This window comes from Bacteroides sp. RTP21281st1_H5_RTP21281_210402 (assembly GCF_040918965.1).
GTDB lineage: Bacteria > Bacteroidota > Bacteroidia > Bacteroidales > Bacteroidaceae > Bacteroides > Bacteroides congonensis.
In genome coordinates, this window is sequence record NZ_JBCOWR010000019.1 from 1 (window position 1) to 97,314 (window position 97,314).

At 45.4% G+C, this 97,314-nt stretch carries 54 protein-coding genes and 1 pseudogene; 16 read left to right on the plus strand and 39 right to left on the minus strand.

Going from position 1 to position 97,314, the window contains the following annotated elements:
• From AB5443_RS21150 to AB5443_RS21215, 14 genes are all read right to left on the minus strand, one after another.
• Positions 1 to 1,788 (minus strand): SusC/RagA family TonB-linked outer membrane protein (locus AB5443_RS21150; RefSeq protein ID WP_368114373.1); only part of this gene is annotated, 1,788 nt, incomplete at its 3' end.
• Between the two features lie 150 nt (positions 1,789 to 1,938).
• Positions 1,939 to 2,994, minus strand: a complete 1,056-nt coding sequence (locus tag AB5443_RS21155) for a FecR family protein (protein WP_368114372.1) — start codon at positions 2,992 to 2,994, stop codon at positions 1,939 to 1,941.
• Between the two features lie 38 nt (positions 2,995 to 3,032).
• Positions 3,033 to 3,566: an RNA polymerase sigma factor gene (locus AB5443_RS21160; RefSeq protein ID WP_083589253.1), complete on the minus strand. Its 534-nt coding sequence runs from the start codon at positions 3,564 to 3,566 to the stop codon at positions 3,033 to 3,035.
• A gap of 247 nt (positions 3,567 to 3,813) precedes the next feature.
• A complete protein-coding gene (locus tag AB5443_RS21165; protein WP_277130255.1) occupies positions 3,814 to 4,707 on the minus strand; it encodes a hypothetical protein in 894 nt (297 codons plus the stop codon).
• A gap of 6 nt (positions 4,708 to 4,713) precedes the next feature.
• Positions 4,714 to 5,703 carry an alpha/beta hydrolase gene (locus AB5443_RS21170; RefSeq protein WP_277130251.1) on the minus strand — a complete coding sequence of 330 codons (990 nt, stop codon included), beginning with the start codon at positions 5,701 to 5,703 and terminating at the stop codon, positions 4,714 to 4,716.
• Between the two features lie 48 nt (positions 5,704 to 5,751).
• The gene (locus AB5443_RS21175) at positions 5,752 to 6,954 is read right to left on the minus strand and encodes an alginate lyase family protein (RefSeq protein ID WP_277130248.1); all 1,203 of its coding nucleotides are present in this window, start codon (positions 6,952 to 6,954) and stop codon (positions 5,752 to 5,754) included.
• Between the two features lie 120 nt (positions 6,955 to 7,074).
• Positions 7,075 to 7,827 (minus strand): SDR family NAD(P)-dependent oxidoreductase, encoded by a 753-nt coding sequence (locus tag AB5443_RS21180; protein ID WP_044654304.1) that lies wholly within the window; start codon positions 7,825 to 7,827, stop codon positions 7,075 to 7,077.
• A gap of 24 nt (positions 7,828 to 7,851) precedes the next feature.
• A complete protein-coding gene (locus AB5443_RS21185) occupies positions 7,852 to 9,318 on the minus strand; it encodes an MFS transporter (protein WP_277130245.1) in 1,467 nt (488 codons plus the stop codon).
• Positions 9,319 to 9,322: 4 nt separating this feature from the next.
• Positions 9,323 to 9,667, minus strand: a complete 345-nt coding sequence (locus AB5443_RS21190) for a cupin domain-containing protein (protein WP_044654309.1) — start codon at positions 9,665 to 9,667, stop codon at positions 9,323 to 9,325.
• A gap of 23 nt (positions 9,668 to 9,690) precedes the next feature.
• A complete protein-coding gene (locus AB5443_RS21195) occupies positions 9,691 to 11,898 on the minus strand; it encodes a heparinase II/III family protein (protein WP_277130242.1) in 2,208 nt (735 codons plus the stop codon).
• 121 nt (positions 11,899 to 12,019) lie between these two features.
• Complete coding sequence (locus tag AB5443_RS21200; protein WP_277130239.1) at positions 12,020 to 14,278, minus strand: chondroitinase-B domain-containing protein; 2,259 nt, start codon at positions 14,276 to 14,278, stop codon at positions 12,020 to 12,022.
• A gap of 3 nt (positions 14,279 to 14,281) precedes the next feature.
• Positions 14,282 to 15,961 (minus strand): IPT/TIG domain-containing protein, encoded by a 1,680-nt coding sequence (locus AB5443_RS21205; protein WP_277130236.1) that lies wholly within the window; start codon positions 15,959 to 15,961, stop codon positions 14,282 to 14,284.
• 20 nt (positions 15,962 to 15,981) lie between these two features.
• Positions 15,982 to 17,502 carry a RagB/SusD family nutrient uptake outer membrane protein gene (locus AB5443_RS21210; RefSeq protein WP_277130233.1) on the minus strand — a complete coding sequence of 507 codons (1,521 nt, stop codon included), beginning with the start codon at positions 17,500 to 17,502 and terminating at the stop codon, positions 15,982 to 15,984.
• Between the two features lie 12 nt (positions 17,503 to 17,514).
• Positions 17,515 to 20,697: a TonB-dependent receptor gene (locus AB5443_RS21215; protein ID WP_277130230.1), complete on the minus strand. Its 3,183-nt coding sequence runs from the start codon at positions 20,695 to 20,697 to the stop codon at positions 17,515 to 17,517.
• Between the two features lie 241 nt (positions 20,698 to 20,938).
• Between AB5443_RS21215 and AB5443_RS21220 the strand changes: the two genes are divergently transcribed.
• Complete coding sequence (locus AB5443_RS21220) at positions 20,939 to 21,658, plus strand: FadR/GntR family transcriptional regulator (protein ID WP_008641360.1); 720 nt, start codon at positions 20,939 to 20,941, stop codon at positions 21,656 to 21,658.
• 249 nt (positions 21,659 to 21,907) lie between these two features.
• Here the strand turns inward: AB5443_RS21220 and AB5443_RS21225 are convergent, their stop codons facing one another.
• From AB5443_RS21225 to AB5443_RS21265, 9 genes are all read right to left on the minus strand, one after another.
• Positions 21,908 to 22,702 carry an endonuclease/exonuclease/phosphatase family protein gene (locus AB5443_RS21225; protein WP_368114371.1) on the minus strand — a complete coding sequence of 265 codons (795 nt, stop codon included), beginning with the start codon at positions 22,700 to 22,702 and terminating at the stop codon, positions 21,908 to 21,910.
• 61 nt (positions 22,703 to 22,763) lie between these two features.
• A complete protein-coding gene (locus AB5443_RS21230) occupies positions 22,764 to 24,143 on the minus strand; it encodes an SMP-30/gluconolactonase/LRE family protein (protein WP_368114370.1) in 1,380 nt (459 codons plus the stop codon).
• Between the two features lie 21 nt (positions 24,144 to 24,164).
• On the minus strand, positions 24,165 to 24,998 hold the full coding sequence (locus AB5443_RS21235; RefSeq protein WP_368114369.1) for an endonuclease/exonuclease/phosphatase family protein: 834 nt from the start codon (positions 24,996 to 24,998) through the stop codon (positions 24,165 to 24,167).
• Between the two features lie 21 nt (positions 24,999 to 25,019).
• Positions 25,020 to 25,748 carry a DUF3823 domain-containing protein gene (locus AB5443_RS21240; protein ID WP_307996414.1) on the minus strand — a complete coding sequence of 243 codons (729 nt, stop codon included), beginning with the start codon at positions 25,746 to 25,748 and terminating at the stop codon, positions 25,020 to 25,022.
• A 33-nt stretch (positions 25,749 to 25,781) separates the two neighbouring features.
• Complete coding sequence (locus tag AB5443_RS21245) at positions 25,782 to 27,722, minus strand: RagB/SusD family nutrient uptake outer membrane protein (RefSeq protein WP_195406288.1); 1,941 nt, start codon at positions 27,720 to 27,722, stop codon at positions 25,782 to 25,784.
• A 14-nt stretch (positions 27,723 to 27,736) separates the two neighbouring features.
• Positions 27,737 to 30,904: a SusC/RagA family TonB-linked outer membrane protein gene (locus tag AB5443_RS21250; protein WP_368114368.1), complete on the minus strand. Its 3,168-nt coding sequence runs from the start codon at positions 30,902 to 30,904 to the stop codon at positions 27,737 to 27,739.
• Between the two features lie 8 nt (positions 30,905 to 30,912).
• Entirely contained in the window at positions 30,913 to 32,073 is a 1,161-nt protein-coding gene (locus tag AB5443_RS21255; protein ID WP_097677811.1) for a glycoside hydrolase family 130 protein, read from the minus strand.
• 166 nt (positions 32,074 to 32,239) lie between these two features.
• Positions 32,240 to 33,487 carry an MFS transporter gene (locus AB5443_RS21260; protein WP_307996418.1) on the minus strand — a complete coding sequence of 416 codons (1,248 nt, stop codon included), beginning with the start codon at positions 33,485 to 33,487 and terminating at the stop codon, positions 32,240 to 32,242.
• Positions 33,488 to 33,505: 18 nt separating this feature from the next.
• Complete coding sequence (locus AB5443_RS21265) at positions 33,506 to 34,552, minus strand: glycoside hydrolase family 130 protein (protein WP_368114367.1); 1,047 nt, start codon at positions 34,550 to 34,552, stop codon at positions 33,506 to 33,508.
• Between the two features lie 156 nt (positions 34,553 to 34,708).
• Between AB5443_RS21265 and AB5443_RS21270 the strand changes: the two genes are divergently transcribed.
• A complete protein-coding gene (locus AB5443_RS21270; protein WP_368114366.1) occupies positions 34,709 to 38,692 on the plus strand; it encodes a response regulator in 3,984 nt (1,327 codons plus the stop codon).
• 19 nt (positions 38,693 to 38,711) lie between these two features.
• Complete coding sequence (locus tag AB5443_RS21275; protein WP_277130203.1) at positions 38,712 to 39,581, plus strand: endonuclease/exonuclease/phosphatase family protein; 870 nt, start codon at positions 38,712 to 38,714, stop codon at positions 39,579 to 39,581.
• An 885-nt stretch (positions 39,582 to 40,466) separates the two neighbouring features.
• Here AB5443_RS21275 and AB5443_RS21280 read toward each other — a convergent pair.
• From AB5443_RS21280 to AB5443_RS21305, 6 genes are all read right to left on the minus strand, one after another.
• Positions 40,467 to 42,965: a glycoside hydrolase family 31 protein gene (locus AB5443_RS21280; protein ID WP_368114365.1), complete on the minus strand. Its 2,499-nt coding sequence runs from the start codon at positions 42,963 to 42,965 to the stop codon at positions 40,467 to 40,469.
• Positions 42,966 to 43,126: 161 nt separating this feature from the next.
• Positions 43,127 to 44,890 (minus strand): glycoside hydrolase family 66 protein, encoded by a 1,764-nt coding sequence (locus tag AB5443_RS21285; RefSeq protein WP_368114364.1) that lies wholly within the window; start codon positions 44,888 to 44,890, stop codon positions 43,127 to 43,129.
• Between the two features lie 20 nt (positions 44,891 to 44,910).
• The gene (locus AB5443_RS21290; protein WP_277130198.1) at positions 44,911 to 46,614 is read right to left on the minus strand and encodes a SusF/SusE family outer membrane protein; all 1,704 of its coding nucleotides are present in this window, start codon (positions 46,612 to 46,614) and stop codon (positions 44,911 to 44,913) included.
• A gap of 18 nt (positions 46,615 to 46,632) precedes the next feature.
• Positions 46,633 to 48,117, minus strand: coding sequence for a RagB/SusD family nutrient uptake outer membrane protein (locus tag AB5443_RS21295; protein ID WP_368114363.1), 1,485 nt, complete (start codon positions 48,115 to 48,117; stop codon positions 46,633 to 46,635).
• 36 nt (positions 48,118 to 48,153) lie between these two features.
• Complete coding sequence (locus AB5443_RS21300; RefSeq protein WP_368114362.1) at positions 48,154 to 51,156, minus strand: SusC/RagA family TonB-linked outer membrane protein; 3,003 nt, start codon at positions 51,154 to 51,156, stop codon at positions 48,154 to 48,156.
• Positions 51,157 to 51,368: 212 nt separating this feature from the next.
• Positions 51,369 to 53,018 carry a DUF6377 domain-containing protein gene (locus tag AB5443_RS21305; RefSeq protein ID WP_368114361.1) on the minus strand — a complete coding sequence of 550 codons (1,650 nt, stop codon included), beginning with the start codon at positions 53,016 to 53,018 and terminating at the stop codon, positions 51,369 to 51,371.
• Between the two features lie 191 nt (positions 53,019 to 53,209).
• Here AB5443_RS21305 and AB5443_RS21310 point away from each other — a divergent pair, with 191 nt between their 5' ends.
• Entirely contained in the window at positions 53,210 to 53,782 is a 573-nt protein-coding gene (locus tag AB5443_RS21310) for a DNA-3-methyladenine glycosylase I (RefSeq protein WP_022137537.1), read from the plus strand.
• 134 nt (positions 53,783 to 53,916) lie between these two features.
• On the opposite strand, the gene AB5443_RS21315 is transcribed toward AB5443_RS21310, so the two are convergent.
• From AB5443_RS21315 to AB5443_RS21350, 8 genes are all read right to left on the minus strand, one after another.
• A complete protein-coding gene (locus AB5443_RS21315) occupies positions 53,917 to 55,734 on the minus strand; it encodes a hypothetical protein (protein WP_368119638.1) in 1,818 nt (605 codons plus the stop codon).
• Positions 55,735 to 55,799: 65 nt separating this feature from the next.
• Entirely contained in the window at positions 55,800 to 57,950 is a 2,151-nt protein-coding gene (locus AB5443_RS21320) for a TIM-barrel domain-containing protein (RefSeq protein WP_368114359.1), read from the minus strand.
• Positions 57,951 to 58,009: 59 nt separating this feature from the next.
• A complete protein-coding gene (locus tag AB5443_RS21325; protein ID WP_022137534.1) occupies positions 58,010 to 60,106 on the minus strand; it encodes a hypothetical protein in 2,097 nt (698 codons plus the stop codon).
• Between the two features lie 8 nt (positions 60,107 to 60,114).
• A complete protein-coding gene (locus tag AB5443_RS21330) occupies positions 60,115 to 60,885 on the minus strand; it encodes a hypothetical protein (RefSeq protein WP_368114358.1) in 771 nt (256 codons plus the stop codon).
• A gap of 23 nt (positions 60,886 to 60,908) precedes the next feature.
• Positions 60,909 to 62,840, minus strand: coding sequence for an IPT/TIG domain-containing protein (locus AB5443_RS21335; protein WP_368114357.1), 1,932 nt, complete (start codon positions 62,838 to 62,840; stop codon positions 60,909 to 60,911).
• 50 nt (positions 62,841 to 62,890) lie between these two features.
• Entirely contained in the window at positions 62,891 to 64,384 is a 1,494-nt protein-coding gene (locus AB5443_RS21340; protein ID WP_368114356.1) for an IPT/TIG domain-containing protein, read from the minus strand.
• 38 nt (positions 64,385 to 64,422) lie between these two features.
• Positions 64,423 to 65,964, minus strand: a complete 1,542-nt coding sequence (locus tag AB5443_RS21345; RefSeq protein ID WP_022137530.1) for a RagB/SusD family nutrient uptake outer membrane protein — start codon at positions 65,962 to 65,964, stop codon at positions 64,423 to 64,425.
• Positions 65,965 to 65,975: 11 nt separating this feature from the next.
• A complete protein-coding gene (locus tag AB5443_RS21350) occupies positions 65,976 to 69,137 on the minus strand; it encodes a TonB-dependent receptor (RefSeq protein WP_229087768.1) in 3,162 nt (1,053 codons plus the stop codon).
• Between the two features lie 297 nt (positions 69,138 to 69,434).
• Between AB5443_RS21350 and AB5443_RS21355 the strand changes: the two genes are divergently transcribed.
• The gene (locus tag AB5443_RS21355; RefSeq protein ID WP_368114355.1) at positions 69,435 to 73,508 is read left to right on the plus strand and encodes a two-component regulator propeller domain-containing protein; all 4,074 of its coding nucleotides are present in this window, start codon (positions 69,435 to 69,437) and stop codon (positions 73,506 to 73,508) included.
• Between the two features lie 498 nt (positions 73,509 to 74,006).
• Here AB5443_RS21355 and AB5443_RS21360 read toward each other — a convergent pair whose 3' ends face one another.
• Together AB5443_RS21360 and AB5443_RS21365 are read right to left on the minus strand one after the other, a co-directional pair.
• Positions 74,007 to 76,430 (minus strand): glycoside hydrolase N-terminal domain-containing protein, encoded by a 2,424-nt coding sequence (locus AB5443_RS21360; protein WP_368114354.1) that lies wholly within the window; start codon positions 76,428 to 76,430, stop codon positions 74,007 to 74,009.
• A gap of 37 nt (positions 76,431 to 76,467) precedes the next feature.
• Positions 76,468 to 78,807 carry an alpha-N-acetylglucosaminidase gene (locus tag AB5443_RS21365; protein ID WP_022139337.1) on the minus strand — a complete coding sequence of 780 codons (2,340 nt, stop codon included), beginning with the start codon at positions 78,805 to 78,807 and terminating at the stop codon, positions 76,468 to 76,470.
• A 274-nt stretch (positions 78,808 to 79,081) separates the two neighbouring features.
• Between AB5443_RS21365 and AB5443_RS21370 the strand changes: the two genes are divergently transcribed.
• From AB5443_RS21370 to AB5443_RS21420, 11 genes and pseudogenes are all read left to right on the plus strand, one after another.
• Positions 79,082 to 80,515 carry an alpha-L-fucosidase gene (locus AB5443_RS21370; RefSeq protein ID WP_195662122.1) on the plus strand — a complete coding sequence of 478 codons (1,434 nt, stop codon included), beginning with the start codon at positions 79,082 to 79,084 and terminating at the stop codon, positions 80,513 to 80,515.
• Positions 80,516 to 80,535: 20 nt separating this feature from the next.
• Positions 80,536 to 82,908, plus strand: a complete 2,373-nt coding sequence (locus AB5443_RS21375; protein WP_368114353.1) for a glycoside hydrolase N-terminal domain-containing protein — start codon at positions 80,536 to 80,538, stop codon at positions 82,906 to 82,908.
• Between the two features lie 15 nt (positions 82,909 to 82,923).
• On the plus strand, positions 82,924 to 84,816 hold the full coding sequence (locus AB5443_RS21380; RefSeq protein ID WP_195406321.1) for an alpha-L-fucosidase: 1,893 nt from the start codon (positions 82,924 to 82,926) through the stop codon (positions 84,814 to 84,816).
• A gap of 30 nt (positions 84,817 to 84,846) precedes the next feature.
• Positions 84,847 to 86,112 (plus strand): glycoside hydrolase family 88 protein, encoded by a 1,266-nt coding sequence (locus AB5443_RS21385; protein ID WP_195406322.1) that lies wholly within the window; start codon positions 84,847 to 84,849, stop codon positions 86,110 to 86,112.
• 12 nt (positions 86,113 to 86,124) lie between these two features.
• Complete coding sequence (locus AB5443_RS21390; protein WP_368114352.1) at positions 86,125 to 88,596, plus strand: glycoside hydrolase family 2 TIM barrel-domain containing protein; 2,472 nt, start codon at positions 86,125 to 86,127, stop codon at positions 88,594 to 88,596.
• A gap of 10 nt (positions 88,597 to 88,606) precedes the next feature.
• Positions 88,607 to 89,818 carry an alginate lyase family protein gene (locus AB5443_RS21395; RefSeq protein ID WP_277130155.1) on the plus strand — a complete coding sequence of 404 codons (1,212 nt, stop codon included), beginning with the start codon at positions 88,607 to 88,609 and terminating at the stop codon, positions 89,816 to 89,818.
• Positions 89,819 to 89,823: 5 nt separating this feature from the next.
• Complete coding sequence (locus tag AB5443_RS21400; protein WP_368114351.1) at positions 89,824 to 92,361, plus strand: alpha/beta fold hydrolase; 2,538 nt, start codon at positions 89,824 to 89,826, stop codon at positions 92,359 to 92,361.
• Between the two features lie 170 nt (positions 92,362 to 92,531).
• Entirely contained in the window at positions 92,532 to 93,665 is a 1,134-nt protein-coding gene (locus AB5443_RS21405; RefSeq protein ID WP_195406368.1) for an ATP-binding protein, read from the plus strand.
• 59 nt (positions 93,666 to 93,724) lie between these two features.
• On the plus strand, positions 93,725 to 95,131 hold the full coding sequence (locus tag AB5443_RS21410; protein WP_368114350.1) for an alpha/beta hydrolase family protein: 1,407 nt from the start codon (positions 93,725 to 93,727) through the stop codon (positions 95,129 to 95,131).
• A gap of 170 nt (positions 95,132 to 95,301) precedes the next feature.
• Entirely contained in the window at positions 95,302 to 96,453 is a 1,152-nt protein-coding gene (araJ, locus tag AB5443_RS21415; RefSeq protein WP_195406326.1) for an MFS transporter AraJ, read from the plus strand.
• A gap of 648 nt (positions 96,454 to 97,101) precedes the next feature.
• A pseudogene (locus AB5443_RS21420) lies at positions 97,102 to 97,272 on the plus strand (ATPase); the annotation flags it as partial.
• Between the last annotated feature and the right edge of the window lie 42 nt (positions 97,273 to 97,314).

Below are 97,314 nucleotides of genomic sequence, written 5' to 3' on the forward strand. Positions count from 1 at the left end.
GATTATCTTGCTCAAGACAGTTAAAGGGTTCTGCTGCCTTATGCAAGAAATAAAAAATGGAATTGATAGAACCCACCTAAAGTCATTCCGGTAGGTCAGGCCATAATCTGCCCTGAACTGGAGAAACGACAAGGGTTGCCACTCCAGAAAAGCCATACCATTAAAGTCCTTACGCTCCAGCTTATTATTGTTCACGCTATACTTAGACAAAAGGTTAGTAGCCAGAATATCTTCACCATATGCCATCGCACCGCCATACTCTCCCGTAACCGGGTGTTGCGGCAAGATACCCGCCACTGTTCTGACCATCTCCCATGTAGAAGCATTTCCATAAGAGAGCAATCCTTCGTCCAACGGATATACCTGGTCCGACCACTGTCCTGCTGCGTTCAAGCCTACCTTAAAGTGGTTGCCTACTTTTTGGTCTACATTCACGCGGAAAGAATAGCGTCTGTAATCATTGTTAATCATCAAGCCTTCCTGGTCCAGCAAACCGATAGACAGATAATAAGTCCCTTTCTCATTTCCGCCTGTAGCAGACAAGCTATGATTTTGTGTAAAAGGAGAACGGAAGATAACATCCCACCAGTCGGTATTAGGATACAGTACCGGGTCTACCATTCCCTTGGCCATCCATTCGTCAATAGTTCCGTCCTTATAAATAGCACCGCTATTACCGTTTGTCGCTGCCTGGTTATGCAATGTCAGTGCCCTCGGATAGTCAGCAAGGAAATCATAGAAACCGGTAGCTTTTCCAACGGAGAAATTACCCGAATAATTCACATTCACCCGCCCGGACTTACCTTTCTTCGTTGTAATCAAGATAACGCCATTAGCCGCTCTTGAGCCGTAGACCGCTGATGAAGAGGCATCCTTCAATACAGATATGCTCTCTATGTCGTTCATGTCAATTCTGTCTATTTCTATATCGGGAATACCATCCACCACAATCAAAGGAACCGAGTTATTGACCGTACCCAGTCCGCGTACTCTCAAAGTAGCTCCATCCTTACCTGCCATGCCACTGGACTGCTGTACCATCAATCCCGGCACTAATCCGCTTAATGCAGTGGAAGTGCTTGAAATAGACCTGCCGGATAATTGCTCGTCAACGGATACCATCGACACCGCCCCGGATAAGTTTACTTTCCGTTGCGCACCATAGCCGACTACTACCACTTCTTTCAGCAAATGAGAGTTTTCTTTCAGAATAACGGTCAGTTCCCTTTTCCCATTCACCGGTTTCTCAATCGTTTCATATCCTATATAGGAGAAAACGACAGTAGATGATGGCTCTACATTATCCAAATGGAACTTTCCGTCAATATCAGTGATTGTACCTTGCGAGGTTCCCTTTATGAGTACGGACACACCAATCAGGGGCGTTCCTTTCTCATCAATAATAGAACCGTTCAACCGTTGCAGCTTTTCTTTCGACTGAGTTTTAGGAACAATTGAAACAACCCGGTTCTCATTTATCTTGTAATCCAAAGAAGTGCCGGACAGGATCTTCTGCATTGCGTATTCTATCCCTGCATTCTCACATTTGACAGAAACCGGTCTATCCAAATCTTTCAGGTTCTCCGAATAGAAGAAACGATAATCAGTCTGCTTTTCAATATTCCCGATTACCTCTCTGACAGGGAGATTAGTGACATTCAAAGTTATTTTTTCCCGTTTCGACTGTTGCCCGTAACATTCGGAAGTGAACATGAAAAGGCAACAAAACAGGCATAGGAATCCCGCAATTCTTGACTGCAAGAATTTTACTTTCAGATATTTTTTCATATCTTTGTGAATAAATTGTTTTTAATAATTAGTGATTAGGACAATTTAATTAAGGTCGAAGGAATTACCCTTTTCTTCGACCTTGCATTTTTCTCGGTCAGATGTGTCTCATAGGCGTCATATTAATTTATAAAGTTAAACATTTTAAGGTCAATTGCTCATTATCTTTTCAAAGTCCCTACTTCGCTGCTTATCCACTCTGATCTTAATCACTCCCTGTTCCCAGCAATAGTCAATAGGAGCCGTATCCCTCATCAAGTCGAGTGTTTGCTGTATCGTTTCATCCATCAGGATTCCAGTAAACTTATAGTGTTTCAACTGTTCGTCCTGGATACTTATCTCTACTTTATACTTGCGTTCCAGTTTCTTGACTATACTTTCTAATGTCTCCTTCTGAATTATCCATTTAGGGTCTTTCCAGGATGTGTATAACAGGGTATTCACATCTTTCTTAAGTTCTACCTGTATATCATCCTTATTTTTCTTACAAATCAGGACGGTTTCGTTCGGTTTCAAGTAGACTTCAGGAATTTCCCGGCCCGTATCAGGCTTCACTTTCACAGAGCCTTTAACCAGCGTCGTTTCTACAATATCCTCGTCATCATATGCTTTCACATTGAAGCTGGTTCCCAGTACTGTTATCTCCGTTCCTTTGGCAGAAACGATAAATGGCTTCTTATCTTTCTGTACTTCCAGGAAAGCTTCTCCATGCAGTTCAATCTTCCGCACTTCAGTTCCGAAAGATTTGGCGTATGCGATGCTACTACCCGAATTCAATGTCACAACAGAACCATCCGGCAAACTTAAAACGGACTTGGAACCTAAAGGGGCATTTACTTCAGTAATGCCGTCTATAAGACTATCAGTACGACTTCCCCATTCATAAGCAGCCCAGCAAGATACTGTGAACAAGATGACTGCAGCAATATTCTTCCACACCAACAAATACCTTCTCTTTTGCACAGGGCGGGCATGAGATTGTCCCTTGATAGTATCCATCACCCTGTCGTAGGCAGAATCCATATAATTATCAGGTTTCATATTCCTTGCGACCAGTTCGATGGTATAGGCTTCCCTGAAATAGCGTTTATTCTCCGGATTTTCCAGTATCTTTTTCAGTTCAGTCCGTTCCTTTTCCGATAATCCTTTTTCAAAGAAAGAAGATATCAGTTCATTTATCCTATTTATGTTATTATTTTCCTGCATATATATTAAAGACGATGTTGGTTAGAAAAAGGGTGGGTCTAAATCTGAAAAAAAATAAAGATTAGCAAGATTCCCAGTTTTTTCCTTAAAATAAGGATGGCTTCACGCAGATTGGATTTCACCGTATTTACGGATATATTCATCTTTTGGGCAATCTCACTATATTTGAGTTTTTCAAAACTTCGGAGCTTTAAAGTTTCCTGATAGCGTTGTGGAAGTTCTTTTATGGCAGTAATGATACGGGATTCATCTTCTTGGGAGATAAGATAGTCTAACGGATTCTCATCCAAATCTGCCAACGTATAACATTCTTCCACCGGGAAAAATTCTTTCTGAGTGCGCAGATAGTCAATGCAGGCATTTTTCACTGTTTGCAGTAAATATCTTCTCACAGCAAATTCCTGGATATTCTCCATATTTGCCCACAACTTGACGAAAGACTCGCTGACGATATCTTCTACAATGCATGTATCTTTCACATATCCACAGGCGAAATAATAGAGCTCTTTGTAGTATTGAGTAAAGAAGGATTTAAACCTCTCTTCCTTCATCCAATCTGCACTTTTTCCCATTCCAATAGTATAACAACTTAAAGTTCAACGTGAATTCGAGATGAAGCAAAGTTACTTAAATATATTATTTAGGGAAGACTTTCTATACTTTTTTTGCTTTGATGAAAAAGATGATGCTTATAGAAACATTCTAAACGACAATCTCCCGCCCGAAAATATACCCGAAAGTATATCCCGGACAGGAGACCACCATAATAGACAAAACTAACCGTCTGTCCTTTTCCAAGGTTTTCTTTAAAATCCCTCTCTAAAGCTTCTTGATGGAGAAATCGGCAAAACGGATTTCTTCGTCACGCAACTGGTCTTGCCAACTCCGGTCTTCACCCAAGTAACGGTAGATACCCCATTTGGGACGAAGTCCCGTACAGTCCGTGCGCCACATATCCATTTTTTCAGGGCCGAACTTTAAGAGTACCTTTCCGTCTTTGATACGTGTGATGGTTACTTCATACGAACCGTCTTCACCGAAGCAGGCTTTTTCTTCCACCTCTACCCAGTTGCCGAGAAAGCCGGCAAGGTCTGTACTAGCAAGAGTAGTAGTGCTTCCGCCACGTTCGTCATAACGTACGCGCAGTTGCTGACCACCCTTGCTGCCGCTGTTGGAATAAGCAGTCAGGGTGATAAGCGGAGAGCCGACGTCTGCCGTGCCCGATGAATTATCAATGCCCTTCAACTGGTGAAGATGGGAGAATTTGGTCGTCGTCTGAAATCCTGCCGGCAAACAGAATTTCCAACGGAATACCATAGTCTCCCCATTTTGCCCGACAAGGCTTTTGGGTGATTTGTTATCCGTCTTTATCTCATTACGCTGACGGTCGGTGATATTTGCCAGTCCACGGTCGTCATCTATCCCGGCATGAATAAAGAAAGCAAATACGTACTTATTTAGCTGGTTGTCATGCACCTGCTGAATATGCTGAAAATGCACAGTCTTATGTTCGCGCGAGGAGTCGGGAGCTTCATGGTTATAGCCCGAACGTTTAATCAGATCATACGTTTTTGCGCTATTGCCGTCGGCAATCAATGTGCCGTCCACCGGTTGCTCCGGCTTTGGTTGTTCTTTATCATCTATCACTTCCGACGAACTGTTGGAGCAGGCGATAAAGGCAAAAAGAGCCATGAACAGGATTCCTTTTCTCATCTGGATTTATTTAATATGATTGGTCAGGAAATCTACCGACTTGAAGAAAATCTCTTCCATCTTGTCCGAAGTCTTCGAACTTACGTTATGGTCATAGTACTCATACTTCAACAAGTCACAGACTCCCCCTCTTTTCTTTAAAGCCGATGCGAACATTTCGCTCTGCTCGCACTCTACTGTAACATCGCATGTGCCACATACCAACATGGAAGCGGGAACATTCTTCTTCGGAATCAGATTTATGGGAGAGACTTCACGAAGCACTTTCGGCTCCCTGTCACAGAAGTATGCAATACGCTGAGGGTCTTTTGTTTTTATAGTAATGGCAGCCTTTTCCAAGTCATATATTCCGGAATAGCCTACGAAAGCCTTTGTACCGGGGACAGTCATCGCAGCTACTGCTGCCAAGTGCGCACCGGCAGAAGTACCCAGAAATCCGAAACAGTCGGGGTTAATGTTCAATTCTGCCGCATGTTCACGGACATACTTCACTGCGTCAAGAATATCCTGAATAGAGACTTTCACAGTTGCATCGGATTGCGGAGCCAATGTGTAGGAGACACGAACACCTGTTATACCTCTCTGTTTCGCCAAATACTGGGATAAAGACCTAGACGAACCGTTATTGCCCCGTGCCCATCCGCCACCGTGGATGTAAACCACAAAAGGAGCAGGTTTATCTGTCTCTGCAAAGTCTACTGTGAGTGTCAGTTCATAATCCTTATGTTTCTTGTAAACAATGTCCTTGGTGGTTACTCCTTTGTAGTCCTTGCTTTTCAAGCGGTCTGCCTGATAGGTATAGGGAACCATCACGTCGGGAATGGTATTCACATCAATGAACTTTGCATATTTCTTGGCATACAGCAACGAATAAGAACCGTCGTCGTTCCGCGTCATCTTCATGCCGTAACGGTTGGAGAACTGCTGTGGTTGAGCTTCCTGCGCAAGGCAAAGAAGCGGTAGCATACACAAACAAAGAATCAGTTTCAATTTCATGTTATCACTTTATATTAGGTGAGGATAATTTTATTTCTTCTTCAGATGTTATTTCTTCTTTAAAATCAGATACGGTATCGTTTCCACATCAGACGTACTGTATTTCAGACCGATGCGCTTTGCCGTATCGACATATTTCTGATTTCCCAATGCCGTTCCCGCTTCATAGAGAAGAATGGCAGCACGGGACTGGTCAAAAGGCTTAATCTGTTTGAATTTCCAGCTCTCGGGATTCAGGTAATAGGGATACAGATACTCTACTGCCTGTGAAGCCACTTTCCCGTTCGAAGCGGGGGTGCTCCATAAGTTGATGCCTATCTGGCTCGTGATCTGGTTGGCTTCCATCAAGGCTTCCAAAGCGAAAGTTGAATAATGCAGGGAGAGAGTTCGTTTCAACTCCTGAGGCAACGAACCGTCATCGGCAATCTGTGCACCCATTTTGGGAAGGATACTTTGTTCAGCCACTTCGCGGATGCGGTCGGTACGGTCTAAGTAAGCCAGTACCATCAAATGAATGGCTTCGTACCACAAGCCATGATTGTTGGCTGCATGAGATTCTCTTTGCCCTTGCGTGCTGTTCTCCATCCAGTAGCAGAAAGTGGTAGCCCATTCATCGAGTTTTTTCTTGTCCGAGGGAGTCCAACTTTCAGAGCCTTCTATCAGTTTGGCAATACCCAACGCACGGCTGAAACGGCGCGAGTCAATGAAACCCGAACCTCTCATTTTCTTCATGCCCGGCACGGTTTGGGCGTAAGTCATATTCGGGTTCATGCCTAGTTTCGGGTCTGTGAACCATGTTCTTAAATGATCGGCACATGCTTTGGCGTAGACTTCTTTTCCGGTGATATAATAGAGCACCCCCAGACAGAAAGCGGCATCGCCGAAACGGTTGGCATTCTCACGTTCGGGGTATTCGTAGACTTCAGGATTGCGTTCGCCGTCTTTCCGGATGTAGGGAAGTCCGTCTATTTTTGTAGAATCAGGCCACCAGTAGGGAGATAAGGTCATATAATCCCGAGGATCTTTACTGGGGGGTAGTTTCTTTTTAGCAGTTACCGACAGAGGAGTCATCTTTATATATTTCTCTGCCACCTTTTCCTGAAGTTCAATGTACCGGGTGACTTCCTTGTCACCTTTCTGATAGTCGTTTTTTAGCTGTTCAAGCAATGTCGCATTAAACGGGCCTAAGGGGGCGGCATTCAGTATCCCCCAACAGAGGCATACAGCCCATATGGCAAAGATTCGTCTCATAAATATTTTCTTTAAAGTAGGTAAGTATGTCATTCGGAACGAAGCGATGAACCTGCTCCCGGTATCTGCCAAAGAGCAGATTCTTCACTATATTCAGAATAACGGTATCAGATTTCTTCCTTAAGAGAAGAAACAACCACCGTTAATATCAATGTTCGTACCTGTCAGGTAAGAAGATTCGGAGCAGGCGAGGAAGCAAACCAGGTCGGCAACTTCTTCGGCAGTTCCTTCACGACGCAATGCGTAGGAAGCCTTCATACGTTCGCGGTTTTCCGGCGTATTGAAGCGGTCGTGGAAAGAAGTGGCAATCGTACCCGGACAGATAGCGTTGCAACGGATTCCCTGAGGGCCGAGTTCCTTCGCCATGGAACGGGTAAATGTCATTACTGCACCTTTCGCGGTTGCATACATGGAAGCTCCGTTGCCACCGCCGTCGCGTGCAGCCAATGAAGAGAAGTTGACGATAGAGCCGCCTGCCGGCATCATCGGAACCACTTCACGGGTGCAGAGGAATACGGAACGCATATTGACATCCATCAGGAAATCATACCAGTCTTCGTCCTGTTCGGTGATTTTCTTACGGCCTACAATTCCGCCTACTACATTCACCAATACATCCACCTTGTCGCCGAATGCCTTGTTGCACTCTGCAAAAAGATTCTTTACCGCAGCAGCCTTTGTCATATCACCCTGAACAGCGATTGCTTCGCCACCCACGTTTTTAATCAATGCCAGTGTTTCCTGTGCATCGGCTTCATTGTCGAAATAGTTCAGGCAAACTTTTGCACCTTCTGCTGCCAGTTTCACTGATATTGCACGACCAAGGTCGCGCGCGCCACCTGTCACGATAGCTACTTTTCCTTCTAATTTCATAATTGTCTTGTTTTTAAAATACGTTTATTTATCTATTTGTTTAATCTCTCCTACTGTCAGGAAGATGGAGCACAGCGATAGCGGCACCAAAGCTCCCAACAGGCTGAATAATAATATCCAATTCGTAATATAACTGGCAAAAAGGATTGCCAGAATAGTGCCTAATACGGCCGAAGCGCCACCCAGTCCTGCCAGTGAACCGACAGACTTGCCGCTGTGCAAGTCGCTCGGAATGGTCTGCAAGTTCGTCATGAAAAACTGGAAGCCTCCCAATACCAAAGCCATAAAGATGATAGCGACCGGAGCCGTAGTAGACATGATAGCCGCCAGAATGGACGGGATGATGATAATCCCGCCAAGCAGCATTGCCGCCTTACGGGCATAGTTCACCGTATGTCCCCGGTTAATCAACCAACCGGAATACCAGCCGCCGGCAATGCTTCCCAATGCCGCACCTACATAAGGTACCCAGGCGGAGAATGCCACCTCTTTGATATTCAAGTGGAACACATCTGCCAGATATAACGGCAGGAATGTCACGAACATCCACCAAATAGGGTCGAGGAAGAACCGTCCTAAAATAACAGACCAGTTCTTCTTCACCCGGAGCAATTCGCCCCAGCTCTTTCCTTTTTCTTCTGTCTTCAGTTCCTTTTCAGGCTGACCGCTCAAGATATAAGTCCGTTCTTCTTCTGTAATCCAGGGATGCTTCTTCGGCCCTTCCTTGTTGATAATCAACCAGGGAATCAACCAAATCAGTCCTAATCCGCCGACTACAATAAAAGTCAGTTTCCAGCCGAAAGCAATGAAGAGCATCAGGATAATAATCGGTGCAAGGATTGAACCGATGGATGCTGCCGCCCCGAACAAACCCTGTGCGAAAGCGCGTTCTTTCTGCGGGAACCATTCGGCGTTGCTTTTCGTCGTACCGGGCCACGGGCCGGCTTCACCCAGTCCGAGCATCATCCGGAAGAAGGTCAGCGAGAAAATTCCCCGTGAAAGAGAGGCTAATGCATCCGCCGTACCCCAGACGAGTACGCTCCAGAAGAAACCTTTCCGGCATCCAATCCTGTCATACAGTTTTCCGGAGACAAGCTGACTGATACCGTAGGCTATCATAAAGAAGATAGTAATCAGACCGAGAATATCTTTCGCTTTCTGCGAAGCGTCAGGGTCATTGCGGTCTATCAGTCCGAGGTCGATGGCGATACCTTCACGATTGGTCACAAACGTAACGCCGTTTTTCTCTTTCATCTGCACGTTGGCTACGCTGACAGAATCCTTATTCCCGTTTGCGGCTGTCAGGATATACTGCTCTCCTGCCAGAACGGCATGATTACCTTTATCTGCCGGTGCATCCGCTTCGGGAACCAGACGATAGTCGATATTAGCCACCCACATATAGTTGAGCGTACCTCTATCCAGATAGTTGATAATGGTTATCAGCATGATTAATCCGATAACCATCCATCGGAGTCCTTTTACCTTCATACTTTTATAAGTTTAAGAAGTCTGCACGCACAGGGCTGAATGTATCAATCAGGATACCGGCTTCGAGACAAACACATCCGTGCAGCTCATCGGGTGCTACATAATAACCGTCACCGGCAGAAAGGATTTCTTTCTTGTCACCGATGGTTAGTTCGAACTTGCCGCTCACCACATAAGTTGCCTGACTGTGGTAATGCTCGTGCATACTTCCTATCGCACCTTTGTCAAATTTTACTTTGACCATCATCAACTGACCGTCATAGGCCATTATCTGACGATTCACACCCGGAGCAGGGTTTTCCCACTTCAAATCTTTCTCAAACTGAAAAGTTTCACTACATGTTTTCATACTTTTGTCTATTAATGGTTTGTTTATTTCATAAATATTCCGCAACGGCCGTTCCATGTATAATTAAGACCGTCGATGCTCAGATTATGTTTCTTCTCTTTACTATTATCTGTATTGCTAAGGCAAAGCATTACAAAATGTCCACCTTTATATATAGCCTTTACAACTGTATAGGAAGCTGTATCCATCACTACTTTTACTTCTTCGCAAGAGGAAGTCAGGTTACTGGAAGTTTCCCTTACTACGTCATATTCTCCATGAGTTTCGATGGAAGTGGCGAATGTATGGTTCTTCCGTGCTTTTTCCCTTATCAGGAAGGCAGTCTCGTTTCTCAGATTAAAGTCCGGGTCATTAGCTCCCAGGCGAAGCATTTTCATCTCTGTCTGCGGAGTGGTCGACGTACTGATAGTATAAAAACGATTCTTATTGACAAAGGTAAAGCTCGATGTATTCTTGTTCTCATTCTGTCCCCAAGCTTCCAGCCAAAGATGCTGATAGCCGTCCTTTGTTCCAAGAGTTTTCAGTTCGTTACCTGCTTTGGTATAGGGGAAGTTCAGAGAGACGAAATGTCCGTTATACCATAAAGGGTAATCGTATTGGTGCTCTTTGTCCGCATTTGCTTGCAGCACATCCAGGATTAGCGGAAATTGCAGGAAAGGGGTAGTCACGTAAGCCAGTGTACGTTTCATCTCTATCCCGGGATAGGCATTGGTGTCTTTCGCCACCATTACCTGAAAATGTCCGCCGTTGAAATCATGGTAGATGATGTCCGAGTGATAACGGGAAGAGATTTTCATATCTCCGGCAAAGTCGGATGTTTCATCCACAACCAATGTATTGTGCGCAATTGTCTGTTTGGCAAACGATTGGTTTTCACGGGTATAATGACCTTTGTACTTGGCTTCGATATTCAAGAAGCGGGAAGCGCCATAGTCGGCCAGAATCTCGTTTCCATTGTCGTAATAAGCCATTGTCAGTTTATCAAAATGTCCATGGCTCAAGCCGTGTGAGGTAGCTTTCAGTGTCAAGGCGCTGTTCAGATTAGCATCTGTGGAGCGGATTACGGCTATACCGCCTTCATCCCCCTTGCGCCCGTCACGGAATACACTGCTGCGATAAGTAATCGGGGCAGCTTCTCCGCGGGCAATATCACGGGCTACTTTGAAGCCACCGATAGTAGGAAGATAAGTATGCTGGTACTTATTTGCAACGGACAATAATGATTTGTCCGAAGGATTGACGTTATACAATATGTCTACCGCATATACCAGTTCCTGTGCGGAAAGCCCTTTCAGCAAGGCATCATTAATATGAAAGAATTCGCCTTCATACGAAAGTTGTACCAATGTGGAGAGGGCTTTCGAAAGAATGTTGTCCCGGTAATTAAAGATTTTCAAGTCCGGCAGTTTATTCTCGATACACTGGGCGAAGATGACGAAAGGCCAGATGGCATAACGTTGATAGTAGGCTCCTTCCGTGAAGTAACCGTCGGGAGAGAACAGGTAATCCATCTGGCGGATAAAGCCGCCTCGTTTACCTGTTTCGTCAGAGCCGTAAAGTGCTTTCTTTACGTAATCTTCACGGTTCATCGCAAAGCCAATCATGCCAACAGCAGCCGTAGCCCACGTAGCATGGTTGTGCATTTTATTGAAAGTCTTGTTATTTGCATGGTTGTCTCCCATACCGTCCATGATGAAGTCCGCCATCGGAACAAACAGGTTCTTCTCGATAGTGGAACGCTGTTTGGGTGAAAGTGTGTTATAGATACAATCATAAGCGACCGCTGTATGTACCAGCCATACACTTTCATTCAGCGTCTGCCAAAACAGACGTCCCGGAACAGGGGAAAGTTGTAAGGGGTGGAAACCCAAAGTGGGATATAGTTTTGCATAGGCTTCCAACATATCAGCTACGTAAGCGGCATATTTCTTATCACCGGTCAGTTGATAGGCAACTCCGCAATGGAACATCGCATAATAATTGGATTTATGCTGTTCGTGCACCACGCCCCCGCCGCCGTCTATCGGAACCGGCACGGAGACAGGATAGTTTATTGCCGCATCGGCTGCGGTCAACACTTCCGAAAGAGATTTGTCGAATGCGGGTACCGTCCCCTTTCCTGCCCTAATCTCGTTCACTTCTTCCTGTGTGAAAAGAAGGGACGGATGTTGGGCAAATGAAAAGAGGCATCCACCTAAAACCATGAATATGCAAATAATAAGTTTTCTCATCTTATGTTCATAATAAATATATGTAATAAATCCAGGCACGGATTACGCAGATTACACGGTTTTTGGACTGATGGTTGGCATAAAGCAACCGTGAAATCCGTGTAATCCGTGCCTGATAATACTAGTTCAGACCGATAGAAAGTCTTTCCAGTTCGCTACCCTTCACCGGAGTATAATCGTATGCTTCGGCATTGATATAGGCGGGACGGATATTGTACATCTTTCCCTGTATGGCTTGAGAAGTGGTAGTCATCATTCTACCGGAGTTCCACAGATTACAATTTGCAATGCGTACTTTCTCCCAAGTCGCCTCATCCAGACGGATAGTTGCCCCACCGCGTCCGCTATTATCAAAGTTACAGTTTTCCACTGTCAGTACTTGCGGGCCAATCAGACGCATGACGCTTCCACGCTCCTTGTTGCAGCAGTCTACAAAGGTGCAATGTCTGATAGTTATATAAGGGCCTGCCGTACTTTCGTCACTTCCACCGCGATAAATATTAATGGGTAAACCCAACAAGCGATAGAAAGAACAGTTCTCAATCAACATATCATCAGCGTTATAGCGGCCTATATCGTCTTTCTCTGCTGCATAGTTGATAGCATCTCCTGACAAATCACGGAAGAAGCAGTTTCTGATAGTAACGCTTTTGGCAAAAGTAGCTTTTGTTCCTTTAATAGCAAAGAATCCGCCTTCTCCAAAATTTTGGAATTCGCAGCCGTCTACTGTCAGTGTATAAGGCTGTATCATATCAAAGGCAGTGGAAATTCCTGCTTTAGCCAGTGCTTTTCCGGGCTCCAGAACTCCATCGAATGTAATATTCTCAATGACCAGTTCGCCACCATCGGCAATAGTCACCATATTATCCGGCTTATCTCCGTTGAAACGGACAATCGGCTTATTGGCTGCGTCAGCAGCACGGATTGTCAACGGTTTATCAACGAGCATAGCACATTGGATAGGATATGTGCCTTTCGCCAAAATAATGATACCGCCCGGTGCTGCCGACTGAATGACTTCAGACAGGTTCGTTCCCGGAGATACATTATATTCTTTATGGTCATTGGCTATGGATTGTGATACCTGGTTTTTAAACCATGAAGCACCTTTGTCCTTACGTATCACAGCATCATCGGGCAACTGGGGAGTTTTCACTTTTTCCGTAGTGAATCCCGGTGCTGAGTAATTCTTGCCCAATTGCACTTTGTTACCTTTGAACCGGATACCCGATACGTCGTCAACGGCTATATAAGGTTGGTCGAGTTCTTTATTGATGATGATATTGTCCGTGAATGAGACTTTTTCCGGTGCAAGAGTACGTTCCATATCTTTGCCTGTACCAAACTCTATATTCGTGCAATCTACGAATGTGTTACGGTACATCTTGACATCAACAACTTGACAATATCTGTTAGGTAACGAATTGGGTACAGCGTCCATGACTCCCAAAGCGGAGAAAAAGCGGGTGCCTGCCAATCCGACCAATACATTATCGTACACCTGATGTCCGGCATCAACTATGCGGATACCGCCTGTATTACGACGCCCGTTACCGATAAACAGATTGTCATTCACCGTATTACGGACACCATGGCGCAAAGCTACCACTCCTTCACATTCCAACAGCGTGTTGTTTCGGATGATGTTGTCACTGGACTTGATAGAGATTACTTCCACTTCACCGGAGCAACGTTCGAACAGGTTATTTTCAATGATTGTATTTGAGGAGCTATAAGCCTGTTGAGAAGTTCCCACACGCATTGTCTCGGCTCCGTTCGAACCATATACAGGTCTTTCACCAAAATAATTATGGTCAATCAGGTGATGATTTTCCAAACAACGTTCGTCGTTGAGGATGACAATCAATGTCACCCCCAAGTTAAGTTTTCCTGTCAACGAACAATGGTCTACCCTGTTGTGACGACCATAAAGCAATATATAGCTGTAAGCCTGATCCCGGCGGGACGGATTGAATTTGTCTATCACACAATTCGTCAGGCGGCAGTGATTAGCGAGTTCCTGTCCGTTACGGAATTCTATTACAGAACCTTTGGGAGCGTAGCCGTCAGTGAAATGTAATCCGCTGACAGACATCCATTCGCCTGCTATCCGCAAGGTAGAGCCGCCTTCTATCTTCACCTTTCCGGGGTTCAGGGCTTCTATGGTGATAGGATCTTTTTCGGTTCCTTTACCCATCCACTTCAACTGCATGTCTTTGTACTGACCGTCCTTGATGTAGATCTGGTCACCCGGTTGCGCAGTTTTTAAGCAGGAAGCTACTTCGGGAAGCGTTACGTCATATCTTTTTGCAAAAGAGACTGACGGTAGCCCGATGAACAGAAGCGATATAATTGCCTTATGTATATTTCGTGTCATCATTAATTATTGAACTTTTGAGTAATCGTAATCTTGTTTCTGCCAGTACATATCAAAGGTAATAGAACTGGACGAAGGAGCATTCGTGTTATTGTACAACTTAAAATCAACTGTTTTTATGTGTAAAACTCCAATACGTTTAATATTATCAGCAACATTATCGACCGACCCTTTTACATTATAATAAAATACAAGCAAAACGGCATCTACATTTGCTATCTTTTCTTCACCTACCTTAAATATATCCGGTGCCCAAACATCTGTATTAGGCGAAGCCTTTGCACTTGCAATACTAAAACCACGGCAAGTTTTAGCTTCCACATCTATTGGGAAAGTAGTCTCATCAATCTTTGATAATGTACCGTTCTTCACTTCATCAATCAGAGTTTTATAGCCTGATTTAGATGGGTCAAGCCATAAGAAAGTTAATGCCGGCGTACCATAACAATCTATTTTTCCTCCTGTCACTTGCGAACTGGAATTTGTTGTAGAATAAAAGTTTCTCAATTGTGTTTTTGAGTTTGCCGGACTATTAATCTGTAATTGCCCTGCAGAAGCTCCTGAGAAGAAAAAATAGGGGTTTACTGAATTATATTCGCTCTCTGAAACCGCCGGTTTATTATTAGCAGAACAAGTAGCAGCTTTATATTTCATAGAAACTGGATCTACTACAGTACCCCAATCACTATTTGCATAGACCAATCCCGTTTCCGGAGAGAAGAAAGAAGATAGTTGCCCCTCAATACGTCCCTGACCATATACTTTTCTATTCTCCCAGAAATAAACGAAAGGCACTTTCACCACAAACACATCCGTCAAGGTGTGCACTTCGCGTTCGTCAAAATAAGAAATCTTCAGTACCACCGTATTATCTCCATCTACATAGTTCTCCGATGAAGGTACAACAAACTTTAATTCAGTTTCAGTCTGCAACGTAATAGTACACTCGATATCACCTAACAGCACTTTATCAATCTTATTAAGATATGCTCCCTCCAGCACTACCATATCTCCCACGTTGGCTGGTTCAAACACAGTAGTTGTAACCTCAGGCTGATAACGTTTCACCGTGAACTTGGGCGCGGACGAACTTGACGTCTCCACTTCCTCTGTACCATTAAAATATTTGAATGTCACAATAGCCTTGTCACTTTCCACATAAGGAACCTTCACTACTATCTCATTCTCACTTTGTGAGATAATCTCTGCCTCATTTCCCTCTGTCTCGCCTTCGGCAGTGAAAAGAACAGCACTCACCACATTCATGGAACTACCGGAGAGCAACAAATTATTACCCATTTCAACTTCCGAGGGCATCCCGGCCTGTGAAACGACAGGAGCCGGATATTCAAGGGTAAAATCTCCTTCGGACACACCCTCACCTATCGAATTTACCAATACAATTTTACCACTGCGTGCCTGATTTGTCACTTTCAAAGACAAACGCCGGTTGGACACTTTCTGTAGGATAACGGCTTTTCCACCACCGATAGTAGCACTTACCACATCATCCAAATATTCTCCGGTAACAACAATCTCACTACCTATGCTTCCACTCTCGGGCGAGAAAGAAAGGATTTCCGGTGAACTAACCGCCACATCCTTCATCGATGTAGAATCACAACCACACAAAAAGAATAAACAGACAAACAATGATGCCAGACTCCATTTTCTATATTGTTTCATATTCGTAAGCATTTAAAAGATTAATAACCCGTGTTCTGTGCTATCTCTGGATTAATGTCAATCACACTCACCGGAATAGGCAGAAATGTTTGCCAATCTTCTATATCATTCACCGTATAAGAATATTCCGTATAAAGAAGCTCGCTGTTCAAGTAGTTGTTTACTGTCTGAGTAGCAATACCCCAACGAAGAAGATCAAACCAGCGCTGGTTCTCAAAAGCCAGTTCAAGCCTGCGCTCATTACGTACAGCCTTTCTAAAATCATAAAGACCAGGCAGGTCGGTCAGTGTATACGTAGAAACACCGGCACGTTCACAAACCATATTCAAATACTTCAGATTGTCTGCCGAAGGCCCCGAGATTTCATTTGTCAATTCAGCATAAAGTAAAGCAATATCAGCCACACGAATCACAGGCCAGTCACTTTCGCCATCATACTGTGTAGTTACAGGATTTACATACTTCTTGCAGTAACGGCAATTACCTTCCGTCACCCACGTCTGAGTAGTTGTATTGAAATATTTCTGGGCGATATTCACATCCAGACGTTTATCAGCCCCCGCACCTCTTTGCTCGTAAGCTGCAATAATGTTGTCAGTAGGAGTATTATAACCGGAAGAAGTACCGATAATCACATTTGCACCATTATTGACCGGAGCAAACATATTGCCGAACGGCGAACCGATACCGGCATTTCCCGAAAGGTAACGAACCGCAAAGATTATCTCCTTATTCATCTCATTGCCAATATCAAAAACCTTATCATAAGCCACAAGATCACTACCCGATTGCGGATTTCCCACAGATTCACTTTCGAGTACTTCCTTACACAGTCGGGCGGCACGGGCATATTTCTCGTCACCCGCCCGGTAGTGCGTAGCATATACCTTGGCAAGCAACGCTTTTGCCGCGTTCAGGTCAGCACGTCCCAAGTCACCGTCCGCCATCTTGCGGGGCAACAGTTCATTATTGACAATATTCTCCAAATCTCCTTCAATAAGGGCATATACTTCATCCACCGTAGAGCGTTGCATATCACGGGCCACTTCAGAAGGAACTTTGGAAGTAACGATAAATACCGGCCCCCATAAACGAACCAGATTGAAATACTCCAATGAACGAAGAAAAAGCACTTCTCCCTCATATTGGTTCCGCAATGTCTCGTCCATCACCACATCAAGGTAAGATATAACATTGTTTACCCGTGCAATTGTGGCATAACAGGCATTCCAGTACGTTTCCACCCATTCGTTTTCCGGTACGATAGTACCTTGGTCGAGCTGTTCCACCAGTCGTGTGGTATTCGAAGAAGAACCTGCAGCATACATACGTCCGTTATCCGAGCGCAATTCTGTCATGGCCCATTCGTAATACATCACATCATGCAGGGAATTATAACAACCCAGCACCAGATTATTTACCGACGAAGCATCCTTCACATACTTATCTGCCGCCACTTCCGAATAAGGATATTGATCCAAATCACAAGCGGAAAATACCATGACGATTAACAATAATCCTATATAATTTATTTTTTTCATCGTTTTCCTCCATTAAAAATTAATATCAAAACCGGCAGAAATGGTAGAAGTCAACGGGAACCCACCACGCTGATACCCCGAAATCATTGCACTGGAATAATTACCGGATGTCATACGCGACTCCGGATTAATGCCTTTGTAGCCACTTCCCCAAATATAGAGCAAGTTACTGCCCGACACATAAAAACGCACACCTGATAACTTAATCTTACGGGCAGCAGTTGCCGGCAAGGTATATCCCACTGTAAAGTTACGCAGACAAGCATAAGAAGCATTTTGCAAAGGATAATCAGTAAGCATGAGGTCATGTCCCGTTTTCACATTCTGATAAGGCGTTTTTCCGTCACCCGGATGTTCTGCACTTACCCAGCGGTTCTTTGTGTACTTCTTGTTCCACTTCTTTGTTTCATTATAATATACATCACCATTAAGCACTGTGATGCCCTGTACACCCTGAATAAGGAATGAGATGTCGAAATCTTTAATTTGGAAAGTATTGGTGATGCCCCATGTGAAATCCGGGTAAGGAGTGCCCAACGCAACCCGGTCTTCAGGAGTCAAAGAACCGTCATTATTGGTATCGACAATGCGTATCCCTCCCGGTGCGTCGTCTGAAAAATGAGGATTAGCTGCAATCTCTTCCGCACTATTCCATACACCACACGTTTTGTATCCATAAAATTGAATCAACGGCTCACCCACTTTAGCAAGATAACCCTCATTTCTTTCACCCAAAGAAATCATTTGTTGTTCACCGCCTAACTCCAATAATTTATTACGCGAAAGTGAGAAATTTATATTAGTATCCCATGAAAACTTACGGCTTTTCATATTATGCGTATCAAGCTGGATTTCCAAACCTGAGTTACGGACTTTTCCTATATTATTCCAATAGTGTGTGTAACCGGTAAACGATTGCGTCGGCTGTTCGAACAATAACGCACGTGTCACCGAATAGTAAGCATCTATCGCCAGATTGATACGGTTGTTGAAAAGTCCCAAATCCAGACCATAGTTAAACTCATCAGTCTGCTCCCATGTAATATTAGAATTAGCCAGCGAAGAAGAGATATTCGCAGAACCATTCACCAATGAACCCGTACCTTTGCCGGTCACGTAATTCGCACTGTTCAATACCTCGAGGGCTGCATTATAACTGATACGGTTATTTCCCGTCACACCATACGATGCACGAAGCTTCAAGTTAGAAATAGCCTTGATACCCTTCATGAATTTCTCTTCACTCACGCGCCAACCCAGTGATACGGAAGGGAACCAGGCATTACGGTTTCCTTTGGAAAAGAGCGATGAACGATCCAGACGCAAAGAGGTAGACAACAAATAACGCCCCAGATAACTATAATTGACACGTCCCAGATAAGATTCCAATACAACGTCCGGATATCTGAAAGTTCCCGTACCCGCCGTATTTCCATTACCCTCACTAGCCAACTCGTAAACAGTGGCAGCATTCAAAGTATGAATGTCATCCGTAGCAAATCCCGTTGCAGCCATAGCCACCCGCTGATTCCGTGTCTTTTCTACAGTATATCCCAATAAAGCGTCAAGACTATGGTCTTTATTCTTTCCAAAGTCCAAATGGTAACTCAAGGTATTCTCACTCAACAAATCAATATAAAGTGCACTAGAATAAGTGGCACGGCTTGCTTCCTTGTCTTTCGTAGCGTCCTTATTTGCATAATAATAAGAAGGGGCAAAACGAACATTCAAGCCGTTGGATGTCTTAAACTGCAATCCTTTACAAAGGTCAAGCGTGAGATACATGCTGGCCAATCCTTGCATAGTCTCGCTCCAACGGAAAGTATTAGTCATTACGCTCGCCGGATTATTATTGGCAGAGCTAAATGGAGACGATTTTTCCAATACACGGTTACCGTCGGCATCCAACAACGGATTTCCATCGGCATCCACGGCAGTCGGTGTCATAATATTGTTAAAATGGCTACCTCTTGCAAATCCGGTATATCCGGTCAGGTCTGTGCTATATGCATTGTGATAGACCGGTAAAAAAGAGGGAGTACGATAGAAATCAATAAAGTTATTTTTCGGACGTTCCGTCTTGCTATATGTACCGGATATATTAACACCCACCGTAGCTATCTTTGAGAGTTTGGTATCCACTTTTGTACGGAAATTCAGTTTGTCCAGTGAATTGTTGAGCATCACCCCCTGGTCTTTAGTATAGGCTGCTGAAATAAAATATTTCGTCTCTTTGCGTCCACCGGAAACACTCATCTGCACATTCGTGATACCTGCCATATCACGCAAGCCCTCTTTCTGCCAGTCGGTAGTCCCCATCTGGCTTTCCAAATAAGCAGCCCCGCGAGCAGCACTCGGAACTTTCGGCCCACCTAAGACAGCTTCTTCTTCCAATAAGCCCAACCATTCGGAAGAAGTCATCATATCATGCAACTGATAAGCGTATTTAAATCCCTGATAGAACTTAAAAGAATATTTCGGCTTGTCCGGCGTACCGCTTTTGGTAGTCACCATAATCACTCCATTGGCAGCGCGCGACCCGTAAATGGCAGCCGAAGCCGCATCTTTCAAAATTTCAATAGACTTCACATCCGCAGCATTGATAGACGACAAACCACCGGATACGGGAAATCCATCTATGATAACCAACGGTTCACTATCTGCGGAAATGGAACCCGTACCGCGTACCCGGATAGAAGGAGTCACACCCACTTCCGATGTCTCATTAGAAACCGTCAATCCAGTCATAGCACCTTGCAAGGCAGTAGTGACATCACTCACCGGAGCATTAATCAGTTTCTCACCTTCCAACTTTGAAATCGAACCCGTCAAATGAGATTTCGCCTGTGTACCGTAACCGATTACCACAACGTCGTCCAACATTTTCGAATCTTCTTCCAACGTCACATTCACAACTGTGCGTTTACCAACCGCTTCCGCCTTATCAACATAACCGATATACGAATAAACCAGAATCGTCTTGGAATTAGGAACCTTAATGGAGTATTTACCTTCAGCGTCCGTCACAGTACCGGTAGGAACGGCAGCATCTTTCACTGTCACCGAAGCTCCAATCAACGGACCCTGTTCATCTATCACCTTACCAGTAACTACATGCTGGGAGTAAACGTTCAATGTCCCTACCAACAACAGGAACATCATCACGACTTTTTTAAAAATACAGGAGTTGTTCATAGATTAGTGTTTTAATTTCTGTGACAAACGTAACGATTAAAATTGGTAAACCAAAATTTTGGTCTACCAATTAATATTTATTAATAATTCGATATAAACAGCTTATAAATAACACGTTACGCGTACCTCTATATAAAAGGACAGGAGAATATTTTTACTAGAAAGCTTTACTTTGAAAGATAATATTCGTACTTTTACGGCCGAAACGGAAAAGGTCATCTTTTTAAAATATTTATATCTTATGAAAGACGAAATCAATTCGCAGCCAGTTAAGCATGTAATAGAACACATAAAAAAACAAATATCAGAACGTCAGATTTTACCGGGAGAGCGTCTCCCTTCTGAGCGTAAATTATCCGAACTTTTAAAAGTCAGTCGGTCACATGTTCGCGAGGCATTGCAGAAACTGGAATTATACGGTATTGTAAAAACATATCCTCAGAGTGGAACAGTGGTATCCGAATTCTCCAAAGACCAGTTGGATACTATGATTACCGATGCATTGAAAATCAGCAGATATGATTTTTCAAGCTTGGTTTATGTACGTGTACTTCTGGAAATAGAGGTCTGCAAATTATGCGCAGTAAACCGCACAGAAGAGGATTTGAAGAATATCGAAAACACGCTTGTCGAACTGGAAGAAAAGTTTGATACAGACCTTCGTGTCGAAAAAGATTTTGCCTTTCACCAGGCCATTGCACAAGGCGGACATAATCCGGTTATCAGTTCACTCCTGCTTATTATCACTCCTGATATTTTAAAATATTATCAAAAATATAAAGTTTGTGCCGTTCCTCAAAAAACGGTTCATGCTGAACATAGGGAAATGTTACAGAAGATAAAAGATAGAGACAAAGAAGGAATGAAAGAACTGGTGCTCCGCCACTTGGCCAATCTGATTGATTTTGCTAAAATGTCCGCGAAAGGCGATATCCCGGAATTCGAATACGGACATATCTAAGATACGTAAAAGAATAGATTTAATTAGTTGTATGCGAGAAACTATCCAGTCTCTTGTATACAACTAATTTCGTTTATATATAAAATTAATCGTCTGACAGTTGTTGCTCTTTCGTCTGACAGTTGTTAGACGAAAAGTCAACAGTAGTCAGACGAAAGTTCAACAGATGTCAGACGAATAAATTTATTCGATTGAAGAGTTAGTTTTATACATACGGAAGATTAATTGATAGTGGTCGGGCAATTAATCTTATTTGATAAGATAAGTAGCCACTACCGGATAATGGTCTGATTCCTTATCCGCCCAATAACAGACATTGTATGCTTTCACCGTAAAAGCTTCTTTTGGCGCATAAATCAGCCAGTCGCATGCATAAGTCGGATTTGGAACGGGCACTGTCCACGGGGCATCGTCACTCAAACAGTTTACAGTGAAATACTTTTGAAAGGCAGCCATGGTAGCAGAGCCACGGCGGGAATTCAAATCTCCCCCCAAAATAACAGGTTTATCCAGTAACTCCACGCACGCAAGGATTTCATCAACCTGTTTCAGACGGGCAGCGTCTTCGTATTTATGATCCAGATGTGTCGTAGCAAAATAGAATTCTTTGCCTTCTTTCGACACTTTCACATAACCGAAAGAACGGACATAATCACCTTCTTTCAGTACACTCAACTTAAAACTCTTTTCCTCGGAAACCGGATATTTGGAAAGAATCACATTTCCGTAATCTCCGCCGGTCGGAATATCGAGCGCATGGGCAAAATAATAATATTTCATCCCCGTCAATTCCGACAGTTTCTTCGGAGTATCCCAAGGGTTAATCTCCGTGTTTCTTTCTATTTCCTGAAGTGAAACGATATCCGGGTTCTCTTTCTTAATAACTTCGGCTATCTTATCAATCCCTTGTTTACGACCGCTATAAGTGTTGTAAGTCATAGCTTTTACTGTAACCTCTTTCGGTTTCGTCACAGGTTTCTGTGCTGGCAGAGATTGCGACAAGCAACACAGCAGAAACAAGGAAATACATATTCTAAAATTCATATACAACCAATTAATAAGTAAATGTTATCCTGAAAAACAATCTTTCCTACCTGATATAAAATTAATCCTTTTCTATCTTACGAATCTTATGATTCCAATAATCTGAAACGTACAATGCTCCGTCCGAACCAAACTGCACACCTTCCGGATGGTTGAATTGCGCTTTATCCAACGGGCCGTCTGTCGTACCGGAAGTCCCCGTACCTGTGTAGTTTGTCAACATTCCATCAGGGGTAATTTTCGCTATACGATGTTTTTTACGGACTGCTACATAAATATTTCCCTCTTCATCCAAATCCATCTGGCAAGGCTCTTCCAGTTTGGCTTCATTTCCCTGACCTTCTGTAAAACCTGCTTTCTCGTACTGCCCTACCCAAACACGGAGATTAGAAAACTCGCCTGTCGACATATCGTAATCCCCCTTATAAATCACATCTTTTTCTTGTGAACTCATATACACGGTAGTTCCTGCCTTATCAAAAAGAATACAGCGGATTTTCACTTTCGCCGCATTTTTACCTGCTGCATCGGGAAGTTGCACGCCGGTTGCCACCATCGTATTCTGCTCCGGGTCATATTTGTAAATCATGGCATTTCCATGAGCTACGGAGAAGACCTCTCCTGTGACAGGATGTACACCTACATTGGTGACACCATTGCCCAAAGAAGAAGTGACTGACCATATCGCAGCCAGATTGCCGGTATCATACTGATGCGTATCATTGCTCCATGGCATTGTTGCAATATGTGCATTGCCAGAAGCGTTGGCATCATTGGACAAAAATAAAGTATTGCCATCCGATGAGAAAGCGATATTCATCATCCTGAATACGGTTCCGCCGGTTCCATCACCACGTAAGAAAGTAGCGACCTGATTATTTTTCGCAATACGGACATCACGGTCATCATCTTCCACGATATACAAAGCACCTTCCTTATCGAAAGCAATAGAACCCGGTTTCCAAAGAACCGCTTCCATGAGAGTCCCCTCTTTCTTCTCCGTTTTTGCGGCAGGAACATAACTGCCGATATATGTACTCACAATAGGAGACTGAGAATACTCGAACTCCGTTTTATAGGTCAGTTCCTGCGCAGCTTCCCCCTGACCGATATATACTTTCACCAGACCGGAGCCGGAATCTCTCTGTACATTGGCAGTAATAATATTCCCCAACGCACCCGTCACTTCGGCGTCCACCCCGTTGACTGTCACGCGGATATTATCCAAGTCCGTTCCAAAATGCGTACCGTACAAGGTCAGGCTTGTAGACTTTCCGCCTGATGTCGGCGTGTACATGGTAATTTGGGGAGCAACTTCACCTTCTCCGATTTCAGGCGTCATATCCTGCCGGTTCTCATCCTCACAAGCTACAAAGCCGATTGACGCAAACATCAGAGAATAGATAGAAAAACGTTTCAAACGATGTATCAATGTTTTCATGTTTCTGTCTTTTTTTTTAGGTTAATCGTTTATACTGAACGTAGCTACCACCGGGAAATGGTCTGATTCCACATAAGCATCATAATATACATCATAGGCCTTCGGAGACATCCCTTCATCCGGAGTGTACAATACGAAGTCAATCGCTTTTACCGGAACAGGCGTTCCCGTTGTCAGCCCGTAGTTCCCGTTCAGGCAACCGATTTCAAAACGTTCATATAATATCTTCATCGGGCCGGAGTCAGCCAAAGCATTGAAATCACCAGTCAATATCATCGGCTTGTCCAAGCCTTTTGTCTTCTCGATAATGGTTGTAGTCTGGTTGATACGATTGGTTTCATTACCTACATGAGACAGATGAGTCACTCCGAAGTAGAAACTTTTCCCTTCTTTTTCTGTTTTCACTACGCCCATAGAACGCGGGTAGACATCTTCCACCGTCTCTATTCTCGGCAAATCATAGTTCACCCCGTCACTTATCGGATATTTCGAGAGAATCAGGTTACCGTATTCGCCACCGTCCACATCACGGGTTTTGACGAAGAAAGCATAAGGCATTCCCGTCACTTCTTTCATCAGGGCAATAATATCCGCTTTCTCCACCTTGTTGGTCTTCGTTTCAAACTCCTGTAAGCCCGCCAAATCCGGATTTATCTTTTTAATCACCTGAGCAATTGTCTCCATTCCTTTTTTTCCGGAATAAATTTTCTGCCCGCTGTATATATTGTAAGACATGACTTTTACCAATACTCCGTCCTTCTCATCGGGCGGGGTTATACCGTCATCGTCCGAACTGCAACCGGCGAACAAGCCGCTAATCAACAGTACCAGTAATACATAGAATTTATGTTTCATTGTTACCTTCTTTTTTATCGTTTATCTTATATCATTCACAGTTACTTCCACTACCCGGCTATAGTTCACGTACGGTTTGCTTTCCGCTGTCACCGTAGCCGCAACACGCACATATACCCTGTTCTTGTTAGAGACAATCTTATAGTGATTCTCTATAAATTCGGTATCACTCATCAGGTCGATGATGTGTGTCCCATTCGATTTTGTTCCGAGTGAAGAGAGGGTGGCATGGTTTGCATTGTTCATGTCCACTCCCGGAGCATAATTCCATATAACGGAGACATCCGTCAGTTTCAATGTCTCGTTCGATGTTTTCGCGTCATAGGTCAGTGTCAGCTTATTATCTGCCGATACAGCCACATCAAGACTGATACGCGAGAACGGGATTGTGTACAAATCAACCTGCGTTTGTCCGTTCACGGTGACATACCCTTCACATACCCCGACAAAAGGGCCATCCTTTGCCTGAATACGATAGTTGCCATTGAACACCTTCGTATGCTCAAACGTTCCATCCTGGCGGGCACGGAAATCGACAGAGGCGGTAGCCCCCGTATTCTGCTCGTACAAACTCATCATCACACCGCTACTTCCCGGCACAGGCATAGGAACCGGTTCATTCGTTTCCTTATCATAGATAGTGCCATACACGCCACCATTCGGTGCATCATAATTATCGATGTCATTTTCGCATGCCGCCACGAAACAGGCGAATAATGCAGTCAATCCTATGTTTATTATTTTATTCATATTGTTTCTTCTTTAAACTTACAATTGGACGTATCAATTACCGTAACCCGGATTCTGTACCATCAACGGATTCGTACTCAAGTCCTCGGCACGGAACACCGTATAGTAGTTCTTTTCAAGGAAAAGGCGCTTTCTCTTTTCGGGCACACCGGTTTCAAAAGTGTATTTGCCGCTCTTGATATTGTAATACGGACAGAGAGCCGTACCGCGGAAATTAGTCAGGCCGCCTTTGCTGACATCGAGATGAGCCAGGCGCCAACGTTTCAAATCCCAATAACGATGCTTTTCAAAAGCAAGTTCCACTTTCCGTTCATGACGCACTTTGTCCAGTGTCAGGTTGCCGGCAACCAATAGTTTGATGCCTGCCCTGCCGCGAATCTCATTGATATCTTTCAATGCCACGTCCAGGTGCTGATTCAATTCCATGCAAGCCTCTGCGCGGTTCAGATAGATTTCTGCCAGACGGAAAACCACCCAGGGAGTAGAGGAACGTTTTGCATCGATATCCGTATAGTCCGTCAGGCTTTCATCCAGGAATTTACGCTGATAGAAACCCGTCTTGCTGGCATCGCCTACACTTAACGAGCCACCGTCTTTTCCCGAAGTATTATAAGTCTGCCCGTCTATTACGACCTTGTTCTCCTTGTCCGGCTGGGCGGAAGCTTCATACTTGGTTCCTATACCATCCTGTCCGTTGATGACACCGCGCATCCATTCGATTTTACCGCCACCGTATCCTTTATAATCAGCACCGGGCAGGTAAACCGAACCTAATAAGCGAGGGTCTTTATTCCTAAAGATGTCATACGGGCTATCATAGCTGATAGCTTTTCCACCGCTGTCTTTCATCTTCAGTTTCCCTTCCGTACCATCAATATATTCAAACTCTTCGACCATTTCCAACACCGGAGACATACCGCATCCCCAGCCATCACCACGATAAGAGAAAGGAACATTCAGTTTATCCCACATATGCCCCTTACCGGCAGCTACATTATACTGTTTCTGGAATATATATTCACCGTTATCCCCATTCACTGCTTTGGAGAAGAGATTGTAAAAGTTCTGCGCCAACTCTTCCGGTTCCGTACCGGTCGATTTATACAAGCTATACACACGGGGAACCATTTCATCCAGAATCTTCGATGAAGCAGTATAACATTCGTCAAAGTAACGTTCCGCTTCTGTCTCGGGAATATACACATATCCTTTGGAAACAGCTTCGCCTGTCAGAGTCAGCGTTTTGGAATACTTGGCGATAGTACCGGCATACAGTGCGGCACGTGACCACAAGGCAAGCACCGTTCCACGATTTGCGCGGTATTTGGCATCACTGCTGCGTACTTCCGGCAATGATTCATAGATAGCTTTACATTCATTGATTATGAAATCATAGGTCGCGGCTTCCGTATCACGAGCCTGGTAAAGAGCTTCCGTATTTCCTGCGGTATATTCTTGCGGAACAGTCTGCAAAGGAACGCCCCCATAACGTTTCACCAGTCCGAAGTACTGCATAGCACGGATAAAACGGGCTTCTGCACCGAGTTCTTCTTTCTCATCCTCACTCAATACGGAAGTTTTCTCAATATTCAGCAGGAAGTTATTCACAATACGGATTTGCTTGTAGCGGGTCACCATGTCGTCGTTGAATACATAGTCGCCATAAGAATAGGTAGAATTCGACTTATCGAACGCACTTTCTTTCTGATAACTGGCGGTAGCCTCATCCGAAAGACTGGTCTGATTCGCCAGATTCGCTTTCTTACTTCCATACCAATCATCGTATTCATCCAGTTTCAATCCCGAGTCATACATATCCGCCAATACGGCTGTGATTGCCTTCGGATTTTGCCAAATCAAATCCGGTGTGTTGACACCGCTGGTACTCTCACGGTTCAGATAATCGTCGCATCCCGTCCACAGGAAGATGGACGCTCCGCCTATCAATATATATTTCAGATAATTTCTATTCATTGTCTTTACAGGTTTTAGAAAGTTACATTTACGCCAAAGTTATACGTCTTCATCTGCGGATAGTAGCGTACACCACTGGAGTTACTCTCCGGATCGACATTTTTCATCAGCCCGTCACGCTTGGTGAAGGTCAGCAGATTGTTACAGTTGATATAAAAACGTACCCTGTCGATAGCAGCCTTTTTTGTCAAGACTTTAGGCAGTGTATATCCCAGTTCCAAAGTTTTCAGACGCAGGTAACTTGCGTTGTGCAATGACCATGAGTTGCCGGAACGGTTATCGGCAACACCTGCCACACGTGCGGCAGGCATATAGCCCGGAATCCATTTACTATAAGGGTCGGTCGGATCTTCCCGATGCCAACGGTCGGTCATGATAGCCAGCCCATTACCCAAACCTTGCTGGATAAACGGGTCGAGAATATCCCCGCTGACATAAATATCATGTCCCGCAGCTCCCTGGAAAAAGACTGTCAGGTCGAATCCCTTATATTCTCCGGACATATTCAAGCCGTAGTACATACGGGGTGTAGCACCATGTCCGAGCGGTTGCGTGTCGTTATCATCAATAATACCGTCACCATTGTAGTCTTCGAACTTCAAATCACCCGGCATCAGCGAACGGTTACCGTCCTTATCCTGAACCGGTGAGTTCAGAATCTCTTCAAAGGAAGCAAACTGTCCGATAACTTTCTTTCCCCAACGGATATCTTTGTAACGTCCGTTCGTATTATTACGCCAATTGTCATACATATTGGTGGAAGCCGCCCTCTCTACATAATCATACTTAATTCGGGTAGTGGAGAAGTTGGCCGACACATTGTAATTGAAATTGCCAATCCGGTTCTTATGTCCCACTACAATCTCGAATCCGGTATTGATGTCAGAGTTCAGATTTTCCTGCGGCATTGATTCTCCGAAAATAGTAGGCAGTGAGCCTACACGGGTAGCAGGCAAACCGGAACGGTTTCTACGGAACCAGTCGAATTCTACGGAAATCAGTCCTCTATGATAAGACGCTTCAAAGCCGATATTCATAATCTTCGATTCATACCAAGTCAGCCACGGGTTTGCCATACCTACCGTAGTCATGCCCGAAGTCACTCCATTACTGCCCATGATATAGCTTCCGTGAGACGTATATCCATCCAGATACTGGAAAGCATCGAAATCCCCTTCATCACCCACTTTGGCATACGAAGCACGGATTTTCAGGTTATCCATATCGGGTAACAGCTTTTTGAAAAAGGCTTCCTCTGAAACACGCCATCCCAAAGAAACACCCGGGAAGAATCCCCAACGATTGCCCGCGCGGAATTTATAAGTTCCGTCATAGCGGAAGTTGAATTCCACCAGATAGCGGTTAGAAAAATCGTAGTTCAAACGTCCCACCAGTCCGGCATGAGCCGTTTCCTGTGTCTTGCCGGAAGCTTCCTGATTCGTCTTATCCCCATAATCCAGGTCGGGAATCAACCCGATGGCAAAATCGCGTGTTCCGGTCACCCAGTTCTTTTTATCATTATACATTTCCCACACCAGCATAGCGCCGATGTTATGTTTCCCGGCGAATGTATTGTTATAGTTCATAGAGAACTGATAGGTCGGCTTGTCATAGTTCTCCAGTTTCGATTCCAAATGTGCGGTGTTAATCACTTTCTCTATATACTCCTCATTGGCATAATCATATGTATATTCCGAGAGGTCTTTCCGCCACGTTTTCCATTCCTTGTTTGTATAATCGTAAGCAACCAATGCTTTCGCCATCAACCCTTTAACCCAGGGAAGTTGCCAGGTGACAGCCAATGAGCTGTTAAATTCACGACGCAAACGGTCTTCGTAACCGCTGTCATCCGAACCGGATACATGCACGGGGTTCGCCATATCTCCTACGGCTCCCCAATAGTCCGGGTTATCATTGGCATACATGGAATAAGTAGGGATAGCCATTTGCGCCGAGCGGAACAGGTTATCGCCATTGTAAGGTTTCTTGCGGTTATCAAAGCGACCGCTCAAACGCAGTTCTACATTCAGTCCTTTGGCCACTTCCACGCTTAGGTTGGAACGGACATTGTAGCGTTGGTAATTCCAGTCGCCCGAACGGATGATACCACCCTGATCCATGTATCCGATGGACATATAATATTTCACCTTCTCCGTACCGCCTGTCAGACTCAAGTTATGTGAAGTTTGTGGAGCCGTGCTGCGCATCGTTTCATTCCACCAGTCTGTACCTGCCGTACCGTTCCGATAGGCTTCCAGTTGTTCCTGCGAATAAGCGGAAGCTCCGCGCCACGGGTTAGCATTATGAATCGCTTCATTATAGAGAGAAGCATACTCATAAGCATTCATCATTTCCGGATAACGGGTCACTTTCTGGAAACCTACATAGCCGTTATATTCTATCTTTACCTTCTGTTCCGTTCCTTTCTTGGTAGTAACCAGCAGAACGCCGTTTGAACCTTTGAAACCGTAGACGGCTGCGGCAGCATCTTTCAAGATAGAAATGGATTCGATGTCATTCGGGTCGAGCTGCGTATAGTCGCGTTCGATACCGTCTACAATCACCAGCATACTTCCATATCCGCGGATATCAACGGAAGCTCCGTCATCACCGGGGCTACCGCTACGCTGTACGGCACGCAAGCCCGGCAAACGTCCGGCAAGCATATTCGTCACACTGGGAGCTTTTACTTCCATCAGCTTATCCGAAGAAATGGCGGCCACCGAACCGGTTACGGAAGCTTTCTTCTGAATACCGTAACCTACCACCACTACTTCGTCCAATGTTTCCGTATCTTCCTGCAAGGTCACTTTCAGTCCGAACTGTCCGTTCACCTTTACTTCTGTTGTTTTATATCCGATGTAGGAAATCTGTAATACTCCGTTAGCGGGAACCGACAAGGTAAACTTACCATCCACATCGGTAATCGTCCCCACACCGGTAGCACCTTTCAGTTGTACCGAAGCTCCGATAACCGGTTCTCCGCCAGCATCAACAACCACACCTTTCACCGTGATATTCCGGACTGTCTGTTCAATACCTGATATCGAAGGACCTTCCGCATATACCGTAAACGGTACGCACAGGAAAGTCCCTGCCATTAAAGCTGAAACAGTAGCTATCTTCAGCCGGTCGTTGAACGACTTTAAGACAACCGTGTTCATTTTACAAGCATGTTTCATAGATTAAATTAGTTATGTGTTTTAAGTTTCGAATCTATATCGCTATCACATATCGCTACTGCAACCTGCGAATCGGCACAGCCATAGTAGAGATATAATTTGTTTTTAAAGTAAGCCAGTCCCTCGATAAATACCGTTCCGTCCTTGTACTGACCGCTTTTTTCGAAAGCGGCTTCGGGCACAAAGAAAGGTTTGTCCAATCGGTCGAGCACCTTATAAGGGTCATTGGTGTCGAACAGGAACTGCCCCGCACAATAAGCGCCTGCCGGATACGCAGGATCTCTTTCTTCCTTATATCCGTTCTTGCCATTGTATAGCAATACGATACCGTTTGCCGTCTTTATTGCAGGTGGCCCGCATTCCGTCAAGCGGCTGTCGAAATACCCACTGCGGGGTTTGGCTATTTCCCTTAGTTCGTTGTTTTCGTTCAGTACCGGAGTCCAGTCGGTCAGGTTGTCGGAAGTTGCGGCACATACCGCATTCTCTCCCCAGTACATAAAGTATTTGCCATCCACTTTCTCTATGACCAGTCTGCCATCTTTCACTCCGGTGACAAGAGAAGCCGATTTGCTTGCTATATTGGCAAAACGCCCGTTGTATGCTTTCGCAAAAGCGAGTCCGTGTTTTGTCCAGTTTTTCAAGTCCCTGGAAGTAGCCACCGCCAGGCGGGGAAGGTTGCGGTTCCAGGCAGTATAAAGCATAACGTACAGTCCGTCTTCCGTCATTGCCACACGCGGGTCTTCGCAACCGCCTTCCCATTCTATTTCCTTAAAACCGTCTTCGGAAGGAAATAATATCGGCGCGTCCGACCGGCTCATCATCACTCCGTCCGTACTTTCCGCATAGCCAATACGGGATGTTCTCTTTCCTATCCCCTGAGCCGAATTGTCTTCCGCGCGGTAGAGTACCACAATCTTCCCGTCTTTGACAGTTGCCGCCGGATTGAACGTATCACTCTCTTCCCATCTTACCGTTTGCTTGCGCATCGGACATTGAAAAGTTGTCGGTTGCGGGGAAATCACCGGATTCACCCCTTCCGGACGAACAAAAGGGCCGAGTGCCCATTGTCCGCTCTGTTCTTCGACAGTTACGGATGCCTGTTTTTGACCGGAGCATCCAGCCAGTGTCATCATACCGAATAAATAGATTACAGATCTTAGTGTTATCATACGTCGTTTTTTTAATTTTTCAAATCAGTCGTTCATCGTTTTTCTGTCAGCAAAACTATCGCAGCCCCGCAACAATAGAGTGTACTATATTCTCAAAAGGGTATATAGGTGCTGTACAACATAAGAATTCATCCGTTTGCAATGGCGACTTAATGATTTTGGAATATTAGTGAACCGTTTGATTCTGTTTAATGATGTTCTGAGCCAATGGGTAGGCTATCAATTGCAAAGCTCCTACCAATATCAGCGCATATTTCAAGGCAAAATCCTGTGATATGGCAAAAGCAAGCACCATAAAAAGGATGAGTCCGAAAGCACGTCCCAGGAACAATCCGAATTCGTGACTTAAAATATAGGTGTATTCATTTCTTTTCTCGATTTTAACTACTGCGTCGATGGTCTGCATCATAATAGGATAATAAGGCAAATCGAACAAGGGCTGAAAGATTACCTTACAGAGGACAAAGATAATCACTCCGGTGGCTGAAAACAAGATTCCATTGAACAGAGTACCGATAAAAAAGACGAGTAACCCGGCTATAAATATCTTCGGGCGGTCTTCGGGTCTGGCAATGCGCCCCAGTACATAGACCAGGATAGCCGTCAGTGTGCCACTGATTCCCTGTATCAGCCCCAATACTCCTTCATCGCCTACCAATTTTAAAACCAGGATAGCAGGAGCAGTCACCAAAAATCCCTGTACCATTCCTTTCAGGGAAGCCAGCAACAGCATTTTCTTCCAAAGTGTACAGAACCGGAAATACAGAAAATTCTTCTGCACCGGATTGGCAAACTTGCCGCGCCACAAAACAGCTACGGCAAACAGAGTCACGACTATGACCCCTACTGTCACCAAACGATAGGCTCCATTAATGTCAATCAGGCATCCCATGATTTCCTTGCCGTCTATCTGGCTGATAAATGCACCAATCAGCAAGGGAACAGTTATCGAAGTGATGGAGAAAAAGAAAGATTCCAGTCCGAAGAAATAGTTCCGGCTGTCATCGGTCGTATTGTTGAGAGTCAATAGATAACGGTTAGTCCAAAAGAAGCCCGATGCAGCCCCGAGTACAAAACCTGCTATGCCCAATTCTACAAAGCCCAACGACTTTACCAGCATCATGGCAAACATTGACAATCCGCTCACTAATATTCCACCCGCATACAGTACTTTCACGCTGACATGCCGCAACAGGAAGCCGTTGACAAACGAAGTTGCCATGATACCGATATACATGAAAAGCTGATAGAAAGCTACGGAAACTGGTTCGCTCGTGTGACGCATCACATAAGCGCCCACAAATATCTCTACCACAGGAAGCACGAACGCGTAGAGCAGGTTAGTTATCAACAGTACACGCACATTAGGTGTCTGCTGTCTGAAGAATTGGTATTCTCTTTTAAGTTTATTCATTCCCTACCTTAATATATGTCATGACTTTAATGAACGAAGAATTTCTTCAATAGATAACTTCGCTCCGCAGATTACCTCGTCACTTGCACCATAGTAAATGGTCACTGTATCCCTCTCTACCAAATGACCGTTAGTGAAGACTACATTTCCGAAAAATCCAGTCTGCTCGTAGGGAGCAATCGGCTCCATTATAGGAGCTTTGCTTCGGGCGATAACCTTAGAGGGGTCGTTCAAATCAAGCAGAAGGGCTCCCAAGCAATAGCGGTTCTGATAATCTGCACCATGATAAATCTCCAGCCATCCTTCCTCTGTACGGATAGGCGCGGCACCTGCGCCCACACGGGCACAATCCCAACTATCGGGACGAGTGGTCGCAATACAACGGTGGTTGCCCCAATGCAAGCGGTCGGGGGATTCGGCAAGCCAGATATAGTTGCCACCCAGTTCGGGACTACTCGGACGATGCAGGGCAAGGTATTTTCCGTTTATTGTCTCTTCAAACAAGGCACAATCTTTATTATGAGGGGGAAAAATCATACCGTGACGAGTATAATTCTTCCAGTCACGAGTGTGAATCAGCCCCACGCCGACAGCAACCGAAGAGACTTCGGTAAACGTCAGGTAATAACCATCGGCAGTAGTGGCTACCCGACAATCTTCGATGCCGAAAGCTTCCAAAGCTCCCTGACCGAAAATAGGCGGATAATCCGGCTCTTCTTTAAAGTGGATGCCATCCTCGCTCGATACCAGCCGGAGATAAGACATGGTAGTCAGATAATTCTGTCCCGCATATCCTATCACACGAGGGTCAGAAGCATCCAGTTTCGGGTCATTTTCGTCAAAAGAGAGTACTTCTATCTTCCTTTCCTTATTATATACAGGAAAACTAATCACTCCCTGTTTCTGCACAGGGCGTTCGGCCACCCGCAACAATAACCATATTTTTCCATCGAAACGGAACACGCCGGGATTCAGGAAACAAGTAATTTCCATCCCTTCTATTCCCGGTTGTAAATCGGATGGTTTCAGTAACGGGTTCTGATGAAATCGTTTTGCAATATCCATTTTTAGATTATTAAATATGTGTTGTTTTTACTTCTCGTGGCAAAGCTACCCCACACGGTAACGGAAAGAGTGTACTATATTCTCAAAAGGGTATACAGGTGTTGTACAGCATATTTTTATCTTTGTTTTCTTATTTTTCCTCTCTATCTTTGCGATATGATTCTACGAAAACACCCATATTTCCGTTACATCTGCATCCTTATTTATTCATGCCTGATGCCCGCTTTATTACATTCGCAGAATGTAGTAAAACAGATTTCCAATGCGGACGGATTATCCAATAATTCGGTGAATTGCTTCCTCGAAGATTCGGAACATACGCTTTGGGTAGGGACATGGGACGGGCTGAATGCATATAACGGACGTAGCTTCAAAACCTATTCTTATAATAAGAGAGAGGCCGGTTCTATCAGCAACAACGTCATTTGGCAAATTATCGAGCAGAGCGATTCTATTCTATGGGTGTCTACGGACTATGGAGTAAACCGATGGAAACGTTCCACGCAACAATTTACTCCTTATTATCTGGGTACACAGAATAACCCGCCGAAACAGGAGAAATCATTTCTGTTGGGCATCACTTCCGGCAAGCATATCATCTGCTACGTGAAAGAACAGGGCTTATTCTATTTTGACGACCGGAAACAGGAGTTTGTCTCATTGAAGAATGACCTTCCTGATGACATCAGAAACTTCGTTATTGATTCCAAAGACCAATTGTTTTTTCTCACAGGACATGGACAATTGTTACATTATCAACTGGGTATCCATAATTCCAGTCCCGAACTTTCTTTCAAGGAAGAAATCAAGCAACCTGTACCTGTTTCCAATATTTATCTTTCCCAGGATTGCCTCATCATTCACAATGACCGGATGTTGACCGTTTCACAAGATAACCGCATATTGGATAGCATCGACATTCCTGACAACAAGACTGTGTCACAAGCCATCTGCCACGGGGAATATCTTTTTATCAGCTTTATCGAAGGGGGATGTATCAGGTATAATCTCGAAAACGGGACTTCAACGAAGTTACCTCAACTACCGGCGAAGGCTTCTATTTTTACTATTTATATCGGTTCTCAGAATATCCTCTGGGTAGGTACGGACGGGCAAGGAATATTGGAAGTGTATGAACATACTTCTCCATTCCATACCGTAAAGACGGATTATCCGGTACGTTGTTTCTGCGAAGAAGACAACGGCAATATACTCGCAGGGACGAAAGGAGAAGGTATTCTTCTGCTCGACAAACAGGAGCGGAGCGTCAATCCCTATCTATCAACCGCCAACGGACTAATCTCCAATTCCGTTTATACCATCCGGAAAAATATGTCCGGGGATATATTTATCGGAACCGAAGGAGCAGGCATTAATTATATTCCACTCAACAGCGGTCAGGTGAAGAAGCTGAATATTCCCACCGGATTTCCGGTTTTCAGGGCTGTGTACAGTATCCTGTTTACTCATAATGATTCACTTTTATGGTTGGGCACTTCCGGTTACGGGCTTATCAAGTTAAGCCTGCAAAGGGACGGAAAAGCCTATAAAGTGACAGACATGAAACAATATAAATCTCCCGGCCCTTCTTCACCAAGCAATAATATTATCTATTCGGTTATTGCCGGATACAATGAGAATGAACTTTGGCTAGGCACGCGAGGGGGCGGAATCAATAAGTTCGATATTGCCTCCGAACGTTTCCGGCAGATTAATGAAATAGATTCCGGTTTGTCCCTGACTAACAATGACGTGATTTATCTGACTAAAGGAGATTCCACGAGTATCTGGATAGGTACAAGCTATGGACTTAACCGGTTGTTCCCGACAGCCAATCCCCCTTCTATCATCGAATATACGGATAATAACGGATTACCCAATAATACGATCCACGGTATCCTGAAAGATGAGAACGGGAATATTTGGGCAAGCACCAATCAAGGTATCTCCTTTATCGACCTGCCTTCGGGAAAGATTACTAACTATTCTTCGAGAAACGGACTGCAAAACGATGAATTCTCTGACGGAGCTATTTTTAAGGATAAAGCCGGATGGTTGTATTTCGGCGGTGTCAGCGGACTGAATTATTTTGACGAGAACAAGATACGATTGAGGGAACACGTCGCTTCGTTGAGCCTGAACAGTCTGAAAATAAACAATGCCAGTCAGAATATTTATGAACGGATTCGTAATCATACGCTCCGGTTGGATTATGACGAGCCTTATGTCACATTGGGATTTGCCGCGCATGATTTTATCAATAATGAGAATTGTGAGTTCAGTTACCGTATTATTGACTTTGCCGACGAGTGGATTTATAATGAGAACAATTCAAATATAGTTATCACCAAACTGCCGCCGGGCAAATACAAACTGGAAGTAAAATGTACCAATGGTGACCGGGTATGGAGCAATCAAGTCTATTCGCTTCATCTGGACGTTGCCTATCCCTGGTGGCTCAGTACCACTGCTTTTATCATATACTTTATCCTGATTGTCATTGCTATCTATATCACGCAGTCCGTCATCAAAAACCGGATTCGGCTGAATCGTCAGATTCTACTGGAGCATATAGAAAAACAGAACCAACAACGTATCCACGAATCGAAACTGAACTTCTTCACGAATGTGGCACATGAGTTCTTCACTCCGCTGACGCTGATATATGGCCCGGCTCAGCACTTGCTGGAAAAGGCTGACCTAGACAGTTATACCAAAAGATATATCTACATTATCAAAAACAATGCCGACCGGATGCAGAAACTTATCAACGAACTGATGGAGTTCCGGAAAGCAGAATCGGGACATACGGCTATCTATGCGGAGAGAGTGGATATTCAGTTACTCGTTGATTATGTATCGGACAACTATACCGGTATAGCTGAAGAAAATAAGATAGACTTCAGTTTCAAAAGCAAAGAAGTATCATCTTTTACGACAGACCGGAATGCATTGGAAAAAATAATCTTCAATTTACTTTCCAATGCATTCAAATACACGCCGTCCGGCGGATATATCCGTGCCGAGATACGGCAGAATGTCGCTGACGGGACATTACATTTTCGCATACGCAATTCAGGCAAGGGACTGACTGAGAAACAAATGAGCGAGATATTCAGCCGGTTCAAGATTTTTGAGAGCAGTAACCTGAAACATGCGGGAAGTACCGGAGTCGGACTGAATCTGACCAAGAGCTTGACGGAGTTACTGGGTGGTGAAATCAATGTAAGAAGCGTATTGGGAGAATATGTAGAGTTCAATGTATCTCTGCCACCTATGCACGTGAATTCAGAAAAGGCAAGTCAGTCGGCAGAAGAGGAGACAGAAGCCGATGAAATGCTTTTTGTCCCTAAACAAAAGGAAATTAGTATATTGATTGTAGAAGATGAAAAGAATATCCGCGAACTTCTGAAAGATATCCTGCTCCCTTATTATCAGGTTCGGGAAGCGGCTGATGGAGAAGAGGCGCTGAAAGAAGTTGAACAGAAACAACCGGATATTATTATCAGCGATGTATTGATGCCCAAACTGGACGGCATCACCCTCACGGACATATTGAAATCCAATGAGCGGACAGCTCATATTCCGATTATCCATATCTCTGCCAAGAACTCTATCGAAGACCAGATTAACGCTTACAATCATGGAACGGACTTATATATTCCCAAACCTTTCCACCCGAGGCATGTATTGAGCGCGGTAGAGAATATGATTAATAAATACTCTCTAATGAAAGAATATTTCAAATCCGGCCGTTCCTCTCTCATCGTAAGAGACGGAATCTCCATGCACAAAGAGGATGAGTTGCTACTGGACAAGATTATCAAATTCATTGAAGATAATATTGACGACGAATCCATAAACCCGGATTCTCTCGCTGACTTTATTGGGGTAAGCAAAGCAGGACTGTACCGTAAGCTCAAAGAATTGACGGAAAAGACACCAAGCGAATTTGTCCGGACTATCCGCCTGGAATATGCAGCCGGCCTGTTAAAGACTACCAAACTTACCGTCACCGAGATTATGTATAAATCGGGCTTCTCGAACAAGTCTTATTTCTATCGGGAGTTTGCCAAGTTATACAACACTTCTCCCAAAGAATATAGAAGTGAACATACAAAAGAAAAAGATACTAAATAACCATCTAACAATAAAAACAATGAGAAAACTTTTTATTGTATTGGCGCTCTGCGGTGTGTCAATACTGAATGCGCAACAACTGAATGTTGCTTCTTACAATGTACGAAACAGTAACCCGAACGATGCCAAAGCCGGAAACGGCTGGGAACAGCGGTGCCCGGTACTCACCCAGTTAATCACCTTTCATGACTTCGATATATTCGGAGTGCAGGAAGTGAAACATAACCAACTGGAAGATATGTTGAATGCCTTGCCGCAATACAGCTATATAGGCGTAGGACGGGATGACGGGAAAACGAAAGGAGAATATGCGCCTGTCTTCTACCGGAAGGATAAATTCAAGCTACTCAAATCAGGAAACTTTTGGTTATCGGAAGATACCTCGAAGCCGAATAAGGGATGGGATGCAGCCTATACCCGTATCTGTACATGGGGAGAGTTCAAAGATATTACAGGTAAGTTCAGATTTTGGTTCTTTAACCTGCACATGGACCATATCGGAGTAGTGGCACGTTGCGAAAGTGCCAAGCTGGTTATCAGCAAGATTAAAGAGATGTGTGGCAAAGACCCCGTCATACTCACCGGAGATTTCAATGTAGACCAGACCAGCGAAAGCTATCAAGTACTTCACGAATCCGGAATATTATCAGACTCTTATGAAGTCGCGCAACTGAGATATGCAACTAATGGAACATGTGCGGGATGGAATCCGAACGCATATACTCCCAACCGTATCGACCATATCTTCGTTACTAAAAACTTTGTTGTTGAAAAGTACGGAGTACTGACGGACACTTACCGGATTAAGAATGAAGCTACCGGAAAGTATGAAGCACGTATCCCTTCAGACCATTTTCCAGTGAAGGCGGTATTGAAATATACCAAGTAAGCAAAGCAGAATTCGAAATGATAATATAAGCCTGTCAATGTTCTATATTTAATATTTTGCAGGGAAATAGCTGGTTAGAAAATAACGAACCAGAAAATAAACTGCACAAATAAATGCATGAGCATACAAAAAGCAGCCTAATATTACATAAAACCAAACAGGATATGCATCTTTCTCTATTCGGAAACTGTTCATTGCTTTAAAACCAACGAGATGTTCCTCGGTGTGCATCGACTTGTTCCTCACCGGGGAAGCTATCGTTTCCCGGTGAGGAAGATAAAAATGAGCTATTAAGAAACATTTTCTATCTAGTTTATCATAATATATCGAAAAGGGAAAAACAATAAAATGATTAGTTATTCGGATATTTACTTTCCGAATAACTAAAATAATCAAGAATCTGTCACATTTCAAATAAAATATTCTCAAAACAGCAGAAATAGAGAATCACATAATTGCAAATGCTTGGCATCTTCCTGCTTTTCCTTACCAAACTGCGATTTACGTCCTTCTCCGATGATTAAATATTCCTTTTTTAAGGATCATCGTTTTTTAAGAGGACTACTGATTTATTCAAAAGGCTCTTTCAAACATAACGAATCACATTTCTGATACGAGTTTCGTGCGAAAACATTATCAATATAAAAACATCTGAAAACATAGACAGAAACAATTTCGATACTAATAATGCCAATCACTTGATACAGAAACCTTCCTTCTCTTTATTCTCCTTCCATAATATCTGGCTTTTAGGGTATTAATACTTGGCAACTGATAAATTATAACTTAATAAACAGACTAGTAACAGATGAAAGAATAAGTTGAAAGAGCCAGCGGATACAGTTGAGGCAATTAGCTTGCCAACAGCCGCCCCGCCCTACTTAGTTAAAAAGCAACCATGATCTGCTCATTAATACCTTTATCAGATATCCGCACACTACACATACCGTTTTCCTTATCCCAACTCCATAGTACAGATTCCGTATTATTCTCCAAATCAGCTTCCAGTCTTTCCGGTCTGGCTTTCTTTATTTTCTTCCCTTGGACAGTTACCTCTTTGGGCACTTTCGCAGAATAAATACGGAATAGAAGATTTCTTGGACCGGGGACAGTGTACCCCTTTCCTTCGCGGGCAGAAACAGTCAGCTCAATTCCATCCGGCAAGGTTCGGCATACAATGGGAGTTTTTGCAAACTCGTCACGTTGGTATCCCAGGTCTTCTCCTTCGTCCTCGTAGAGAGTAAAATTCGCCTGTACACCTTCCTGTGCCGGAAAGATTTCAAAAGTCAGCGGATATACCAGTTTCTCATGGGTGTAGTTCATTACAGGCATTGTGGGGATGATTGAGCCTTGCTTTACAAACATTGGTATGGAAGACAAGGGAGCGTCAACGGTAGTCCATTGCTCACCGGTGTAGACCGTCTGCTTGTTGTTATAGTCAATCCATGTACCTTCTGGCAGGTAGACGTTCTTTGTGCGGGCACCTTTCTTTACGACGGGGGCTATTAATAATTCACGGCCGAATAAGAATTGGGCATCCGTAGAGAAAGTTTCCGTATCCGCCGGATATTCAAGGAAAAGAGGACGCATGATAGGCAATCCCGTATCGTAAGCCTCGCGTGCGTAGGTGTAGATATATGGTAGTAGACGATATTTCAGTTCGATGGCGGCTTTCGCGTTCTTTTCCGCTTCCGAACCGAATAGCCAGGGTTCTACTGCGTTATCCCCTTCATGGTGAATACGGCTCAAGGGGTTGAAAGCGCCGAATTGCACCCAACGGATATAAAGCTCCGCCATAGCGGGATAATCTTCGATGTCTCCGCAATAGCCTGTGATATCACAAGTGGAAAACGGGATTAGTCCCAAGCCGGCGGAAAGCATTACTGGAATCTGATTGGCTAGCTGTCCCCAACCTTGCAATACATCGTCCCCGTTGCCACAATCACCTGTCCAACCGAACGTATAGCGTTGTAATCCCGCATAGGCGGCACGGGTCATTTGGAAAACACGGCGGTTCGGGTTTCTCTTTTCAAATTGCTCTTTGACTACCTTGTCCCAGGTCAGTCCGTAGACGTTATGGATTTCATCGTGCATGCCCAAATGGTGCTGCATGACCAGACGTTCCGTTTGCTCTTCGTTACTCCAGGCAGGCTCGCCCATATCCGTCCAAAAGCCGGAGATGCCGTCGTCAACAGGTTTCTGTTGATAAGTTCCCCACCAGTCGGCTACGGCGGGTAAGGTGAAGTCCACCACACCGCAGTTGCCACCCCAAGGCCAGGGCATATCGTAACTCTTGCCGGTCGTGCTGTCCTTTACGAAATAACCCAGGCGGTCTGCTTCTTCCCATTGCTTCTTATTCGCCTGCGAGATAACCGGGTCTTGGGATACAACTACTTTGAAGCCCATCTCTTTCAGGTCGGAAAGCATCTTCTTCGGGTTCTCATAGTTCCCTTTCCGCCATTCAAAGTCCTGCAAATGTTCCGTCCAGCCGATGTCCTGATAGATAATATCACAAGGGATTCCCCGCTTACGGTAGCCTTCGGCTATTTCGCGGCTTAACTTCTCGCTTGTCAACAAGCCACGGCATTGTGCAAAGCCCAACGCCCATTTCGGTGGCATGATAGGTTTTCCTGTCAGGCCGACGTATTGGCTGATGATTTCTTTGTAGTCTTTGCCGAAGATAAAGTAATAAATCATTTCGCCGTCCGGGGCTTCGAAGCTGTAATAATCACGGCTTTCCGTACCGAACTTGAATTCCGTTTTATACGTATTATCCAGGAAGATGCCATACCGATAGCTGCTCATAAAGAAAGGGATACTTTTGTAAAGCGGATCTTCCGCGACACTGTAACAAGGCTTGTCACTATTCCACATCTTATAAGACTCTCCGCGACGGTTCATCTTGCCCGCTTTCTCACCAAGACCGAAGAAATGCTCGTCACGGCGGAGAACCTTATATTCCACTTTCCTTGTTCCTTCACTCACATGCCCCTTGTCGGCATAGTCACTAAACAGGAGTTTCTGATACTTGTCAAATATCTGAAGACTCATGGGGGATTTATTCACCCGGATGCGCAGCTTCGGGGTGAATATTTCGTAGCAGGCTACCTGCTCGTCCACATGAATCGTACCTACCTCTTCCAGTTCCTCATTAATGACGGCAAAAGAAGCGTTCTTTTGCTGAAACCGCCCATCGGGCGAGAAGTATATTTTTACTACGGAAGGGCTGCAAAGTTGCAGTTGCAAGGCGGCGCTGTCCGCCAGGTGAAAAGTCACCTGGCGTCCCTGCTGCGAGAAAGAAGTACATGTTTTCGCGCCGTCAGTAGCCCAAAGCACTGAAAGGGGGAGAAAACAGGCTATTATCCATACTATTATCCTGTTCATACTTCTTTGGCTCTCCCTTACAATGTTTCCACTTCTGACTATTATCCTGTTCATACCTATTATTCTGTCCATATTATTCTGTCCATATTATTCTGTTCATACTATTCTGCGCATGTTTTTCTGCGCATATTATCCTGTTGATATTCACAGTTGCCGCTTGTTTATTCGTATTCCACTACAAGCATTGTCCAGTAACTCAATGACGGAAGCGTCACCTTTATCTCGTTTCCTTCCTGCGTAAAGTCCAGCTTCCGGGATACTCCGAAACTCGCATCCGGTGAAGCCACCCAAACGGATTTTGCCGTACCTTTTACGGTTATCTTTGTCTGAGCCGACTCAATCAAAGAAGGCGCAGCCTGTGTTCCGTTAGAGTCACACCAGTCGAGATGCACGGCATTGGTATAGTTCAGGAAATGAATCACGTCCCTGTTGTCGAACCGTTTTCCGACAGTCGCTATCTGATTGCGGACGGGCGGCCATTGGTTAATAGTCATCTTTCCATCCATAGAAGAAACTGTAGCGCCATAGAATTCTCCGCCGTCACGCAAGAGGTTCTCATATCCGGTGATAAAGTCGTAGTAAGTAACCATCGCCTTCTTCAGTTCCCCTTTCATCGACAGATTGCTGTTAGGGAAATATTCGGTTGTCAGCATATGTTCGCCCAATTCGAGATGTGCACCGCCCCATGCATGGATAGCGGCATTTGCCATTAATACACCGGGCGTATTAAAGTAACCACGTCCCTCGCCGCCGAGCTTATAATTCATATAGGCAGCCAATACGGTTTTCTTTCCGTTCGACCATTTATCATTGTCCGTGATTATACCGGAAAGGATACTGAAGCCGTTATCAGCCGGTTTATCCCAAACTTCCGTATAGAGAAAGTCGACCGGAGAAGTGGCAATCAAGCCCTTTTGTCCATACTGCCCTACTGCGTTCATCACCAAAGACTTTTCCGGCTGCGCTTCTTTCATCGCTTTTATAAACGCGGGGAAAGTAGCCGCAAGGTCAACGGAGTTACCGTTATAATCGTATAAAGTTCCCCGTCCGCCCAACTGGTCAATCTGATAGCCGTCGAAATCAAAGACTTCATATACATCGTTGTTTTGCTGAACCATGTAATCCCTCCATTCCTGCAAAGCGGGATTCGTCAGATAAATGTTGCTCTTGAAAGGAGAGCCCAGCGGATGATAATCCTTGTTTCCATGGTTCCTGTCCTTGAACAGATACCAATTTTCCTTTACGCCATCATCGGCAGCATCGTTCAAAGCTCCATAAGCAAGATTATAGAAAAGAGATTTCATCCCCCGCTTATGACCGGCATCAATATATCCCTGTACGGTAGAACGGTAACAATCACGGTTGATAATATCTTTCCATACGTCCATCGGAGAGGAAGGTGAACCCGCCAACGGCTTATGATGCTTGTAATGCCAGTCCTGATACTGCACATAGTTGATATGATGGCGGTTCAGGTTATCCATTACCTTGTTAATCTCCTTTTCGCTCATTTTGCCATATTCGGAGAGAAATCCGTTGCGCGGAAAACGTGCAGGGTCGGAAGACACATCAATGGCAATGCTGCCCAGAACAACCTCTTCGCCATTCTCTACTGTATATAAGTCGACCATATAACCTTTAAAGTCATCTGCCGGCGGATTCCAACTCCATGACTTTCCGGTGAGGGGAGTTTCGGAAAGCACCTTGTTGAGATGCTTGTACCGGATGGTCACCTGCCCTTCGGGAAGATTGTTCAAAGAAAGTTGTACCGATTCTCCCGGCTGATAGGCGGCTTTATCGGTAGACAGCAGTACGGTGATATAGCCGTCTCCGTAAGTAATAGGATTGTGCGAAGGCTCGTCGTCGATACAACCGGCCAATGAAAAAGCCAGGATACAAGCCATTATATATTTCGTCAGTTTCATAATTCAATCTGTATTAATCGTTATTTCTTTTGAAAATGAATCTCCTTTTTATAGGTATTGATAGTAACCTTAAAGGTTCCGGCATTATTCATATACCATTTATTGTCGCCCTTATCAGAAGAGAGATAACATGAGCCTGTAAACTCATCATACACTCCTTTATTATCTTCTTCCGCAACAAAGAATAAACCACCGTAATCACCGAATTGGAGAGGAAACTTTATCTGTCCGGTTCCCAATTCTCCTTCATATACAAATTCATTCTTGTTAGAGCTGCTTTGTGTAAGTTCTTTCACATTCTCCCAGGCAAAATCTCCGGATACCGCTTCTCCCATTGCCCAAACCTTCTCGTAAACTACAATTTGTTCCACTGTCAAGTCCTGGCTACCGACATTGAATGTCACAGCATATTTACTTTTATACGTCTGCTTCTCTTCTGTCACCACTTCAGTCCCTTCTTTGTCTCTTGAAATCCGGAAAGTACCGTCCTGCAATTCTCCATTATAAATGAAAAGCTCAGGGTTCGAATCATCTTTTGTCATGGCTATCGGCGTCTCTCCTGCCGCAGTTCCAATCATCCAAAATTCACTGTTATCCGGTTCTTCACCATCCAAATTGGTGATTTCAATATCCAATGTATTCAGATTTACTTTCACCCGATAGCTGGCACCACGCTTGATATTGAATTTATTATCCGGCCCGTCATTCTCATCCTGACGATAAATCAGTTTATTCTCATCACTTCCGTCCCTGCCAAACGAAGGATAGAAATCACTCTGCTGAGTCACAAATTTAAGTTCACCCGTTCCAAGCTCACCTTCCCAAACAAATCCGTTAGGTTCACCGGCTATCGGAGTCATCTTCGTAGCGTTATCAAGCGACCACTGTCCGGTAGTAGCCGAACCAATCATCCAAAGATTAGGATAAACCATCTCTCCGCCCAAATCCGTAATTTCAATATCCAGAGTACTCAGATTCAGCTTTATCCGATAATTGCCCGGAGTGTTTATTATAAACTTTTCGTCCGGTTCATCATCATTCTCCCTATAAACGAGTTTATTCTCATCTTCACCATCTTTATTGAAGGAAGGAACAAAAGAAGTTTTCTGTAAGACAAATTTCAGTTCCCCGGATAGAAGTACGCCTTCCCAGATAAAACCATTAGGCTCATCTTCAATGGAACCCATCGGGGTAGCGCTATCCAGGCTCCATCCACCTGCGGTTGCTCCGCCAATCATCCATAGATTCAGATAACGTTCAATATAAGGTGTCACTTTGAATGTAACGACAGGAGATATCCGGGTAAATGCTTCATGTCCCGATACAATAGCCGTCACGCGGGCTTCAAACTCCAATGTCTCATCTAAAGAACTATTCCATACTTCCGCCAGCAAATCATTCAACTCTTTATGATTAAATGCCAGGATACGGGAATCCGTTGCGCCTATGTCCTTCTTCAGTCCTCCTGCGAAGTTATTACCTCTCAAATCCATTTCGAGAGTATAGCTGATTCGGGAACTTGTTCCGTAATTACTGCCGGCAGTCCAGGCAAAATGAAAAGCTTCCCTGTCACTCATCAACTGGTTCAGCTCCACTATCTTGGATGAAACAGACAGCAATAAAGACTCACTCCCTTTATCTATTTCCATTTCATCGGATGTACACGAATTAAATACAAAACCTGCCAATAAAATAATCAGGCCGATATATATCTTTGTTCTCATAATTCTTCTTTTTCAAAATTAATATCCGGGATTCTGTTTCAAATTTCCATTCGCTTCTATCTCCTTCAACGGTATAGGCATTAACAGGTGCTTTTCCGCTGCATTGGTTTTCCCGATAGAGTGAAGGAACTTCAAGGCATAGTTATCTTTCAGACGGACGAGATCAAACCAACGGTCGCCTTCGAAAGCCAGTTCCATACGGCGTTCGTGGATAATCTTTTCGCGCATCTGGTCTTGTGTCAGTCCTTCGATGTCCGCACGGTTAGTCAGTCCCGCACGCTTTCTCACTTCATACAAAGGAACTTCCGCATCAGTCGTCAGAGCTTGTTCGTTCAAAGCTTCCGCTTTCATCAACAATACGTCGGCATAGCGGAGCACCACAAAGTTGGCGGGACTTGTATTGAAATCCATAGAGATAGATTTCGGGACAAGGAACTTACGCAGGTTATATCCCGTAGTGGAATAAGACGACTGGTACTGCTTTCCGTCAAAGTCGGGACATCCCAGGTAAAGGATGGTCTTGTCTTTCCGGTTATCCCCCTCTTCGTATTGGCTGACAAACTCCGCTGTCGGCTGGTTCCATCCATAACCACCTGCTACCATATCCGAATTGCGAGGACCTGTAAATGTACTCAACCAGGAAGCCTGATTCTCATTGTCCCAGAAGTCATAACTGGTCTTGCCATAATACTGTACTTCAAACAATGATTCCGGACCGTTCTTCTTATTCGGATTGAAGTTGTCACTATAATCATCATTCAAGTGATAACCCAACTTCTGTATCTCGTCACAAAGACGCACAATCTCTGCGTACTCTTTTCCTTGGGTCAAGTATACTTTCGCCAGAAATCCCATAGCCGCACCTTTGGAAGCACGTCCCAAGTCGGAAGCGGAATAGGAAGCCCTGTCGGGAAGCAGGTTGACAGCCTCTTTCAAATCATCCTCTATCAGTTTATAAATATCTTCTTTAGAGGCACGGAAAGGCTTCAGATCATCGTCTGAAGTCTGCGGTTCTGTCAGCAAAGGCACTCCACCGAAAAGACGAACGAGAATAAAGTAATAGTGGGCGCGCAGGAATTTGGCTTCACCCAAACAACGGTTCTTCAAGCCTTGGTCGATATTCATGCCCGGCACGTTCTTGATAACGAAGTTGCAACGGAGAATTCCCGGGGAAGGGCCGCGCCATACATCCAGTACGCCGGCATTATCGGTAGTAGTGATGAAGTTAGCCAAGTCGGTAGTCTCAATACCATCCGTACCGCCACCCGCACCAACGATGCTATTGCCGGCTATGATGTCCAGCGTCCACATACGCATGTTATATAGTTTTGGCCATTGAAGCGGCTGATAAGCACCGTTCACGGCTGCTATCGCGTCTTCTGCTGCCTGGAAACTCTTGGAAGTATCGATGGAATCCCATGGTTCCTTATCCAGAAAGCCGTCACAGCTATTCAATGTCAAGCCCAACAAGAAACAAGGGAGTATATATCTGAACTTTTTCATATTTGTCAATCAATTAAAGGTTCTATATAAAAGTGGTTAGAAAGAAACAGATGCACCGAATGTAATATTACGGGCGATAGGATATACGTTGTTGTCATTTCCCGAACCGGAAATCTCCGGGTCGAGTCCTGTGTAACGGGTCAAGGTCAGCAAGTTCTGTCCTGAAACGAAGAAGCGTACAGAGGACATCGCTGCTTTCTTGCTCCATGCGGCGGGAAGGGTATATCCGAGCGTTACGTTCTTCAGACGCAGGTATTTGCCATCCTCTATAAAGCGGTTGGAAACACGTCCGTTCTTGTTCGGGTCACCGAATACGGCACGCGGCATACTGTTGCTTGTCCCTTCGCCACACCAACGGTCGAGAACGGTAGTCATCTGGTTCTGCGCTACGGACATGGCTTCCAAAGAAGCGCGGTTCGCATTGTAGATTTTATTTCCGGCTGCCCCTTGCAGGAAGATTTCGAGGTCGAAGCCTTTCCAGGCAAAGGAGTTGTTCATTGAGAAAATCCATGTCGGGGTGGGATTGCCGAGGTATGTACGGTCTTTATCATTGATGACTCCGTCGTTATTCAGGTCTTTGAATCTGATATCACCGGCAGAAGTGCGGTTATACGGGTCGTTTCCCTGTGTTTGGATGGCATAACGGTCTACCTCTTCCTGTGTCTGGAAAATACCGTTCGTCACGTAACCGTAGAAGGAACTGACCGGATGACCTACCGAATGAATGTTATTATCGAAATACATCGGGACATCACCATTCAGGCGGATAATCTCATTCTTGTTGTAAGAAGCGTTGAGAGACGTATCCCAGGAAAACTCTCCTACAAGGTTGCGGGAACTGACAGATACCTCAAAACCTTTGTTCCGCATTTGGCCTGCATTAATCTTGGGAACGTTGATGTCCGAATATCCGGTGGAGATAGGCACAACCATATTCACAAGCATATCATTCGTATTCTTGACATAAGCATCCAGACTCAGGTTGATACGGCTGTCTACCAAGGTCAGGTCGGCACCGATATTATATTGTTCCACTTCTTCCCAACGGACATTCGGGTTCGGCATTACCGAGGGCGCGATGGCATTCACCTGCGTACCATTGAAATTATATTGGATAGTCTGAATAGTAGACGCATACGCATAATTGCCCACACTTGCCTGATTACCAGTCAAGCCGTATCCTGCACGGATTTTCACATCGCTCAGCCAGAAACTCTTTTTAAAGAAAGGTTCTTCGGAAAGTCTCCATGCCAAAGATACGGACGGGAAATTAGACCAACGGTTCTGCTTGCTGAAACGGGAAGAGCCGTCACGGCGGATGGTAGCTGTCAGCAGATATTTGTTGTCATAGGTATAGTTGACACGTCCCAGGTAAGAGAGCAATGCCCAGTCACTTCCGTTGCCGTTCACTGTCGGTTCGAGCGTACCGTTATCCAATTGCTGCGCGGTGGGGCTGATAAAGCCCATGATAGAGCCGCTCATGTATTCATAAGTATTGGTCTGTGCGGAAGAGCCGACCATCACTGTGAGTTGATGCTTTTCCGCAAAAGTCTTGTTGAAGGTCAGGGTGTTATCCCATAGTAAGGTAAGACTCTTGTTATATTTGCGGGAAGCATAGGATTCCGGTTGTGAAATCGGTTGCCAGTCGTATTTGGGCGACCAGCCTTTATCATCCCAGAAGAGTGCCTGCACACCGACGATGGTCTTGAAAGTCAGCCATTCCCACGGTTTTACTTCAGCGTAGATATTACCCAGTACATTGAAACCTTTGGTAGCGGTGGAGTTAGTCATCATCTTTCCGATAGGGTTGGCAATATCTCCTACGTACATCGGGAGTCCTACCGGGCCTGCCCATGAGCCGTCGTCATTCTTGATGGCTTGTGTAGGCAGTGCCAGCATGGTATTCTTGATGCTGTATTCTCCCTTTTGCTTGATGTCATGGTTCAGGGACAGTTTGTTTCCCATCTTCAGCCAGTTGTTCATTTGGGTGTCCATGTTAAACTGTACCGTATAGCGTTCGTATTGAGTGGTACGCACGATACCTTCCTGATTGAAATAAGCGGCGGATACATAATAAGTCGTTTTATCATTTCCACCTGAATAGTTCAGTGAATAGTTTTGGGTGGCAGCCGTCTGAAAAAGTTCGTCTGTCCAGTTCGTTCCCCTGCCCAGTGGGGTGGGGTCTTCAAACAGCGGGTTTTGCGGCTGACCGTTGGCAGTCATCATTTCATTGTGAAGGGAAGCGAATTGGGTGGCATCCAGTAAATCCAGTGTGCGGATGGCTTTCTCAATACCGTAAGAGGCTTTGAAGTTAAAACGGGAAGCGTCCGATTTTCCTTTCTTTGTGGTGATGATAATCACTCCGTAAGCTCCGCGTGAGCCGTAAATAGCGGTGGCGGAAGCATCTTTCAATACATCTACCGTCTCCACGTCGTCCATATTAATCATGTTCAGGGGAACATCGGTCGGCACTCCGTCAATGACGAGCAACGGGTCGCTGTTGTTGATAGAGCCGATGCCGCGAATCTTCATCGACACGTTATCGCCCGGCGCACCACTCGAAATCACCTGAAGTCCGGTGGCGCGTCCCTGCAAGGCTGCTCCGAGACTGGGGGACGGTTGTTTCATCAGATCTTTGGAAGAAACGGAAGAGATGGCACCCGTCAGGTCGCTTTTCTTCATCGTACCGTAGCCGATTACTACGACTTCATCGAGAACTTCAGTATCTTCCTTCAATGTGATGGTTAGAGATGTTTTTCCGTTTACCGGAACGGTCTGGGTGGCATATCCGATAAAAGAAACGGTCAGCGTACTCTTAGGGGACACTTTCAGAGAAAAATTCCCGTCCATATCGGTAATCGTACCGTTCGTCGTACTTCCTTCCACTACACTGGCACCGATAACCGGCTCGCCCGTAGCATCTACGACATGTCCTTTTATTGAAATCTGTTGTGCGAATGCACCAAGAGATAGGAACAAGCCCCACATTATTAATAAGAGGCGGCGTTCAAAGCCTTTCGACTTCATGCTCTGTTTCATGTACATTAATTTAAAGTTAATATTAGGGTTACTTTTGTTTTTATTCGCTGCGTCATTTCCTGAATGACCGTGAAACAAAAGTATCCACATTTAATACTGCTTCTTTGAGCAGATAGCAAAAATATAGTGGTTTATACAGTTTCTCACAGTATAAACCACTAAGAATAAGAACATTATAAAACAGTAGTCAGACTAAAAAAGTAGTGGTTTTCTTACTCTTCCACCTTCCCTATTTTCATTACTTTAGCTTCAAATTCATCTCTTTCTCCCAAAGCCTTGTTGCGGACACGTGTCCGATAATTATAGATGGTGGTCACGGAGTAGCGAAGGAATTGCGCTATTTTAGTGCTGTCCGTGATTCCCAATCGGATAAGGGCAAAGATGCGGAGTTCGGTGTTCAGCAGTTCTCCCGGTTTGGGTTGCATCGGTTCGGTAAGCAGGGCATTGAACTCGTCTACGAAGTTGGGAAAGAGTTGCAGGAAGGTCATGTCAAAGTTGGCATAGAACTCTTTCAGTTCTTCGTCGAGGAATTGGGAGGATTTTATGGCTTTATAAAGCTCTTCCACTCTGCCGGCGGCGGCAATCTTATTCAGGGAGCGGCGGTATAAGTCCATCTTATCCAGGTAAGCGGAACACTGATCCATATAACGGCCGATGTATTCTTCCTTGATATAGTTGGTTTCCGAAAGTGTGTGGTTCATCTCTTTCAGTTGCGAGTTGGAGTCATGCAGTTCTTCGTTCAGTTCTTGCAGGAGCGTGTTGGTATGAACGACTTCGCGACGGGCGGCGGCTACTTTCTTCATCTGCTTGTACACAAAGAGGATGGCTACCAATAGGAATACGGAAAGCAGGCTGATACAAATCAGAGAAGTCTTCATTTCCCGTTGCTGACGTTCCGTCTTTAACTGGTAGGCTTTGTCGATAATGGGAAAGACTTGCGAGATTTCCAGGGTACGAAGGCGGGCATTACAAAGGGTTGCATCTTCCAGTGAACATTTCAGATAGTTATAGGCACGGTCTATATCCCCGTCTTCGTAGACGAGCGAAGCGAGCTTCCGCAAAGAAACATACTCTTTTACTGCCGATTTCAGGTCGGCAATGGCTGAAAGAGCCAGGTAATGTTTTTGTCCTTTCTTATCGCCTTTCAAACGGTAGGCTTCCGAAAGCGTGTAAGCAAGCATGGCCTTTGCATGATTGTCCAAAGAAGGTTTCCCGTAGAAATCCATCAGCATATTTATCGCCTGGTCATATTGCGCATGAACCGTGCACTTATCCGCCAGTACCAATACATGCCCCAAAGAATCGGATACATTGGTTTGCAGAAGAGAGTCGCGGTACAAGTCCGTCATGCGGTAATACTCTTTCTTGGCTTTTGCCGTGACGGCATAATCGCCCATCAACCCATAAATAGTGCGGTATAAATGATAATAATAGGAATACAGATAATCGGGCAAGGTTTTCTTGTCAATCTCGCCCAATAGTTCAAGCGCTTCTTTATACATTCCGGTGGTTCCCATCACTTCCGCCATATTCATGGCAGAATCATCCAGGTAATCCGATTTATTCAGACGGTGTGCCAAGTCCTGTTTCCGCTGGGCGTAGACAAAAGACGAGTCCAGGTTATAAGCCCGGTATTCATCGAAAAGACGTCCACAGAATCCATATCGCTGTTCGTCGGAAGCAGCTTCGGACAGTAACTTTTTCAAGTCGGCAATACGTGTTTCCTTTTCTGCCCCATAAGTCTGGCGGTTCTTAATGATACCATCAATCTCGCGGAGTAACGCATCGGTACTCTTATCATCTTTCGCACAAAGCAAGCCGGGAAGGATTATTGCCACAAGAATCAAAATAACTTTTTTCATAGTGCCGTATGTATTATATATTGCAAAGATAAAAGTCTTTCAGAAACTTTCTGCTTTCAAACAAAAGATTGTAGTTATATAAATCATAATTTACCCTTGCGGATAGTTTTCGAAAATAATAAACTGACAAATATTTGGCACAACACAGTGAATCGGCTATCTTTACAACATTATTACAAAATGTTATGCATATGCAAGATATTATCAACGGACGTTGCGGTTGGTGCGGAACTGACGAACTGTATGTGAAATACCACGACCAGGAGTGGGGAAAATTGGTGACTGACGATAAGACGCTGTTCGAGTTTCTTGTGTTGGAGAGCGCCCAAGCCGGATTGAGTTGGATAACTATCCTTAAGAAGCGTGAGGGATATCGCAAAGCCTTTTGTGATTTCGATGCCACGCTGGTAGCGCAAATGACCGATGAAGACGTGGAACGGTTGATGCAGTTTGACGGCATTGTGAGAAACCGCCTGAAAATCAAATCGACCATCACCAATGCCAGGCAATTCCTCGCCCTGCAAAAGGAGTTCGGTAGTTTTTATAACTACACACTGACATTCTTTCCCGACGGAAAACCGATTGTCAATACTTTCCGTTCATTGAGCGAGATTCCCGTGTCGTCCCCCGAATCCGATGCCATGAGTAAGGATATGAAAAAACGAGGGTTCAAATTCTTCGGAACAACGATTTGTTACGCCCACTTGCAGGCTTCAGGGTTTATCAATGACCATCTGGTGGGATGCGCTTGCCGGACAAAATAAAGGCTGTGCCAGTTTTCCTGATAAGATACGGGATAGATTGCAATAAACAGAGTCCAAAGAAACGCACCCCAAAAGTCTGATAAGAACTTTCAGGGTGCATCTCAACATAGACTAACCTTTATAAATACAGAATTTTATTCTGACACACAAATCAACGGAGAATAACCGGCATCATCTCCCTGCAAAAATACCAGACGATAATAGTGTACCTTGGCATTATCCCTGCCTGCATCCATATAACTATTTGTCGGTGCATCAACAGAAGCAATCTCCTCCCAATTCCACAAATCAGCAGAATGCAAAATCCGGATACTTCCCGATGCCGTACTTTTCCATGATATGTTCACTTCCTGTCCCCGTGCTCCAAAACGGGCGGTAATATTTTCCGGAGCCGGCAACCGACGGGTCTTGCACCACAAAGCACGACCAATCATAGGTAAATTACCCGGCAGTTTACCCTTGTTAATCTCCAATACCTTCTCATACCAATCCTTCCGGATATCAGCCAGTTGCATATGGTCGTCGCGTACATAGTTATCCATATATTTGCCTTCGTAAGCACCGTTGATACGTCCGGGGAAACGTCCCTGGTCATCTTTCGTACAAAATACAATATCAAACATCGTATTAGCCAACCGTTCCATGGTTTCATCAATATACGGATGACGACCGCTCAGATAAATATTATAAATCACATTCGCTACCAGCGAGGCATGGTTCAAGTCTTCCGCATGCTTCACCTTGTCGGCTACTTTAGAATAACGCCATTGCAGACAAGTGGATCCGGTATTAGAGGTTACCGTCCACGAATCCTTGATAAAGAATTCCAGATTGCCACGCACCACCCGGTCGTATAAAGCAGCCCTTGAGGCATTTCCCAGAATTTCGTGGCATTGTGCCATATACGTCAAGCCGTCACAAGCCATCAAAGCTTGATTCCAAGCGATAGGTTCGATAAGGGCAGTGCTGTTTCTGCGATAAAAAACCAAGTCTCCCGAATGAACGAACCTCGTCAACCAATTATCATAAATTTCATCACACATACGCAGGTATGTCTCCGCGCGTTTCTTGTAGGTTGTACCATAATAATAACGGTCGTTGGCAGCTACCCGCTGGTTCCAGATAGAAGGGGTCTGCAAAATAAGGCGTGCACAATACGCAATACGTGCCAACACCGCTCCCTGTTCCACCGCTCCGTCAACCTTTTCCTCATCCGCTCCGGTAGAAGGCCAGATGTCATTCGGTTCACCTGTCCATCCTACGATACGGAAGTCCCCACCGGGTTGTCCGTTACGGGTATAAAGCGCGGCATCGGCATACTCAATCACCCGGTTCAGGAAAGTCAAGTCATACGTTATCTCAAACAGGCGGGTGCAGGCTCCCATGCTCTTGCCCAAGGTACGGAACACCCATGTATTGTCATATTGGGGAGTTACCGGTACCTGCAAGGCGGAATTATACATCATATAGCCCTTGAAAGCATCAAGTTCCTCTGTGGTCAACATTCCTTTTGCGGTCAGTACCAACTTGTTAGCCGATTTGATGCCATCACCATAATTATAATGTTTATAAGACCTTTCTTTGTCTTTCCCGTTTGAAGAGGCAGCTATTTGAAGCCGGTTATTCTCAATCTTGAACTTCCGCACATCATCATTATCATAATAAAGCATATCGCCCTTTGTCTCATAAGTGCCAATATGTTCTGTTTGCAAACGGTCGCCCGTCACCGAATAGACCTCCTGACGATAGGAAAAATCGCTGTCAAAGGTCAAATGACGCTCCTGCCCGTTCTCCAAGTCATCGGCATCTTCCTCTATCCATATACCATCCACCGGATTCACAGCCGGAGCCACCGGCTTGACAAACACCGGCGGTTCCTCCACCTTTTCATCGTCACTGCACGAACAAAATAATAATCCGCCCAGCAATATGGCACCAAGATTGAAACACATAGTCTTACAGTTCATTCTGTGAAAGAGAGAATTTGAAAATATTTTCATAATCAGAATGTTTTCATTCAGTTTGTCATAAATCTCCAGGTAACTTTGCCTATATTATCGGGATACCCTTTCTCCGCCTTACTGATACTTCCTTTCCATTTACCATTGGAAGTGCGGCTGACAGTAATAGAACGCCAGGAGTACATACCGTTCTCGTAGTCGAAAGTTTCCCCGTCGTCGTCATACAGACGATAGTCGCCTGCCTTCATACCGTAATGACGAATTTCAAGATTTATCTTCTCGCCTGCCTTAGGAGCATGTAGCATTGGTTCCATCATAGGAATGACGGCCCCATCTTTTACATATACCGGAATACGTTCCAATCCCGGCTTCACCGTTATCACTTCTCCATTGCCCGCATACTCACCCGTGTAGAAGTCGTACCAATTACCTTCCGGCAATACTACCGTACGCTGCGTCTCCCCCTTGAACATCGGTGCCACCAGCAGATATTCCCCTGCCATATACTGGTCTTTCACTTCTTTACCTACTGCCTCCAGATAAGGATTATCTTCCAGATTCTTATTCTTAACCTCCTCTCCGTAAGTCTGTTTGCCGGACTCAAACCCGGGTTCGAGGTTCATTGCCCGGAAAGGCGGTGTCCCTTCAAAGCGGTATTTGGCAAACTCACTATACCAGTATGGCATCATCTGCATACGCAGCAAAGCATATTCCCTGACCTGTTCCGCCACCTCGGGAAATGTCCACGGTTTGGTGCCGCTTGCCCAGGCGTTTATCATCGCCATCGGTGAGAATACCACCGACTGGAAACGGCGTAACCAGTCCTCGCCACTTTTCGAGCTACGTACTTCCGGTGTCCAAAGCACTCCGCTAAAACCGGAGTTAATCAATGCGGTAATAAAGTCACGGTGACTGTAATAATCGTTGTAAAGCACATACGGGAACGAGCTTCCGCCACCATTGGAAGCGCGTACCAAACCGAAAGTGCGTTGATTGCGCTTCTTATAAATATCAGCAGTCATACGCTGTACCCATAAGCCATAGGTCTGACGCATCTGCTCGGCAGACAAGCCGGAAGGGAATGTAGCTACATCCGGCCATATATAACGGTCGTATCCGTCCACCTCATCTATTTTATATCCGCTGACTCCTATGCCGATATGTTCCTTTTCCAGTTTGTCCATCCAGATGCGACGCGCCTGCTCCATCCCCCAATCCGGCACGATGCCGCACCACACTGTATGAGAACCGGTATATGGATATATATCCTTATAAATCCCCGAAGCGGGAGACACATACGGATTCGTCCACAGGTTGATACGTATTCCTTTTTGTTTCATCCGGTCGACAAATGCACCCGGTTCCGGAAAACGCCCTTTATCCCATTCAAATGAACAAGGATAAGCCTTACTCTGCCAGCCGGGCTCCAATCCGATAAAATCCAGCGGATACCCTCTTCTCTCAAACTCTTCCGCCTCCTTTTCCACCTTGTCCGCATCATACAGCTTCTGTGTCCGTTGCGTAAATCCCAGTCCCCAACGGGGCGGCAATGTCCCGCCGCCACATAATAAATTATAGCGGCGTATCGCATCCAACGGAGTGGGACCTGCAAACAGGTAAACCTCTACGCCTTCGGCAGGTATCAGGATTTCAACCGCATCGGAGTATTGTTGAGAACTCCAGCTTTTGTCCGTGTTCCGGTCTTTGGCTACCGGCTTCTCCGGGCTGTCCTTGCGGGCTGCCGAACCGGCATAAACCGTCAGATAACGCGCAGAGTTAATAAACACACCATACCCCGCACTGGATACGTAGAAAGGCACAGGTGCATGAGTACGCCCCGTATCTTTTCCGCCATAATGGTCAACATGCAGATTCAGAATCTTCCCGCGCTGATGCACCGTCTGGAAGTTCAGTCCGAAACCATACAGTTGTTCTTCCTTGCGGAGCGGCAAACGCAGTATCGTCTTACCCGCTTCAATCCTGCTGACAACCTGACCCGCCAAACCGGGCAGTCCGGCTTCCGGCAACCGCTTGAATCCTTCCTTCAAAGGGGTAGCACCCGAAACTCCCAACAATGAATACGCTTCGGGCTTGCCTACAATCCCTTTCCATACTCCCGGCTCCACTTGTTGCCACTGAATCTGCCCGTTTGCCGTAACTAAAGCCAGCCAACAGACTATAATACTTATCAGTCTTTTTATTTTCATGATATTTTCAAGATTAAGTTACTCCATTTCCCAATCAAGTACTACCACCTATTTATTAATTAGATGGCAAAATCCAATAACAGGATTTCTTTCGGACGAAGCGTCAAGGAGAGAACATCCCCGTAATGATACTCCTCACGGACAGTCTGCGGCTTATCCCCCAATACGGAAGAAACCCGGTAAGCTTTCTTCATGCCCGGCATCAAACCTGCCTTGCGGTCTAAGGTTATCTTGTATTCACGTTGTTCTTCCGAAGGGTTATGAACGGAGATATATCCCTGTTTCTCATTCCACGCCGTGTAACCATATACTTCCGCCTTTCGGGGATTTCCGCCATGCATCCTCACCCGCTTGAATGCAGGAAATGCCTGATAAGACCATTTCAGGCCTTCTGCCAGTACATCCCAGTCAGTAGCAGACAAGCTGTCTGTTTTCAAGTAAAGCTCGACAAATCCTGTTCCGCGGCTCAGGTTCATAAAGAGATAATCCTTAAAGCTCTTACGGTCTTCGTTGGCAGTAACCTTTTTGGGTTCATGGTTGAAGATAGAGTTCATCGGGAATTTAGTGTTCTCCTGTTGCCAAATCTGATGGTACACATGGTCACGATAGACCAGTTCTCCCGTACGGTCTTTGCCTTTGGCAGCGTCTCCGGCATTAATCAGCCATACGACATCAACATACGACAGCCACCACGGACTCAGATAGGCCGCATTGGTGATAGCAATAAAAATATCCGGATTCACCTTGTGCAAGCCATCAAAGATTTTCATCAGCCGTTCTGTGCCCGCTACCAGATAGTAGCTTTTCAACTCATCATATTTCGGGTCATTAAGCCGCTCGTCACTGGTAGAGAAACCTTCCAATCCCAGTTGGGGCATCGCAGCCGTTCCCCGTCCCTGCAACTCGAAGTCGCGGATATTGAGGTGACCGAACAGCCCGTCAAACTTAAAATAAGAAACCCCATGCCGCGCCAAGTCAAGCACACGGTCTTCCAGTCTGCCCATATACTTCTCTCCGGTCATGGACATACCATAAGAAAGAGCCTCAAAACCATATCCACCCATTCTTTCCACCATCGGACGCGCTCCGAAGATAGATGCCGGACTTAGCCAGATTCCCAAAGTGGAACCCGCTTTCAATACTTCTTGCCGGCTATCCCTGAAGTAAGGGGCAAACTTACGATTAATCTTCCAGACGGTATCAGCCCAGGTCACATGCTTGCTTTTATCCTGCCAACCGTCATCAATCACATAGGCATTGAGAGGACGGCAGCCACGACGAGTCACCAATTCTTCATGCACCTTGCGGAGACTTTTGGCAAATGTCTCCTTCGACACCCGGTTGCCATAATCAAACCAACTGTTGTACTGCACCTGCAAACGGGCAGGACGACGACGGATACGGTCGATATAATAGAAGAACGTATCATCAATAAAGTTCTTGTCATCGGCTACTCCCACCACGCTCCGGTAAGTAGTGTAACGCTCTTTCGGCAACAAATCCTTGCCACGAAGATAACCGCAGGTAATCGTACTTCCCTCTTCAACCGTATTGAAAGCTCCCGGAAATTCCATGCCCCAAAATGTGGCTGTAGCTGTCGTATATACCGGCTGCCCCAGTCCCGGCTTCCATCCGCCGGATTTCCGCGCCGTTATCAACTTCAACTTATAATTCTGAAATGCGTCCTCAAAAGCAATGGATTCCACATCTATCTTTTCCAGCGTCACTTTCTTCCCGGAAACAATCTCCAGATACTTATGCCCATAGAAATTATCTTCCGCGAGTTCATAACAGACATCGACAGCAAGGGCGTGAACCTTGTTCTTGAGATGGAAACGATAGCTGCGCACAGAAGAAGTGAATTTCTTGTCCACAGACGCTACTACAAAATCTTTTGCGGTCAGAATCTTGTCCGTACCTTCCTTATCCGTCCCCTCGGAGATTCGTAGGGCAAACTCCTGACAAGAAACCGGAACCAAATTGGCTCCGGCTTGCTTGTTGACTATTTGCCTGGTCGACAGGACACCGTCTTTGACGACCAGTGTCCGCGACATATAAGAATTCTCCAGCACATATACCTTTTCTCCGGCATGAACAAACCCTAACGAAGAACAGACAGCCCAAAGAACTCCCGCTACAAATATTCTTTTTACCATACTGACATTTATTTACCGATGGCTGTTGCCCAGTTGTTCGAGAAACGGAAACCTCCGACAGCACCGTCACAACCTCTGCGATAACGGAAATAGATACCCTTAATAGCATTCTTTATTTCTCCCGGTTCACCTTTCGCTACCAGTTCCGGAGTAGGCTCTTCCGCTGTCAGTTGAGGGTCAATAAACAGAGCCATCTCTTGTTTGGCAATATCCATCTTCAACACCAGCAAATGCGTCTTATTGAAATCATACGATTTCGATTCTGCTCCAAGCTTGCGTGCACCTACACCAAATACAAGTTTGCGGTCCTCACCACGCTTCACATATACCTTTCCGCGCGTTGCATTACCGGTATGGCTGACATTCATTCCGACCAATTCGGAAAAACCACCACCTGTTTTCTTCATATTGACAAGGAAAGCCAAGTAATAAGCTCCTTTGCGGAATTCATTCTTATTGTCCGACAATGAATACACACTGACACAGCTACCCTTGATATCGTTCGGGAAACCTCCCAAACTAATGGCAACCCCTCCTTCAGGATAACCATCATAAGCAAGTCCGTTCACAATTACCGGACTTGGTATTTCCGGCACTCTCTTCTGGTCGAACGCCCCGTTCCACGTATTAATACGAATCGCTTCCGTTGCCTCTTGATAAACAGCCTTTTCCAGTTTATCACCCGGCTTGTAGTCTTTTAAAAACTCATTTCTCAATACTTGTGCATTGGTTGCCAATGCTGCCACAGCGAATGCGGCTAATAATACTACTTTTTTCATGGTTGTTATAATTTTAATTATGATTATTCACGTATTACTTTATCAGCAACAGAAAGAATATCTTTCGGGAAATACAAATTTACTGTCCATGAGGCAGTTTTCGCATCCCCATTAGGGTCTGCGCTTATTTCCCCCTTATCAATCGAAACCATTTCAATAAATCCCAATCCCAAAACTGTCCTGTCCTCACCACTCTTATTAGACTTCCTTATCACCACTACTTGTATATCTCCAGGTTGAATTCCTGCAATAGCAGCCGTAGCTGACAGTGTTCCATCATTCCATTTATCATCGTTTAGTCTGTAATCTATATATGTATATTCCCTTGATTTATTAGTACCACCAACACTACCGTCAGCATTGGCATTATCATATCCCAATGCCAACATTTTTTCCATGGTAATAGGAGTATTCTCTACATTTTCCGTACTTGTTCCCTTTATGAAGTCAACAATAGGAGTTTCATCTGTATTTACATTCTTGTTCAATCTTCTGAAGAACAATGGAAAGCCATGTCGGGGAACTACATTGTTTTTATAAACCGACGCATTTATTCTATTATAATTATTAGTGGCATCATTCGCTCCTCCTTTTCTGCTAAACTCAACCAATATTTCTGTGTCCTGAACATCCGTATAGTCAGATGCCGTATAATAATTTCCTGTTGTCAAGCTATAATAACGAGCGGTTCCATTATCAGTAGCCAATACCACATTCCTAATGATGATATTGGCTTGCACCTTAATCTCAATATTAGTTGAAACAGTTTTGGTTTTCATCCCATTCCAATATACGATGACAAAATTGTTGCCAGTGCTTCCTTCCGATATATCACCCGGCAACGAACAAACTAATTTCTCTTGGGTAGACGCTCCTTTGTCAATTGTGACCACATAATCACCAATTTTCACAGTTTCTACCATCAATAAGTTCTTACCTGTAATTTCAAACACAGTTCCAGGCATAATACTTTCCAGACATTCCACATTTTCCGGTTGGACTTTCTTTGCAGCAAACTTATCGGAAGATTCACTTCTTCTTCCTTCCGCCACATTATCTTCCGCTCCATAACGATACACCAAAGTGATTGTCACAGGTTCTTCCTCTTCATAATAAGGAACTGTCACTTTTAATACCGTACTGTTTGAGTTCTCTTTATCTATAACAGCCTCTGTTGTGCCGAAAATCACCTTTTCTACCAAGTGCAGGTCTGTTCCTGTCAGTGAAATCTGGTCGAAGAAGTCAGCATCGATAGACGATACGGCATCCAGTTTCGGTGCACGAGGAGTTACCGTAAAGCTCTTCTGGGTATCCATCTTTACAGACTCGTTGTCCTCATTCGTATACTCCAAGAAAATATTCACAGCATCCGTTGTGTCATAATAAGGAACTTCCACTTTCAGTTCCGTTCCCGAAGCGCCCTCAACAGCTCTGGTAGCCTCATCCTCTCTGATAATCCTTGCTTCTACAGTGCCAAAAAACACTTTCTCCACTATATCCAGATTTTCACCTTCCAGCGTAATAATATCCCAATAGCTAACGTTATCCTGAGGTACTACAGTCAACGATGGTGTCTGAAATACTGCGTCTACTACAAACTCACTGACCGTTTCGACAGTTCCATACGGAGTCGTGACTCTAATCTTGCCACCTGTTACCTCTTCCGTAGTCACCACTTTTATTTCAGTATCCGTAGCCTCACCTGTAAGTTCCACTTGCTTGCCACCTATCGTCACTTCGTTGGCTTCCTTCAGCCCAGTACCTGTAATCGTGATTGTCACTCCCGGTACTCCGTGAGGTGGAACAAAATCTGTAATAGTAGGTGCAGCCGGAGCCGGCTCTTCCGGTGCTCCGTCTTCCTTGTCATCACTACATGCTACTGCGAACATCAATACGCTGATAATAATTGAAGTCCATTTGCTTATCTCTTTTATTATATCTTTCATTGTTTTCATGTTCTTATCTTTAAAAATCTGTTTTTAGTTCCCAACGCTTTTCGGAACCATTATTTTTTCTGGAAATAGAAATCGAGCGTCATCGTGCCATTCGCATCGGCAGCGGAAGTTCTGCTCACACTAATCAATCTCACAAAACCTATCTGAAGTACCTCTTTATACTCCTTGTCTGTAACCATCACCAGATTAATGCCACCAATCGTAATACCTTCATCATTACTTGCGTTATATGGCAAACCACCAGTTCCACCACTCGTATCATCTTCCGCTTTATGACGAATAACCTGTTTCTTTGTGCTATATGACAATCCAGCCTCGGCTGCCGTCTCTGCATCAAAATACTCCAACGTACCTTCATTAATCATCTTTATGAATTTGGCATCCGCCTCATTGCTCTCTTTCAGTTTACGGAACCGCATGGGTACCCCGTTTGCTCCCGAAATTTGATTTCCGTTACAAGTCCATCGTTTATCCAACAAGCCGCCGTCTTTCGGATAAAGCGATCCAAGGTTCAAGCCGTTAGCCCCAGGATATAATGCCAGATGAATCTTATTTGCGTTCGCTTCAAACTCACAAGGGGTATATGACAAGCCTGTAATACCGCTAAAGAAATTTACATTCGGATGTGTAGGCCCATACAACATTACACTTCTCCATACATAACAAGGTGACTCTTGCAGACGGATGTTACCGGCAACATCCTGCATGTTTCCATCAAAATAGACAATCTCTACCTTAGCACTTTCATTAGCCTCACAATCAGCCGGTACCAGACAAACCAACTTCGTCGGTGTAACCGACTCGATAGCCAGTTCGCGACCTTCCAGTAAGACTTTCTCAACTACTTGCAGATTAGTTCCTTCAATTTCAAAAGTATTTCCTATAAATGCTTTTTCGGAAACAGAAGTAACAGACGGAGCAGATGCGTTCAACGTAAAGGCATTTTCAATTACCAGCTCCGTGGGTTCTATACCATAATTATACTTAAAAATAAGGTCTACCGCCCCATCAGCTTTATAATAAGGAACAATAATCTCTATCTTTTCATCCGATTGCAATTCAAAGTTCGCTTTTTTGACAGACGTTTCCGTCCCAAAGGCAATCTCATTTACCAAATCCAGATTCTCACCTTTAATAACCATTGCAGCAAAAACACCGGCTTCGCTCGGATATTCCGTCACTTTCGGTCTAAGATATTCAATTATAAAATCTTCGTCAGCCACAGCCTTACCGTAAGGACTGGTCACTTCTATTTTTCCGGAAAGATTGTCTTTAGTAATCTCCGCCATTACCAATGTACGGTTCACACGGATGACATTCGCTTCCACACCACCAATCTTGATGGTAGTCACATCCCTCAAATGCGTACCCGTAATGCTGACCATTGTTCCGATCTGCCCTACCTTAGGAGTGAACCCCGTAATTTCCGGTGGAGTAGTATCCAAAGGATCTACATTCAACGTTTCATGACAAGATGTTGCAAACATCAATATGCCTGCTATTACGGAAACCCATCCCATCATTCTTTTATTTATCTTCATCATGTCTTTCAAGTCTTTAAGTTTATATATGCCACTCTCTATTAATAACCGACATTCTGTGTCGCATTCGGAGCTGAAATCATCACATTATAAGGAATGGGCAACAGCAACTGCCAGTTCTCCAATTTAGGATTCGGTACATATGTATTATACTTTTCATTGCCATAATAATCACTCTTGCTACCACTACTTTGATTTCGTGTCTGCTCCGTCCGCAAGTGGTTTTCCATTACTTCGATGAACTGGTTCGTACGCACCAAATCAAAGAATCTCTGGTTCTCCATCGCAAATTCCAATCTTCTTTCTCTCGCCATCGCCGCACGATACTCCACACGATTAGCAGGAGTTATCGCCTCCAGTCCGGCACGCTCACGGATATCATTCAAATACCTGTTCGCTATATCTGTCGGTCCGTTCAGTTCATTCTCGATCTCTCCCAACATCAGCAACACATCGGCAAAGCGAAGAATCGGCCAGTCATTTTCCGCATCATAACGTACAGTCACCTGAGAATAGTATTTCCTCACCCAGCCGACATGCTGAAGAACTCCCAACTTGCTGGTCCAGGTTTCACTCAGAACCACATCCTTGCGCTGGTCTCCCGCTTCCGCTTTATAAGCATCAATCAAGTCCTCAGTCGGGCAGTTATAGCTGCTCCCACTTCCATAAATCACTGCATCCTCACTTGCCGAGGGAGCGAAATAATTGGCAAACGGAGCACCCAATCCCTTACCACCGGCAGCATAACGACACACAAATATCATCTCTTTATTCATCTCATTGGCCGTACTGAATACATTTGCATACACGCTACCCATCAGTCCGGCATCCAACAACAGCCCGTATCCGCTATTCTCCTTCACATCTTCCAGCAATGTTTTTGCCTGTTGGAGCATTTTCGTAACTTTCCCATTATTGGAAAGCGTCAGATAGACTTTGGCCAACAAAGTTTTTGCTGCCCATTGATCTGCACGCCCTAAATTTTCATCATCGTACTTTTCCGGCAATTCCGCAGCAGCAAACTTCAAATCTTCCTCAATAAAAGTATATATCTCCTCTCTCGAAGTACGTTCTGCCTGCTTGGCAACTTCCGGAGAGATTCGCTCGCTCACCAAAAATACAGGACCATAAAGGCGAACCAGATTAAAATAGTGATAAGCCCGGATGAAGCGTGCCTCCGCCTCAAACTGTATCCTTTTCTCCGGATCGTCCGCACCATCCAAATGTTGCAACACAGTATTGCAATTAGCTATATTGTGATATACCGCTTCCCAATAAGTGTTGTTCAACGCATTGGAAGTTTCCACTTTATAGATATCCAAGTGAGTGATTTCCAAATCCGTACTACCCGTAGGCGCCTGATTACGGTTGCGCGAGTTGTCCGAGCGCACCTCTGTTAGAAAGAATTCCTTATCCAGCGCATCCTGGATACCATTGTAACAAGCAATGACCGCCGAATTCAACGCTGTAGTACTATTGTAATAGCCATCACTATCCATTTTGTCATACGACTCTCTATCCAGAAAACTGTCGCATCCGAAAAAGACTAACAGAATTGGCAAATATTTTAATATTCTTTTCATGGCTCGTCGTTTTAAAAGTTAATGTTAAGTCCTACGTTATACGTTCTCATAAGCGGGAATGTCCCTGCCTGTGCACTATTCTTCACCATTGCGGCACGACTTCCGGAACGCGCTTCCGGGTTCACTCCCCGATAATTGCTTGACATCAGATAAAGCAGGTTCTGCCCTGTGGCATAAATACGCAAACCGCTAAGTCCCACTTTACGTAATTTCTTTTTAGGGAAAGTGTATCCTACGGTCACGTCACGCAATGCCATAAACCCGGCATCCTCAATCTGATAATCGGTAAGAAAGTGAGAGATACCGAAATCACGGTACGGCACTTTTCCATTCCCCGGGTGTTCCTCGCTCAGCCATCTTCCTGTCATATACTTTGGCGAACGGTCGTTGAACTCGTTATAGTTACCATTTGCGTTAAACACTTTTCCACCCACCTGTCCCTGAAGCACAAATGAAAGGTCGAAGTCTCTATACTTCAAAGAGTTAGTCATACCCCAGATAAAATCGGGATAAGGAGAACCCAGTACTACACGGTCATCATCATTGATCACATCATCACCATTTGCATTAGCTACACGCAGACCTCCCGGACGGTCAGACACATGATGCGGATTGCTGTCCACTTCTTCTTGTGTTTTCCATACACCCACCGTCTTATATCCATAGAATTGAATCAACGGTTCGCCTACCCGTGCGATGTAATACTGTTTGTTACTTCCCAAAGTTATCTGTTCCGCCGGTCCGCCCAAATCAAGCAAGCGGTTGCGCGTCATAGATATATTAAATGAAGTATTCCATTTGAACTTACGACCATTGAAATTATGGGTAGTCAGTTCCACTTCAAAACCCTTGTTTCTCAACTTACCTTCATTTGTCCATGCCTTGTTATATCCGGAAACACTGTTTACCGTTTTCTCGTAAAGAAGACTCTTGGTGATAGCATAGTAATAATCGAATGTAACACCGATGCGACTATTCAGTACGGAAATATCCACTCCGATATTATACTCTCCCGTCTGCTCCCACTGCAACGATGAGTTACCCAATGTTTTGGAATTATTGGCAAAACCTACTATTACAGAACCATTGCCGGCACCCAACACATAAGGAGCAGGATCGAGCAAATTGGTATTTGCATAATTAATGATGGCATTTGTTCCCGTAATACCATAACTGGCTCTTACTTTCAATTGGTTCAGCCACTTAGCATTCGCCTTGACAAAAGGTTCTTCCGAAATGCGCCAACCACCTGATACGGAAGGGAACCATCCCCAACGATTATCCTTACCAAACTTCGAACTTCCATCCGTACGGACAGTAGCCGAGAAAAGATACCGGTCTTTCAACGCATAATTCACACGACCGAAATAAGACAACATCGCGTCATCACTTTTCCACGTTCCTGTACGCAAAGAAGTGCCTTCATACTGGTCGATTCTTCCGGCTGCACTCAATGAATAGATATCATCCGTCAGAAAGTCGAACCCGAGAATACCCGCCTTCGTTGTCGTATTCTGATACACGGAAGCACCCAGCAAAGCATCAACAGCATGTATTTTCTTAATCTTTATGCTATAGTTCAACGTATTTTCCGAAGACAAGCGAACTGTTTTATTATTAGAATAATATCCGCGGCTGGGGTCAGAATCAGTTATTGCCCCTTCTTTCCGATAGACAGTCGACTCCGTATAATTAAGACTATAGCTGTTGGAAGAACGGAACTTCAATCCTTTCAGTAACTTGACCTCAATATATCCCTGCAACTGTACACGATATTGCTCGGACGGCTGCGAGATACTTTCCAATGTAGCAAGCGGATTATTATTGCTGGAGTTCCAGGGAGTAGCTTTCAAATTCGTAACCTCTTCTCCTGTCTGCGGATTGATTCCCGAATAAGACATATTACTGAAATGCGCCCCTTTGGTATATTCGCCCACCTTTCTACCAGTAATTGCCGCCGTATACTCATTGTGGCGTGCAGGCATCCATGAGGGAGTACGCACAAAACCCATATAATTCGTTCCCGGACGTTCTGACTTCGTATAAGTAGGAGCTATATTCACTCCCACTGTCACTCTCTTGGAAAGGTCGGCGTCAATACGCGCTCTCAAGTTATAACGTTGGAAATAGTTCTTTTTCAACATACCTTTATCATCCGTATACGCTCCGGACACAAAGTATCTCAATCCTTTCGCCCCACCGCTGATTGAGAAATCGGCACTGAAATAGTTCGGGTTACTGCGGAACGCTTCGCTCTGCCAGTCAATATCGCTATTCTCTGAAATGATGTATTGGGCAATGTCACCCGAAGAAAGAGTTTGTCCGGTCAGTTTATAATCCTCAATCCTCTGTTGGATATATTCTTTGGTCGTCATCATCGGATAGCGTTTATACTCTTCTCTCGTACCCCATTTCAATTTCAAGGAATACTTCGGCTTGTTTGCCGTACCACTCTTAGTAGTAATCATAATAACGCCATTTGCCGCACGCGAACCATAAATAGCGGCAGAAGCCGCATCTTTCAAGATTTCAATGCTTTTGACATCACTGGGATTAATGGCATCAATGCCGTCATCCATAGGAAAGCCATCCACAACAACTAACGGAGCGCTGCTGGCACTAAACGAAGAAGTACCGCGCACCATAATGTCCGGTTCTGCTCCGACTTCGGAAGTAAGATTCAGAATCTGCACGCCGGCAGCCTTTCCCATCAACGCCTGATCCAAACGTGAGGTTGGCATATCCTCGATTCCTTCAATATCCACTTTTGTAATACCACCCGTCAGATGTGATTTCTGCTGTACACCATAACCTACAACAACCACCTCATCCAACTGCTGCAGGTCTTCGTGCAACACAACACGAATCTCAGTCTTATTCTTCACGGAAACAGACTGAGGCGCAAAACCTACATAGGTGAATTTCAGCAAGGTCTTGCCTTTCGGCATATTAATAGAAAACTTACCGTCCATATTGGTGACCGTTCCACCGGCCGCTCCTTCTATCATGACAGACACACCAATCAACGGATCATTGTTCTTATCAACTACAACTCCCCTGACAACTGTACTCTGCAACACCTCGTCCAATCCGGGCGAGGAAGCGAAAGCGGAAGTTCCGAATATAAATACCATCAATATAGTATTTATTAAAAAGATAGGAATTCTTTTCATATTACAATGTTTTTCATATAAATGTTTGCGGAGAATAAAGCCACCCCCTTTCCTGGCCAGAGAAAGTTTTGCTTCATTCTTCCAGTCACAAAAATAGAGATTAATATATTGAAGCGATTTACAGAATCTTCCAAAGAGTTGTAGACACGATTCTTCGCTTGCAATAATCCTTCTAATCCTTGTAAAAATAGCCCAGAGATGGGTATAAAGAATAAAATAAGCCTGTCAATCCCAATAAATGGCTATTTTTTTATTATTTTTGCTACACGAAAATATCACCCCAAATATAGTTGATTTATGAAAAAGGTACTATGTATTCTACTAGTTTCTATACTCACGCAGTTTATTTTAGCATCCCCGCAATATCATTTTTCAAATTTATCGGTGAAAGACGGGTTGTCACAACTGCACGTCACCTGCATCTACCAGGACAAACTGGGGTATATGTGGTTCGGCACGCGCAACGGGCTGAATAAATTCAACGGAAACTCTTTCGAGATATTCTGGAACCATGCCGACGATGAACAAAGTATCAGCAGCAACACCATTGCCTGCATCACCGAGGATGCGGAAGGCAACCTGTGGGTCGGCACCGAAAGCGGATTGAACAAGCTTGATAAAAAAAGAAAAGGATTCAAAAGATACTATCTGGCCAATGAGGCGGATTCCGTCAATAATAAGATCCTGTCACTCCATATTGACACAGAAGGAGTGTTATGGGTAGGAACCCTTTCCGGACTTTTCATCTACGAGCCGGAATCCGACAGTCTGAAATCCGTTTATATCCAGGAACTGGCTGACAATTCCGTCAGCGCCATACTGGAAAAGGATAACTGCCTGTACCTTGCCTCCAGCAAGAACGGACTTCTCATATACGACCGGCAAAAGAAACGGATTGTCCGCTCTTACCGGACAGACTCCAAAACCCTGCCTGTCATATCCAACTATATCAAGGACATCTATATCGATAAAAAAGACAATATCTGGCTGGGAACTTATAAAGACGGCGTATGTGTCATCAAGCATGATTTGTCGGAAGTCGTACCATACAATACTTCCAACGGATTGTCGAACAACAGCATCCGCTGTATCAAAGAATCCCCTTCAGGCGAAATATGGGTAGGCACTTTCGACGGACTGAACATCATCAATCCGGTGACAAGCCGGATTACATCGTATAAATCCGGTTCACAAGGCACGCTAAGCCATCATTCCGTCTACAGCATCCTGTTCGACCGGATGCAGACTATCTGGATCGGAACCTATGCCGGTGGGGCCGACTACTATAACCCGTACGGACACCTGTTCGACTTTTACAATCCCGGCGCAATCCTGAATGACCACATCGGTATCCTGGGGCCGTCCGTCGAATATGACGGAACACTCTATATCAGTTCCGAGGGAGGCGGATTGATATCCTTCGACCTGCGACAGCAGACCTTCCACCAATACACACTCCCCCAAAACAGTGACAACCCCACACGGAGCATTTTCAAGACCACCTATCTGGACGGCAACCGCATCCTTTGCGGAACCAGCCAGGGAGAAGTGTACGAATTCAACCTGCATTCGCACCAATTCTCCTTATTTTATCAGACTACCGACCGCCGGCCGATTTACCATATCAGCAAAAGCCATTCCGGACAGTTCATCATCGGTTCCATCAGCATGGCAGAAGGACTCGCATTCATCTCCAACGACGGGCAACGAACCGTACAAACCGGATTTCCGGTCAAAGGAAAAGGAGACATGCACTTCTCCCACGTCATCTGTGTATGCGAGGCAGACCATGATGTGTATCTTATCGGAACCAAAAGCGACGGGCTGTTCTGCTACGACAAGATGAACCATACCCTTATCTCTTACAACCAGACCAACGGATTTGCAGCCAAGTCTATCAGCAGTATCCTGAAAGACCGTTCGGGAAGAATATGGATCAGCAGCGTTGACGGCGGGCTGAGCGAACTTAACCTTTCCACCGGAAAATTCACCACATACAACGAAAAGAACGGGTTACTGAACAACCAAGTCTGCAAGGTTATAGAAGGAAACGACAACTCTTTATGGCTCACCACGCTGAACGGTATTTCAAATCTCGACCTTCGCACACGCAATATTATCAATTACGGACAGGAAAGCGGCATACAGATACAGGAGTTTTCTCCCTGTGCAGGCATCCGCCTGTCCGACAATCGGATATTCTTTGCCGGCAACAACGGGTTTACTCTCTTTAACCCGAACGATATTATCACCAACCCGAACGTGCCGCCTGTCATCCTCGACAAGCTCTATATCAACAACAATCTGATACAGCCGGACGACGAAAACGGTATCCTGAAAGAAAATATCTCCACCCAGAAGAAGATTGTCCTGAAATACAACCAGGCCAATATAATGATTGAATATGCCGCACTGAATTATATCTTCAACAATAAGAATGAATATGCCTACAAATTGGAAGGGTTCGACTCCGAATGGAATGAAGTAGGCAACCGGCGTACGGCCTATTACACCAATATTCCGGCAGGAACCTACCAATTTACCGTGAAAGGTTCCAACAACGACGGCATCTGGAACGAAGAAGGGGCAACACTGGAAATTGTCGTTCTTCCCCCCTTGTGGAAAACGTGGTGGGCTTATCTGCTCTACTTCGCAATTGTCACCGCCCTGATTGCCTTCATCATCCGCTACTTCACCGAGAAAAAACGCTTGCAGAATAACATCAGGCTGAAACAAATGGAAGCGGAAGTACACGAAGAATATTACCAGGAACGCAACCGGCTCTTTACCAACTTCTCGCACGAGTTGCGCACCCCGCTGACATTAATCATAGCCCCACTGGAAGAATTTGTGAGACGCACGGATTTGGTAGACGATGTCCATTACAAATCAAAGCTGATGTTGCGCAATGCACAACGGCTGCTCCGCATCGTCAACAACCTCATGGACTTACAAAAGAACGAGAGCGGCACCATGAAGCTACAAGTTTCAGAGAACGACATCATCAAGTTCACACATGAAGCGGTCGCCTCGTTCCAGGATTTGGCACTTTACCGCAATATACACTTAAAGTTCCACCATTCCCCAGACCGCCAGCTTCTATGGTTCGACTGGAATCTGTTGGAAAAGGTTTATTTCAATTTCCTCTCCAATGCGTTCAAGAATGTTCCGGACGGTGGTTCCGTGTCGGTAGAACTGAATGTAAAGACGCTCTCCGAGCTTGCATTCTTCATACCCGCCAAGTCGAACAAATACAAGAACGAGAAAATACAATACCTTACCCTATCCATTCAGGACAACGGCGTCGGCATTGCTCCCAATGAACTGGAAAAGATCTTCCGCCCGTTCTACCAGGTAGCTCAAAACGAACACTCCAAATCGGGAACAGGCATCGGTCTAAGCCTCAGCAAAGCAATCATCGAAATGCATCATGGGATAGTATGGGCAGAGAATGCGCCCGAATCCGGTGCTGTTTTCAAATTTGTCATGCCTATCGACAAGAACCTCTTCTCTGCGGAAGAGATTACCGAATCGACAAATAACGAAGCTGTCTTACTCAATGTGGAACTCCCCGACAACGCCTACGAAGCAGATAATTCATCCAAAAAGCAGTCGACCATCCTGGTAGTGGAAGATAATCGTGACTTGAATAATTACATATGTTCCTGTCTGGCAGACAAGTATAATGTGATAGGGGTGACGAACGGCGAGGACGCTCTCGCTAAGGCAGTTTACCTGCTCCCGAACCTGATTATCACCGACCTGATGATGCCTAAGATGAATGGTATCGAACTGATCCGGCAGCTCAAAAAGGATATGAATACCAGCCACATCCCTATCATCATGGTAACTGCCAAAACCGGTACGGACGACATCCGCGAAGGATACGCCGCAGGGGCGGATGAATATATCACGAAACCTTTCGATGCTTCCATACTGAAAGTAAGAGTGGACAATCTGATTCAGAACCGTGAGAAGCTGAAAGAACTGTATAGCAAGAACTTCTCTCTCGAATCACTGGGTGTAGACGTGACTTCCGTTGACGAGAAGTTCATGCAGAAACTATACGCCACTTTACAACAGAACATAGCCAACTCCGACCTGAACCTGGATGCATTCTGTAAGGAACTCGGCTTGAGCAAATCAAACCTTTATCGTAAAATAAAGCAGATTACCGGTTACTCTCCGAATGAGTTCATCCGCAATTTCCGATTGGAAACCGCCGCAAAAATGCTGAAAGAGACAGATATGACGATTACAGAAGTATATTGCGCCGTCGGCTATAATAGTTTAGCTTATTTCTCGAATTGCTTCAAGGCGTTGTACGGAATGTCACCTACCGAATTCAAGAATAAGCAGGAAGGGAAATAAATTCATAACTGCGCAAAATGAACCAAGCCAATACCGAACATGCAATATATGGCTGGATACTACATAATGCCGGCTTTATATGGCGATTTTGACGCTGATTTATTAATCGACAACTGGAGTTGACCACTTAGCTGACTGGAGTCGGCTATTTAGCCAACTGTAGTCAGCCATGTAGCCGACTTTAGTCGGCTGATACGATGCCGGCTATTTCAATCCGGTATCCGGTCATATCCTTCTTCTTACGTCCTTCCATATAAGAGAACACTTGAGCCTTTGTTTGAGCCAGGGTTTCCTTTCTTAAAAATGTGTAAGCGTCTCCGCGATGTGAACAATGTGAAGGATGTGAAGAGTTGAAATGAGGTTATAAAATCACAGCAAACATCTGTCATTCTACAGTTTATGAGACTGTGAAAAGCGTGAAAGACAAATAAAGCAAAAGGCTGCAAACTTTATGGAGTTTGCAGCCTTTTGCTTTATCAAACAATACTGTTTACATTTCTATAAATTCCGGATGTCATAAGTCCCGCCCGCTTTTGTGGCAAAACTGATGAGATGTTCTCCCAGAACCTTTACTTTCACTTTCCGTCCGTCTTCCGCATGGACTGCCACCGTTCCTGCATGGTTACATTTCAAAACACATTCGCCGCCACTTCTTGATAAAATCTGCATACGGCTGATTTGCTTGTTGCTCCACTTCACGGAACAAACAAAGTTTCCACGAGCCACCAACCCCTTATAAGAGCCGCTTGACCATGCATCCGGCAAGGCCGGAAGAGGTTCGATATATCCTTCATGACTTTGCAGAAGCATTTCCGCCACTCCGGCTGTTGCCCCGAAATTACCATCTATCTGGAAAGGCGGATGCACATCCCATAAATTCTCCAGTATGCCGGTTTTCAACAATTGCTGATACAATTTAAAAGCCCTGTTTCCATCCTTCGTACGAGCCCATAGGTTCAACCGGTGTGCCATTGCCCAACCTGTCGATTTATCCCCGCGATTGTTCAACGTGACAATAGAAGCTTTCATCCATTCAGGGGTAGTACCATTGATAAGAGTTCCCGGATAGAGTGCGCATAAGTGGGAGATATGACGATGACGCGGGTCGCCGATGTCACTGTACTTCTTTTCTTCCCGATATTCTTTGATTTGCCCGGATTCTCCGATATGGATAGCATCCAGTTTGCCGATTTGCTCCTTGACAAGCCGGAGAAACGGATCTTTGATTTTCAAGATATGCGCAGCCTTCAACACATCGTTATGATTCTCGTAAATCATGCTTTGGTCAAACGTGCATCCTTTAGTCTGATAATATTCTCCCTGATGACGCTGTTCGGGCGAAGCGGACGGCTCTGCCAGTAAAAAGCCGTCGGGCGAAGGCCTCAACGTCTTGCTCAGGAATTTCGACATACCCAAAATGGCGGGATAAGTATGTTCACGCAGGATTTTCTCGTCGCGCGTAAAGTCATAATAATCCCAAAACAGTTTCGTGGTGAATCCGCCTGTTCCCGGTCCGGAGTGTCCGCCGGGGCCGGGGATGGCGAACGCATTGGCTCCCGTACCGATAGTCCATCCGTTCTCTTCCGGGTCGGCAGCCAGAGCGGAAGGGTTATGCTTCTTAAGATAGGCAATGGCCTTTTGGTTCGCTTCCTTGCGGAACGCCTCGTTGTAATCCACATATGACTCGAACAATTCAGCCAGGTTCGTATTGAATACCGGCCAATAGTTCATCTGAATGTTGATATTATGCCAATACCCTCCTGACCATGGCGAATAATCGTACTGACTCCACACTCCTTGCAAATTAGGCGGCAACGCCCCCTTCCGCGAGGAAGCAATCAGCAGATAGCGTCCATACTGGAAAAGCAACTCTTCCAGATACCGTTTCTCCTTGCCATTCTTATAATCCAGCAGCAACCGGTCGGTAGGAATATTCGATTGTTTATTTGTCAGAGACAGCTCGACACGGCCATACAACTCTCTGTAATCTTTCAGATGCTCCGCCCTTAGCGCAGCTTCTCCCTTTTGTACAGCTTGCGTGATGCGCCGGGTCACAGTTGCATGAGGATGTTCATAGCCAGTAAACTTATTTTCCGGAGCAAGCGTGAACAAAGTTTCGTTCAACTGGTAGGAAGTCCCGGCAGCAATCAGCAGAACGACACTATCCGCATTGTTCACCTGAATCATCCCGTGGTCTCCGTCTGCATCATTAAAAGCACTCATCTTGCCACCACTTGGCAACACCTTGATTTGGGCTTCGTACGGGAGACGGAAGAACTGGACTTCCCCGGTCATGGTAATCAAATCGCCTTGCGCAGACACACGTCCCGTCCGCCCGTTCTTCTCGTCATTATATTCGCGCAAATAGGGAAGAACCGGCCGGAGAAGAAAAGTCACCTTTCCGGGTTTGTCCGCTTTCAGTTTGACAACAATGACATTGCTGGGATAATTGGCGAAATACTCCCGCGTATAATTTACGCCGTCGTACTCGTAACTGACCGTAGAGATGGCATCATCAAGAGACAGCGCACGACGATAGTTCATGGGGACCTGATGATGGATATCCAGGTAAATATCCGCAAAACTGGTAAGGCCTCCCCTATTATAAGGTCCTTTGTTTCCGAGTGTTTTCTCGGTCAGTTGGATGCGTTCCGTATCCGTACGCCCGAAAACCGACGCTCCCATGTATCCGTTTCCGATAGGCAGGCTCCAGCGCTCCCAATCTTCATCGTAAGGAAAACCCCTGCTCTTAACACGGCTCACAGAACCGCTGTTAGGCGCAGGTTCATTATACCATAACACACTTTTCTTGCTTTGACCGGCCACCACATCAGGAACTCTTTTCGAAGAGTCCTGTGCGTATAGAGTGACACCTGCATAATTCATAAAGAATATGCTTATGAATACAATCAATCTCTTCATTGGTTAGTTTTTATAGATATCATTTATTACAAGAATATCAATCTTCTCCCAAATTCTCAAACGACTTGCCGTCTACGATTTTGTCGGCTGCCATTTCTTTAGAATAATATTCCTTGGATATTTCAAAGTATTTCTTGAAAAGCCGTTTGGCGATTTCAATCTCGTCGCCTTGTGTAATTGGTGTACGTGCCTTGTTATAGGTAGAAACAAAGTTCATCTCCCAATCCGCCATTTTATTGTAAAGCGCGTTGGCACGGAAATCTTCGCGTCCATAAGCCAGTTTCAGTCCTTCTTCCGTATACTCTTCCCCACGGTCGAGATAGCCCAGCATTTCATCATAGAACATTTGCCAACGCTTCAGATAGAAATTCTCAATCAGTCCGGCCCATTCACGCCAGGAGTAGTCGAAGATACGCGGGTCACCGTCCCCTCCCCAGATAGTCACCAGTGCGGTAGCATCCTTTTCGAGCAGGTTCTTTTCAGCTTCCGTTGTTCCCCAGCTACGGGCATCGGTCAGCCATTTATCAAAGTTGAATTCTTCGCGGGTACGTAGCAAGACATCCGTATCGTGCATCAATTCAAGAAAACGCTCGCTGTGCAAAAGGAAGTTCTTGCGGTCTTTCTTCTTGAAAGCACCTGCCGCACGTTTGTGCATCACTTGCCCTAAATTGGTAAGTATTTGACGTTGCAGGTCTACCAAATCGAAACGGTAAGGTTTGGAAGCTCCCAACTTGTCTGCTTCATCCAAAAGCAATCGTTGAGCTTTCCACAATAATAGCGGAGAATAAGGAATACCCAGTCCCTTGTTTGGTCCCGACTTCTTTACGTTCAACGCCGGACGGGCAGCAATGATAGAACTGCGTTCCGTACCGTTCGTTCCTTTTTTATAAGGACCTTCGAGAAGATACAGCCATGCCTGTGCTGTTTTCTTGGAAGGTGCACCATAACGGCGTGCCGCATAATCCGCCAGCCATTCTTCAAGATTCACCTTTCCGGCATGAAGGGGCATCTCGAATGTCAGTTCGTAAAAGACCGGATTCTGAATGATGGATTCCATAAACAGACCGGAACCACACACATTATCCCATTTGTCGCAAGCCGTCGCATACTGGTTGGAAGCTATCAGTCCCAAATCACCATGCATATTGATGCGACCGCCGAAATTGTGCAGATTACCCGCTACGACCGGATACCCCCAGACAGGAGCATTCTTGTTGTTCCTTTCCTCTTTGTGTGTCTTGTCGCAACGTCCGCCGCTCAAATCCAGAATCAGCAGGTCGGATTTGGGGACAGCCTTCACAATCGGCTCACGAAGGCTCCACGACTGCATTGCCCACAACGCGTTCGGGTCGAATGACTTAAACAGTTGGTGAATCGCTTTTCCAACCGCATCCAGATACTCGGGAGTATCAACGGGCGGTTTCCCTTCGTGGAAAGGGTCGGCAGCGTAAACGCCATGCGCCCCGAAAAGCTTCTTCTCCTCTTCCAGGAAGTCACGTCCGAAAGAGAGGAACAAAGGGTCGGTAGGGTCAAGCTGTGCCGCTCCCTGAAAACCACACCATCCTCCCCGTTTGCTGATTTTAGCTTTCGGGAACTTCTTTCTCATTTCACGGGGTACATAACCGGAGAACCCTTGCTGGATAGGCTGCATGCCCAATTCCAACTGCCGGTTGATAATCTGCCTGCCCAGTTCGATATGCGACTCTATCCACGACAGTGGAAGCGGACCGCCGTAGCTCTGTATATTCTGCATCCACTGCCAGGCGAAATGTGCCGGACCGGTCAGGCAACCACGGGCTTCTTCGTCTGTAAATCCATACTTTAATAAGGTATTATACCATACGGCTTCCAGTCCGACTGCCGCAAGAGGCATATTGATGGAATTCATCGCCATATAGTCCAGTTCACGTTCCCAACGCTTCCAGTCCCACCAGGGAGCGGTATAACTGAACGTACAGTAATTCATATACACCCGGTACTTGCCGTTGATAACCTGTTGTTTCCCTTTTTGTGAAGCAACGGGCGCAGGCAGTGATTTGGGAAGTTTCAACTGGTCGCCAAACCAGGATACATGCGCCCCGCAGGTATACTTCAGATATTGGTTGTACGCCGTAGCCAAAGAGACAGGATTGTTTCCGCGCAGGATAACTTTTCCTTTCTTTCCGTCGATTTCATATACATCCTGTCCGTCCTTGCCGGCAGGAATCAGTTCCAGTACAAACTGCTTACTGTAGCCCGGGGTCACCCGTTCTATCAAACCGTAAGCGGCACGAATCCCGGTATCTTCTTTCTTGAACGCTGTGCTCAGGAAAAAAAGCCCGATGATGAATAAATAGCGGTAGAAAGGCAGTACCGCACTGCTTTGAGTAATTTTCATGGTTGTTCTTTTTTTGGTGGCTAAGATACGGGGGATTCCCGACAACGAGTTGCAAGAATAAACCGAATACTATCAAAGCCACTTTTTTCATGTTTGCAGAAAACGACCGGTTTGTAATTTTCCGTCATTCATTTGCAAAATAAGGTATTTCCGGTGAAATAACCGTTTTTATAAGTATTAGACTTACCTTTATAATCCGTTTTCATAAAGATGTCGTAGTTTTGAGCCAGAAAATTAATCTATCTGATATCATAAACGAATAACATTCACAACCATGAAGAAATTCTTATCTATCGTATTAATACTGACGCTAACCATAAGCGCTTTCGCACAACCACAGCAAGGAAAGATGAGCCATAATGAAAAGATGGGCTGGTGGCGCGAAGCCAAGTTCGGCATGTTTATCCACTGGGGACCTTACTGCCTCTACGGGGGAGTCTACAACGGATTCAACCAACGCCGCGGAGGAGCCGAATGGATTATGAACCGCTGTAAAATTCCCGTTCGCGAATACCGTGCCAAGGCAAGCACCTTCAATCCGACCAAGTTCGACGCGGAAGACATGGTGCTCACTGCCAAGAATGCCGGAATGAAATACATTATTTTCACGACCAAGCATCATGACGGATTCGCCATGTTCAAGAGTAATGCAAGCAACTTCAATATCGTAGATTATACACCTTTCAAGCGGGACATTGTAGACGAACTGGCCAAAGCCTGCCGCAAGCACGGCATCAAACTTGGATTCTACTATTCGCAAACTCAGGACTGGTGCAACCCCGGCGGTGGAACCATCCGCAAAGAGATGAAAGAAGGATGGGCCAACCCCGACTCTGTTGCCATCGACCAGTACACCAAAGCCAATCTGGGCGGTTGGGACTGTCTGCAACGTTCCGCTTCAATCGAAGATTATTTCAAGAACGTAGCTATCCCGCAAATCAAGGAACTGCTGACCAATTACGGAGATGTAGCCGTCATGTGGTGGGACACTCCGCACCGCATCTCCAAAGAGATTGCACAGGAAATCATGGACGAACTTGCCAAATACCCGCAGGTTATCATCAACGACCGTCTGAAACGTCCGGACTTCCCCGGAGATTACAAGACTCCGGAAGGACGTATCCCGAAAGCCAAAGACATCGAACGCGTAGACTGGGAAACCTGCATGAATATCGGTACCTCATGGGGGTATAAAAGCTGGGAGAACAAATGGAAAAATGCGGAAACCGTTATCCGCAACCTGAATACAATCGCTGCCCGCGGTGGAAACTACCTGCTCAATGTAGGTCCCGACCCGACCGGCACTATCCCGGCTCCTGCCATGAATTGCCTGAAGCAGGTAGGCGAATGGATGAAAGTAAACGGCGAAGCTATCTATGGCACACAACGCAGCGAAGTATTCCCGGCATGGGGAGAATGTATCCGCAAGGATGAGAAGAAAAACTCAGTCTATTACCTCTCGGTATTCAAATGGCCGAAAGACGGCAAACTGACTTTCGAAACTCCGCATAAGGTGAAAAAAGCAACTTTGCTTGCCGACAAATCGACACTGAAATTCAGCAAAACGAACAATGGAATCGTTATTGACGTACCTGCAAAAGCTCCGGACAAGATAGCAACTGTCATCAAACTGGAACTTTCAGGGAAACTGGCTCCGGTTGAATTAATATCCAATACAGCCAAAGCTTTCGAGATTGTTGATGAATAATTAGTAATAGACGAAAAAATATGAAGGTAAAAAGTCTATTGTTTTCAGGATGGATGCTCTTTTCCGCAGTATCAGGATACGGAAAAGACTATAAACTCTGGTATGACGCACCGGCTACCGTATGGGAAGAAGCCCTTCCCCTCGGTAACGGTCGCATCGGAGCAATGGTTTACGGCAATCCGACACAGGAAGTGTACCAACTGAATGAGGAGACATTATGGTCGGGGTATCCGCAGGACTGCAACAACCCGAAAGCGGCGGAAGTACTGCCACTGGTTCGCAAGGCCGTCGACGAAGGAGATTATGTCAAAGCCAGCGCCCTGTGGAAGGAAAACGCGCAAGGACCGTACACAGCACGCTATCTCCCGCTGGCAAACCTAATGCTATCGCAACCGACAGAAAAACAGTCAAAGAACATATACAGAGATTTGAACATCTCAAACGCCACTGCTACGGTGACTTACGAAGCAGATGGAGTAAAATACCGCCGTACCTCATTTATCTCATACCCTGACCAGGTAATGGTGGTCAAAATGGAAGCGGACAAGAAGCAGTCAGTCTCTTTGGACGTACGGCTGAACAGCCTGTTACGCTATCAGGTCAAAGCGACCGCACAAGATGAATTGCTGCTGGACGGAAAAGCACCGAGCTACGTTGCCAACCGTGATTACGACCCGCGCCAGGTTATTTATCATGACCAATTAGGTTTGAAGTTTAAAGTAAAAGTTAAATTGTTGTCGAAAGGGGGAACGTATGCTTCGGGTGATTCTCTTCTCTCTATACGAAACGCAGACGAAGTGACGTTACTCCTATCGGCAGCAACCGACTTTTACCAACCGGAAATCAAGCTGAGTGACTGTAACCGCACTTACGAGGAACTGATAGACAGGCATCTCAAAGACTATCAACCACTGTTCAACCGTGTGGAACTCTCATTGGGGAAAAGCTCTCCTGAAAAGGAAAAGCTACCCACCAGCCAACGGTTGAAACAGTTTGCCGCCGCCCCCAACGATAACGGCCTACTGGAGTTATACTACCAGTACGGACGCTACCTGATGATTGCCTCATCCCGTCCGGGCGGACTCCCGGCCAACCTGCAAGGTATCTGGAATCACCGTGTACAACCACCCTGGGGTTCGAACTATACCACCAATATCAACACCGAGATGAACTACTGGATGACGGAAACAGCCAACCTGCCGGAATGTTTCACCCCTCTTTCCGACTTCATCCGACGCTTGTCCGTAAACGGAGCCCAAACTGCCAGAATCAATTACGGCATGGACCGCGGATGGCTGGCACACCATAACTCGGACGCATGGGCACAAACGGCTCCTACCGGGGGATATGACACTGATCCGAAAGGTTCTCCACGCTGGTCTTGCTGGCCACTGGCAGGCGTATGGCTTTGCCAGCATCTATGGGAACATTACGCTTTCGGCGGCGACCGCCAATACCTGTCGCAGACAGCTTATCCCATCATGAAAGGCGCTGCCGAGTTCCTGCTGCAATGGTTACAGAAAGACCCGGAAACCGGAAAATGGATAACGAATCCTTCCACCTCTCCCGAAAACCGCTTCCGCTATATGGATAAAAACGGGCAGATACAAGATGCGGAACTAAGCCGTTCTTCGGGTATGGACCTCGGTCTTGCCTGGGATTTGCTGACCAACTGCACCGACGCTTCCCGTATCCTGAATACGGACGCTGCTTTCCGCAGCCAACTGGAAGAGGTACGTTCCAATCTCCAACCTTTCCGAATCGGCTCGAAAGGGCAGTTGCTGGAATGGGAAAAGGAATTTGAAGAAATCGACCCGAAACACCGTCACGTATCCCACCTGTTCGCCCTTCATCCGGGACGGCAGATTCTGCCTGAAAGGGATACAGAGCTTGCCAACGCCTGCCGCCGCACGCTGGAACTTCGCGGAGACGGGGGCACAGGATGGGCAATGGCATGGAAAATTAATTTCTGGGCCCGCCTGCACGATGGCAACCATGCATTCCTAATGCTGAAAAACGGATTGAAGTATGTAGACGCTACCCAGGAGAGCATCAAAGGCGGGGGCACATATGCCAACCTGTTCGACGCTCACCCGCCCTTCCAGATAGACGGCAACTTCGGTGGAACGGCAGGTATCACGGAAATGCTCTTACAGAGCCATGCCGGTTATATCCATCTGCTTCCCGCCCTGCCGGACAACTGGCAGGAAGGCAGTATCCACGGCATCCGTGCAAGAGGCGGTTTCACAATCGACATGGAATGGAAGAAGGGAAAAATCACCCGTCTGTCCGTCACTTCACACTTAGGCGGCACTTGCCGCATACGGGAAGGTGCTTCGGAAAAAGAAAGAACAATAGAGACTCAAAAAGGAAAGACTTATTCAATTCAATAAAAAAAATAACAGACCATGAAAAAGCAATATAAATCTATCGCATTAGCTTGTTGCCTTGCCATCAGTTGCAACACTTTCACCGCTTGGGCGCAAAGCGGAGACGAACAAGGGCTTGAAGTCCCCGGCAACACACAACTTCCCCAAGACAAGGAAGCCATTATAAAAGCCGGCAAAGGCTGGTGGAAAGAATCCCGCAAGAATTACGACGCACGAATGGCATGGTACAACGAGGCCAAGTTCGGCTGTTTCATCCATTGGGGTGTCTACTCCGTTCCTGCCGGCATCTGGAAAGGAAAGAAACTGGGAGGATATACGGAGCATCTGATGCGCAAAGGACGTATCCCTTTGGAACAATATAAGAAAGAACTTGTAGCCCCGTTCAACCCCACGGAATTCAATGCGGAAGAATGGATGCGCCACGCTTCGGAAGCAGGCATGAACTATTTCATCATTACTGCCAAGCACCACGACGGATTTGCCATGTATCCTTCGGATGCCTATCCGTATGACATGCGCCTGACAAAGTATGGCAAAGACCCGATGGAAGCACTGCGTAAGGCAGCCCGGAAATATGGCATCAAATTCGGTTTCTATTATTCGCACGCTTTCGACTGGGAACATCCGGACGCTCCGGGCAATGACTGGGATTATGACAATCCCGGCGGAGACAAGTTGCTGGGCGGAGCCAATTGGTGGACAGGGGAGCGCAAAAGTTTCCTACCGAACGCCGAGAAATATGTGGAAGAGAAATCTATCCCCCAAATACAAGAACTTATCAAAAAGTATGACCCCGACATTCTTTGGTTCGATACCCCAAGCAAACTTCCCCTTTACTTGAATATACGTATCTTAGAAGCTATCCGCGAAGCCGACCCACAGAACAAGATTGTGGTGAACGGACGACTGGTAAGATTCGGTTCCCAGAATATGGGGGACTACCGCAATACGGGCGACCGCGCCGCTTTCTTCTTTCCCACAAAAGGGGTGTGGGAATCCATACCGACCACGAATGAATCTTACGGATACAGTGTCGTGGATACCGTACGCAAGTCTGTCCCGTTCTTCGTGCAGCTATTGGCAAGCGCCGCTTCAAAAGGTGGCAATATCCTGATGAATGTAGGGCCGATGGGAAATGGTAAATGGGATGCCAGAGACGTGGAAGTATTCCAAGGAATCGGCAAATGGCTGAAAGTAAACGGAGAAAGTATCTACGGGACACAACGTACCAACCTGCCCGTGCAACCGTGGGGAGTAACGACTCTGAAAGGAGATACGCTATATGCCCATGTCTATCGCTGGCCTTCCGACGGTAAACTGGTCATCGGTGGATTGCGGTCGGAAATCAAAAAAGGCTGGTGTCTTGCCAACAAAAAAACTTCGGTCAAGTTCAACCGGTTGAATGCCGATGACTACGAACTGGCATTGCCCGCCAAAGCTCCGGACAGCATGGATGCGGTAATCGCACTGATTCTGGACAAGCAACAGGCACCGAATCCCATCCGCCTGCTTGATGCCAGACAGAGCAATATCCTTTATACTTTCGACGCCCAGCTACAAGGCAGGGGACTTGGTTTCGGTGACGGCAAACCAAACCGTAACTACGTGAAGAACTGGAAAAACGAAAACCAGAGCATGAAGTGGAAACTTCGTCTCAATGAACCTGCCGAATATACCGTCTATCTGGACTATAACACTGCAGGCAAGAACGACACGGGAACTGTTATCATAGAAATCGCAGGGCAGAAGTTTGAAGTAAACTATCCCGCTTTCTACGAAAGAAATGGCAGCAGCAGTGTTCTTGTCGGCAAAGTGAAACTGGACAAAGGAGCATTGGAATGTAACTTGAAAGGCAAACAGCATACAGGAAACCAGTACATGAATCCTATCGCCGTGCGTCTGGAGAAGTAATTATGAAATTTGTATATTAACTCATCAAGTATGAAACGAAGAATACAACAATTATCACACACTCTCATGCTGGGTTTGTGTATAGGAATAGGTTCTTCCTGTACCCCTAAACTCGGAAATACGATAGTAGAAGACAACATGATGTTCGCCCAACTGCAATTACGGGTTGCCTTCGACGAGATAGACTATGCCCGCACCAACGAGTCGCCCGAAAGCCGGGAGAAACGAGAGAAAAACGGTTGGGGGGAACTCACCAACCCGCGTAACTCCGAACCGGACGGCAGCCTGCATCTTGTTCCGTCCAAAGACTGGACCAGCGGCTTCTTTCCGGGAGAATTATGGTATATCTACGAATATACCCAAAACAACTTCTGGAAAAAGAAAGCGCAGCAGCACACCGATATGCTGGAGCAGGAAAAAATGAACGGAAAAACGCATGACATGGGGTTCAAGATGTATTGCAGCTACGGCAACGGCTACCGGTTGACCCAAGACGAACGGTATAAAGAAATCCTGCTACAATCGGCACGTACCCTTGCCACCCGCTATAAACCGGCAGCCGGCATCATCCGTTCCTGGGACCACAACAAGAACAAATGGCAATGCCCTGTCATCATCGACAATATGATGAACCTCGAGCTATTATTCTGGGCAACCCGCGAAAGCGGTGACTCCACCTATTATAATATAGCGGTCAACCATGCACGGACGACGCTGAAAAACCATTTCCGACCGGATTATAGCTGCTATCATGTAATAGATTATGATACCATCACAGGAAATGTACTGAAAAAGAATACACACCAGGGGCTTTCACACGAATCGGCATGGTCGCGCGGACAGGCTTGGGCTTTGTACGGATATACCATGTGCTACCGTGAAACGAAGTTGCCCGAGTTCCTGCAACAGGCACAGAAAGTGGAAGAGTATCTCTTCAACCACCCCCATATGCCGGCAGACCTCGTCCCTTACTGGGATTTTGACGCTCCCAATATCCCGAACGAACCCCGGGATGCTTCATCGGCATCTGTGATTGCTTCGGCTCTCTACGAACTTAGCCTGTATGATACGGAAAACGCAGAGAAGTATCAGCAACAAGCAGACAGGATAATCGAAAACCTCGCAAAGAATTATCGGTCTGACATGGGACAGAACAACGGCTTCCTGCTGCTGCACAGCACAGGAACCAAACCTTCGAACACCGAAGTGGACGTCCCCATCGTCTATGCGGACTATTACTTTATCGAAGCCTTGATGAGAAAAGACAAATTGGAGAAAACAGGCAAACTCTTTTAAAAAGACAAAAACATGAAACGATTGATTTATATATTATGCATCTTGATAGGTTGTCTCGCCACATCGGAAGCAAAGGTACCCGCCGGGCATAAAATCCGCCTGACCGACAACTGGCTTTATCTCCGGGGAGACATCGGGAACATTTGGGAGGCAGTACGCCCAGCCAGTCCCGGCACTTCCGAAAGCGTGCCTTTATGGACTCCCGTCAGCCTGCCGCACTGCTTCAATGCAACGGATGCCGTAGACCCGGACGTAAACTACTATCAGGGTCCCGGCTGGTATAAGACATTGCTCGACATACAGAACCCTTACCCCAACGGACGCATCCTGCTCGACTTCGAGGGAGCCGGACAGAAAACGGAAGTTTATATCTACACCACTCTGGTAGCCTCTCACGTAGGCGGTTATGATGAATGGACGGCAGATATAACGGAAGCGGTACAGGCATTTGTCTCCACCCCCGAATACCAGAAACGTTTCAAGGGAAAAATTCCTCTCTCCATCCGGTGTGACAACAGCCGGGATGCGGAAATGATTCCTTCCGACTTGTCGGACTTCAACGTTTACGGCGGATTATACCGCTACCTGAACCTTGTATATGTGCCGGAAGTTTCCATCGAACGGTTGCAGATAGACGCCACAACAGACAAAAGCCTGAAAAAGGCAGAGCTTGCCGTACAGGCATTCTTCTATAATCCGGCAGATGTGAGAAAGGCGACCGCGCAGATTATCATAAAAAGCCCTTCGGGCAAAGTGATACTGAACGAAGAAAAGGAAGTGATGCCTCTCGGCAAATCCTCTCTGCTGGCAGCTACCATTCAGAAACCTGAATTATGGTCGGACGAACACCCGACACTTTATACCTGCGAAGTCATTCTGAAACACAACGGACAGGAGCAGAGAGCCACCGAACGTTTCGGCTTCCGCCACTTTGAATTTATAGAAAAAGGGCCTTTCATGCTCAACGGTTCACGCCTGTTACTGCGCGGCACGCACCGCCACGAAGACCATGCAGGCGTAGCCGCCGCTATGACGGAGGAACAGATGCGCAGGGAAATGACCTTAATGAAGCAGATGGGTGTCAACTTCATCCGCCTGGGACATTACCAGCAATCGGATATCATCCTCTCTTTATGTGACGAACTGGGTATCCTCGTATGGGAAGAAATCCCCTGGTGCCGCGGCGGACTGGGTGGCGAACGCTATCAAGCGCAAGCCAAACGGATGCTGACGAATATGATTCACACGCACCGGAACCATCCTGCGGTTATTATCTGGGGATTGGGTAACGAAAATGACTGGCCTAATGACTTCCCGGAATTTGACAAAGGAAAGATACGCACTTTCATGAAAGAGCTGCATGACCTGGCTCATCAACTGGACGACAGCCGGGTGACTGCCATCCGCCGGTGTGATTTCTGCAAGGATATTGTAGACGTCTACTCTCCCTCTATCTGGGCAGGCTGGTACAGAGGCATCTTTACCGATTACAAAAATGCTTCCTACCACGAAATGCAACAAGTGAAGCACTTCTTCCACGCCGAATGGGGCGGCGACTGCCATGCCCGCCGTCACGCGGAAGACCCGTTTGCCAACCTGGACAAGATTGAAGGCGGAAAAGGTACGGACGAACGGGCGGGTGACGCTTCCCTTTACGGAGGAAACGCACGTGCGTCAAAAGACGGAGACTGGTCGGAAAGCTATATGGTACGCCTCATCGACTGGCATCTTAAAGAACAGGAAACCATGGACTGGCTGACCGGCTCGGCTTACTGGCCGTTCAAGGATTTCTCCACCCCGGTACGTCCGGAGAATCCCGTTCCTTATGTCAATCAGAAAGGGGTGGTAGAAAGAGACCTCACTCCCAAAGAGACTTATTACGTTTTCCAATCCTACTGGGCCAAGAAACCGATGATACATATCTACGGACATACATGGCCTATACGCTGGGGAAAAGCCGGCGAGAAGAAAGAGATACTGGTATATTCCAACTGCCCGCAAGTAGAGCTGATAGTCAACGGTACGTCACAAGGCATGAAGAAACGTAACAGCCAGGACTTCCCGGCCGCAGGACTTCATTGGAACTGCCTGTTGCAGACGGGAGAAAATACAATCATTGCCCGCTCACAAGGCAAGGAATCCATCGCAGATACCATACGTTTCGTATATGAAACCCGCCAATGGGGAACCCCTGCACGGATACAGACAAAAGTCACTCCATGCGGAGAGGGTATTTCCCTGCTGGAAGCCCAACTGACAGACGCACAAGGCGTACCTTGCCTGGATGCTAAAAACTACATAGAATTCGGGCTGACAGGAGACGGCAAACTGATTGAGAACTTGGGAACTTCCACCGGTTCACGGAAAGTACAGGCATACAACGGCCGTGCAGCTATCCGCATAGACAAGAAAAAAGGTGAGTCCGTCGCATCCGTCCGTAGTGATATTCCACAAATTAAAACTACATTTGTTGTGATTAAATAAACAGACAACCATGAAAAACTATATGCAATTAATGATTGTTGCCTTTTTCCTGTTCACCGGAGCAGGAAAAACGGCAGCACAAATCCCCGCCACCCGTATCTATGACGGGGAGAAACTGGCCAAAGTAAAAGCACGTATCCATTCGGAGGAATACGCGCCTGCTTTCAACAAATTAATAAGTGACGCTGATAAAGCACTGAAAAGCAAACCTGTCTCTGTGATGGACAAAGAGATGGTTCCAGCCAGCGGTGACAAACATGATTATATGAGTATGGGGCCTTACTGGTGGCCCGACCCGACCAAACCGGACGGCCTGCCCTATATCCGCAAAGACGGAGTACGCAACCCCAACGCAACAAGCGACCGTACCAACATCGGGAAGACTATCAGTAATATATTGGCTTTAGGAACCGCCTACTATTTCTCCGGCAACGAGAAATATGCAGCCAAAGCTGCCGAGTTTGCCCGTGTATGGTTCCTGAATCCCGAAACACGTATGAACCCGAACATCAACTACGGTCAGATGATTCCCGGGCGCAACGGCGGCAAAGGCAGGGGATTCGGCATGATTGACGCTTATTCCTTCATCGAAGTACTGGATGTAGTGGAAATGATGAGTACCTCTTCTTCTTTCACGGAAGCAGACCGCAAAGGACTGGAACAATGGTTCACAGACTACTTGGAATGGATTCGTACAAGCCCCATAGCCAACGAAGAACGGACAGCGGAAAATAACCACGGGCTGGCATTCGACGTGCAGCAGACGGTCTATGCGCTTTTCACCGGAGATTCGGCATTAGCACGGAAAACAATCAGTGAATTCGCGGAAAAACGCCTGTTCCCGCAAATCGAACCGGATGGCAAACAACCCCGTGAGCTGGCTCGTACCACAGGCTTCGGTTATACAAATTTCAATTTAATTCATATGATGGATATGTGTGCTATCTGCAAGACACTGGGCATCGACATCTATAACAGCACTTCCAAAGACGGACGCAATATGGCAAAAGCATTGGAATATATGGCTTCTTTCGTCGGCAAGCCACAAAGTGAATTTCCTTATCAGCAAATCAAAGGCTGGGACAGGGAGCAACAGTCCAGTTGCTGGATATTGCGCCGCGCTTCTTTCTACGACAAGAAATCCGGCTGGGAGAAAATCAGTAAGAAATACATGAAAACTCCCTCATCAGACCGCAGATATTTACTGTATAGCTTAGAATAACCGACATGAAAAGTAAATTACTTCTTATCATCCTGACTGCTTTTCTCTGCCTTCATTCAAAAGCGGAAACAACCTCAAAAGCAGCTCCCAAGACTCCTAAAATAAAAGTAGCCTGTGTGGGCAACAGCATTACCGCCGGGGCCGGTATCAAAAACCGTGACAAAGACAGCTACCCCATGATGTTGGGACAAATGCTGGGAAAAGAATACGATGTACGCAACTTCGGTGTCAGCGGCCGGACAATGCTTCAGAAAGGAAATTCGTATATGAAGGAAAAAGCCTACAAACAGGCACTCGACTTCCAACCGGATATCCTGATTGTAAAGCTGGGCACAAACGATACCAATCCTTCTTTCTGGAAATACAAAAGTGAATATTCCAAAGATATGCTGACCATGCTTCAGGCCTTCCGCCAAAAATCGCCTTCGGTGAAAATATATCTTTGTTATCCGGTAAAGATAAACGGTGAACGGCTGAACGCACGCGACAAAGTAATCACAAAGGAAGTAATTCCCATGATTAATAAGGTGGCCGGACAAGTGGACGCACAAGTAATAGACCTGCATACTCCTACCGAAAATATGCCGGAGAATTTCGTTGATGAACTTCACCCCAACGAACAAGGTGCACACATACTTGCAAAAGTTATCTACAAAGCACTGACAGGCAAAGAAACGGCTCACGAAATACAGCCGTTCCCCGGTCTGAAAGGAAAGTGGAAAGGATACGAACGGTATGATTTTACATACAAGAACAAAGCTGCTATCGTAGTACGTCCGAAAAAAGCACTGGAAGGAAATCCCTGGATATGGCGCCCCGCCTTTTTCGGTTCTTTCGCCTATGCAGATGAAGCACTGCTTAAAGAAGGTTTCCACGTTGTCTATTATGACTTGACCCACCAATACGGTTGCCCAAGCTCTATCAAAGCCGGAACGGATTTCTACAATAATATGGTTTCCCAATACGGGCTTTCTTCCAAAGTGACATTGGAAGGAATAAGCCGCGGAGGTTACCAGGCACTGCAATGGGCGATTGTGCATCCTGAAAAGGTAGCGTGCATATATCTGGACAATCCGGTATGCGATATGTTCAGTTGGCCGGGAAAACAAAGAGAAAAGTTATGGAAAGATTTCCTGAAATTATGGCAACTGGACGAAACTATCACTCCCGAAACGTTCAAAGGCAACCCGATACACCATCTGCAAGCATTGGCAGAACAGAAAGTACCGATTCTTGCCGTATGCGGGGATAGTGATAAAGTCGTTCCTTTCGCGGAGAATATGAAGCTAGTCCGGGACGCTTACGTCAAACTGGGCGGACCGGTGGAACTGATTATCAAACCGGGAGCCGACCACCATCCTCACAGTTTGGAAAAGCCGGAACCTATCGTCGACTTTATCATCCGGCATCAACCCGCCTATCAGAAGAAACAGTATTATAATGTACGCGGCAGCCTGGCAAACTCTTTCATCCGTTTTGAGAAGGAACGGAAAGGCCGTGTCGCTTTCTTCGGCGGTTCTATCACAGAGATGCGCGGTTGGAGAAATATGATTCAAGACCAACTGAAACAACGTTTCCCTTTCACCGAATTCGATTTTGTCGATGCCGGCATACCTTCAACCGGAACAACTCCCCATGCCTTCCGAATGGAAAACGACGTATTGTCAAGAGGAGATATCGACCTGCTGTTTATCGAAGGTGCCGTAAACGACCATACCAACGGGTTCTCGCCACGCGACCAAATCCGGGGAATGGAAGGGGTAGTCCGCCATGCACTGACGGCAAATCCTTATACCGACATTATCATGCTGCACTTTGTATACGAGCCTTTCCTTCAGATGTTCCCCAAAGGGCAGACACCGGATGTTATCCTGAACCACGAAAGGGTTGCCAATCATTATCTGATTCCTTCCATTAATTGTGCACGAGAAGTTTCAGAGCGGATAGAAGATAAAGAATTCACCTGGAAAGAATTCGGCGGTGTACATCCTAAATGGTTCGGACACAAGTTTTATGCAGCCGATATACAAGCACTATGGGACGAAATGTGGTCATTGCCGGAGAATAGTACGCGCCAGCCGCACGAAATACCTGCAAAGGCTTTGGACAAATACAGTTACACCAACGGAAAGTTTGTCGACCTGAAAGAAGCCCGGATTGAGAAAGGCTGGAGCATCCTCTCTCCCTGGCAACCGAAAGAGAAAACGAGTACACGAAAAGGATTTGTCAATGTCCCGATGCTGTACTCCGATACTCCGGGAGCTACTTTCACGTATTCCTTCAAAGGAAAAGCGGTAGGCTTGTTCATGGCTTGCGGCCCCTATTCAGGAATCATCGAATACAGCATTGACGGCAAGGAATTCCGCAAACTGGATACATTTACCAAATGGAGCAAGAGGCTCTATCTTCCCTGGCTGTATGTACTGGACTCGGAACTGGATTCTCAAAAGACACACAAGCTGACCGTACGTATCTCCAAAGATAAAAATGCGGAGAGTAAAGGTACGGAATGTGTAATCCGCAATCTTGTGATTAACGAATAAGGATTGACTCCAATCATGCACTTTCATACGAAAGATATGACAGACCGGATTCTTGAATCTTCAGGAAAGGGCCACTAAAAAAACAATCTTTATTAAAAGGAGAAACCGCCATAGTGGTTATTATAAACATAATTATTATATTTGCAATAATCATGTTTATAATAACCACTATGTCCATTGTCAATAACCCTTTTATCGTAGGCGGATACCTATCTCCTCATTACTTCTGTGACCGGGAAACGGAAACAGAGCAACTGATTCGTAATATTACGAATGGCAGGAATGTCGTAATCATCTCTGTACGTCGTATGGGAAAGACAGGGCTCATCCGCCATTGTTTTTATCAGGATAAGATAAAAGAGAATTATCACACCTTCTTTATTGATATATATGCCACATCCAGCCTGCGGGAGTTTGTCTTTGCTTTGGGAAAGGAAATCTTTGAAAGACTTAAACCCAAAGGAATGAAATTCATAGAACGGTTCTTCTCCATAATCTCATCTCTACGGGCCGGATTCAAACTGGATACTATCACAGGTGAGCCAACCTTCGACATTGGATTAGGAGATATCCATGCAGCGGAAACAACGTTGGATGAAATCTTCGCTTACCTGGAACAAGCAGATAAACCCTGTATCGTAGCCATTGATGAATTTCAGCAAATAGGCAATTATGCGGAAAAGAATGTAGAAGCCATATTGAGAACTAAAGTCCAACATTGTCAAAATGCCCGTTTCATCTTTGCAGGAAGTCAGAAGCATATTATGATGAATATGTTCAACAGTCCGGCTCGGCCTTTCTACCAAAGCGTCAATATGATGCAACTAAAAAGTATCCCACTTACAGAATACAAAGCATTTGTTAAAAGGCTTTTCCTTGAAAATGAAAAGCACATTGAAGAAGAACTGATAGACGAAGTATATAATTTCTTTGAAGGACATACCTGGTATATACAACTCATGTTTAATGAATTATATATACTCACCGGAAAAGGGAAATTATGTAGCCGTTCCCAACAAACCATCGCTCTGACCAATATCCTTCAGATGCAGGACTTCACTTACCAGGAGATTTTCTCCCGCCTTCCGGAGAAGCAGAAAGAGGTACTCATCGCTATAGGAAAAGAACAAAAAGCGATAGGAGTAACTTCAGGAAAGTTTATAAAAAAGTATAAGCTAAGTACTCCCAGTTCCGTACAATCTGCGCTCAAGGGGCTACTGGAGAAGAATTTAGTCTCTCAAGAACAGAATCAGTATGAAATATCCGATAGACTGTTAGGGGTGTGGTTACAAAAAAACTATTAAGGGCACTGTTTATGTACATATCATGCAGCTATCATTACAACCACCTAATTTTTTCTCTTATGAAAATATTGAAAGCTTTCCATATCGTTATTGCCGTTACCGGGCTACTGACCGGACTGCTCTTCTCCTCTTCCATATCTGCCCAGGATATTGCTGGTACCTGGCACGGAAAACTAACCGTCCCCACCGGTTCGTTGACTATCGTATTCCACATTAATCAAACAGAACAAGGAGCTTATGTCACAACACTCGACAGCCCCGACCAGGGAGCCAACGGTATAAAGACGCAATCCACTTCTTTCAAGGACTCCATAGTGACAATTCAGATACCTTCTATCCATGCTTCCTACAAAGGTAAATTGAGCAGTAACCATACGATAAGCGGAACTTTCACGCAAGGAATGCCCATACCGTTGAATCTGGAAAAGGGAGAAGCCGCTCCCCTCAAACGTCCGCAAGAGCCTCAACCGCCTTTCCCTTATAGAAGCGAAGAAGTCACGGTAAGGAATGAACAGGCCGGCATCAGTCTTGCAGGCACACTGACTCTTCCCGAAAAGGGAAGCAAATTTCCGGCAGTGGTTATGGTGACAGGAAGCGGCGCGCAGAACCGGAATGAGGAGATTATGGGACATAAACCTTTCCTTGTCATCGCCGACTATCTGACCCGGAACGGAATCGCAGTGCTGAGATGTGACGACAGAGGAACAGCCGCATCACAAGGTGACCACACAACAGCTACCAACGAGGATTTCGCAACAGATACGGAAGCTGCCATCAACTATCTGCGTGGCAGAAAAGAAATAAACACAAAGAAAATCGGCATTATCGGACATAGCGCAGGCGGAATTATAGCATTCATTGTAGCCGCCAAAGACCCGTCGGTTGCATTTATTGTTTCATTGGCAGGAGCCGGTGTAAGAGGTGACAGCCTGATGTTGAAGCAGGTAGAATCAATTTCCAAATCCCAGGGAATGCCGGATGCGGTTTGGCAGGGAATGAAACCGTCTGTACGAAACAGATATGCCATACTGCAACAGGCGGACAAAACAACAGGCGAACTGCAAAAAGAATTATATGCAGATGTTACTAAAACGATGTCGCCCGAACAACTGAAGGATTTGAATACCGTACAGCAGATTTCCGCCCAAATCAGTTCAATGACTTCGCCATGGTATCTCCATTTTATGAGATATGACCCCGCCAAGGATATGAAGAAAATAAAATGTCCCGTTTTTGCGTTAAACGGAGAAAAGGATATTCAGGTGGATGCCGCCATGAATCTGACAGCCATCCAACAAAGAATCAATGAAAATGGAAATAAGAAAGTAACTGTAAAAGCCTATCCGAACTTAAACCATCTGTTTCAGACCTGCCAAAAAGGTACATTGGCCGAATATGGACAACTGGAAGAGACTATCAGTCCGGAAGTATTGAAGGATATTACTGATTGGATAAAAAAACAATAAGCCCATCAAATGTATTACCTTCCATTTAGACTGATATTATACAAATTGATTTAAATCAAAATCTATCCGTGCGAACTCACTCTGACTGATTTTGTTTTACCTTTGCAGCCGAAAAAAAAGCAGCGGCAGGTAATTAAGGTAAAAAGTAACAGTATCAGGTATAGTTTCGTATGAAGAAAAGTCTTATCGCATTGGCGTTCGGTACCTTGGGATTAGGTATTGCCGAATTTGTAATGATGGGAATATTGCCCGACGTGGCAAAAGATTTAGGTATCAGCATCCCCATGGCGGGACATTTCATTTCAGCTTACGCCTTAGGCGTTTGTGTGGGTGCACCTGTGCTGACACTGGCTCGCAAATATCCGTTGAAACATATTCTCTTAGTATTAGTCACCTTGATTATGGCAGGTAATATCTGCGCGGCTATGGCTCCCAATTATTGGGTGTTGCTTGCTGCCCGTTTCATCTCCGGTCTGCCTCACGGAGCATACTTCGGCGTGGGTTCCATTGTTGCCGAAAGACTGGCTGACAAGGGAAAAGGTTCGGAAGCAGTTTCGATTATGATTGCCGGAATGACTATTGCCAACCTTTTCGGCGTACCGTTGGGAACTTCTCTCAGCACCATGCTTTCCTGGCGTGCCACCTTCCTGTTGGTAGGTATTTGGGGAGTTGTCATCTTGTATTATATCTGGCGTTGGGTTCCTCACGTGGAAGGATTGAAAGATACAGGTTTCAAGGGACAATTCCGCTTTCTGAAAACTCCGGCTCCGTGGCTGATTCTCGGTGCTACGGCATTAGGAAATGGTGGCGTATTCTGTTGGTATAGCTATATCAATCCCATGCTGACACACGTTTCCGGTTTCTCTGCCGAAAGTATTACTCCTTTAATGATTCTTGCCGGCTTCGGAATGGTAATGGGGAATCTGATTAGCGGACGTCTCTCCGACCGCTATACTCCCGGAAAAGTGGGAACCGCTGCGCAGGCACTTATCTGCATCATGCTATTGCTCATATTCTTCCTTTCGCCTTACAAATGGGCGGCAGCTTTGCTGATGTGTCTTTGTACGGCAGGATTGTTCGCAGTCTCCAGTCCCGAACAAGTATTGATTATCCGCGTGGCAAAAGGCGGAGAGATGTTGGGAGCCGCTTGCGTACAGGTCGCTTTCAATTTGGGAAATGCTATCGGTGCTTATGCAGGGGGACTTGCCATCAGCAGCGGATACCGCTATCCCGCCCTCACCGGTGTTCCGTTCGCATTGATTGGATTTACTCTGTTCCTGATTTTCTATAAGAAATATCAGTCCAAATACGAAAGTTCCTGAAACGGTTATACCCGAAAAAAAGAAAATCAAGCTATCGGATGAAAAAAGAAAGGGTCGGACGGTTATTGATTCAATAATTTACTATCTTTGTACGGTCGTAGCGCGACATGTATTTACATTTTAGATAAAAAAAGCGTTTAGCTGGTTTCTGTGCAAATGAAAAGTCGAAATTATCAAGCACACATGAAAACAGACGAATGCTCCCTGCAATAGGCGGGGGGTGTTTCCTGTTTGTGTGCAAGGGCTTCGACTCCCTCATTTGCGGATAGGTAAATACCCTTCCGCTTTTTTTATGCCCATACGTTTGCAAAAGATATGAAATATAATCTTGCAATAACTATACAGGCAAGTAGAATCAGACAGGAGTGTCCCGCGTCTGAAGGCTATTAAGTTGAAAACGCAACATTCTGGTGTTGCTACTTGCCTTTTACGATATTCTTTTTTAAGGCTAGCTACCCCCCCGAAGGGGAGCAAATGGATTTTATCCGGCTGCTCCCCTTATTTTTATGAATCCCACAGGCAGGATGGGACTATCAGCAACGGTTTGTTCAATATTCAATAATTAGTTTTATTGCGACTTTTCTTTTGCCATGTATTGATAATGTGTATATCTGCACAAAACTCATATCAAAAATGTGATGATTTATATATGAGGACGCTATTCTATGGTTGGAGCAGGCAGGACTCATTAATAAGGTTGTGTTAAGCAAGTCGCCAAAGTTCCACTTAAAGGCTTATGATGATTTGGGCGGAAAAAGAATAGCTTGTTCATTCCAGTTCGCATCGGTTATGAATCAAATCCGTACGGTTATGTTATGAACTAATTTCGAGCTTGTGCAGATTTATTTTTAATGCTTAATG

What these genes read in the sequence shown, in the direction of transcription:
- AB5443_RS21155 (WP_368114372.1), bottom strand. Translation starts at nt 2,994, where the DNA reads ATGCAGGAAAATAATAACATAAATAGGATAAATGAACTGATATCTTCT.
- AB5443_RS21160 (WP_083589253.1), bottom strand. Translation starts at nt 3,566, where the DNA reads ATGGGAAAAAGTGCAGATTGGATGAAGGAAGAGAGGTTTAAATCCTTC.
- AB5443_RS21165 (WP_277130255.1), bottom strand. Translation starts at nt 4,707, where the DNA reads ATGAGAAAAGGAATCCTGTTCATGGCTCTTTTTGCCTTTATCGCCTGC.
- AB5443_RS21170 (WP_277130251.1), bottom strand. Translation starts at nt 5,703, where the DNA reads ATGAAATTGAAACTGATTCTTTGTTTGTGTATGCTACCGCTTCTTTGC.
- AB5443_RS21175 (WP_277130248.1), bottom strand. Translation starts at nt 6,954, where the DNA reads ATGAGACGAATCTTTGCCATATGGGCTGTATGCCTCTGTTGGGGGATA.
- AB5443_RS21180 (WP_044654304.1), bottom strand. Translation starts at nt 7,827, where the DNA reads ATGAAATTAGAAGGAAAAGTAGCTATCGTGACAGGTGGCGCGCGCGAC.
- AB5443_RS21185 (WP_277130245.1), bottom strand. Translation starts at nt 9,318, where the DNA reads ATGAAGGTAAAAGGACTCCGATGGATGGTTATCGGATTAATCATGCTG.
- AB5443_RS21190 (WP_044654309.1), bottom strand. Translation starts at nt 9,667, where the DNA reads ATGAAAACATGTAGTGAAACTTTTCAGTTTGAGAAAGATTTGAAGTGG.
- AB5443_RS21195 (WP_277130242.1), bottom strand. Translation starts at nt 11,898, where the DNA reads ATGAGAAAACTTATTATTTGCATATTCATGGTTTTAGGTGGATGCCTC.
- AB5443_RS21200 (WP_277130239.1), bottom strand. Translation starts at nt 14,278, where the DNA reads ATGATGACACGAAATATACATAAGGCAATTATATCGCTTCTGTTCATC.
- AB5443_RS21205 (WP_277130236.1), bottom strand. Translation starts at nt 15,961, where the DNA reads ATGAAACAATATAGAAAATGGAGTCTGGCATCATTGTTTGTCTGTTTA.
- AB5443_RS21210 (WP_277130233.1), bottom strand. Translation starts at nt 17,502, where the DNA reads ATGAAAAAAATAAATTATATAGGATTATTGTTAATCGTCATGGTATTT.
- AB5443_RS21215 (WP_277130230.1), bottom strand. Translation starts at nt 20,697, where the DNA reads ATGAACAACTCCTGTATTTTTAAAAAAGTCGTGATGATGTTCCTGTTG.
- AB5443_RS21220 (WP_008641360.1), top strand. Translation starts at nt 20,939, where the DNA reads ATGAAAGACGAAATCAATTCGCAGCCAGTTAAGCATGTAATAGAACAC.
- AB5443_RS21225 (WP_368114371.1), bottom strand. Translation starts at nt 22,702, where the DNA reads ATGAATTTTAGAATATGTATTTCCTTGTTTCTGCTGTGTTGCTTGTCG.
- AB5443_RS21230 (WP_368114370.1), bottom strand. Translation starts at nt 24,143, where the DNA reads ATGAAAACATTGATACATCGTTTGAAACGTTTTTCTATCTATTCTCTG.
- AB5443_RS21235 (WP_368114369.1), bottom strand. Translation starts at nt 24,998, where the DNA reads ATGAAACATAAATTCTATGTATTACTGGTACTGTTGATTAGCGGCTTG.
- AB5443_RS21240 (WP_307996414.1), bottom strand. Translation starts at nt 25,748, where the DNA reads ATGAATAAAATAATAAACATAGGATTGACTGCATTATTCGCCTGTTTC.
- AB5443_RS21245 (WP_195406288.1), bottom strand. Translation starts at nt 27,722, where the DNA reads ATGAATAGAAATTATCTGAAATATATATTGATAGGCGGAGCGTCCATC.
- AB5443_RS21250 (WP_368114368.1), bottom strand. Translation starts at nt 30,904, where the DNA reads ATGAAACATGCTTGTAAAATGAACACGGTTGTCTTAAAGTCGTTCAAC.
- AB5443_RS21255 (WP_097677811.1), bottom strand. Translation starts at nt 32,073, where the DNA reads ATGATAACACTAAGATCTGTAATCTATTTATTCGGTATGATGACACTG.
- AB5443_RS21260 (WP_307996418.1), bottom strand. Translation starts at nt 33,487, where the DNA reads ATGAATAAACTTAAAAGAGAATACCAATTCTTCAGACAGCAGACACCT.
- AB5443_RS21265 (WP_368114367.1), bottom strand. Translation starts at nt 34,552, where the DNA reads ATGGATATTGCAAAACGATTTCATCAGAACCCGTTACTGAAACCATCC.
- AB5443_RS21270 (WP_368114366.1), top strand. Translation starts at nt 34,709, where the DNA reads ATGATTCTACGAAAACACCCATATTTCCGTTACATCTGCATCCTTATT.
- AB5443_RS21275 (WP_277130203.1), top strand. Translation starts at nt 38,712, where the DNA reads ATGAGAAAACTTTTTATTGTATTGGCGCTCTGCGGTGTGTCAATACTG.
- AB5443_RS21280 (WP_368114365.1), bottom strand. Translation starts at nt 42,965, where the DNA reads ATGAACAGGATAATAGTATGGATAATAGCCTGTTTTCTCCCCCTTTCA.
- AB5443_RS21285 (WP_368114364.1), bottom strand. Translation starts at nt 44,890, where the DNA reads ATGAAACTGACGAAATATATAATGGCTTGTATCCTGGCTTTTTCATTG.
- AB5443_RS21290 (WP_277130198.1), bottom strand. Translation starts at nt 46,614, where the DNA reads ATGAGAACAAAGATATATATCGGCCTGATTATTTTATTGGCAGGTTTT.
- AB5443_RS21295 (WP_368114363.1), bottom strand. Translation starts at nt 48,117, where the DNA reads ATGAAAAAGTTCAGATATATACTCCCTTGTTTCTTGTTGGGCTTGACA.
- AB5443_RS21300 (WP_368114362.1), bottom strand. Translation starts at nt 51,156, where the DNA reads ATGAAACAGAGCATGAAGTCGAAAGGCTTTGAACGCCGCCTCTTATTA.
- AB5443_RS21305 (WP_368114361.1), bottom strand. Translation starts at nt 53,018, where the DNA reads ATGAAAAAAGTTATTTTGATTCTTGTGGCAATAATCCTTCCCGGCTTG.
- AB5443_RS21310 (WP_022137537.1), top strand. Translation starts at nt 53,210, where the DNA reads ATGCAAGATATTATCAACGGACGTTGCGGTTGGTGCGGAACTGACGAA.
- AB5443_RS21315 (WP_368119638.1), bottom strand. Translation starts at nt 55,734, where the DNA reads ATGTGTTTCAATCTTGGTGCCATATTGCTGGGCGGATTATTATTTTGT.
- AB5443_RS21320 (WP_368114359.1), bottom strand. Translation starts at nt 57,950, where the DNA reads ATGAAAATAAAAAGACTGATAAGTATTATAGTCTGTTGGCTGGCTTTA.
- AB5443_RS21325 (WP_022137534.1), bottom strand. Translation starts at nt 60,106, where the DNA reads ATGGTAAAAAGAATATTTGTAGCGGGAGTTCTTTGGGCTGTCTGTTCT.
- AB5443_RS21330 (WP_368114358.1), bottom strand. Translation starts at nt 60,885, where the DNA reads ATGAAAAAAGTAGTATTATTAGCCGCATTCGCTGTGGCAGCATTGGCA.
- AB5443_RS21335 (WP_368114357.1), bottom strand. Translation starts at nt 62,840, where the DNA reads ATGAAAACAATGAAAGATATAATAAAAGAGATAAGCAAATGGACTTCA.
- AB5443_RS21340 (WP_368114356.1), bottom strand. Translation starts at nt 64,384, where the DNA reads ATGATGAAGATAAATAAAAGAATGATGGGATGGGTTTCCGTAATAGCA.
- AB5443_RS21345 (WP_022137530.1), bottom strand. Translation starts at nt 65,964, where the DNA reads ATGAAAAGAATATTAAAATATTTGCCAATTCTGTTAGTCTTTTTCGGA.
- AB5443_RS21350 (WP_229087768.1), bottom strand. Translation starts at nt 69,137, where the DNA reads ATGAAAAGAATTCCTATCTTTTTAATAAATACTATATTGATGGTATTT.
- AB5443_RS21355 (WP_368114355.1), top strand. Translation starts at nt 69,435, where the DNA reads ATGAAAAAGGTACTATGTATTCTACTAGTTTCTATACTCACGCAGTTT.
- AB5443_RS21360 (WP_368114354.1), bottom strand. Translation starts at nt 76,430, where the DNA reads ATGAAGAGATTGATTGTATTCATAAGCATATTCTTTATGAATTATGCA.
- AB5443_RS21365 (WP_022139337.1), bottom strand. Translation starts at nt 78,807, where the DNA reads ATGAAAATTACTCAAAGCAGTGCGGTACTGCCTTTCTACCGCTATTTA.
- AB5443_RS21370 (WP_195662122.1), top strand. Translation starts at nt 79,082, where the DNA reads ATGAAGAAATTCTTATCTATCGTATTAATACTGACGCTAACCATAAGC.
- AB5443_RS21375 (WP_368114353.1), top strand. Translation starts at nt 80,536, where the DNA reads ATGAAGGTAAAAAGTCTATTGTTTTCAGGATGGATGCTCTTTTCCGCA.
- AB5443_RS21380 (WP_195406321.1), top strand. Translation starts at nt 82,924, where the DNA reads ATGAAAAAGCAATATAAATCTATCGCATTAGCTTGTTGCCTTGCCATC.
- AB5443_RS21385 (WP_195406322.1), top strand. Translation starts at nt 84,847, where the DNA reads ATGAAACGAAGAATACAACAATTATCACACACTCTCATGCTGGGTTTG.
- AB5443_RS21390 (WP_368114352.1), top strand. Translation starts at nt 86,125, where the DNA reads ATGAAACGATTGATTTATATATTATGCATCTTGATAGGTTGTCTCGCC.
- AB5443_RS21395 (WP_277130155.1), top strand. Translation starts at nt 88,607, where the DNA reads ATGAAAAACTATATGCAATTAATGATTGTTGCCTTTTTCCTGTTCACC.
- AB5443_RS21400 (WP_368114351.1), top strand. Translation starts at nt 89,824, where the DNA reads ATGAAAAGTAAATTACTTCTTATCATCCTGACTGCTTTTCTCTGCCTT.
- AB5443_RS21405 (WP_195406368.1), top strand. Translation starts at nt 92,532, where the DNA reads ATGTCCATTGTCAATAACCCTTTTATCGTAGGCGGATACCTATCTCCT.
- AB5443_RS21410 (WP_368114350.1), top strand. Translation starts at nt 93,725, where the DNA reads ATGAAAATATTGAAAGCTTTCCATATCGTTATTGCCGTTACCGGGCTA.
- araJ (WP_195406326.1), top strand. Translation starts at nt 95,302, where the DNA reads ATGAAGAAAAGTCTTATCGCATTGGCGTTCGGTACCTTGGGATTAGGT.